A 113,464-nucleotide genomic window follows, 5' to 3' on the forward strand; every position below is an offset into this window, starting at 1 on the left:
CATGCCTGCGGATACCAATGCCAACGGCGATATCTTCGGCGGTTGGCTGATGTCGCAAATGGATATTGGTGGCGCCATTATGGCGAAAGAAGTGGCCCATGGCCGCGTGGTGACCGTGCGGGTAGACGGTATGACGTTCCTGCGCCCGGTAGCGGTCGGCGACGTAGTGTGCTGCTATGCGCGCTGCGTCAAACGCGGCAATACGTCGGTGACGATTAATATTGAAGTGTGGGTAAAAAAGGTGTCATCAGAGCCGATTGGTCAGCGCTATAAAGCGACCGAAGCGCTGTTTATCTACGTCGCGGTCGACCCTCAGGGGAAACCGCGCGCTATCCCTGCTGCATAATCACAAGCCCGGCCACCGCCGGGCTTGCTGCTTTTAGAGGAAACCTAACACTTTCAGGACAAAGTAGCCGACGACAATCACAATGATCGGCAGAATATAGAGCGGGAAGAATTGCACGAAAATGGTATGACGCGGCACCTCAACGCGGGCCTCCAGCGCTTCACGGCTCATCCCTTCCGCCCCTTTCGCTTTCTCCAGAATCAGCTGATCGTTCACACCTTCACGCAAAAACTTCGCCTGACGCGCCATGCGCGCGCCGGAGTCCTGTAGCGCCAGCGCAACGAAAATCAGCGCAAAAATAACCCAGAACATAATATTCAGGCCGTTATGAAAGTCCGGTTGCGGCGAGTTGTACCAGAAGAGATTCAGGAATGGCGTATTGAAACGCATCATGTCGACCATCACGTGGACAAAATCCATCATGACGGCATCGATTCCCGGCTGCTTAGCGCTGTGTTCATACATGAATTTCAGCACGGAAATCAGCGTAGAGATCAGGGCAGGAATAAAAATAACCCACCCGGCAATACGCTTGAGGATGGCAATGCGTCCAGCTTGTTGATACGTCATGGGTTCCCCTTGTTAAGACGCAGACTCTCGGGCTAAGTGCTTATTAAGTCTACCTGCTGAAGGTGACTTTCGCCCGACTTTACGCCCGATATGATATACCATTAACCGGCATTCGTTACCCTAAAGGAGAGGTAGTTATGTCCACCGAGCGTCAAATACGCGCCGCAATATTCGATATGGATGGATTACTGATCGATTCCGAGCCGCTGTGGGACCGTGCCGAGCACGAAGTGCTGAGCGAGCTGGGCGTCGATTTTACCCGTCGTCACGAGCTTCCCGATACTCGCGGTTTACGTATCGATCTGGTGGTCGACCTGTGGTACGGCCAACAGCCATGGAGCGGCCCGGACCGTGCCGCCGTAGTTGAACGGATGATTGCCCGCGTCATTTCGCTGGTTGAGCAGACGCGCCCGTTGCTGCCAGGCGTGCGTGAAGCCGTCGCGCTATGCAAAGCGCAAGGGTTGAAAGTCGGCCTGGCTTCCGCCTCTCCGCTATACATGCTGGAAAAAGTGCTGACCATGTTTGACCTGCGCGAGCAGTTCGACGCGCTGGCCTCCGCCGACACGTTGGCCTATAGCAAACCGCACCCACAGGTCTATCTGAACTGCGCGGCCGCGCTGGATGTCGATCCGCTGTGCTGCGTGGCGCTGGAAGACTCGGTGAATGGCATGATTGCCAGCAAAGCGGCGCGCATGCGCTCCATTGTTGTCCCGGCTCCGGAAAGCCAACTCGACCCGCGCTTCGCTCTGGCCGATGTGAAGCTGCCGTCTCTGGAATTCCTCACCCGCGAAAATTTGTGCGGCTAATCATGATGCGGGCACGGATTGTGCCCGCAAATGCCAACCCAATCATAAAAATGAAACGCTGTTTTATTTTTATTTGAATTTTCCGCTACGCCCTCCTATGCTTTAGCCCTGTAGGTCATCTCATAATGATAAAAACCGTATACAGGGGTCGAAATGATTCTTCATGCTTTCAATCTGCAAGGTAAAGTCGCACTCGTTACCGGCTGCGATAAAGGTCTCGGTCAGGGTATGGCGCTGGGGCTGGCGGAAGCCGGATGCGATATCGTCAGCGTCAGCCGAAGCATTCCGCAAGAAACCGCAGAAAAAGTGGCGGCGCTGGGCCGTCGGATGTTTGCGATTCAGGCCGATCTGAGCCAGCCTGAGGCCATTGCTGATATCGTCCCCGCCGCCGTGGCCGCCGCGGGCCGTATCGACATTCTGGTCAACAACGCCGGGACCATTCGACGTGAAGATGCGCTGACCTTCAGCGAAAAGAACTGGGACGATGTGATGAACCTGAACCTGAAGTCGGTGTTCTTCCTGTCACAGGCGGTGGCGAAACAGTTTCTGCAACAAGGTAACGGCGGGAAAATTATCAATATTGCGTCGATGCTCTCTTTCCAGGGCGGCATTCGTGTGCCATCCTACACCGCTTCAAAAAGCGGGGTATTAGGCATCACCCGCCTGCTGGCCAACGAATGGGCTCAGCACGGCATCAACGTCAACGCCATCGCGCCGGGGTATATGGCCACCAACAACACCCAGCAGCTGCGTGACGACGCTGAACGCAGCAAGGAAATCCTCGACCGTATTCCGGCCGGACGCTGGGGGACGCCAGACGATCTCAAAGGCCCGGTGGTATTCCTCGCCTCGTCTGCCTCGGACTACATTAATGGCTATACGGTGGCCGTAGACGGCGGCTGGCTGGCACGTTAATTTTTTGACAAAGAGTTACACTGTAACCTCTTCCGCCTACTGTATAAAAACCCTATACTGTATGAATTCACAGATTAATGGGTTTCATCATGACGGCGGAAGGTCATCTCCTTTTTTCAATCGCCTGCGCGGTATTTGCTAAAAATGCCGAACTGACGCCGGTCCTGGCACAAGGAGACTGGTGGCACATCGTGCCGTCGGCGATATTGACCTGTCTGCTTCCGGACATTGACCACCCACGCTCCTTCCTGGGGCAGCGGCTAAGTTGGTTATCGAAGCCCATTGCGCGGATGTGTGGCCATCGCGGTTTTACCCACAGCCTGCTCGCCGTTTTTGCCGCGCTCACCCTTTTCTATCTGAAAGTACCGGACAGCTGGATAGTCCCCGCCGATGCCCTACAGGGGATGGTGCTGGGCTATCTGAGCCACATTCTCGCCGACATGCTCACGCCAGCGGGCGTCCCCTTGCTGTGGCCCTGCCGCTGGCGTTTTCGCCTGCCGATTCTCGCACCGCGTAAAGGGAATCAGCTGGAGCGCGTTTTGTGTATGGCGCTGTTTGCCTACGCCGTGTTCATGCCGCAGTCGCTACCGGAAAACAGCGCCATACGCTGGTCATCATCGATGATAAATTCGCTGCAAACCGACTTTAATCGCTTCATTCATCGCCGGGCTGAGCAATAATTCGGCGAAGATCGCATTTTTGGCATAATCCATTCCATTTGGATATAAGCGTACCATTTCAGTTCTGTTAACCTTCTCACATCCAGACAAATCTTTACGGGTTTGTCATAAAAAGACACCCGCCGCGGCAACACAAAATCACCGCGAACGGCGTGAAAAAAACTTCAGGAGAACGGGGATGAACTTTCCACTAATCGCGAACGTCGTTGTGTTCGCCGTATTGCTGCTGGCGCTGGCGCAAACGCGTCACAAGCAGTGGAGCCTGGCCAAAAAAGTGCTGGTCGGCCTGGTTATCGGTGTGGTCTTTGGCCTGGCGCTGCAGCTGATCTACGGTTCTGACAGCCAGGTGCTGAAGGACTCTATCCAGTGGTTTAACGTGGTCGGTAACGGCTATGTGCAACTACTGCAAATGATCGTCATGCCGCTGGTCTTCGCCTCAATTCTGAGCGCGGTAGCCCGTCTGCATAATGCCTCTCAGCTGGGTAAAATCAGCGTGCTGACCATCGGTACCCTGCTGTTTACCACGCTTATTGCCGCGCTGGTCGGCGTGCTGGTGACTAACCTGTTCGGCCTGACCGCTGAAGGTCTGGTTCAGGGCACCGCCGAGACTGCACGTCTGAACGCCATTCAGAGCAACTATGTCGGCAAAGTTGCTGACCTGAGCGTACCGCAGCTGCTGCTGTCGTTCGTGCCGAAAAACCCGTTTGCGGATCTCACCGGCGCTAACCCAACCTCTATCATCAGCGTCGTTATCTTCGCGGCATTCCTGGGTGTGGCTGCGCTGAAGCTGCTGAAAGATGATGAACCGAAAGGCCAGCGCGTACTGACCGCTATCGATACCCTGCAAGGCTGGGTGATGAAGCTGGTGCGCCTGGTGATGCAGCTGACGCCGTACGGCGTGCTGGCGCTGATGACCAAAGTGGTCGCCGGTTCTAACCTGCAGGACATCATCAAGCTGGGTAGCTTTGTGGTTGCGTCCTACCTTGGCCTGCTGATTATGTTTGTGGTGCACGGCATTCTGCTGGGCGTCAACGGCGTGAGTCCGCTGAAGTACTTCCGCAAAGTGTGGCCGGTGCTGACCTTTGCCTTCACCAGCCGCTCCAGCGCCGCGTCTATCCCGCTGAACGTTGAAGCGCAGACTCGCCGCCTGGGCGTACCAGAATCCATTGCCAGCTTCTCTGCTTCCTTTGGTGCGACCATTGGTCAGAACGGCTGTGCAGGTCTCTACCCGGCCATGCTGGCGGTGATGGTTGCTCCAACCGTGGGCATTAACCCGCTGGATCCGCTGTGGATTGCCACGCTGGTTGGTATGGTGACCGTCAGCTCTGCAGGCGTTGCCGGCGTGGGCGGCGGTGCAACCTTCGCTGCGCTGATCGTGCTGCCCGCGATGGGGCTGCCGGTTACCCTGGTTGCGCTGCTGATCTCCGTTGAGCCGCTGATCGACATGGGCCGTACCGCGCTGAACGTCAGCGGTTCCATGACTGCCGGCACCCTGACCAGCCAGTGGCTGCGTCAGACCGATAAAGACGTGTTAAACAGCGAAGAGGATGCCGAACTGGCGCATCGCTAAGGTAGTAGAACATCTCATCATAAAAACGCGCAGCTCAATCTGCGCGTTTTTTCTTTCATCCGGTTAATTCTAACGGCCATTTATCCTGATGGCCGCCAGTGAGGGTTTATACGCTTTACTGCGCTATTTCACCTTCCTGACGTACCTGATTGGCCCAGCGTTGCGCTGACTCAGGTACAGTAAACGCTGGCGACCGTTGAAACGACTCCCCAACCAGGACAAAAGCGACATATTTACCTCGCAGTATCCATACATCACGAAATGCATCCATTTTTAGCGCATGTTCGGGTGGCGCGGGTTCCACACGCGGGACATAGCTGATCACCTGGCGATTTTGTTGGCGAAGAGGTTTCATAATGGGCTGTTTCACTAAAGACAAATTTAAAAAATAGAAAAATGTTATTTTAGCCGATCTTGCGCCCCTTCGTCCTCTTCTGTGCGTGCGCTTTTCACTCATACGAGTTGATGTTGTACCTGCTTTAAGTCGTGGCCGGGTAAATTCGCTGAGCACAACAGCCCGCTTTTTCGCGCTGAGCTTGTTCACTCAAAGTCCTGGCTTTTCAGCCAGAACTTTGCCAATAGACTGGACCAGGTCTTTATTTTTACTACACCTGCCGGTAAAGCACCCGACAACCCCATGCCTGTAGAGTTATTTCACTTAACGCTTTCCCCGTGAGCGCATCAATATACCCTACTGGCAAGATCAAGCAGTGAGTCTGCACAGTGTAGTTCTGTACAAAGACATATGTTGTCTTCCCGTCCGTTCTTGCCGTCGCCACAACCCCCGAGGGAAGATCACATGCCAACGCACACGGCAGCGCGAGCATCTTGATAATGCCGCCAAAGAAATCACGCTGGAATTCCAGCGAATTACGCGAAGCCACATACCATGCTTTGCCTTTACCAAACACGTTTACCGTTACCGCCGGATTTCCTGCATAGAAGTCATCAGTATAGGTAGCAAGCGGAAGAGCCGTTTCCGCATGGATTAGCTCACATAAATGACGCGCCGGATAAGGGCCTTGCAAACCAAGCATATTCCCCTGGAGACCCTGAACAGGATGGTATTCACCTTCCGGTAAGCTATCAATTTCTTCCGCCCAGATCCCCAGCAGTTTGCGCAACGGTCCGGGGAAACCGCCTAAATAGCAGAGATCGCTTTCATTGACGATCCCTGTCCAGTAGGACGCGACAAAGTGCCCTCCCTGAGCCACGAACGCTTCTGCCCGCTCGGCAAACCCCGCCCTGACCATATAGAGCATTGGCGCAACCACAAGGGCATAGCCGCTAAAATCGACATCCGCATCAATGACATCGACAGCCACTCCCTGCTCCCAAAATGCGCGGTAGTGTTCATTAACGGTTTTTTCATATTCCATGCCCTGATTACGCGGCCCCATAGCGTCGTCCATCGCCCAACGACTCTGCTGATCAAAAATGACCGCCACTTTTGCCTCTGTGAAACACCCCGTAACGCCTTCCAGCCGACTCAGTATATCGCCTAACTGACACACTTCGCGCCCCACCCGCGTGTCCAGGTGACCAACATGATCGACAACAGCGCCATGAAATTTCTCGGTAGAACCACGACTTTTACGCCACTGAAAATACTGGACAGAGTCCGCGCCATGGGCAACCGCCTGTAACGAAGCGAGAATATGCATTCCAGGTTTTTTCAGCTTACTGATCGGCTGCCAGTTGGTGGCGCTGGGCGTTGATTCCATCAGTACAAATGGTTGACCGCCTTTCAGGCTACGCATCATGTCATGATACATCGCCGTCGCACACGCCACCGCGGTGTCATCACCATCGCAGTGCCACTGCGGGTAGCTATCCCAGGAGATAAAATCCAGCTCACGGGCAAACTGCCAGTAGTCATAATCGTTAAAGTACCCCATAAAGTTGGTCGTGGCCGGTATATTGGGGTTCACCCGTTTTAACGTCAGAATCTCCTGACGGCAGAAATCCATCGCCTGAGCGGTATTAAAACGATGCCAGTCAAGATTAAGCCCATGAACTTCATGCTCCCCATGTGGCGATGGCGAGGTAATTTGCTGCCAGTCGCTGTAGGTATGGCTCCAGAAATCGCTCCACCAGGCCTGATTGAGGTTTTCCAGCGTCTGATATCGTTCTTGCAGCCAGCGGCGGAAATTAGACTGACAGCGTTCACAATGGCACTCGCCACAATACTCATTAGAAATATGCCAGCCAAGTACTGCTGGATGGTGCGCATAGCGTTCCGCTAATTGCGTGTTAATGAGGCGCATTTTTTCGCGATACACCAATGAGGATGAGCAATGGTTATGTCGCCCTCCGTGCAACGCCTTCACGCGGTCTGCCCCCACACGCAGCACCTCCGGATATTTTTGCGACATCCACGCCGGGCGAGCGCCAGTTGGCGTCGCCAGAAAGACGCGAATTCCAGCGGCAGTGAGTTTATCCAGCACAGCATCCAGCCAGTCGAAAGTATATATTCCCTCTTCTGGTTCAAGCTTCGCCCAGCTAAAAATACCTACCGACATCACATTACACTGTGCCTGACGCATCATTGCGATATCTTTATCAATAATACCGGGAACGCTATCCCACTGTTCCGGGTTATAATCTGCGCCGTGCATAACGGTATTCATTTTGTTGTTAAAAATGTACTTTTTCATAATTCACTTCCCTTTGTTACGGGTGATGCCGAGGAAATAACAGCAGTCTCAGGCTGACGGTTACCACACAAGAAAAAAATCGAGCAGAATGACGTAATAAATACGGCGCCCCCCATAATCAAATAGGAATGAGCAAAGCCGATTGTGTCATAGCTAAATCCAGCTAGCGGTGAAATCACCGTGCCAATAATAGAGCTTGTGCAGGCAAAACCAACCAGATATAACGTCGAAGAGAGGCGCTGATCAAAATTTAACGTGATATATTTGAACATCGAAACCAAGAGCACCGGTAATTCAGCTACATGCAAAAGTTTTGTTATAAAAATAGGTAAGGGTCCCACCACCAAACCTGAACTGATCATTCTCATTGACATAACCATGCCTGCAAAGATCAGTCCATTCTTCGCGCCAATTTTATTCACCAGCCATGGTGCACAGAATAATCCTGCGGCTTCCAAAAATACCTGTGCAGAATTGAGGTAACCGAACATGGCAGCCCCCTGTTGCGGCGTTTCAAACTGCGCCACAAAATAGACAGAGAACTGCTGATCGTAAACATTATAAATGCAGGAACCGACCACAAAGAAAATCAGCGCCCAAAAACGTGGCAGCGTTAACAGACGTAGCGCATCGCTCAGAGAAACGTTACTATTCTTATCACTCGCCAACTGCGCCTGCGACGCACCATCGCCCAGTCGCAGCGCGGTGAGTACCATAAAAAAGAGTGCGCCGCCAACCGAGGCTAGCAAGAAATTAAGTCGTGGATCGATATTAAATAAAATGCCAGTAAAAAAACTCGCTACTGCCCAGCCTAGCGAACCGCCAAACCGCGCGCGTCCAAACTCGAAGTTATCGCGCCGCCCAACTCGTTCAGTAAATGACTCCAGCACACCAATTCCACCGTTATAGGCCATGCCAATATAAAAACCGCCGAAAAGACTGCCCACAATAAGGCTCATATGCAACAAATGACCAAACAAAATAAAAACAGGACCAGATAGCGTTAATAACACAGCCAGGTACCACAGTAAGTTTTTACGCAAACCGAGTTTATCCTGAATAAAGCCATAACACACCTGCGCACAAAGTGCCGAGACCGATAACGCAGAAAATATCAACCCTGTTTGTGTGGCCTGCAAACCAATAGTTTGATGAAGCCATACGGAAAGCAAGGATTGAAATGATGACCATGAGAAAAAAAAGAAAAACATTAACAAACACAGAATAAGTTGATTCCGTTTCATAAGAACACATCCCCTATCTTTTTAAAAAAATAAAAACCCGACCTCCCTTAATAACAATATCCATATTCGCCCTCATAGTAGTGAAGATCCATTATTATTTTTGATTTTATAATTACGTTTTTTCATTGTGTGAACAAAAACAATTTGTAAATCTTATGTAAAAATTGGCCTGAGATATTAGTCACACTCTCTAAGAATAAATAAACGTTCAGAATATTAATGAAAAGCTACCGTATTTTTGGAAAAAACAATCCTATACACAGCCTGAATTAATAATGGCAATAATATTAAAATGTCACATTCCGTTGATAGAAACCGGACACATCAACGGAATGATTAATGCGCATTACCCGTGCAAATAATACACTTTTCTCCCACAGGTCATCATTCCCGTTCCCGACCATCCTCTGGCGTAATCACACGCAATACCCGGCACGGAACGCCGACCGCGACAACATCTGGCGGTAGCTACAATTTAAGATGCTGTTTCCGTCTGAAGCGCCAATGCAGCGTTCTCAGTTTTCGTTAGCGTAAAGACTGATATGATCGTAAACGTGAGAGCAATACAGCCAAAGATCATATAAGTATGCTGAAAACCGATGCTATCGTACATTTTCCCCGCAAAGGACGACATGAATACTGAAGCGACTTTCGACACAACCTGATTACCCACCAAATAGATGGTAGCCGATAACAATGGATTAAATACGCCGGTAATATATTTAAAGATACCGATCAGCAGGAATGGCACTTCCAGCGCATGCAACATTTTTAATGCAATAATTTCGACCGTAGTTGTTGCCAGCGAAGATCCGATCATTCGCGTCGCCATCACCAACCCGGCCAACAGCAGCGTATTCTTCGCGCCGATACGATTGATTATCCACGGAGAACAGAACATCACGATAGCGTTACACACTTCACCTGCCGTAGTGACCATTCCAAATGCCTGATTACCCGCTTCCGGAGTGGCAAAGAACGATTTAAAGAAGGTGGCAAACTGCTGGTCATAGGTATCATAAATACAGGATACCCCTATAACATACAGCATCATCATCCACAGCTTGCGCTGACCAAACAGATTCATAACCGTTTTTAAATCGACCATCGGGCGGTTAGCCCCTAACGCCCCCATCACCTGCGCGCTTGAGCTGTACTGTGGTCTGGCGATCGCCACCAGCACAAGCAGGACGACAGCGGCTGCCGACCCCATCCAGAATACCCAGTCCGGATTAATACCAAACAACATCCCTGAGATCGTGGCGCATAACCCCCAGCCCAGACAACCAAAAGTACGTGCGCGACCATATTCAAACCCGGTATGGCGACTAACACGCTCGACATAGGCCTCCATCACTCCTGCGCCAGCGGAGAAAACAAAACCAATATATAACCCGGCGCTTAATGCCCCCAACCAGATATTAAACCGTATTAACGGCGCAAAGACATATAGAAAAAATGGGGCAATAAAGACCAACAAAATAGTCACGACCCAGACAAGATTTTTCTTCATCCCCAGCTTATCAGAAATAAACCCTAATACTGGCTGAAAACAAATAGCCGCCAAAGACAAACTAGAAAATACAATTCCAACGTCAGTTTTACTTAATCCTATATTATCAGAAAGCCAAATAGGCAAAAAAGGAAAACAGGTGGCCATAATAAAGAAATAGATAAAAAAGAAAAAACCAAATATCCAGAAATTGGGGTTACGGATGTAACAACCCGATGCTGTAGCATTAGCATTCATCGTCAATTCTCCATTAAGAGGCTAAGGGCCGCTCATATGCAGCCCATGGTAATTACACGCGCTGTAAACCAATTAAAATTGCACTTTCAGGATCCGATACCGGTAATATAAGCCCAACCTTTTGTAACCACTCACCAGTAGCGGTTTGTGGTGTTTTTAACCACTCGGGTAATTTATGCATCGTATGCCCGCCTTTGCCCATTAGCGGAAAAGTTGACGGGTCCAATAGCGTTATTTGATAGCGCGCCCCGGCCTCCAGGCCGGCAAAATGTAGCGGTGAAGTGAGCGAGTAGCCCGGCATCGCCAGTTGGCTGACCAGATACAACGCCTGACTTTTATCTTCGCTAACAACACCCTGAGCCAGCGTCGTGTTATCCGACATATCGGCTCGCCAGTACACACCGTGATGAATAAGTTCGCGCCACTGTTTATAAAGCGCGGCATATTTCCGATAACCTTCCCGTTCCAGGTCATCCACCTTCACCGGATCCAGCTCTAACCCCATATGGCCAAACAGTGCCGTCAACCCACGAAATGCAATGCTGTGCTGACGAGACGTCGAATGGCAATTGGCGCTGCCAATATGTGCCCCCATGACCTCCGGAGGGAAGAAATAGCTCATCCCGCGCTGGATAGTGTTGCGCTCCAGAGCATCGTTACAGTCCGAGGCCCAAAAACGATGGCTACGTTTAAGCACTTCATAATCGATACGACCGCCGCCGGAGGAGCAGGCTTCAAATTCAACGTGAGGGAAGCGTGCGACCAGGGCGTCCAACAGACGGTAGTATTGATGCGTTTGTGTGTGGGCGGCGGCTTTACCGTTGTGGCCAGGCTGCACCAGCACACGGTTCATGTCCCACTTTATGTAATCAATGGGATGTTCGCCCAACAGCCACTTCATTCGTTCAAGCAGAAAATCAAAGACCTCTGGAATATTCAGATCCAGGACATACTGATGGCGACCCGCCAGCGGCGTATAGCCAGGCAATTTCAACACCCACTCGGGATGAGCGCGGTACAGATCGGAATCCGGGCTGACCATCTCAGGTTCAACCCAAATACCAAACTCCATACCCAACGTCTGGACGTGGTTAATAACCGGCATCAGGCCGTCAGGATATTTTTTTCCATCGACATACCAGTCGCCGAGCGCCGCCCGGTCATCATTGCGTCCTTTAAACCAGCCATCGTCGATGATAAAACGTTCAACGCCAAGCGCAGCTGCTTCATCGGCCATCCGCATGATGTACTGCGGGTCGTGATCAAAATAGATGCCTTCCCAGGTATTCAGGTGCACGGGGCGCGGCTTATTACCGGGGAAACGAATGATCTGCTCGCGTAGATAACGGTGGAACTGCTGGCTCATGCCATTCAGCCCCTGCGCGGAATAGCTGGCAAAAAGTTGAGGCGTCCATAGCGTTTCGCCTTCGGCTAGCGCAACTTCGCCGGGCAGATAGATAGCCTCAGCCTGAAGATAGCGGCGGCCGTCAGTTTTCACTGCCGCCCGTAGGCGATGGTTGCCACTCCAGCCTAAATGCACGCCCCACACTTCGCCCTGCATTTCACTAAAGGCTGGGCTGCCGATAATCAGCGCCGGAAAATGTTCGTGCGATGTGCGTCCGCGGCGGTTTTCTAGCACATAGCTGTCGTGGTCGAGCATCAGGCGGTGCGGCTGAAACTCGTGCACCCAGCGACCATGAAATGCCAGTACTTCGCGCGCATGTTCTGCCACCGGCAACGTCACCGCCAGACGGTCAACCTGCCACAGGTCCTCTCGCAGGTTAGTAATACCGTGGCGAAGGCTTAAAACGCCGCTCTTATCCAGCGCGATTTCACTGCTCAAACGCAACCCGGCATGCGGGTCCTCGCTGATTAAGGTCAGTTGATTTCCATTCTGCACCACTTCTGCGGTAGTAAACTTCGGCGAACCATCAAGCCCTTGACGATGCCCTTCGATCCCTGGCGCACCAAACAGGCCGTGGCTCAATTCCGCCATCAGCGTCAACGGCGCATCCACATCAAGACCGGTATTCACCAAAGGACGATCCAGCGTTATAGCATCCAGTGGCGAGTAATGGTGAATATGTGGCCCCCAATAAATAATTTCAGCAAATGGATGCGTTCGAATAATGATATCGGTCGCGTCATTGTGTAAACGGATGATTGATTCAGACATAAGACCCTCTCCTGCGATAGTGGCCTTATCGTTGATCCGAAACGTTTCGGATTCAATCCAAAACGTTTCGGTTTTGTGATCTGATGAATAAATTCGCCGAAAAGAAAATATCAGCGGTTATTGTGGAGGGAGAAACTCCGGCTGCCAGAGTACCTGTAGCGATGCGATATCTTCACCCGCAATCAGTTGCCTGACCATCGAGGCAATCTGCCGCCCTACGCTGCGGCGTGTTGACTCAATAATGGCCCCGACGGGAACATCAATAATGCTATCTTCCGATAATCCATCGTAGACCACGAGCGACACGCGATTATCGCCGGTCAGCAGCCCTTGCTGATTAAGCGCCATCGCCACACCATCACCGGCTACGTTGCCATCCGTGATCACCGCCGTCGGCCCAGGTTCACTGCCACGCAATTGCTCCAGCATGACCTGATATCCCATGCGGCGAGTCGGAGGCGGGCAAAGCAACAAGCGAACGGGTAAGCCAGACTCGTTCATCGCATCAACATATCCCCGACGGCGCAACAGCAGGAATGCACGCTCGGTGTCTTCACTAAACATCGTAATACGTTGATGACCCTGGGCTATCAGAAAGCGCGTCGCCTGGTAGGTCCCCGCATAGTTGTCAAAATCAAACCAGGCGTACGGATTGGCAAGGTTGCTGCGACCCAGAGCCAAAAAGGGGAAACCAGCCTCCTGCAACAGCATCAGGCGCGGATCGTTATCCAGCGTGTGCGAGACAATCAGAGCATCAACCCGCCCGCTTTGCACCAGTCGCATATAACCGTGCTGGTTTGACTTATCATCATCAGCGATCAATAGCAGATCAATTTCATCACGCGCCAGTTCACGGCTAACCTCCCCTACCATCTCAAGGAACACATTGTTGCTCAGAGGCGCCGACTGGGTAGGAAAGACCAGGCCAACAGCGCCAATCTTTCCCATCTTCAACCGACGGGCAAAAGTATTCGGCCGATAGCCACGACGCCGTGCTTCCGCTTCCACCCGAGCTCGCGTTTCCTTCGACACATCGTCATAACCGTTCAAGGCGCGGCTGACCGTCGTCACAGAAATCCCCAGTTCTTTTGCGATAGCTTTAAGTGACATCAGTTTCCCTGCAAACAATAATAAATAGTGATAGCTATCCGCACTATACACGACTCAGTCAGCCGTCACTAAAGGCATATGAATACAAAAAAGCCCGGCAGGGTCGCTGCCGGGCAAAGGGTTGAGGGGGTAAAACGGTCGATCACACGTCGCGGTAAGTACCGAGACGATAGCCTCGTTCCGCAATGGCATATTTCAGCGATGCGGAGGTCAGGACGTCCAGCTCAGCCAGGCGCGGGTAGCAATAGGCGCTGCCCATAATGGTATTGTCGACAAACGCCGGATGACACATGACCTCCAGCGAGCCTTCCCCGCGTGCGGTTGAGTCGTCCAGCACCTTCAGGAACAGCTCATCGGAAATCGCATCGCCGTAAAATTCGCTGCTGAATCCCTCGCTGCTGCGCAACCCTTCCGGGAGGGCAAACGGGTACGGGATGGAGCGATCTATACGCAGCGCGATGCCTTTGGATTTCGCAAACTCGGCCACCAGCGGAAAGATCTGCGGGATCATATGCACATGGTGGTGGCTGTCAAAATGTGTCGGCTCAGCGTCGAACAGGTCGACAAAACGCTGATACTGACACGCCAGTTCACGCTCAATCTCGTCCAACGGCAGCGCATCTTCCTCGGCCACCTGCCAGATCCACTTACCGAGTTTGCCTTCGCGGGCCAGGCCCGGCATCGGCGTCAACGGTTCGCCCAGCGTGAGCACAAAGTGCATGCCCACCGCCAGCTCTGGCGTACGGCGGCTCAGTTGAGCCGCGTGGTCAATAGCCGCGCCGTTAACCAGCGCGGTGGTGGACGTGACCAGTCCGTTCTTACAGGCGTCGAGGATGCCGTAGTTCTGCCCTTTACTCAGGCCAAAATCGTCGGCGTTCACGATTAACAAACGTTCCATCATGCCTCCTGTCACTGTTTCAGTTTCTCCACGGTGGCAGCGAAGTTCGGCAACCATTTTTCATGGGCCAGAATCAGTTCGCGCGCCAGAATCTCTGCATCTTTATCAGAGTGGATCAGCGGGCTTAAGTTCAGTGCCAACAGCACATCGTTAAATTCACCGCTGATCGCTGCCTTACTGGCCGCGATTTCAAAACCTTTGATGGTATGGATCAGACCCAGCACTTTCTCGTCAAAATGCGTGACGCGCGGGTGCGGTTTCGCGCCGTCGCGGCCCAGGATGGAGGTGACTTCAATCGCCCAATCCGCCGGGATGTTGTCGATATGACCGTGGTGCGGAATATTCACGTAGTGTTCAGTCTGCTTATCGTTGTAGATAGCGTTGATCACCTCACACGCCGCATCGGAGTAATAGGCCCCGCCGCGCTGTTCCAGCTCTTTCGGCTTGACGTTCAGGTCCGGATTTTTGTACAGCTCAAACAGCTGCTTCTCAACCTTCTGCACCACCTGCGCGCGCGCGCCGCCTTTGTAATACTCGCCCATTTCGATAGCCAGCATCTCTTTCTGCTTGAAGTAGTACAGCAGATAAGAGCACGGCAGCAGGTTCAGAGAACGCAGCAGTCCTTCGCTAAACGGCATATCGAAAATGTTTTTCACGGTGTTCGCCGACAGCGTACCGGAGGCCACGCCGTCCAGCAGTTCAGCAAAACGAGACTCGCCGTTGACCAGCACATCGCGTACGAAAACCATGTGGTTCAGGCCGAACAGGTCGATGGAAAGATCGTCTTTCTCACTCAGGCGCAATACGTCGGTGAAGAACATCTTCATGCCGATTGGAATGTTGCACACGCCGATAAAACGTTTGAAATTGGTGTGGCGATAGACCGCTTCGGTCACCATTCCCGCCGGGTTGGTAAAGTTAATCACCCACGCGTTCGGGCATACTTCTTCCACATCTTTAATGATGTCGAAAATCACCGGAATGGTACGCAGACCTTTAAACAGGCCGCCAGCGCCGTTGGTTTCCTGCCCCAGGTAACCATGGCTCAGCGGAATACGTTCATCTTTCTCACGGGCTTTGAGCTGACCAACGCGCAGCTGCGTAGTCACAAAGTCGGCACCTTCGAGCGCTTCGCGGCGATTCAGCGTCTTATAGACCTTCATCGGTACGCCGGCTTTTTCCACCATGCGCTGGCAAAGGGCATGAATGATATCCAGCTTCTCCTGGCCATCTTCAACGTCAACCAGCCACAGTTCGCTGACCGGCAGTTCGTGATAACGCTTGAGAAAACCTTCCAGTAATTCCGGCGTATAGCTGCTACCACCACCAATTGTGACGACTTTTAATTTCTGGCTCATCTCTTTCTCCCTCGTGATCCACAAGTAAACGTGGGTTACCCTCCACATTATACGTGGATAGTTAAAGTCTTTAATTCAGAGCTGCGGAGTGATTCCGCAGCGCGTTATTTGATAATCGTCAGCTGTTTGCGATAATTGCTCGGTGTGAATGAGGTTAGCTTCTTGAAAGTTTTAATAAACAAACTTGGGCTACTATAACCTGACTCATACGCAATATCGGTCACCGAGTAATTCGTTATTTCCAGCTGTTTCTTGGCAAAGTTGATGCGGATGTCATTAATAATCTGCATCGGCGTTTTACCGTAATAGCGCTGGGTGGCTCGGGTTAAATATTCCTGGGTTTTCCCGGATAACTCGACCATATTCTCCAATGCGCCTTCACCAAACTTTAATTTATCGTGCATGGCTTCGACAGTAGATTTTAACCACTGCGGCGTCACATCCTGCGCTTGTTCTTCGCGATAATGGCGTAAGCGATTAATCACGTAGAAGGAAACCAGTTCAATAAATTCGTCAAATTCCGTTTCACGAAAGTGCAGTGACGAAATAACCGACTCAATGTAACTAAGAAACGTGCTTTTAATCGAATAGACTTGTGATGCAACCAGCGCAAACGGAACCAGCGACTGATAGTGGGTATCGAAGAAATCTTTGCTGATCCCAACGTTGAGGATTCGCGTCGCGCCAAACTCATAGAAGCTCTGGTGATGTGAACCCATTGGGATAAACACAAAGTCTCCGCGCTCCAGCATAACCCGTTTGCCGTTTATCTCCTGATAGTAGCGCCCGGTCAGTACGATAGTGAACTCGTAATAGTCATGCTGGTGCAGCCCGCTGATGCTTTCCGTTTTGTTGTAGATGAATACATGAAAATTCTTACCGTTAAAGAGCTGTTGTTCTCGGGCGGTGTTGATTTCCATGGTGATCATCTTCGGTTGCCTCATAGGGAAAAGCCTATTGTACCTTCTCGTGAAGTTCGATCAATTCAGCAACCAGCTCACGCGCTAACATTGACGTCATAAGATGATCCTGCGCATGAACCAGCACCAGGCTTACCTTCATACGGCCTTCGCCTTCATCGCTTTCAATCAGCTGCGTTTGCACACGGTGCGCTTCGCTCAGGGCAACGCGGGACTGTTCCATGGTCGCTTTCGCGCCAACAAAATCACCCTGCTTCGCCTGCTTCAGCGCGGCGTATGCCAGGCTGCGCGCCTGTCCGGAGTTGATAATCAGGCCCATCACCACTTCTTCGAGATCGTTTTCCTGCACGTCCTCAGCAACGACATTATCCAGATCAAACATATTTATTCCTTTTGTTGAGGGCGGTATGGAGACCGGCTCCATACCGCATTGGCATTAGAATTTCAGAGCGGCAGCGATGTCTTCTTCGCTTTCTTCTTCTTCAATGGTGGCCTGCGCTTTGTTCGAGATAATCACGAACGGCATGTACACCATCGTTGCGACACAGAGGTTGAACAGTGCGACCAGCAGCGCCGCGACGCTTCCGTTACTGTTGAAGAAGGCGCCCAGGCCGGTTGGCATGGTCCACGGTGCCAGGTTGGTTACCGGAGGGATGATACCCATCGAGTAAGCAGCCAGGGTGATGGCAGCCAGAATCGGTTGTACCAGCACGAACGGGATAAACATAACCGGGTTCATGATGATTGGCAGACCAAACAGAATCGGTTCGTTAATCTGGAAGATACCCGACGGCAGAGCCAGTTTCGCAACCTGACGATGGTCAGCGCGGCGAGAGGCGATGAAGATAGCGATAATCAGGCCTAAAGTCGCACCGGAACCACCCAGCAGGATGTAGGAATCCAGCATCGGTTTCGCCCAGAAGTGGAACTGCTGACCCGCAGCGATAGCCGCATCAACAGAGCCGTACTGGTTGTACAGCGCGATGTTTTCCAGCGCCCATGGGGTCATGATGCCGTTGTCCAACGCGGTGAGCGCCAGTGAACCATGCACACCGAAGAACCACAGCAGGGAGTTGAACAGTACGTATGCCCATCCAACCACGCCACCCATTGCCGCCAGCGGTTTGGAGATGGAGTCCATGATGATCTGGTGGAAGTTGCTGCCGTAAGAAGACAGAATCCACGAGATGATGCCGAAGATGGACAGGATCAGGAAGCCTGGAATTAACGCCGAGAAGGAACGCGACACCGAGGACGGTACGCTGTCTGGCAGAGTGATAACCCAGTTGCGACGGATAACGAAGGTGAACAGTTCAGCCACCACCAGACCGATAATCATACCGGAAATGATGTTCTGACCACCCAGCCAGTTCGCGCCAACCGCATAGGCATCGCCAACGCTGTATGGGGTGACGGTCATAAATGCCGCTACCGCTAACAGGCCAGCCGCCATCGGGTCAACTTTACGCTCTTCCGCTAAGGCGGAACCGATAAAGAAAGGCGCCATCAGCGACATAATACCTAAAGTACCGTTATAAACGTTACCGCCAATAGCTTTAAAGCTGTTTAACGTGTCAATGGTTGACGCGTCCAGGCGAACACCCATTGAATAAAAGAATGATCCCTCACCAAAGCTCAGAAAAACGTTGTTAATTAATACAAACATGGCCCCTGCAAGGGTCAGCGGCATTAATTTAATAAAACCGTTTTTAATCGCATTAATGTGTGGCTGTTTTCCTATTTTAACGGCAAAAGGAAGGAGTACCTTTTCAAGCGAATCGATCACTTTACTCATAGAAAAATACCCTTAAAAGGCCGCAATTAATATTGCGGCGATTGAAATATGAAATAACTCTTTGACGGGAAAATTATAAAATTATTGCGCAGCGGCTTTTTTAATTGCAGCAACCGCTGCCTTAAGCACGCCTAAACCATCTACCTTACCGTACAACGTTGAATCGATAATTTCGATCGGCTTGTTCGGTAAAATCTTTTTAATATCGTTCAGCATATAGCCGATTTGCGGGCCGAGCAGAATAACATCTGCCTGCGGGCCTTTTTCTGCGGCAAAAGCTTCTGAGAATGCTTCGATCACTACCGGTACTTCGTACTTCTCAGCCTGCGCTCGCATTTTAGATACCAACAATGAAGTGGACATCCCCGCAGAGCAAAAAAGATAGATATGTTTCTTTTCCATTCACGCTTCCTCAACTTGTGAAATCTGTCATCACCGGGCGATGTTCCATGTGCCCACTACCCTCGTATGTAACAGATGAGTTATCTTCTGTTTATGCATTGAGTATACGGCAACAATTTGCCTACTGATAATTCTTAACAGGCAAAAATTGTCTCTCATTGACCTTCGGTTTTGACTGTCTTCACACTTTGCTCAAAATAATTCGCGACAAGAAATAAGCATCAGATCTGATAAAAAAACCCGACACAGAGGTCGGGTTTTCGTAGGCATCCTATAAACACACGATTATGACTTAGCAGCAGCCGGGTCCGTATCGTACTCAGCACACGTCTGGTAGCCGGAGTTGATCACGTGGCCAGTCTCATCGAGAGCCACAAAATAGGTTTCAGCTTTACCATCTCGTTGACCCAGGATATAGGTCTGGCAGGTGCCGCGAGCGTGAATCATGGTGACTTCAGAAGACGGTTTACCGGCAATTTGCATTACCTGTGAACGGCTCATCCCTTTTTTAACATCTTTGACCACCGGCTGAGTAAACTGATCTTTAGTACGATCGTATGCAGTACAACCCGCCAGCATCGCCAGCACAGCGCCGGCGCCCAGAAGCCCTACGACTTTTTTATTCATGTTCCCTCTCCTTTCGTTCAATGTGTAATAAGCGTGGGATAAATATTGCTATTTATCAACCAATACGCCGAAATCAATCTCATCAGGACCGAAAAATCGGATTAATTTACCGCAGTCAAAACTGTGATCCTTGTCGTTTTACCGTCAAAGAGGTAGCTTTAACACTTTGTTCTGATGGGCTAACGGCAAGGCTGGCACACTACATTCCGGAGGGGTAAATGGCATTACAACAAGAAATTATTCAGGCGCTCGGCGCAAAACCACAGATTGAGGTACAAGAAGAGATCCGTCGCAGCGTGGATTTTCTTAAGTCATACCTGAAGACCTATCCGTTTATCAAATCACTGGTGCTGGGCATCAGCGGCGGCCAGGACTCTACCCTGACCGGTAAACTGTGCCAGCAGGCTATTAATGAACTGCGGGCGGAAAGCGGCGATAGCGCGCTGCAGTTTATCGCCGTACGCCTGCCCTACGGCGTTCAGGCCGACGAACAGGACTGCCAGGACGCGATTGCTTTCATCCAGCCGGATCGCGTGCTGACCGTTAATATTAAAGGTGCTGTATTGGCCAGCGAGCAGGCACTGCGTGAAGCGGGTATCGAGCTGAGCGACTTTGTTCGCGGTAATGAAAAAGCTCGCGAACGTATGAAAGCCCAGTACAGTATTGCAGGTATGACTCACGGCGTAGTGGTCGGGACCGATCACGCCGCGGAAGCTATCACCGGCTTCTTTACGAAGTACGGCGACGGCGGCACCGATATTAACCCGATCTTCCGTCTCAATAAACGCCAGGGCAAACAGCTGCTGGCCGCCCTCGGCTGTCCGGAGCATCTTTATAAGAAAGCCCCCACCGCCGACCTCGAAGATGACCGCCCTTCTCTGCCAGACGAAGTGGCGCTGGGCGTCACCTACGACAATATTGACGATTATCTGGAAGGCAAAACGCTGGCGCCAGAGCTGGCGAAGACCATCGAAGGTTGGTATCTGAAGACCGAGCATAAGCGCCGTCCGCCGATTACCGTGTTTGATGATTTCTGGAAGAAATAAAGAAGAAAACCGCCGGAGCTGCCCATAGCCTTTTGGCATTTATGGGCAACTTCGGCGGTCTTAAGACAGTGTGCCGAGTGGATTATTCGGCAGGCGCAGCAGGCATTTTACCTTCTGGCGCTTTGTGTTCTGTCAGACGCTTCTCAAAATTAGCATTAAACTGCTTTTTCTGTTCCGGGGTTAAGATGTTGTAAATCTTGTTCTGGGTTTCCAGACGAGACAGCATCATGGCTTTATGCTGCTCTTCCATCTTCGTAATCTGCGCTTCCGCTTTCGCTTTATCGAAGCTGTCGCTGGCAATCAGGTTATGCATCGCACGCATCTCTTCCTGCGGCGGACGTTTCATATGTTCGCGGTTGTCTTTCATGATGTCGCGAATCTGCTGTTTCTGTGCATCGGTCAGGTTCAGTCCCTGGAACATCATATCGTGACGCGGGCCCATCTTACCTTTGTGATGATGCATCATTTTACCAGCCGGCTGCGTGGCGTCGGTGGTGGTGGTAGAAGTCGTATCTGCCGCATGAGCCAGATTAGCCGCGCCCAGAGCCAGAGTAGAAGCAACAAACAGAGCAGTTAATTTTTTCATCATTAAGTCCTTACTTTCAGTTATTCTGACGGCGCATTGCCGTGTTGACGAGATTAACTTTACGGGGTTTATCGTCAATTAATCAGAGCGAGAGTAAAACAATGAAAGTGTAAAAAACAATTTTTCGCCAATTATGATGAAATTAAGGATAAAGTGTGGAGAGTTGCAACGAAAATATTCAATACGATGATTAATAAGAGATTTTCTTAAAAGTATAAAGCAGCATCGATTATTAATAAAGCAATATTCCAGGAATAATCCGTAATACCATCAGAACGCCAAAATAAAAAGCCGCAACACAATGCTGTGCGGCTTTGTTCGCTATATAGCAGGCGGGCAACGTTCTAACATCAGGCCAGCACGCAACCCCAACGCCACGTCCGGGTTGGGGAACAAGACATACTCACAGGCCGATTCCACCACGTAGCGCGTATCACCGTCTTCCGCCAACAGTGTCCCCTTGGCGAAAGGCGTGAAGTTCAGCGTCTGCATGGACATATGCAGCCGGAAGTCCGCGCTGCGGCGGGTAATCTGCTGCACCACCCGGTAGTAAAGCGGCGTTGCCGCTGCGCCACCGCCAGATTCCCCCGCCAGCAAGTTCGCCAGCTGTCGTTCAACCAGCGCGAACTGGCTAAGATCGTTTTGTCCGAAAGGTCGTGCCTTACCCAGTTCCAGCGTGCAGGACAGCGCGTCAAACGTTTCGCAGGTAAAATGGGTAAATGTTCCCCCCGGCGCCTGATGAAACACCAGCGCCTGCAGCCCCGCCGAGCCCAGCCAGCGTAAAAAATCCGCGTCCCACGGGGTCTCTCGCATCGGCAATACGCCAAAACGCGGGTGATGAGAACCACGAATGGCGGTATGCATATCAAGATGCCAGCGCGTCTCAGCCGGGCAGCGCTGGTAAAACGCCGCTACGGTTTGCTCGAGGCTGGCGGCGCGTACGGTTTCATCACTCACCGGGAAATGCCGCCAGCGGGCGCCAAACATCCGGTTGAGATCGCTGTGCAGGTAGCGTTTGTTATCACGCAGCGCTGGCGGGTTACCCAATACCACCAGCAAATGCCAACGCAAGGCCTGTTTGCCGCTGATTAATGCGGTCAGTAGATTATCGAGGATTTCAACCGGCGCGGTCTCATTGCCGTGGATCCCCGCCGACAGCACCATCGCCTGCGAGCAACTTTGATGCGGCGTCAGCTGTAGCACTCCGGCTTCACGCCACTCCCAGCGAAAGTTGGCCGTTTCGCCCTCCGGCTGCGGCGGCAGCCTCCCCGCCAGCGTTAACGCCAGAAATTGTTTCATGCCGCCTCCTTAGCGCTGAAAAGGGTAGATCGATCCCAACTGTAAAATCTGGGTTAATCTGTCCAGCGCTTCGCGCCCTTCCACCAGTAACTGCGGGTCGGCGAGATCGGCCTGCGTCAGCCGATCGCGGTAATAACAGTCAACCCAGTCATTGAGCGTGGCAAATAGCGTATCGTTCATCATCACCGCCGGGTTCACCGCCCTGCGCTCATCGTCGGTCAGCACTACCCGCAGACGCAGGCACGCAGGCCCACCGCCATTGGCCATGCTTTCGCGCAGGTCGAACACCCTCAGTTCATCAATCGGATTATCCTGCGCCAGCAGCGCGTTGAGATAACGCCAGACGCGCGGATGCTCCTGCGCTTCGCCGGGCAGCACCAGCAGCATGCTGCCGTCGGGTTTGCTGAGCAGTTGGCTGTTAAACAGATACGTTGCCACCGCTTCGGCAACCGTCACTTTCGAGGAGGGAACCTCAATCGGCATGAAGTTCGGTACTTTCAGTGCCAGCTGGCGCAGCAACGCGGGCTGATCGACAAATGCCTGCTCGTGGCAAAACAGCACCTGCCGGTTACTGACCGCGATCACATCGTTGTGGAACACGCCCTGATCAATCACCTGCGGATTTTGCTGGGCAAAAATCACCTGGTTAGGGTTAAGCTGATTGAGACGCGCCACCGCCTCACTGGCGGCTCGCGTTTGTCGCGCCGGATAACGCTGCGGCTGACTGGCGTTCAGCGAATCACGACCGTAGATAAACAGCTGCGTCCCCGGCTGCCCATAGTCACGCCCTAGCCGGTTATGGTTCGCCGCCCCTTCATCGCCCAGCGCCGCCACCGATGGCAGCGGGCCATGTACGGCAAAGTGCGCCGGATGCGCAAAAATGGCCTGCAGCACGGCCTGAGTGGTCGGCGCTTCGCTGGCGCGGTGCAGCAGGCTACTGAGGTTGGCGACCGTCAGGTGCACCTTGCCATCTAAAGCATCCGCCGAGGGGCATACCGTCGCCGCGTTCGCGACCCACATTGCCGACGCCGAACTGGCCGCGCTCAACAGTTCCGGTGCCTGTGCGGCAGCCTTCGCGACGACCTGATCATCGCGGCCGCTAAAACCAAGCTGGCGCAGAAGCGCCACGTTCGGCCGCTCCTGCGGTGGGATCACGCCTTGCGGGAAACCGGCATCCGCCAGCGCCTTCATTTTCAGCAGCCCCTGCTTCGCCGCCCGCTGCGGATTTGAAATGTGGTACTGGTTGCGGGTTGAAGCCTCATTACCAAACGACAGCCCAGCGTAGTGGTGCGTTAGCCCCGGCAGACCGTCAAAATTCACCTCCCAGGCGTTCATGATGGCACCTCGCGCTGGAAATCCAGCCCTGGGTTGAGCGTCGCCGGCAAGGTCGCCGTCGGCGCTTCAAGGCTGGCCATCGGCCACGCACAATAATCGGCGGCATACCAGGCTCCCGGACGATGGTTGCCGGACGCGCCGACGCCACCAAACGGCGCGGTGCTGGCCGCCCCGGTGAGCGGTTTATTCCAGTTCACGATACCGGCCCGCGCTTCCAACAGCAGACGCTCAAATTTATCCCGTTCCGGTGAAATCAGCCCGCAGGACAGCCCATAGCGCGTCGCGTTGGCAAGCGCGATAGCCTGGTCGAAATCATCATAGCGCCAGACGCCCAGCAGCGGCCCGAACACCTCTTCATCGGCGATATCATGTGCTTCGCTCAGCTCAACAATACCCGGCGTCAGCAGCGAGGTACCCGGCTGCAACAAACGCGGCGCCAGCAGCGTCACGCCGCCATGTTCTACCTGCATCTGCCAGGCCTGGTGCACGCGCTCTGCCGCCTGCGCCGAGATCAGCCCGCCAATAAACGGCTGCGGCTCGGCATCCCAGGCCGCGGGAATAATACGCCCGCTTACCTCCACCAGCCGCTGTAGAAAGGCATCACCCAGCGCGCCGCGCTTGACCAGCAGCCGACGCGCGCAGGTACAGCGCTGCCCGGCGGTAATAAACGCCGATTGAATGGTCAGGTGTACGGCGGCATCGATATCCGTGGGTTCATCAACGATCAGCGGATTGTTACCGCCCATCTCCAACGCCAGCATTTTTTGCGGCTGCCCGGCAAGTTGACGATGCAGATGGAAGCCGGTTGCCGAACTGCCGGTAAACAACACGCCGTCAATACCCGGCTGAACGCTTAGCGCTTCGCCGGTCTCACGACCGCCCTGCACAAGATTGAGTACCCCCGGCGGCAGCCCCGCCTGTTCCCAGAGCTTCACTACGGCCTGGGCGCAGTCCGGCGCCAGTTCGCTGGGCTTAAACACCAGCGTATTTCCTGCCAGCAGCGCGGGAACAATGTGGCCGTTCGGCAAATGTCCGGGGAAATTATAGGGGCCGAACACCGCCAGCACGCCGTGTGGCCGGTGGCGTAGCGTCGCCGCGCCATCGGCCATATCGGCATGGCTTTCGCCGGTCCGGCTGTGATAAGCCTTCACGGAAATGGCGATTTTATTGATCATCGCCGCCACTTCGGTCGCCGCTTCCCAACGCGGTTTCGCCGTCTCGCGGGCGATGGTCTCCGTTAGCGCGGCTTTGTTTGCCTCCAGCAGACTGGCAAACGTTTCAACAATTTGCTGACGTTCGCTGAACGCACGCTTCGCCCAGGCAGGAAAGGCGTGCCGGGCAGCGTCCACGGCGGACTCTACCTGCAGAGCGCTGGCATCGTGACCCTGCCATACCGTTTCACCGCTGACCGGATTGGCGCGCTGACGGCGCGGCCCCTCGCCGATCAGCCATTTTCCATTAATCCATAGGCTCATATCTTCTTCTCCTCAGGGCACAGGCGGACCAAGCGAACCGCATCGCCCGGATGGCAGTTCAGGGCGTCCAGCTGCTCAGCGTTTAACGTCAGGGTTTCGCCCGCCGGGTCGGCGTGCACCAGCATGGCGCGATAGTGCTGATACTGTTCATTCGCAACCACGCACAGCGGCAGGTCGCTGCCGCCGGTTTCCCCTTCCGTCACCGTCACCAGGCGACTTTTGCGCACCGCGCGCACCCGGTCGATTTCACACTCCAGCGTCGGGCCGCCGTCAAAAATGTCGACATAATCGCGATAGCGGAAACCTTCTTTCTCCAGCACGGCTCGCGCAGGCGCGGTTTGCGGATGAACTTGCCCGATCACCGCGCGGGCTTCTTCACTGAGAAAATCGGTGTAGATCGGATGTTTCGGCATCAGCTCGGCGATAAACGCCTTCTGACCGGTACCGCACAGGTAGTCAGCGCGGGCGAACTCCATCGAGAAGAAGCGTTTTCCCAGGCTTTCCCAGAACGGCGAGTAGCCGTGTTCGTCAATCACGCCGCGCATTTCCGCCACCACCTTATGGTTGAAGCGATCGCGAAAGGCAGCCATAAATAAGAAGCGCGAGGATGACAGCAAATGACCGTTGCTCTCTTTGCGCCACGCCGGGTCAAGGAACAACGTGCACAGCTCGCTGCTGCCGGTATGATCGTTGGTCAAAAACAGCGTCGGCAGCGCGTTGTAGACGTTTAACTCTTTCGAGGCATGCACCAGCGTTCCGACCCGATAGTTGTACCAGGGGTCGTTGATCCCCACCGCCACTTCGATGGCGCACACCCCCACCACCGCGCCGCTGCGGGTATCTTCCAGCACGAAAACGTACCCCTGATCACCGCGCGGCAACGTTCCCTGCCAGGTCGCCTGCGAGCGGGCGATACGCGCCGCCAGCGTCTGTTCATCGGCGGGCAGCGAGGTCAGCCCGCCGCCCGTTTCCCCTGCGAGGGTTAAGAGGCCAGGCAGATCGCCGGCCCCAACCGGACGGATAATCATCATGATGATTCTCCCGCGACAAAACGTTCACAGGTGGCAGCGAAGCGGTTGAGACCGAGGGTCACATCCTCTTCTTTGACGATAAGCGCCGGGGCAAAGCGGACCACGTTGGCCCCGGCAATCAGCACCATCAGCCCTTCTTCGGCGGCCAACAGGCTTATCTGTTTGGCCTTACCGGCATATTCATCGCGTAGCGCGCAGCCAATCAGCAAACCGACGCCGCGAATCTCTTTAAACAGCCCAAACTGCGCGTTAATGGCCTGCAAGCGCTCTTTAAACCACTGCTCGCGTTGCTTCACGCCGTTGAGCACCTGTGGGGTGTTGATAATCGACAGCACCTCGCCGGCGACCGCACAGGCTAACGGATTGCCGCCGTAGGTTGTACCGTGGGTGCCCACCGTCATCACGCTGGCAAAGGCTTCGCTCGCCAGCAGCGCGCCTATCGGGAATCCGCCGCCCAGCGCTTTCGCCGTGGTGAGCAGGTCCGGCGTGACGCCGTAGTGCATATAGGCATAGAGCTCGCCGGTGCGCCCTACGCCGGTCTGCACCTCGTCAAAAATCAGCGCCGCGTGGTGGCGATCGCACAACGCGCGCAGCTCTTGCAGAAACTCAAGCGCGGCCGGGATCACGCCGCCTTCACCCTGGATAGGTTCCACAATCACCGCGCAGGTATCGTCGTCAATCAGTACGCGGGCGGAGTCGATGTCGTTATAGACGCCGTGGCGAATATCCGGCGGCAGCGGCGCGAAATCCTGTGAGTATGCGGGCTGTCCCCCGGCGGTGACGGTAAACAGCGTGCGGCCATGAAATGCGTTTTTAAACGCCACGATGCCGCTTTTGTGGCTGCCAAAGCGGTCATGAGCATATTTACGCGCCGTCTTCAGCGCCGCTTCGTTGGCCTCAGCGCCTGAGTTACAGAAAAAGATACGATCGGCAAAGGTGGCGTCAATCAACTGTTTCGCCAGCCGCAGCGCCGGTTCGTTGGTATAACCGTTACCGGTATGCCAGAATTTCCCCGCCTGCTCGGTCAGCGCGCGGATCATCGCTGGATGGGCGTGCCCCAGCGCATTCACGGCAATCCCCCCCGCAAAATCGATATAGCCCTTACCCTGTTGATCCCACAGCCAGGCGCCCTCACCGCGTACCGGAATAAACGGTGCCGGTGCGTAAACCGGCATCATCCACTGATCAAAATCTTGACGGCTGATTGACTGAGACATAGCGACCTCGACAGGTAAATAAATAGTTTATTTTTTGTTAATTAATTGAGTGCATTTCACTGTAAATGTAGATTGCACGGTTCGTGCCAGCGAGGAGAAAAAGTGCATAAACGGAGAGCGAATACGAAATATCAATAGGTTACAAGGTCATCTTATTCATCATAATTGCATATAAAGTGAATATTAATGTCATACAGCGATGTTGCAGGGGGAAATTAAGAAATATTATGCATCAGCAAAATATCATTCTGGATTTGTGATCGACTGCGAAATTTATCGTAGATTTACGCCTCATAACGGCGCAGATTGCCTCAACCTGGTGCAAATTTTGCTCGCCCGGATGGCAGCGGCAATAAAAGAAATCGGTGATACCGCTGGGCGAAGGCAGCGGGCAACGTTAAATTCTGCTACTATCCCGTCACAATTCATTCTGCAAAGTGGCGACGACTATGAAATTTGTCTCTTTTAATATCAACGGCCTGCGCGCCCGTCCTCATCAACTGGAAGCCATCGTCGAAAAGCATCAGCCCGATGTGATTGGCCTGCAGGAGACAAAGGTTCACGACGACATGTTTCCGCTGGAAGAGGTCGCAAAGCTCGGTTACCACATTTTCTACCATGGTCAGAAGGGCCACTACGGCGTCGCAATGCTGACAAAAGCCGAGCCGGTTGCCGTTTATCGCGGCTTCCCGACCGATGATGAGGACGCCCAGCGCCGCATTATCATTGCCGAAGTGCCGTCGCCGTTTGGTAACGTCACGGTGATTAACGGCTATTTCCCGCAGGGGGAAAGCCGCGATCACGAGACCAAATTCCCGGCGAAAACCAAATTCTACCAGGATCTGCAGGACTACCTGGAAACCCGCCTGAGTAAAGAGAACCCGGTGCTGATCATGGGTGACATGAACATCAGCCCGACCGACCTCGACATCGGTATTGGCGAAGAGAACCGCAAGCGCTGGCTGCGCACCGGTAAGTGTTCGTTCCTGCCGGAAGAGCGCGAGTGGATGCAGCGCCTGCTGGGCTGGGGCCTGGTGGATACCTTCCGTAACGCTAACCCGGAAACCCACGACCGCTTCTCATGGTTTGACTATCGTTCCAAAGGGTTTGATGACAACCGCGGTCTGCGTATCGATCTGCTGCTGGCAAGCACCCCGCTGGCGGCGCACTGCGTGGAAACCGGCATCGACTATGAAATTCGCGCGATGGAAAAACCGTCGGATCACGCGCCGGTGTGGGCAACCTTTAAGTAAGCGTTATCCTGGGTAGTCCGCGCAGGGCTACCCAAATAATTCTGAGCAAAATCAATAAACAGGCGCTAAACTCTTGCTGGACTCTCGATTGTATAATAACGTCGCGCGCACCTTTTCTTCCCGGCAGGAGGACCCCATGCAAAAGAAGTCGGTACCGCACAGCCTCTAAGCTCCTGCTCATGGCTGTTGTTATCAGCCTGCTTTTCTCTTTGATTCACCGCTTCGGTCTCATTGACCTGATAACCCATTTGCGCCGTCTGCAGGATACCGTGCAGGCCAGCGGTACGCTCGGCTATGCGCTCTACATCGCGCTGTTTATTCTCGCCACGGTCTGTCTGCTGCCAGGGAGCGTGCTGGTGCTGGCAGGCGGTATCGTGTTTGGCCCGTGGCTCGGCACCCTCCTGTCTCTGATTGCCGCCACCGTCGCCTCGGCGCTGTCGTTTTTACTGGCGCGCTGGCTGGGACGCGCGCTGCTGCTGAAATATGTCGGGCATACGCACACCTTTCAGACTATTGAACGTGGGATCGCGCGCTCCGGTATCGATTTTCTGATTCTCACCCGCCTGATCCCGCTGTTTCCGTACAATATTCAGAACTACGCCTACGGCTTAACCGCTATTCGCTTCTGGCCGTATACGCTGATCTCCGCGCTCACCACCCTACCGGGGATCTTTATTTATACCCTGATGGCCAGCGAGCTGGCGACGGACGGCATCACCCTCGCCTTCATCCTCAAGCTGAGCCTCGCGGGGCTGGCACTGTTTGCGCTGGTCCAGGCGGCGAAAGGCTATGCGCGCCATAAACGCGTGGCGCTGCCCGTTGAGGATGGCGAATGAAACCTATCTGGTACGCCCGCGCGCTGGTCGTCGCGGCTTTTATCGCTTTGCTGCTGGCCTGGTGGTGGATACCGAGCGTTAACCTTTTTATCCACAATAGCCTGGGCGCATTTCTGGCGCTGGATCAGCAGGGCATCGAGCGCTTTATTCACTCTTATGGCTCGCAGGCCGCGGTGGTGTCGTTCCTGCTGATGATTTTCCAGGCCATTGCCGCGCCGTTGCCGGCGTTTTTGATCACCTTCGCTAACGCCTCGCTGTTTGGCGCTTTCTGGGGCGGCGTGCTCTCCTGGAGCAGCGCAATGGTCGGGGCGGCGCTCTGTTTTTATATCGCCCGCCTGATGGGGCGCGGCGTGGTTGAAAAACTGACCGGGAAAACGGTGCTCAAGAGCGTCGACGGGTTTTTCGATCGCTACGGCAAACACACGATCCTTATCTGCCGCCTGCTGCCGTTCGTGCCGTTCGATCCAGTGAGCTACGCCGCGGGTTTGACCTCGATCCGCTTTCGCCATTTTTTGTTGGCGACCGGCCTTGGCCAACTGCCCGCGACGATTGTCTACTCGTGGGTCGGTAGCTTACTCACCGGCGGCACGTTCTGGTTGGTGACCGGGCTGTTTATTCTGTTTGCACTGACTATCGTTATTTTTGTCGCTAAGACGTTTTATCACGAACGCCAAAAGAGGAAATCCTGATGCGTTATCACGGAGAAACCCGTCGTCGCCTGCGTTATGGCCTGCTGGGGCTGCTTTCACTCTGCTCACTCACTGCGGGTGCCGCCGACTGGCCACAGATTGAACAGGAAGCCAAAGGTCAGACCGTGTGGTTTAACGCCTGGGGCGGCGACGAAGCGGTCAACCACTACCTGGACTGGGTCAGCGGCGAAGTGAAACGTGATTACGCAATTGACCTGCGCATTGTGCACATCGCCGACGCGGCAGATACGGTAAAACGCATTCAGACCGAATCTCGCGCCGGGCGCAAAACTAACGGTTCAGTGGATCTGTTATGGGTCAACGGCGAGAATTTCCGCACGTTGAAAGAGGCCAATTTGCTGCGTACCGGTTGGGCGGAGCAACTGCCGAACTGGCGCTATGTCGACGTGACAAAACCCGTTCGCGAAGATTTCTCCGTGCCGGTCGAAGGCGCCGAGTCGCCGTGGGGCAGCGCACAGTTGACCTTTATCGCTCGTCAGCAGCAAACGCCGCAGCCGCCCCGCTCCGCGCAGGCGCTGCTTGAGTTCGCCAAAGCGCATCCCGGTACCGTCACCTACCCACGCCCGCCGGATTTCACCGGCACCGCGCTGCTGGAGCAACTGTTGATTAACCTCACCGGCCAGCCCGATGCGCTGAAACAGCCGCCGGAGGAGAAAACGTTCGCCGCCGTCACCGCGCCGCTGTGGGCCTATCTGGACCAGCTCCACCCGCTGCTGTGGCGCAACGGCAAAGATTTCCCGCCGTCGCCCGCGCGGATGGACACCATGCTGGCCAACGGCACGCTGCGCCTGTCGCTGACCTTTAACCCGATGCACGCAAAGCAAAAGGTGGCGAAAGGCCAGTTGCCGAAAGATAGCTACAGCTTCGGCTTTAGCAACGGTATGCTCGGCAACGTCCACTTTGTCACCATCCCGGCCAACGCCTCCGCCAGCGCCGGGGCGCAGGTGGTGGCAAACTTCCTGCTGTCGCCTGCGGCGCAACTGCGTAAAGCCGACCCGGCGGTGTGGGGCGACCCCAGCGTGCTGGATCCGGCAAAGCTCGACGCCGGGCAGCAAAAAACGTTGCAGGACCTGATGCCGGAAAATACTCCGCCGGTGCTGGCTGAACCGCATGCGGCATGGGTTAACGCGCTGGAGCAGGAATGGCTGCGCCGTTACGGTACGCATTAATACTGCTGTGCTGGGGCATGATGCTGATCATCTATCTGCCCCTGCTGCCAGCTGCGGGTATCCTCCTCGCCCCCGCACTGTCGCTGACGCACTGGCAATCGTTACTGTCCGACCCGCAGCTGCCGCAGGCCGTGGCGGCAACGTTGGTTTCAACGCTTATCGCCGTCGGCGGCGCGCTGCTGTTGACGCTGCTGCTTATCACCACCCTCTGGCCTTCACCTGCCTGGCAGCGGCTGTCATCGCGCCTGCCATGGCTGCTGGCGCTGCCGCACGTCGCTTTCGCCACCTGCGCGCTGCTGCTGTTTGCCGAGGGCGGCGCGCTGTACCGCCTGCTGCCGACGCTGACGCCAGTACAGGATCGTTACGGTATTGGGCTCGGCCTGGTGATGGCGGTTAAAGAGAGCGGCTTTTTGCTGTGGGTGTGCTGGGCGCTGCTCGGTGAACGGCGGTTGGCGGAACAAGTGGTGATGTTTAAGAGCCTTGGCTACGGACGCGGTCAATGCCTGACCAGGGTGATCCTCCCTGCGCTGATGCCATCGCTGAGCGTCGCGCTGCTGGCCACCACTGCCTGGACACTCTCGGTGGTAGATGTGGCGACGATCATTGGCCCCGGAAACCCGCCGACGCTGGCGGTGCTGGCCTGGCAATGGTTGAATGACGCTGACCCGTATATTCAGGCTAAAGGGGGGCTGGCCTGTCTTTTGCTGCTGGCGATCCTCACAGCATTGGCCGCTGCGGCCAGCCTGTGCTGGCACGTCTGGCGGGGATATACGCCGCGTCTGAACGGCACTCGCCAGCCACATTTCCCGATGTTACCCGGCAGACTCATCGGCCTGGTGTTGCCGCTGTGCGGGCTGCTGTGCGTTATGTTTTTGTTGGGGTTAGCGAACAACACCTTGCCTGCTCCCGAAACCCTCGGCAACAGCCTGTGGCTGGCGCTGCTGTCGGCGTTCACCGGCGGCGCAGTCTGCCTGTTCTGGTTGGAATGGGGCCCCAGACGGCATCACCCTTGGCTGGATCTTCCCCTGATACTGCCGGCGCTGCCGTTGGCCGCCGGGCAGTATCAGCTAGCGCTGTACGGCTGGTTGGATGGCCAGTTCACCACCGTGCTATGGGGACATCTGCTGTGGGTCGTGCCGTGGATGCTGTTCGTGCTGCGTCCGGCGTGGCGACAGATTGACCCGCGTCAGACATTGCTGGCGCAAACGTTGGGATGGAGCCGTCTACGCCGATTCTGCCAGCTGAAATGCCCGCTGATTATCCGTCCTTTGCTCTCTGCGCTGGCGGTGGGCTTTTCCGTCAGCATCGCCCAGTATCTGCCCACTCAGTGGCTAGGCGGCGGACGAATCCCTACGCTTACGACCGAGGCGGTCGCCTTGAGCAGCGGCGGCGCGACCGACACATTAGCCGCCCAGGCGTTGTGGCAACTGCTGCTGCCGATGATCTTTTTCCTGCTGACCGCGCTGCTGGCACGGCGCATCAGCCATTTTCGACGAGGTCTACGGTAATGTTACAGGTGCGAAATCTGACCCTCACCCTCGCCGGTCAGCCGCTGCTGCGTGCGGTTAACTTTGTCGTTCCCCCCGGCGAAATTGTGACGCTAATGGGCCCTTCCGGCTGCGGAAAATCCACGTTATTTGCCTGGATGGTGGGTGCGCTGGATGGCGCGTTTCGCGCACAAGGCGAACTGTGGCTTAACGATAAGCGTACCGACACGCTGCCAACCGAAAAACGACGTATCGGCATTTTGTTTCAGGACGCGCTGCTGTTCGACCACCTGAGCGTAGGGCAGAATTTGCGGCTCGCACTGCCGGCAAACGTTGCCCGGGATACCCGCCAAATGCGGGTTGAGCAGGCGCTGGAACATGCCGAACTGTCTGGCTTTTACGCCCGCGACCCGGCCACGCTTTCCGGTGGCCAGCGCGCCCGCGTTGCCCTGCTGCGCGCCCTGCTGGCACAACCTGATGCGCTGCTGCTGGATGAACCGTTCAGCCGCCTTGACCAACAGCTACGCGGCAGTTTTCGCCAGTGGGTGTTTAGCGAACTCCGGCAGCAGCACATTCCGGTGGTACAGGTCACCCACGACCCGGATGACGTACCGGCTGGCGGCCGCTGTCTGCAGCTTGCAAACTGGCGTTGACGCGGGAAAAACTGCGTTAACGCAAGGTTTTTCTTTCACCAGAGGTTCAAAATGACGCTCCTTTTATCCTCGTCGGACGATTTGATGAAACGTGTTTCTCAACTGACCGCGCTGGCCCTTGCACTCGGCCTCGCCTCCTCTGTCTTCGCCGCTGAAACGGCAAAAACTTTGACCTTCACCCATCTGCTCCAGCAAAAAGGCACCGCCATCGATACGCGTCTGAGCGCGTTCTACAACGGCTGGCCGCAGCAGGCGAACGGCCCGCAGGGGCATGAACCGGGGGCGCTAAACCTCTCCGCCAGCTGGCTTTCCGCGATGAGCAATGAACAGTTGATCGCCTGGGCGCAGCAGCACCAGCTGAAAAAAGAAACTGACATTGCCCTCTACGGCGACAGCAAAGATAACGACGCGGTGGCTAAACGCCTGAAAGAAGCGGGCTACACCAACATTTCCACCCTGAGCGACGCGCTGCAACAGCCCGAGCGTCTGCAAAAGCTGCCGCACTTCGAACAGTTGGTTTATCCACAGTGGCTGCATGACCTGCAACAGGGGAAAGACGTTCCGGCGAAACCGGCGGGCGACTATAAGGTGATTGAAGCCGCCTGGGGCGCGCCGAAGCTGTATCTGGTCAGCCATATTCCGAATGCAGGCTATATCGACACCAACGAGGTGGAAAGCGAGCCGCTGTGGAATAAAGTCTCCGACGCGCAGCTGAAAGCGATGCTGGCGAAACACGGCATTCGTCATGATACAACCGTGATCCTTTATGGGCGCGACGTTTATGCCGCAGCGCGCGTGGCGCAGATTATGCTGTATGCCGGTGTGAAAGACGTTCGTCTGCTCGATGGCGGGTGGAAAACCTGGTCGGATGCCGGTCTGCCGGTCGAGCGCGGCTTAGCAAAAGAGGTGAAGCCTGAGCCAGATTTCGGCGTGACTATCCCGGCACAACCGCAGTTGATGCTGGATATGGAACAGGCGCGCGGTCTGCTGCATCGTCAGGACGCATCGCTGGTGAGTATTCGTTCGTGGCCGGAATTTATCGGCACCACCAGCGGCTATAGCTATATCAAGCCAAAAGGTGACATTGCTGGCGCACGCTGGGGCCACGCGGGGAGCGACTCCACCCATATGGAAGACTTCCATAACCCGGATGGCACAATGCGCAGCGCGGATGATATCGCGGCGATGTGGAAATCCTGGAATATCACGCCAGACCAGCAGGTGTCCTTCTACTGCGGTACCGGCTGGCGCGCCTCGGAAACCTTCATGTACGCCCGCGCAATGGGCTGGAAAAACGTCAGCGTCTACGACGGCGGCTGGTATGAGTGGAGCGGCGATCCGAAAAACCCGGTTGCCACCGGCGATCGCGGCCCGGGTAGTTCACGTTAATCCACGTTTTCATGGCGCTGAAGATTTTTCAGCGTCATGTACCCTCCCCACACGCGATTGAACGTTGTCAGCCAGCACAGCGCGCCAAAGATCCACGCCATCCACGCAAACCACGCCGGAAACAGGCAGCCCAGCACAAACAGCAGGATAGTCTCAGTCCCTTCGGTTAAGCCGCCAAGATAGTACAATGACTTATGGGCATAGCCGGGGTTATCAATCTGATGTTTCGCCGCCAGCGCGGCGAAGGCCAGAAAACTGCTACCGGTGCCCATAAAAGCGAACAGCAGCCAGCCGCCAGCCAGCGCGTTAGCCGCCGGGTCGGCGAGCATAAAACCGAACGGCACCAGCGCGTAGAATAAGAAATCCAGCGCGATATCGAGGAAACCGCCCGCGTCGGTCAGCCCGCGACGACGGGCCATCGCGCCGTCCAGACCATCCAGCAGACGATTAACAATAATGGCGACCAGCGCCGCGCCATACCATCCCTGCGCCAGAAACGGCAACGCCAGTATGCCGATAGCAAAACCGACCAGCGTAATGCCATCCGCCGACACACCGGGCTTATCCAGAGCCTGCGCGGCACGGTTAAGCCAGGGTTTCAGGCGTGGGTGCAGGTGTTTATCAAGCATCGGTTTTTTCTCTCATCGAACACAGCCCTTGTGACGGGATTTCCAGCGCGGCATTGAAGCGCGCGGATAAATTCTGGAACGCCACCAGCGCGGTCATTTCCGTAATTTGCGCATCGTTAAAGTGACAGTGTAACTCATGCTTTTGAGCCTCGGAGATCCGCGGCGGCGTGGCGGTCATCGCCTCGGCGTAATCCAGCGCGGCGCATTCAGCCGGGGTAAACAGCGCCGAAGTACGCCACGCCTCCAACGCCAGCACTTTATCCATCGCCCCGCAGCGCTGCGCCAGGCGCAGACTGTTGGCGTCAATGCAGAACGCGCAGTCGCACTGCTGGGATACGCGGGTCATCAGCAGCGCGCGCAGCGTCGGGTCGAGTCGCGCTTTTTTGCGCTCCAGATAGCCGACAAACAGCGCCACCAGCCAGAACAGGCGCGGCATGCGCCCCCACCAGCGCGTAGGATTGAGGACCTCGCCATAATGCTTGCGCTGCATGGCGGCAATCGGTTTTAAACTGAGCGGTAATTGGCTGAGCGGCTGCACCCAGGGTTGGCGGTTTTTCACCCGGAGACTCCTGCAAAACTTTAGCTAACGGCAAAGCAAGGATAATATGGCAACTCCTTTATCTCGTCTTTGACCGTTATGCTGAAAACCATTGATGTTGTTGCCGCTATTATCGAACAAAATGGCAAAATTCTTCTCGCCCAACGTCCACCTCATGCCGATCAGGCCGGGCTGTGGGAATTTGCCGGGGGCAAAGTGGAGGCCGGAGAGAGCCAGCAGGAAGCGCTGATCCGCGAGTTGCAGGAAGAGCTGGCGATCACCGCCTGGCCCGCCTGCTATGTCGCCAGCCATCGTCGTGAAGTCTCCGGACGTATCATTCATCTGCACGCCTGGTACGTGCCGCGCTTTGAGGGCGAGCTCATCGCGCGCGAGCATAGCGCGCTGGTGTGGTGCACGCCTCAGGAAGCGCAAGGCTACGATCTGGCCCCCGCCGACGTGCCATTATTAGCGGCGTTTATGGCTTTACCCGACGCCAAACGAGCGGGTTGGTGCTAATCGCGCGTTCATCACGCTGGCACTGGAGCAACACACCCTCAACTTTCACCACCGCCCCTTCCGAGTAGTTCTGATTTTCATAAATGCAGCACTGGGTACATTGCTGCACGCGTTGGCTGCTGTTGTTGTTGCTGAACACCTCAGGGGGAACGTTAACTTCCACCTGAGGACGCGCCTGCGCGGCGCTACAAAACAGCGCTAACGCGCCAGCAATCCAGAAGCATTTCATCGTCTATCTCCTTAAAAAAGCACCTCGTATTACTATCGACCAAATGGGCGCGCAACTTAACTTTTTTACGTCATCGCTTTTGGTTATGACCCGGCATTGAGTATTAATTTTATTCTGCTTCCGGAAAATCCTTGTCATCCGTTAGCAGGGTAGTGATATAGTCGAAATAACGCACGCTATTAAACACAACCATAACAACTACATACATCCACAATCATAAGAGGTACTTATACTTATGGACAAGGTTTGCTCCCTGGATACCTTCCTGGCTCATGTTCAACAGCGCGACCCACACCAGACCGAGTTTGCTCAGGCCGTACGCGAAGTCATGACAACACTCTGGCCGTTCCTCGAACAAAACCCGCGCTATCGCCAGCTCTCCCTGCTGGAAAGATTAGTTGAACCTGAGCGAGTGATTCAGTTCCGCGTGGTGTGGGTGGACGACCGTAATCAGGTACAAGTTAACCGCGCCTGGCGCGTACAGTTCAGCTCGGCCATCGGGCCGTTCAAAGGCGGGATGCGTTTCCACCCGTCCGTAAACCTGTCTATCCTGAAATTCCTCGGCTTTGAGCAGACCTTCAAAAACGCCCTGACGACCCTGCCAATGGGCGGTGGTAAAGGCGGCTCTGACTTCGATCCGAAAGGCAAAAGTGAAGGCGAAGTGATGCGTTTCTGCCAGGCGCTGATGACCGAACTCTATCGTCATCTGGGCTCTGATACCGACGTCCCGGCGGGCGATATCGGCGTGGGTGGTCGTGAAGTCGGCTTTATGGCCGGGATGATGAAAAAACTGTCTAACGACACCTCCTGCGTCTTCACCGGTAAAGGGCTCTCCTTCGGCGGCAGCCTGATTCGCCCGGAAGCCACCGGCTATGGCCTGGTGTACTTCACCGAAGCGATGCTCAAACGTCACGGTCTGGGCTTCGAAGGTATGCGCGTGGCGGTGTCAGGTTCCGGTAACGTGGCGCAATATGCCATTGAGAAGGCTATGGAGCTGGGCGCGCGCGTGATCACTGCCTCCGATTCCAGCGGCACCGTTGTTGATGAGTCTGGCTTCACCAAAGAGAAGCTGGCACGCCTGTGTGAAATTAAGGCCAGCCGCGACGGCCGTGTTGCCGACTACGCGCGTGAGTTTGGTCTGGTGTATCTGGAAGGCCAGCAGCCGTGGAACGTGGCGGTGGATATCGCCCTGCCGTGCGCCACGCAGAACGAGCTCGATGCCGACGCGGCGCGTGTACTGATCGCCAACGGCGTCAAGGCAGTAGCGGAAGGTGCTAACATGCCGACCACGATTGAAGCAACCGATCTGTTCCTCGAAGCGGGTGTCCTGTTCGCGCCGGGTAAAGCGGCGAACGCCGGCGGCGTGGCCACTTCTGGTCTGGAAATGGCGCAGAACGCCGCACGTATGAGCTGGAAAGCGGAGAAAGTGGACGCGCGTCTGCACCACATCATGCTGGATATTCACCATGCCTGCGTTGAGCACGGCGGCGAAGCGAAGCAAACCAACTACGTTCGCGGCGCGAACATCGCTGGCTTTGTGAAAGTGGCCGACGCGATGCTGGCGCAGGGCGTGATTTAAAACAAATAGCCCGGACGCGAAAGCGATGCCGGGCTATCGTTTTGAACCGTAGGCCTGATAAGCGCAGCGCCATCAGGCAGCCTGAGTATATTGCCGGATGGCGGCGTAAACGCCTTATCCGGCCTACAAATAGACATCCCCGACTATACGTCTGGCTCAGGGCTTGCCGCGGCCTTCTTACTCTTCCCCTTTCCTTTACTGAATGACTTCTTCGCCCCACCCGGCGCTGCCAGCCCGCGGAACTGCCGCACCGGCGTGCTCTTAGCCTGGTCAATCAGCTGGAATAAAGTTCCCACTAGCGGCTGCATAAAGTCCTGATAGCGGCACTGCTTTTCGCTGATTTGCGTCAACGTGGACTCCCAGTGCGCGGTCATATCCGGACGCGTCGCCATTTCGGGCAACGAGTGGAACAGCGCTTTACCGGCGTCGGTAGAGTGAATATAGCGCCCTTTTTTGGTCAGGAAACCGCGCTTAAACAGCAGCTCGATAATACCGGCTCGCGTCGCTTCGGTGCCTAAACCGTCGGTCGCGCGGAGGATTTTTTTCAGATCTTTATCCTGCACAAAGCGGGCGATACCGGTCATCGCTGACAGCAGCGTGGCGTCGGTAAAGTGGCGCGGCGGCTGGGTTTGTCGCTCAACAACTTCGCCATTCTCGCACAGCAGTTCGTCCGCTTTTGCCACCACCGGCAGCGGCGTGCCGTCGTTCTCTTCGTCACGCTCTTTCGCCCCCAGCAGCGTACGCCAGCCCGCTTCCGCCAGGAAACGCGCTTTGGCGACAAACTTACCGTTAGCGATATCCAGATCGATCTGACATTTACGGTAGACCGCATCCGGGCAGAACTGCATCAGATACTGACGCGCGATCAGGTTATAGACCTTCGCTTCGTTGTCGTTGAGATTGACGTGGCTGGCGCGCGCGGTTGGGATAATCGCGTGGTGGGCATCAACCTTTTTGTCGTCCCAGCAGCGGTTACGGGTGTCAGTGTTGACCACCGGCTGCGGTAACAGGTCCGGAGCGTGAACGCCAATAGCGTTGATCACCGCGTGACGGCCCGCGAAATGTTCTTCCGGCAGATAGCGGCTGTCGGAACGCGGATAGGTGATCACCTTGTGGGTTTCGTACAGTTTCTGACAGATATCCAGCACGTTCTGCGCGCTAAGGCCAAAACGTTTCGCCGCCTCAATCTGTAAAGCCGACAGCGAAAACGGCAGCGGCGCGGGTTCCGAGTCACGCTTGTCGTTATAGGCCGTGACCAGCGCGGGCTGCCCGGTAATGCGTTTCACCACGTGTTCCGCAAGCGCGCGGTTGAGCAGACGACCTTCTTCATCCTGATGCGGTTCACAGGCTTCGCTTGGCTGCCAGACGGCGGTGAAGCGCTCGTCTTTCGGCGTGACGATGTGGGCCTTCACCTCAAAGAAGTCTTTTGAGACGAAGTTTTCAATCTCTTCATCGCGGCGCACCACCAGCCCCAATACCGGGGTCTGCACGCGCCCCACGGAAAGCACGCCCTGATAGCCGGCGTTGCGCCCCAGAATGGTATAGGCACGGGTCATATTGATCCCATACAACCAGTCAGCGCGTGCACGTGCCAGCGCCGAGACGCACAGCGGAATAAATTCGCTGTTGGCACGCAGACGGGTAATCGCTCGCTCCACCGCCTGCGGGTTGAGGTCGTTTATCAAACAGCGCTGCACCTGCTGGCGTTTTTCCGCCGACAGTTGCAGGTAGTCCAGCACTTCATCCACCAGCAGCTGTCCTTCGCGATCGGGGTCTCCGGCGTGAATAACTTCGCTGGCTTCATGAAGAAAACGCTTAATGACGTTCAGCTGTTTGGTGACCGATGGGCGTGGCTGGAGCTGCCATTTTTCCGGCACGATCGGCAGATCCTGGAGATTCCAGCGCGCATAGCGGCTGTCATAGACGTCCGGCTGCGCCTGCTCCAGCAGGTGACCAATACACCAGGTCACCACCTGGCCGTTGCCACATTCGATAAAGCCGTCGCCCTTGCGGTGGGGCTTCGGCAGTACATCCGCAATGGCGCGGGCCAGACTCGGTTTTTCCGCAATGAACAACCGCATGGGGTCAGCGCAGCTCGACCATCGGACGGCCACCGCGCGCGGTGACCAGTTCACCGATAGCGGTTAGCGTGATACCAAACTCGGCGGCAGCCTCCTGTACGGCGGCTTCGGCGTCAGGCGTCACCGCCAGCAGCAGGCCGCCGGAGGTTTGCGGGTCGCACAGCAGCGCACGCTGAGCCTCGCTCATCGCGCCCATCAGATGGCCGTAGCTGGCAAAGTTACGCTCGGTACCGCCCGGCACGGCGCCCTGGGCAATATACTCTTCCACGCCCGGCAGTTTCGGCACGGCGGCAAAATCAATCTGCGCCTGTACGCCAGCGCCCTGGCACATTTCGCTCAGGTGGCCCAACAGGCCAAAGCCGGTGACGTCGGTCATCGCCTTCACGCCGTCGATATTGGCAAACGCCGAGCCCACGAGGTTCATCTGGCACATCACTTCCGTCGCCAGTCCCTGATGTTCAGGCTTGAGCAGGGATTTTTTCTCGGCGGTGGTCAGCACGCCAATGCCCAGCGGCTTGGTCAGGAACAGCTTGCAGCCTGCCTGCGCGGTGCTGTTTTTCTTCACGCGTTCGGTAGGCACAATCCCGGTAACCGCAAGGCCGAAAATCGGCTCCGGCGCGTCGATAGAGTGGCCGCCCGCCAGCGCGATCCCGGCCTGTTTGCAGGCAAAGCGCCCGCCCTCGGTCACTTCGCGCGCAATTTCCGGCGCCAGTTTGTTGATCGGCCAGCCAAGGATGGCAATCGCCATAATCGGCTTACCGCCCATGGCGAAAATGTCGCTGATGGCGTTGGTTGCCGCAATACGGCCAAAGTCGAACGGATTGTCGACAATCGGCATAAAGAAATCGGTGGTGCTGATGACCGAGGTACCGTTACCCAGGTCGTAAACGGCAGCATCGTCGCGAGTTTCATTGCCAACAAGCAGGTTGGGGTCGATAAACTTCGTTTGCTCGCTGTGCAGGATGGTCTCCAGCACTTTGGGCGAAATTTTACAACCGCAACCCGCTCCGTGGCTGTACTGCGTTAAACGAATGGCCTGCTCGCTCATGGACAACTCCTGTCATTGCTTTGGCATTTGCATAGAAGGTGTATGTTAACGCCAGAACACAGCGGTGATAAGTACGACTGTCTGAATTCGCGGGCATTTGCCTGAAATCCAGACAATCGTGGTGATTTTTCAGAGATAACGGACGAATGGAGCCGTATCCGGTGGCGTAATGGTGGTCGAAGCCTTCAGTTGCGGAGTGCCCAGATAGAGGAAGCCGACGATCTTATCCTGTTCGCCGCAGTTAAAGCGCGCGCGCACTACCGGGCTATCGGTCAGCGCGCCGCTGCGCCAGATACCGTTAAAGCCCTGCGCGACCGCCGCCATTTGCATCGCCATCACCGCACAGCCCGCCGACATCTCCTGCTCCCACTTCGGCACCTTTGGGTGATCCTGACATTTGGCGATCGCCACAATAATCATCGGCGCGCGGAACGGCGCGTTACGCGCTTTCTCGATGGCCTTCTCGTCACCGTTTGCGGCGATCGCTCCCTGTTCCAGCAACTGGCTGAAACGTTCGCGGCCTTCGCCTTCCACAATCACAAACTGCCACGGTTGCAGCGTGCCATGGTCCGGCGCACGCAGCGCGGCGCGGAGAATATTTTGTAGCGCGTCCCCCGCCGGGGCCGGTTCCGTCAGGCGGGAAGCGCTGCGGCGATTCACCAATAGTTCCAGTGCGTCCATTGAATCACTCCTCTCACGTTATTTTTCATAAAATTAACATGCGCAAGGATTTTGTTACAGCGCAGAAGGCGATTCCTGCTGACAAGCGGCGACGGTCTATTTAGGATAGCCACACGTTTTACCGTTTCGGTAAACCTTTTTTCGTTTTTGCAGGGAGAATACATGCGAACTGTATGGCGCTTCATTGCCGGATTCTTTAAATGGACGTGGCGATTACTCAATTTCGTCCGTGAGCTGGTGCTGAATCTGTTCTTTATTTTGCTGGTGCTGGTCGGCGTCGGCATCTGGATGCAGCTTAGCAGCACCACGGAACACAGTACCCGCGGCGCGCTGCTGATGGACATCAGCGGCGTGGTGGTCGACAAGCCGTCACCGAGCAGCAAGCTTAGCGTGATTGGCCGCCAGTTCTTTGGCGCCAGCTCTGACCGTCTGCAGGAAAACTCCCTGTTTGATATTGTGCAAACCATTCGCCAGGCGAAAGATGACCGCAATATCACCGGCATTGTGCTGGATCTGAAAAACTTTGCTGGCGGCGATCAGCCTTCTATGCAGTATATCGGCAAAGCGCTGCGCGAATTCCGCGACAGCGGTAAGCCGGTCTACGCGGTGGGCGATAGCTATAGCCAGGCGCAATACTACCTGGCCAGCTTCGCCAATAAAATCTGGCTGTCGCCGCAGGGCGTGGTCGATCTGCACGGTTTTGCCACCAACGGGCTGTACTACAAAACCCTGCTCGACAAGCTGAAGGTTTCAACCCACGTGTTCCGCGTCGGCACCTATAAGTCAGCCGTCGAACCGTTTATTCGCGACGATATGTCCCCTGCTGCGCGCGAAGCGGACAGCCGCTGGATTGGCGAACTGTGGCAGAACTATCTCAACACCGTCGCGGCAAACCGCCAGGTGACGGCGCAGCAGATCTTCCCGGGCGCACAAGGTGTGCTGGATGGTCTGCGCAAAGTCGATGGCGACACGGCGCAGTATGCGCTGGATAACAAGCTGGTTGATAACTTAGGTTCCAGCGCGGATATCGAAAAAGCGATGACCAAAGCGTTCGGCTGGAGTAAAGCCGACAATAACTACAGCGCCATCAGCATGTATGACTATGCGGTGAAAACCCCGGCGGATACCGGTTCGAGTATCGCGGTGGTGTTTGCCAACGGCGCCATCATGGACGGTGAAGAAACCCCGGGTAACGTCGGCGGCGATACCACTGCAGCGCAGATTCGCGACGCGCGTCTGGATCCGAAGGTGAAAGCCATCGTGCTGCGCGTGAACAGCCCTGGCGGCAGCGTAAGCGCTTCTGAGGTCATTCGTGAAGAGCTGGCGGCGGCGAAAGCGGCGGGCAAACCGGTGGTGGTCTCCATGGGCGGCATGGCGGCCTCCGGCGGCTACTGGATTTCTACCCCTGCTGACTACATCGTAGCCAGCCCGAGTACGCTAACCGGCTCGATCGGTATCTTTGGCGTCATCAACACCGTGGAGAACACGCTGGATTCAATCGGCGTGCACACCGACGGCGTCGCCACCTCGCCGCTGGCGGATATGGCGATGACCAAAGCGTTGACGCCGGAAGTGCAGCAGATGATGCAGCTCAGCATCGAAAACGGCTACAAACGTTTTATTACCCTTGTGGCGCAGTCGCGTAAGAGCACGCCGGAAGCGATTGATAAAATCGCTCAGGGCCATGTCTGGACCGGCGAGGACGCCAAAGCCAATGGCCTGGTGGATAGCCTTGGCGACTTTGACGATGCGGTAGCGAAAGCCGCCGAGCTGGCGAAAGTGAAGACGTGGCATATCGACTACTATCAGAGCGAACCGACGTTCTTCGATATGGTGATGGACAACCTCTCCGGCTCGGTACGCGCCTCTCTGCCGCAGGCGCTGCAGGCGTATCTCCCGGCTCCGCTGGCGAACGCCGCCAACGCAGTGAAGGCCGAAAGCGATAAGCTGGCGGTGTTCAACGATCCGCAAAATCGCTATGCAATTTGCCTGACCTGCGCCAATATTCGCTAATCGCAATCCCCTCCTTGCCGGAGGGGATTTTCTTTTGCTCAATCGATAGACGAACCATGCCAAAAAAATCCATTTACGTCGCCTATACCGGCGGGACCATCGGGATGCAGCGCTCTGACCACGGCTATATCCCGGTCTCCGGGCATTTGCAGCGCCAGCTGGCGCTGATGCCTGAGTTCCATCGCCCCGAGATGCCGGACTTTACTATCCACGAATACGACCCGCTGATGGACTCTTCCGACATGACGCCGGAAGACTGGCAGCACATCGCCGACGATATTAAAGCGCACTACGACGAGTACGATGGTTTTGTGATCCTGCACGGCACCGACACCATGGCGTTCACCGCCTCAGCGCTGTCGTTTATGCTGGAAAACCTCGGCAAGCCGGTTATCGTGACCGGCTCGCAGATCCCGCTGGCGGAGCTGCGCTCCGACGGGCAGATTAACCTGCTGAATTCGCTGTACGTCGCCGCTAACTACCCGATTAACGAAGTGACGCTGTTCTTCAACAACCGTCTGTATCGCGGTAACCGGACGACCAAAGCCCATGCGGATGGCTTTGACGCGTTTGCTTCGCCAAACCTCACCCCACTGCTGGAAGCGGGTATCCATATTCGTAAACTGGGTACCCCGCCCGCCCCCCACGGCGACGGTGCGCTGATCGTACATCCGATTACCCCGCAGCCGATTGGCGTGGTGACGATTTATCCGGGCATCTCCGCCGATGTGGTACGCAACTTCCTGCTTCAGCCGGTCAAAGCGCTTATCCTGCGTTCTTACGGCGTGGGTAACGCCCCGCAAAACGCTGTATTCCTGAAAGAGCTGGCAGAAGCCAGCAACCGCGGTATTGTGGTGGTTAACCTCACCCAATGTATGTCCGGCAAGGTGAATATGGGCGGCTACGCCACCGGCAACGCGCTGGCGCAGGCGGGCGTCATCGGCGGTGCCGATATGACGGTGGAAGCGACGCTGACCAAGTTACATTATCTGTTGAGTCAGGGGCTGGACGCCGACGCCATTCGCGCGGCGATGCAGCAGAACCTGCGCGGCGAACTGACGCCAGACGATTAAGGAGAGAGTGATGAGCAAACGCGCGCTGTTATTAGTCGACTTACAGAACGATTTCTGTGCGGGCGGTGCCCTTGCCGTGGCCGATGGCGACAGCACGATTGATGTCGCCAATGTGCTGATCGCTGAAGCAAAAACCCGCGGTGAACCGGTGGTCGCCAGCCAGGACTGGCATCCCGCTAACCATGGCAGCTTTGCCAGCCAGCACGGTGTGGAACCTTACAGCCAGGGGACGCTCGACGGCCTGGCGCAGACCTTCTGGCCGGATCACTGTATGCAAAACAGCGATGGCGCGGCGTTTCATCCGCTGCTGGCGCACAACGCGATCGACGCGGTGTTCCACAAGGGCGAGAGCGTCAACATCGACAGCTACAGCGCCTTTTTCGACAACGGTCATCGGCAGAAGACCGGGCTGGACGCCTGGCTGCGCGAACAGGCGATTGACGAACTGACCGTTCTCGGGCTGGCTACCGACTACTGCGTGAAGTTCACCGTGCTGGACGCTCTCCAGCTTGGCTATGCGGTCAACGTGATTACCGACGGCTGTCGCGGCGTCAACATTCAGCCGCAGGATAGCGCTCACGCCTTTATGGAAATGGCGGCAGAAGGCGCGACGCTGTATACGCTGGATGACTGGCTGGAAATTCAGCGCTAGCCCCGTAGTGCCGGATGAGCGCCATCCGGCCTACAATTCCCTCCCCCTCGTGAACCACCTCTCAGATTTGCCTCAACGGCAATGCTATGTTTAATCGGTTGTTTTTTCGCCACGCCATTTCCGTGGCGTGTTTGATTTTTTAATGTCAAAGAGGACCGTGTATGAAACTTTTGCCTTTGCTGGCAGCATTACCCCTGCTCTGCGCCTCGGTTGTTTCCGCGAATTCCCTGATGTCCGTTGGCTACTTCAACGGCGGCGGAGACGTCACCGCCGGCCCGGGCGGTGATATCGATAAGCTGGACGTCCGACAAATTACCCACCTCAATTATTCGTTTGGCCTTATCTACAACGACGAGAAAGACGAAACCAACGACGCGTTAAAAGACCCCGCGAAGCTGCATCAAATCTGGTTATCGCCGAAGGTACAGTCCGATTTAGCCAAAATACCGACACTGCGTAAGCAAAACCCGAATCTGAAAGTGCTGCTGTCGGTCGGCGGCTGGGGTGCGCGCGGCTTCTCCGGCGCGGCGGCCACGCCGGAAGCTCGGGCGGTATTCATCCGCTCGGCGCAGGAAGTGGTCGAAAAATACGGCCTCGATGGCATCGATCTCGACTGGGAATATCCGGTCAACGGCGCGTGGGGTCTGGTGGCAAGCCAGCCGGCGGACCGCGATAACTTCACCACCCTGCTCAAAGAGCTGCGCGCGGCGTTTGGCAATAAAAAGCTGGTGACCATTGCCGTCGGCGCTAACGCCGAAAGTCCGAAAAGCTGGGTTGACGTTAAAGCCATCGCGCCATTGCTGGATTACATCAACCTGATGACCTACGACATGGCGTACGGCACCCAGTACTTTAACTCGAACCTGTACGACTCAACGCAGTGGCCAACGGTGGCGCAGGCCGATAAATACAGCGCCGATTTCGTGGTCAATAACTATCTCGCCGCCGGTTTAAAACCCAGCCAGATGAACCTGGGGATTGGCTTCTATGGCCGCGTGCCAAAACGCAGCGTGGAACCGGGTATCGACTGGAGCAAGCCGGACGCGCAGAAAAATCCGGTCACCCAACCTTACTTCGGCGCACAGGAAGTGGCGCTGTTTAAATCACTCGGCGTCGACCTCAGCAAAGACACCTACGTGAAATACAACGACATTGTCAGCAAGCTGCTGAACGACCCGCAGAAGCGCTTTACCGAGCACTGGGATGACCAGGCGAAGGTTCCGTGGCTGTCGGTGCAATCGGCGGAGGGCAAACCGCTGTTCGCGCTCTCCTACGAGAATCCGCGTTCAGTCAGCATTAAAGCGGACTATATCAAGAGCAAAGGGCTAGCGGGCGCGATGTTCTGGGAGTACGGCGCGGACGACAATAACCAGTTGGCGAAGCAGCTGGCGGAGTCGCTGGGGATTAAACACTAAGGTCAACCCGAGACGGTAACCCGGCGACCTGGCCGGGTTACCGTTAATTGGCCAGCATTACACCGGCGTTAAAATCCCGCTTTGCTCATGAATACGGTACCCCGCGCCCGGGTGCGGAGCCTGAAGTCTGGCGCTACCGCCAAACAGCTTTTCACGTAACGTCCCCTGGCTGTACTCGCGCTTATAGACGCCGCGTTTTTGCAGCTCCGGAATCAACAGCTCGACCACATCGGTAAAGGTCTCGTGCGTTACCGCATAGGCGAGATTGAAGCCATCCACGTCCGTCTCCTCCACCCACGACTGCAGCTCATCGGCGACCGTTTCGGCGCTGCCAACAATCAGCGGACCAAAACCGCCGATACCGACCCACTCGGCCATGGCTTTAACCGACCACTGTTTATCCGGGTCGGCGGTGGAGAAGGTATCGACCACCGACTGAATCGCATTGGTTTTGGCATAGGTAAACACTTCATCCGGCTGATACTGCCCGAAATCGATGCCCGTCCAGCCGGAGATCAGCGCCAACGCGCCTTCGTAGCTGGTCCAGTTTTTATACTCCTGCCACTTCGCCTGCGCGGCCTTATCCGTCTCGCCGACGATCGCCGTTTGCATATTGAAAATGAGAATACTGTGCGGATCGCGCCCGGCCTCCGCCGCGCGGCGGCGAATATCCGCCACGGTCTTTTTCAGCGCGCTTTTTGACGGCGAAGCCACAAACACGCACTCGGCATGGCTGGCGGCAAACTGCTTGCCGCGGCTGGACGCGCCCGCCTGATACAGCACCGGCGTGCGCTGCGGCGACGGCTCACACAGGTGATAGCCCGGCACATCAAAGAATTTGCCATGATGATTAATGGCGTGAATTTTACTCGGATCGCTGAAAATGCGCCGTTCACGATCGCGCAGAATCGCCCCCTCTTCCCAGCTGCCTTCCAGCAGTTTGTAGATAACCTCCAGATACTCATCGGCATAGTCGTAGCGAGCATCGTGCGCCGTCTGCGCCTGTTGGCCGATATTGCGCGCGCCGCTTTCCAGATACGAGGTGACGATATTCCAGCCTACGCGGCCTTTGGTCAGGTGATCCAGCGTCGAGAGACGGCGAGCAAACGGATAGGGGTGTTCAAATGACAGCGAGGCGGTCAAGCCAAAGCCCAGATGCTCCGTCACCAGCGCCATCGGGGTGACCAGCGCCAGCGGATCGTTTACCGGCACCTGCGCCGCCTGACGAATCGCCGCGTCACCGTTGCCGTTATAGACATCATAGACGCCCAGCACGTCGGCAATAAACAGACCGTCAAACTTTCCGCGCTCCAGCAGACGCGCCAGATCGACCCAATAATCCAGATCTTTATACTGCCATGAGCGATCGCGCGGGTGCGCCCACAGCCCCGGCGACTGGTGGCCGACACAGTTCATATCAAAAGCATTCAGACGAATTTCACGTTGTGATGACATAACAATCTCTCCTGCGCCCGGTTATTCCCGGCACAATAATGCGTTTATCTCGGGGTTCAGGCCGTCACGTTCTGACGGCTCGTCAGGGTTTGCAGCACCGTTTGTGCGACCTGCCGGGCATGCTCCGCCACCTGCGGGAGTCCCATCAGTTCGCCGAATCGCCCGCGCGCCGCCGGGCCGGCAACCCATATGCGCGAAGAAGCGCCAACCGCCTGCGAATGCGCGTTAACCTCAATGCCCATGCCCAGCGCATCCGGGCGAATCTGCCCATCCTGATGCAGTGCCGTCAGAAACGGCTGGCTCGCCACTAAATCGGCATGGTCTGGCCCGGTGGTGAGCACCAGATAGTCAACCTCTTGCCACACGGTGCCGCCGCTGCGCTGCGCCAACTGAAGGCGAAATGCCTCGCCTTCAACCGTCAGCGCCTGCAGCCGCGCCGCCAGCGAGCGAAAAGTGCCGTCCGCTCGTTTTTCCGCGATGGCTTGCGCCACCTGCGGCGCAATACGGTAGCGATGCACATCCCAGAAGCGACGCAGGTGACGTAAAAACTGTCGCTTTTCAGCCTCAGTAAGCTGCTGCCAGATCGTCTGGCCCTGACTGCGTACGGCATCCAGAACGGCCTGCCAGGGCAACCCCTGCGCCGCCGCCCGCGGGATATCCGCGCGAATCTGCCGTAGGCGCTGGCGTAATGTGCCCGTCTGATAGCTGGCCTGCCACGCCGATGCGGCGAGCGGCGCGTTGGCTCGGGAGAGTAATCCATGGCGTGAGAAAGCAAGCGTTGTTCCCTGATGCCCCTGACGATGCAGCGTCGCCACGACATCTGCCATGCTCAGCGCCGTGCCCATAATGGCGACCCGCGCGTTCAGCGAAATGGCCGCCAGCGCACCAGCCCGCCAGGGGTTCGCAATCAGCCGTGGGTGCTGAGCGACGTGCTGGACCACCTTCGGCAAGCGTGGCGGCGGGTGACTCACCGCCAGCACCAGACCATCGGCGCGCAGCCGCTGCCCCTCGGCGGTGATCACGCACCCGTCATGCCAGCCCGCCGCGCGATCCCGTATATGGGTCAGGCTGCCGCTGTACGCTTTTATCGCCTGTGCCAGATTTTCCTGGACGTAGCGACCAAATGCGCCACGCTGCGGGTAGACGCTCCCGTCAGCCAGCTGTGCCTGAGGGTCCTGCGGAAAATCGCCGTGCCGGCGATACCAACGGTCAAATGCGCCGTCGTCGTCACCCGCCAGTTGCATGCGCGCGGCGGGAACGTTGATTCGATGCGCGGGATCGGTCGCCGAGTAGGCCACCCCAAACCCAAGCGCGGGACGCGGCTCCACCACGCTAATGCGCAGGGCGCGGCGCGACTCGCGCAGCAAATGAAGGGCAACGGCCGCGCCGCTGAATCCGCCCCCGACAATCACAATATGCGGTTCGCTTTCTGGTCGTGACATCGCAAACTCCTCAGCTGGCGCTCGCCTGCGGGACAGGCCGTTTCGCCCCACCGATGGTCTCGCCAAACGGCCCGGTGTTAACTTGCCCCTTCGCGGAACGCGGCTGGGTGCTGGTTGGCAGCAGCGGCATGACCAGCTCGGCGAAGCGGTGCGCTTCTTCCAGATGCGGATAGCCGGAGAAGATAAAGTTGGTGATTCCCAGCGCCTGATATTCGCGGATACGTTCGGCAACCTGCTGAGGATTTCCCACCAGCGCGGTCCCTGCGCCGCCGCGAACCAGACCGACGCCCGCCCACAGGTTGGGTGCAATCCGCAGCTTGTCGCGATTTCCGTTGTGCAGCGCGCTCATACGCGCCTGTCCGGTGGAGTCCATGCGGGCAAAAATCTGCTGCGCCTGAGCGATAGTGTCATCATCCAGGTGTGCGATCAGCTTATCGGCGGCGGCCCACGCCTCTTCCTCCGTCTCGCGCACAATCACATGCAGACGAATACCGTACTCCAGCTGACGCCCCTTCTCTTCCGCCCGGGCTTTCACGACCGCCAGCTTTTCCGCCACCTGCGCCGGCGGCTCCCCCCAGGTCAGATAGGCATCGATATGGTCGGCGGCAACGTCAATCGCCTCTGCCGAGGAACCGCCAAAGTACAGCGGCGGGCCATTGCGCTGTACCGTCGGGAACAGCACTTCCGCCCCCTCAACCTGAATATGCGTACCGTGATAGTCCACCTTTTCACCGGCCAGCAGGCGACGGTACACCTCCAGAAATTCATGGGTCACTTCATAGCGTTCGCTGTGGCTGAGGAAAATACCGTCGCCTTTGTTCTCCACCGGATCGCCACCGGTCACCACGTTGATCAGCAGACGCCCTTCGGAGAGGCGGTCCAGCGTGGCGGCCATTCGCGCCGCCAGCGTGGGCGGCTGAAGTCCGGGACGTACGGCCACCAGGTAGCGCAAATGACGGGTAATCGGCGCCAGCGCGGCGGCCACCAGCCAGGAGTCTTCACAGCTTTTGCCCGTGGGGATCAGTACGCCGTAATAGCCGAGGCTATCCGCCGCCAGCGCCACCTGTTGCAGATAAGGGAGATCCACCGGACGACCGCCTTCGGTGGTACCCAGATACCGCCCGTCGCCGTGGGTGGGTAAGAACCAGAAGACATTGATTTGTTCAGCGGCTTGTACTGTCATTATCCATTTCCTTTATAACTATATTTGGTATTTATCGAAGCGGTTATCTTCGTCAGTTATAAAGGAGTTAGCGAAATACATGCCAATTTTCAGAAGAAAAAATATCGTTACTTATCAAAGAATTAACTGAAATATTGATTTTCAGAAACTGTTGCAAATGCAACACCCTGACGGCATCCGCTGCCGCAATGGCGACAACCACGCGCCTCCCCCCTCTGGAAACTTACGCCGCCAACAGATACCGTCCAGACATGAACTTGCTGGAGAATTCCGATGCTCAACGCAGAACTCACATTATCCGGGCCGGCGCTGGTCGACCCGGCCTCACAGGCCTTTCAGAAAGTGCTGGCGCGCCTCGCCCCCACCGACGCCACGGTGCTGATCGTCGGGGAAACGGGGACCGGCAAAGAGGTGGTCGCCCGTTATCTGCACCGTCATAGTCCACGGGCAAACGGGCCTTTCCTCGCCGTTAACTGCGGCGCGTTGACCGAGTCGTTGGCCGAGTCAGAGCTGTTTGGCCATGAGAAAGGCGCGTTCAGCGGCGCAACGCATACTCACCAGGGTTGGTTTGAGGCCGCGGAAGGCGGAACGTTACTACTGGATGAAATTGGCGAGCTGAGTCTGTCGTTGCAGGTGAAGCTGCTGCGCGTCCTCCAGGAGCGGGAGATCACCCGCGTCGGATCCCACAAACCCATTCGCATTAACGTGCGGGTCGTGGCGGCGACACACGTTGATCTGGCACGCGCCATTCAGGAGCGTCGTTTTCGCGAAGATCTCTTCTATCGCCTGAATATCGCCGCCGTGACCCTGCCGCCATTACGCCAGCGCCAACAGGATATCCCGGTTCTGGCGCACCATTTCGTGCAGCTTTACGCGCGCCGACTCGGACGTCCGGCGCAGCGGCTTTCCGGGCTGGCGCTTGCGCTGCTGCAGGACTATCCGTGGCCGGGGAACATTCGCGAACTGGAAAACACCCTGCACAATGCGGTGCTGTTAAATCCGGATGTGGAACTGGGCCCTGAGCATCTTCGGCTCACCTCTGCAACCTCGGTGCCCTCCTCATCGCCTGCGCAACACGATGAACTGGGAGAGTTTATGCGCCGTCAGCTATTAGCCCACAGCGGCGCGCTGTACGACCGTATGCTGCGCGCCATGATTCAGGCGGCAATGAGTCAAAGCCAAAATAATCAGAGCCAGGCCGCACAGCTGCTTGGCGTCAGCCGCCATACGTTGCGCACACAGCTGGCGCATCTGGGCGTCATCAAGCAACGGCGTAAGCCTGGAGAGTTGCCAGCGACCACGCCGCGTGAGCGCGAACTGCGGATTGGCTACCAGCGGTTTGGCAATCTGGGCGTGCTGAAGGCGCGTCAGCTGCTGGAGCAGAATTTCGCCGAACTGGGGATTAACGTGATGTGGAGCGAATATCCGGCCGGCCCGCAGCTGCTACAGGCGCTCAGTCACAACGAAATTGACTTTGGCACCACCGGCGAAGCGCCACCTATTTTCGCGCAGGCGAAAGACAACGCGCTTCTGTATGTGGCCTGGGAGCCACCGGCGCCGCGGAGTGTGGCCATGGTCGTGCCCAACGCCAGCGATATACGCTCACTCGCCCAACTACGGGGAAAGCGTATTGCGCTGAACAAAGGTTCGAACGTGCACTGGCTGCTGGTGCAGTTGCTGGAAGAAGCGGGGCTGGGTCTGGATGACGTTAAGATCGTCTACGCGCCGCCAAAATACCCGCTTACCGCCAGCGACTATCTGTCCGCCGATGCCTGGATGATGTGGGACCCGGTACTGAGCGCCGCTGAACGCAGCGGGACGCTGCGCGTGCTGGCGACCGGCGAGGGCCGCGTCAGCAACCATCAGTTCTATCTCACCCGCCGCCAGTATGCGCAGCAGAACGAGGAAATTATCGCCGGTGTCGTGGCGGCACTGGTGAAAACGGGGAAATTTATTGACCGGCATCGCCTCGAGGCGGCGCAACTGCTGGCGGGAGAACTGGGGCTGGACACCGCATCGCTGGCCTGTGCACTGGCGCGTCGCAGCCATCAGACACGAGAAATGGATATGCAGGCCATCCGCGCACAGCAGACCATCGCCGACCGCTTTTATGCGCTGGGCCTGCTGAGCAGGCCCGTCGCGGTCAGAGAAGCGATGTGGTACGCCAGAGAACGACTTATCGAGCCGTGGGCAGCCGCTTAGTGCTGCTTAAACGTCGCAATCGGCTTCGGTGCAATACCGAAGTCTTCCTTCAACTGCTGCTTGCTCTTCATCACCATCTGGCCGTTGGTATCAATGGTCATATGCTGCGCGTCGCGGTTATTGCGCGATTGCCAGAGCATCACCAGCTGCAGGCAGTTCTCTTTTTGTTCGTCGGTCAGCGCCACGCCATCCGGCCATTTTCCCAGCTCCACCGCGGTGGCTAAACGCTGATAAATCTCCGGCGTCATGTTGTCGATCATTTGCTCAATATTCATGCTCAGCCCCCTCTCCTGTGGAATAATTTGCTGAATCGTTTCTTCAGCCTTTGGTGGAGTCACCATTTTCGTCATCCGTGAAGCTGAGCGACGCAGAGTTGACGCAAAAACGCTCACCGGTTGGCTGTGGGCCATCGGGAAAGACGTGCCCCAGATGCGCATCACAATTTCCGCAACGAATTTCAGTACGTTGCATGCCGTGGGAGTAATCATTGAGATACCGAATGGCGGTTTCGCTCACCGGCTCATAAAAACTCGGCCAGCCGCATCCGGAATCATACTTGCTTTGGGAGTGAAAAAGCGGCGCGTCGCACACCAGACAGTGGTAAATACCATCGCGCTTGTTGTGCAGTAAACGCCCGGTAAACGGCGGCTCTGTGCCATGTTTCTGCGTGACATAGAACTGCATTTCACTCAGGGTATTTTTCAGGTCATCCGGGGAAGGTTTGTTCACCATTTTGCTCACATCTCGCTATGAAAAATACATTTGCCAGGCGATTCTAACAAAACATTAACAATGAAGCGTGAACTTTTGTTCTAAACTTAATCGGCGTGAAAAGGCAGCGGGGTAATTGTGACACTCATCACATTTTTATCTCGCGTGCCCTTTAAAATTCCCGGCGCCGCCCTCATGTGGTTTCTAGCTCATAGGAAGAGTGAGACAGGTTAGTCGTGCAAAGCTTAGGCAGCAGATTGATTTGTCGCAATGATTGACACGATTCCGCTTGACGCTGCGTAAGGTTTTTGTAATTTTACAGGCAACCTTTTATTCACTAACAAATAGCTGGTGGAATATATGACTATCAAAGTAGGTATCAACGGTTTTGGCCGTATCGGTCGCATTGTTTTCCGTGCTGCTCAGGAACGTTCTGACATCGAGATCGTTGCAATCAACGATCTGTTAGACGCAGACTACATGGCTTACATGCTGAAATATGACTCCACTCACGGCCGTTTCAACGGTACCGTTGAAGTGAAAGACGGTCATCTGATCGTAAACGGTAAAAAAATCCGTGTTACCGCTGAACGTGATCCGGCTAACCTGAAATGGGACGAAGTTGGTGTTGACGTAGTTGCTGAAGCAACCGGTATCTTCCTGACCGACGAAACCGCTCGTAAGCACATCACTGCTGGCGCGAAAAAAGTGGTTCTGACTGGTCCGTCTAAAGACAACACTCCGATGTTTGTTAAAGGCGCTAACTTTGACAAATACGAAGGCCAGGACATCGTTTCCAACGCATCCTGCACCACCAACTGCCTGGCTCCGCTGGCAAAAGTTATCAACGACAACTTCGGCATCATCGAAGGTCTGATGACTACTGTTCACGCGACCACCGCAACTCAGAAAACCGTTGATGGCCCGTCTCACAAAGACTGGCGCGGCGGCCGCGGCGCAGCTCAGAACATCATCCCGTCCTCTACCGGTGCTGCTAAAGCTGTAGGTAAAGTACTGCCAGAACTGAACGGCAAACTGACCGGCATGGCGTTCCGCGTTCCTACCCCGAACGTATCCGTAGTTGACCTGACCGTTCGTCTGGAAAAAGCTGCTTCTTACGAAGAAATTAAGAAAGCAATCAAAGCTGCTTCCGAAGGCCCGATGAAAGGCGTTCTGGGTTACACCGAAGACGACGTTGTATCTACTGATTTCAACGGTGAAGTTTGCACTTCCGTATTCGATGCTAAAGCAGGTATCGCTCTGAACGACAACTTCGTGAAACTGGTTTCCTGGTACGATAACGAAACTGGTTACTCCAACAAAGTTCTGGACCTGATCGCTCACATCTCCAAATAAGTTGAGATGAGAACCTGATCCAAAAAGGCGACTTCGGTCGCCTTTTTTTATGGTTACGTTTTCAACACCAAGGATTGCATTATGATTAAGACAATTTTCGCTCTCCCGGTTATCGAACAGCTTACCCCTGTGCTCTCTCGTCGCCAGCTGGATGAGCTGGACGTTATCGTTGTCAACCACCCAAAAGTGAAAGCCTCCGTGGCCTTCCAGGGCGCTCACCTGCTCTCCTGGAAACCGGAAGGTGAAGAAGAAGTGCTGTGGCTGAGCGGTAACACACCGTTCAAAAACGGCGTTGCCATTCGCGGTGGCGTACCGATCTGCTGGCCTTGGTTCGGCCCGGCGGCGCAGCAAGGTTTCCCGGCTCACGGTTTTGCCCGTAATCTGCCGTGGGAGCTGAAAGCGCACAATGAAGACGATAACGGCGTGGTGTTAACCTTCGAACTGAAAAGCAGTGATGCCACCCGCCAGTACTGGCCGCATGAGTTCAGCCTGCTGGCCCGATTCAAGCTGGGTCACACCTGCGAGATGGAGCTGGAAGCGCACGGCGAATTTGAAACCACCACGGCGCTGCACACTTACTTTAACGTCGGTGATATTCACGCCGTTAAAGTGAGCGGCCTGGGCGATCGTTACATCGATAAAGTGCAGAATGCCGAAATCGGCGAGCTGAGCGACGGCGTGCAGACCTTCCCGGACCGCACCGACCGCGTCTACCTGAATCCGGAAGCCTGCAGCGTCATCCACGACGCCTCGCTGAAGCGTGCGATCGACGTTATCCACCATCACCACGTCAACGTGGTGGGCTGGAACCCAGGCCCGGCGCTTTCCGTCAGCATGACCGACATGCCGGATGACGGTTACAAAACCTTCGTGTGCGTCGAAACCGCGTGCGCCAGCGCACCTCAGAAAGCGACCGAAGACAAACCGGCGCGTTTGTCGCAGACGATCAAAGTCGCGAAACGCTAATGACCGGAACACCCGTCGTCGCCATGCGACGCCGGGTTTTCGTCAACACCGTCACCTCGTCCAGCAAGACCTCTCCCAGGTTTGCCCCAATTGGATGCACCATCATTGTGCGCCCGGTCAGCGCCGCCCGATTTCAGTGCATAAAAAAAGCCCGCCAGAAGGCGAGCCTTTGTCGATCATCAACACTGACGATTAGAAGGTGTAGGTGATACCGGTAGACAGCAGGCCGGTCCAGCTCTTATCAATCATCGGGCTATCGGTAATTTCGTCAGACAGACGAGTATAACGCGCAGTACCGTACACGCTCCAGCTGCCGGCGAAGCGATAGTTCGCGGTCAGTTCCAGATACGGGTTCCAGCTGCTATCCGGGCTATAGCTGCGCAGGCCGCTACGCGCCGATTCACGATGGGATACACCGTAGTAGTATTCGTTCTGGTTATCGCTATTCCACTCAACGCCGATGCCCGGCGTCAGGGTCAGACCACCGTTGGTATAGCGGTAAACCCAGCCCAGGTCCCAGACCAGACCGTTGCTTTTATCCAGCGTATCGCCCGCAAGCGTTGTGCGCAGGGAGCCGTACTGCGTGTGATGGAACCATGAAACACCGGCCATCATCGTCGACTGACGGCGATCCAGTTTACGCAACTGGCTGTTGTCGCTGTCGCCAGGTTTGAAGTACATCGGCGACCAGTAAGCCGTCAGGGACAGTTGGTCGGTACCGTCATTCCACAGGTAATAACCGCCGCCTAAGCCACGGAACCAGAAGTTGTCCCCTTCGTAACTAATAACCGGAACGGGATACACATCATGGTCGTACTGCTTGTAAGGATGCTCAACGATCCCCACGCCCGCGCCCAGCGTGAACTTACTTTCAGCCTGTACCGCAGTAGCCGAAGTGGCAATCAGGACCCCTAGCGTTAGAAGTTTGATTCGATTCACAATCTGTAATTCCTTTTTATTCAACGTATCAGCGGCGAAAGTTTACCTTCCACATGGCCCTACGACAAATTTTTTACCTGTAATTACACATTATGACTTGCCATTATCTCTGCCAAAGATGGCAACCGGCTTGCAAATACGTGACAGCTATATGAAAGAAGAAAAAAGATGAAAAGATTTAATGCCCGTATTTTTTGATGAGTTATTGATATGTCATTGAAAATCGATTTTATCGCCATGCAAGTTTTGCAAATGCCATCTACGCTTATTTTTAGAAGGTGTAATTGCCGCGAGCGTCATTGCTTATTGTCCAACAACCTGGCACACAGGTTGCTGGGTCAAGGTTGAGCGTCGTTCGGCTTACCTCTTCCGGGAGCCCCCATTATTCATACCAACGGCTCTTAACCTGTGCTAAAAAACGAAAGGACGGCATGCCATGAATATATTCGATCACTATCGCCAGCGCTATGAAGCTGCCAAGGACGAAGAGTTCACACTGCAGGAGTTTCTTGCTGTATGTAAGCAGGATCGCAGTGCCTATGCTAACGCGGCAGAACGGCTATTAACGGCTATTGGCGAGCCGATAATGGTTGATACCGCCCAGGAACCGCGGCTTTCCCGTCTCTTTTCGAACCGAGTCATCGGGCGCTACCCGGCGTTCGAAGAGTTTTACGGCATGGAAGAAGCCATTGAGCAGATTGTTTCCTATCTGAAACACGCCGCCCAGGGACTGGAAGAGAAAAAACAAATCCTCTACTTATTGGGCCCGGTCGGCGGCGGTAAATCATCGCTGGCTGAACGTCTGAAATCGCTGATGCAGCGGGTGCCTATCTACGTGCTGAGCGCCAACGGCGAACGCAGCCCGGTAAACGACCATCCGCTGTGTCTGTTCAACCCGCAGGAAGACGCGCAGATTCTGGAAAAAGAGTACGGCGTGCCTACCCGCTATCTCGGCACCATCATGTCGCCGTGGGCGGCGAAACGCCTGCACGAGTTTGGTGGCGACATCACCAAATTCCGTGTGGTTAAAGTGTGGCCGTCAATTCTCGAGCAGATTGCGATTGCCAAAACCGAACCGGGCGACGAGAACAACCAGGATATCTCGGCGCTGGTCGGTAAGGTCGATATTCGTAAACTGGAACACTATGCGCAGAACGACCCGGACGCCTACGGCTACTCCGGCGCGCTGTGCCGCGCTAACCAGGGGATCATGGAATTCGTCGAGATGTTTAAAGCGCCCATTAAGGTGCTGCATCCGCTGCTGACCGCGACTCAGGAAGGTAACTATAACGGCACCGAAGGGATCTCCGCCCTGCCGTTCAACGGCATTATCCTCGCGCACTCGAACGAATCTGAGTGGGTGACCTTCCGCAACAACAAAAACAACGAGGCGTTCCTCGACCGTGTTTATATCGTCAAGGTGCCTTACTGCCTGCGGATCTCCGAAGAGATCAAGATTTACGAGAAACTGCTTAATCACAGTGAGCTGACCCATGCGCCATGCGCGCCGGGCACGCTGGAAACGCTGTCGCGCTTCTCGATTCTTTCGCGTCTGAAAGAGCCGGAAAACTCCAGCATCTACTCGAAAATGCGCGTCTATGACGGTGAAAGCCTGAAAGATACCGACCCGAAAGCCAAGTCGTATCAGGAGTATCGTGATTACGCGGGCGTGGACGAAGGGATGAACGGTCTGTCGACGCGTTTCGCCTTTAAAATCCTCTCGCGGGTGTTTAACTTCGACCACGCTGAAGTGGCGGCCAACCCGGTGCATCTGTTCTACGTGCTGGAGCAGCAGATCGAGCGCGAGCAGTTCCCGCAGGAGCAGTCGGAACGCTATCTGGAATTCCTGAAAGGCTATCTGATCCCGAAATACGCTGAGTTTATCGGCAAAGAGATCCAGACCGCGTACCTCGAATCCTATTCCGAATACGGGCAGAACATTTTTGATCGTTATGTCACCTATGCGGACTTCTGGATTCAGGATCAGGAATATCGCGACCCGGATACCGGCCAGCTGTTCGACCGCGAGTCGCTGAACGCTGAACTGGAAAAAATTGAGAAGCCTGCCGGGATCAGCAACCCGAAAGACTTCCGTAACGAAATTGTCAACTTTGTGCTGCGCGCCCGCGCCAACAACAACGGCCGCAACCCGAACTGGACGAGCTATGAGAAGCTGCGCACGGTGATTGAGAAGAAAATGTTCTCCAATACCGAAGAGCTGCTGCCGGTCATTTCTTTCAATGCGAAAACCTCAACCGATGAGCAGAAAAAACACGACGATTTTGTCGATCGGATGATGGAAAAAGGCTATACCCGCAAGCAGGTTCGCCTGCTGTGCGAATGGTACCTGCGGGTGCGTAAGTCGTCTTAATAATCTGCCCGGTGGCGCGTGCGCTTACCGGGCCTACAACAATGTCCCGTAGGCCGGCGTTTCCGGCACTTACAGGCGCTGCAAGTTGGCACATGCAGTACGGGAGGGATATATGACCTGGTTTATTGACCGGCGTCTGAACGGCAAAAACAAGAGCGCGGTTAACCGCCAGCGCTTCTTGCGCCGTTATAAAGCGCAAATAAAACAGTCGATCTCCGAGGCCATCAACAAGCGTTCGGTGACCGACATCGATAGCGGCGAATCCGTTTCTATTCCGACGGATGATATTAGCGAACCTATGTTCCATCAGGGACGCGGAGGATTACGCCATCGGGTGCATCCCGGTAACGACCACTTTGTACAAAACGATCGCATCGAGCGCCCTCAGGGCGGCGGCGGAGGTGGCGGTAGCGGACAGGGCCAGGCCAGCGCCGACGGCGAAGGTCAGGACGAATTTGTGTTTCAGATTTCCAAAGATGAGTATCTGGATCTGCTGTTTGAGGATCTGGCGTTGCCCAATCTCAAACGGAATCAGCAGCGCCAGTTGACCGAGTTTAAAACCCACCGCGCGGGCTTCACCTCTAACGGCGTGCCCGCCAATATCAGCGTCGTGCGATCGCTGCAAAACTCCCTTGCCCGCCGTACCGCCATGACGGCCGGCAAGCGCCGCGAGCTGCACGCGCTGGAAGCCACCCTGGATGAAGTGGCAAAAAGCGAGCCAGCGCAGCTGCTGGAAGAAGAGCGGTTACGCAAAGAAATTGCTGACCTGCGGGCGAAGATTGACCGCGTGCCGTTTATCGACACCTTTGACTTACGCTACAAAAACTACGAGAAACGGCCAGAGCCTTCCAGCCAGGCCGTGATGTTCTGCCTGATGGACGTCTCCGGTTCGATGGATCAGTCCACCAAAGACATGGCGAAACGCTTTTATATCCTGCTCTATCTGTTCCTGAGCAGAACCTATAAAAACGTCGAAGTGGTTTACATTCGTCACCACACCCAGGCCAAAGAGGTGGATGAGCATGAGTTCTTCTACTCTCAGGAAACGGGCGGCACCATCGTCTCCAGCGCGCTGAAGCTGATGGATGAGGTGGTGAAAGCGCGCTACGACCCGGCGCAGTGGAATATCTACGCGGCGCAGGCGTCGGATGGCGATAACTGGGCAGATGACTCACCGCTGTGCCACGAAATTCTGGCGAAGAAAATTCTGCCGGTAGTGCGCTACTACAGCTATATCGAAATCACCCGTCGGGCCCATCAGACCTTATGGCGTGAGTACGAGCACCTGCAGCAGACGTTTGATAACTTTGCCATTCAGCACATCCGCGATCAGGAGGATATTTACCCGGTGTTCCGCGAGCTGTTCCATAAACAGGGTAGTACAGTCAAGGATTAATCAAAAAAAATCAGCCAGTTAACTTGTTTTCTGGCTGATTTATTTACCTACGACTTGACGTCAAGATGGGAAGATAATTCCCCCAGGCATTCAGAATGCACCTCCCCTAAACTCTGTCGCATGCAGTCAATGAATATCTCCATCGCGGGACTCAGGGTTCTGTCGGCGTGATAGGCGCAAAGCGCCGTTATCGTCATTGGGGTGGCGGAAAAAGGAAGCGTGATCAATTCACCGGATTCCAGTTCCCGCAATACGCTGAAAAGTGGCAGAAATGAGATGCCCAGATTGCTGGCCACGCAGCGTTTAATGCTCTCAATGCTCCACAGCTCAATCGTGTTGTCTAACGTAATCTTTCTTTCGCGGAGCGTCGATTCGAAGAGTTGCCTGAAAACGCACTGCGGTTCATTGATAATGAAGCTGAGCGGAATATGCTGATTTACTCTAGTGAAATCAACATCCTGTAGCTCAGGAGATGCCACCAGTACCAATTCCTGTTGGCCAAAATATTCCTTATGCAGCGCTTCATCATGACCCACGCGGTAAAAGACGCCCAGATCCGTATTATCGTTGAGCAGCGCGTCCCGAATGGCATAACAGTTTACCGACTGGAGAGAAAGACGCACTTTTGGCGCTTTAATCCTCAGCAGTTTCAGAACCTCAGGCATTTTGTAGGCGAGTAAGGTTTCCCCAACCATCACCCGAAGGTCTCCGGCGATCTCTTCCTCGCGATCGGCGATCTGCCGAATCCCCTCCAGCACACGCGTCAGTTCTCTTACCTTCGGCAGCAGTAATTTCCCCGCAGGCGTGAGAACCATTCGACGCCCCACTTTCTCAAACACCGAGTATGACAGCTCCTGTTCCAGCTGTTGGATCTGAAAAGTGACGGTAGATTGCGTGCAGCAGAGCTTGCGCGCGGCCTGAGCAAACGACCCTTCTTCAACAACCGTTTTAAAGGTGATGAAACGACGCAAATCCATAGATTCCTCTCACGCAAATACATCGAAAAAATGAAAGCCTGAAATTTAAAACATTCGCTTTTTTGAATGCTTTTACGCGGCTAATATGCGGCAAAAACAAGGAGAATACAATTGACCACTCTCATTATCAGCAGCTTCTTAACCTATACCCTCATTACCGCACTGACGCCCGGGCCTAACAATATCCTCGCGTTAAGTTCAGTTAATCAGCATGGTTTACGCCGAAGTGCTCGCATCCTGGCCGGCATGAGCGCTGGCTTTCTGGTGCTGATGCTCCTTTGCGGTCTGTTTACCTATGCGCTGATCAGCGTGATTCCATCCATCACACGATGGCTGGTGTGGATAGGCGCGGCGTATATACTCTGGCTGGCATGGAAAATAGCGACCAGCTCATCCACAGCAGAAGCCAATACGCAGCCTTTGGGCTTTTGGCTCAGTTTTGGCCTGCAGTTTGCCAACGTGAAGATTATTCTATATGGCATTACGGCGCTGTCTGCGTTCGTATTACCCTACACGCAGGATATGTTCTGGGTCATCGCTGTCAGCGTGCTGCTGGCAGTGATTGGCAGTCTGGGGAATCTGATCTGGGCGCTGGCTGGTCATCTATTCCAGTCATTGTTTCGCCGGCATGGTCGGAGTGTGAATATCATCCTGGCGCTGCTGCTGGTGTATTGTGCCATCAGGATGTTTTTCTGACCTCTCGTGCAAAACGTGACGAGGAATGGGGAATAAAAGGAGATAAATCAGCAGCCTCGTCACAGGTCGTCCTCATCCAATATTTGTAATACATTCTCATAGCTAATGCTTCACTAGTGATAGCGCCCCGCACATGGTAAAATTTCCCATTACACGGAAGAACATATAATTTCGCCATGAAACTGCAAAACAAAATACTCCGCTTCGTGATTTCATCCGGCGTGGTAATACTGACATCCTCATTTCTGATCTATGAGTTGATCTCAAGTCATCGGGATATGACGGATTATATGCGATATATCATAGACAAAGGAGAATCGGCCTTTCTCTATGATAAATATCAGAACCAGCTGATTATATCGCAACTCTCGCGAAAGATGGATGAAGCCCCTACCGTTGATGCGGCCACGAGAGCTTGTGACAGCGTGCAGCGCCTGGGCGATGTTGTCGGTCTGAACATTGACGGCCACAGCTACTCACCGCTCAAGGGTTCATTAACTGCGGGCAAAACGCCCTGCTCGCAGTGGGTCCAGGACCTCCCCATGCTTGAGGCGTTTGATAGCGCAATTAGCAACGATATTGTCTGGAATCCCCTACTGCCTGACGATCTCAGACCGGAAAAGCGTTTTCGCTATTATATTGATTTGGTGAATCAATATATTTATTTTAATTCACCAGTCGTAATTAAAGACCCAACTTTAACCAGCTGGAATTTTCTTTATGGCGCTCGCCTGGGAATTTCATCGGCCAGTCTGGAGAATTTATTTCTTGGCCGTACGGTGGTCTCCAGTATTTATGTCGACACCTTCACTCGTAAGAATATCTTAACTTTTCTGACGCCGGTTTATCGCCAGGAACAGTTGAAAGGTATTGTTATGGTCGACCTGTCGCATCAGGATATGCGAGAAATTTTCTACACCCGCGATCGCCCGCTGGTCTGGCGTTACCTCGATATTTCGTTTACCGATTCCGACAACAACGCCAACATCGAGGTTCATCGCAGCGCGGCGCATTTGCTGAGCTACGTCAACTACTCGCGCCCGCTGGCGGAAAACATGCACGTGGTGCTGTCGCTGGACGTGATGTATTTCCTGCTCAGCTCCTGGAAATTGTTCCTCTTCTACCTGCTAACGACAGCAGTACTGCTGCACCTGGTACGCACCCATTTCCGCCTTTATCGGATGGTCAGCAAAGAGAACATCAGCGATTCGCTCACCGGGTTGTATAACCGTAAAATCCTCTCACCGGTGCAAAGCATGCGCCTTCAGCGGCTGACCGAACAGGGCGCGAGCATCGTGATCATCGCGCTGGATCTCGACAAACTGAAGCATATTAATGACACCTGGGGACACAACGAAGGCGACCGGGCGATTATCATGCTGGCTCAAGCTATCTCCGCGACGGTACGCAAAAGCGACTATGCCGTGCGTCTTGGCGGCGACGAGTTCTGCATTATTCTGGTGGACTACGACGAGAAGGACGCGCAGTTAATTCCACAGCGAATCAAGGAACAACTGGCGCTTATCGACGACGATAACCGCGTCAGCTTCTCGTGGGGCGCCTATAAAATGTGCGTCGGGGACAATCTCGACGGCGCGATGGAAATTGCCGACCAACGTCTGTACCAGCAAAAGAAGCAGCGCCATCACCACAACTGACAGCATTAGGGGAGAAAAACATGATTGAGCCAGTATCACCCAATATCCACCAGCGGTTGTTGGCCCTGCTCGATGAGCAGCAGGCGCGTTATCGGGTCATGGAGCATGAAGCGGTTGGAAAATGTGAAGCTGTGTCAGAAGTACGCGGCACCGTGTTGGGCCAGGGGGCCAAAGCGCTGGTGTGCAAGGTGAAGGGCAACGGCGTGAACCAGCACATACTGGCGATTCTCGCCGCTGACCAGCAGGCCGATCTTTCGCGCCTCGCGCAGTATGTTGGCGGCCTGAAGGCCTCGCTGGCGAGCCCCGCCGAAGTGGACGCGCTGACCGCCTGCGTTTTTGGCGCTATCCCACCCTTTAGCTTTCATCGCGCGCTGCGACTCATTGCCGACCCGCTGCTGTTTGAGCGCTTTAATGAGATAGCCTTTAACGCCGGTAGCCTGGAGAAATCGGTCATTCTCAACACCGCCGACTACCTGCGTATTGCCCAGCCGGAGCTGGTTGCCTTCCGCCGTCAGTCCTGACGCCCTCTCTTCAATCTGACTTAACCCTTCATTTGCCGGATATTAATCCGGTGAATGAATCGTTGCGTTCGTGTTACGCACTTTTTGTTACCGGTATCACGTAAAGCAGTTTACGTAAACGTAATACGGAATATCGCAATTGTTAACTCCCCGCTCCCATCCACACTATATGGCGTCTTTCCCCACAATCGTACTTTAACGACACCAGGTGACATGATGAATACTAAAGTTACCCGTAAAGAAAAGATCAGCTATGGATTGGGCGACATGGCCAGTCACATCGGGCTGGATAACGTCATTATCTTCTTAACCTTCTACTATACCGACGTGGTGGGCCTACCGGCCGCCTTTGTCGGCACCATGTTCTTACTGGCCCGCACCGCCGACGCCATCATCGACCCGGCAATGGGCTACATGGCTGACCGCACGCGTTCCCGCTGGGGTAAATTTCGCCCGTGGATGCTGTGGCTGGCCCTGCCGTTTGGTGTTAGCTGCCTGCTGACTTACGCCGTACCGCAGTCGCTGGATATGTCCGGCAAAATGATTTTTGCCAGCGTCAGCTACACCTTTATGATGCTGATGTATACCGCCATCAACATTCCCTACTGTTCGATGGGCGCGGTGATCACCCCGGATAACGACGAACGTATCTCGCTGCAGTCCTGGCGCTTTTTCCTGGCGACCCTCGGCGGCGCGATGTCGACGTTCTTTATGATGCCGCTGGCCGAATATCTCGGTGGCGCGGATAAACTGGCTGGCTATCGCTGGGCAATGGCGATTATGGCCAGCGCCGCGGTCATCATGTTCTGGTTCTGCTTTGCCAACACCCGCGAGCGCATTAAAGCCCCCGCCACCCACAATAACTACCTCGCGGAACTGCGCGATTTGCTGCGCAATGACCAGTGGCGCGTTGTCGCCGTGCTGGTGATGACCAACATTGGCTTCGGCGTTATCCGCCTGGGCGCGATGATGTATTTCGTCACCTACTACCTCGGTAACGCCGCCTACTTTATGTGGATGCTGGCCGCGCATATCATCGGCAAGGCCGCCGGCAGCCTGCTGGCGAAACGATTGACCCGCAACGCCAATAAGGTACAGATGTTTGGCTACTGTTCCGTACTGGCAGGGCTGTTGAGCATCGGTCTGTTCTTCGCGCCGAAAGCGGTCCTGGTGCTGGTTCCGCTCACCTTTATCGTCTCCACCCTTTATCAGTCTACGACTACCCTGATGTGGGTCATGATGGCCGACGTCGCCGACTACGGCGAATGGCGTCAGGGCAAGCGCATGGACGGTATTATTTTCTCGACCTTCCTGGCCGTACTTAAGTTGGGTATGGCGCTAAGCGGGGCTATCGTCGGCTGGACGCTCGGCTTCAGCGGCTACGTCGCCAACGCGGCGGAGCAAACGCCGCTGGCGATGCACTGCATCGTCGCGCTCTTTACCGTGGTGCCGGGGCTACTGTCGCTCGGCGCATTCATCACCCTGCGCTGGTACAAGCTCGACGACCACACCATGCAGGAAATCAATCTCGCGAAAACCCAATCTCTCGTTAAAGGATGAGCCAACCATGAGCGAATTAATCCAGCACGCTAACGCTATTGAATGGCGTTTTGAACGACAGATCCTGCGCATTGAGCCGTGGGGAGAAAACAGCCTGCGCGTACGTGCCACCTGCGCTCCGGCGTTTAACGACGAACTTCATGCACTGTTACCTCTGGCCAGCGACCAGGCCGTCATTGCGCAGGATGCGGAAACGCTGACCTTAACTCACGGCAACATTCGCGCGGTGTTGAACCTCAAAGGACAACTGGCGTTTTATAACCAGCGCGGCGAGCTGCTGCTGGAAGAGATGTGGCGTCAGCGTTCAACCGTTGGGATTGGCGCCAGTGAGAAGAGCCAGGACAAATACGTCAGCGCCCTGAAGCTGGACGGCCGCGAATTTAAACCGCTGCCCGGCGGCAAATACCAACTCACGGTACGCTTTGAGTCCCGCGACGGTGAGCGGCTGTACGGTATGGGCCAGTACCAGCAGCCGTGGCTGGATCTCAAAGGCTGCTCGCTGGAGCTTGCCCAGCGCAACTCTCAGGCCAGCGTGCCCTTTTTACAGTCCAGCTTCGGCTATGGCCTGCTGTGGAACAACCCGGCCATCGGGGAAGTGCGGCTTGCAAAAAACCACACCGAGTGGACGGCGCGCGTCACCGAAGAGATGGACTACTGGATCACCGCGGGCGATAGCGTCGCTCAGGTTACTCGCCAGTACGCACGCGCAACCGGCACGCCGCCGCCTGCCCCGGCATTTATCAGCGGGCTGTGGCAGTGCAAGCTGCGCTACCGCAATCAGCAAGAAGTGCTGGAGGTTGCCCGTGAATATCGTCGACGCAACCTGCCGCTGTCGGTCATGGTTATCGACTTTTTCCACTGGCCGAACCAGGGAACCTGGTGTTTTGACCCGGTTGACTGGCCGGACCCGCAGGCGATGGTCGACGAACTGGAATCGCTGGGCATCAAGCTGATGGTCTCAGTCTGGCCGACGGTTGAAGCGCGCAGTCCGCTGTTCCCACAAATGAAGGCCAAAGGCTGGCTGGTCACCAGTGACCGGGGCGTACAGGTCAATCTCGACTTTATGGGCAATACCACCTTCTTCGATGCTACCCACCCGCAGGCGCGCCAGTTTGTCTGGGAGACAGTGAAGAAAAACTACTACGATCTCGGCATTAAGCTGTTCTGGCTGGATGAAGCAGAGCCGGAATACCGTGCTTATGATTTTGACAACTACCGCTATCACGCGGGCCCGGTGCTCGAGGTTGGCAACCGTTATCCCCGCGATTTTGCCCAGGGTTTCTATGATGGCCTGCGCGAGGCGGGCGAGCGCGATATCGTCAACCTGGTGCGCTGTAGCTGGGCAGGCAGTCAACGCTACGGCGTGCTGGCGTGGTCAGGCGATGTGCACCCTTCATTCCACGCCTTCCGCAATCAGCTGGCGGCCGGGCTGAATATGGGGCTGGCGGGCATCCCCTGGTGGACTACCGATATCGGCGGTTTCCAGGGCGGCAATATTCACGATCCGGCGTTCCATGAACTGCTGATTCGCTGGTTCCAGTGGGCCGTATTTTGCCCGGTGCTGCGTATGCATGGCTATCGTGAACCGCGCGTGCAGCCGCCGGAAAGCTACCGTAACGGCATTCCGCAGTGCGACAGCGGCTCGCCAAACGAGCTGTGGAGCTACGGCGAGGAAAACTACGCCATCATGCAACGCTGGCTTGAAGTGCGGGAAAGCCTGCGTCCATACATTGATGCGCTATATGACAATGCGCACCGCCACGGCGACCCCCTGATGCGTCCGCTGTTCTGGCACTACCCGGACGAGCCACAGAGCTGGCAGACGGAGGATCAGTATCTGTTCGGCGAAGACCTGCTGGTCGCGCCGGTGATGCACGCAGGACAGCGTCAGCGCGACGTCTGGTTACCGAGCGGCAACGCCTGGGTTGGCCTTGATGGCGAGCGCTATCAGGGGGGGCAGCGGATCGCCGTCGCGGCTGGGCTGGAGACGATTCCTCTGTTTATTCGCGAAGGCAGCCCGTTAATCACGGTATTGGTCAAATAATCAGGCAAATGCCTGAAATCCATTACTAAGATTGAAAAAGACCTGTTTACGCGCTGCTTCTTGCGTAAAGTAGATGAACGAAAATACGTAGCCCGGTTAAGCGTCGCAACGCCGTGGCTACGAAATGCTGTCTTTTTCTCTTTTTGGCAAGGATTACCGCTCTATGCTCGATACCACCCTGCTGATCCTCCTGGGTCTGGCTGCGCTCGGCTTCGTCAGCCATAACACCACCGTCGCTGTCTCTATTCTGGTTCTGATCATTATCCGCGTTACGCCACTCAGTGCCTTTTTCCCATGGGTGGAAAAACAGGGGCTGAGTATCGGTATTATCATCCTCACCATTAGCGTCATGGCGCCGATCGCCAGCGGCGCTCTGCCCGCCAGCACGCTAATCCATTCATTCGGCAACTGGAAATCATTGGTCGCTATCGCCGTCGGTATATTTGTCTCCTGGCTTGGCGGGCGCGGCGTGACGCTGATGGGCAGTCAACCGCATCTGGTGGCGGGTTTGTTGATCGGCACCGTACTTGGCGTGGCGCTGTTTCGCGGCGTGCCGGTGGGGCCGCTGATTGCTGCCGGGCTGGTGTCGCTGCTTATTGGGAAGTCGTAGTCAGCGCCGCCAGATAACGACCTGGCGTTTGCCCTAACCCTTTGCGGAACATGGTGATAAACGCCGTGGTCGAATCGTAGCCGAGCGACAGCGCGACCTGCTGGACACTAAGACCACGCACCAGCATCTGTAGCGCGAGGATTAACTGCAACTGATGCCGCCAGCGACGAAAGTTAAGCCCGGTCTCCTTTACCACCAGCCGCGCCAGGTTACGCTCGCTCATGGCAAAACGGCTGGCCCACTGCGCCAGCGTCTGCCACTGTGCCGGTTCCGCTTCCATGGTCTCGACCATCAGGCGAATTTTCGGATGCGCCGATACCGGCAGCTGTAGCTGCTGTTCCGGCTGCTGCGGCAACTCGTCAAAAAGCACCTGTATCAGACGCTGAGTTTCCGGCGTCTGACGTACGGCTTCATTGCGCTCGGCCAGTGTCAGAATCAGCTCACGCACCAATGGCGAAATTTTCAACGTACAGCTGTGGGCCGGCATTCGCGCGGCGCCAGGCTCGATAAACAAAAAGCACAGCTCCGCCTGCGGTGTGGCGCGGTTGCTGTGCGGCACTTCGCCTGGGATCCACACCGCAAACTGCGGCGGTACCATCCACATAGCGTTCTCCACCTCGCAGGTAATCGCTCCGCGCAGCGCCAGAATCAACTGTCCCTTACGGTGCTGATGAACGGGGATGTACTGCTCCCCCTCAACAACCTGTATGCCAAACGCCACCGCCGCGTCATCGTGACTGTCCGGGTGATAGCCGCCTAAACCGAGTCCGAGCATTATTTTGTCCGAATTTAGCGATAATCTGTCATTTTAGCTTGATTTCAACGCAAGCTAAACCGGGTATCGTAGTCTCTCAATTTTCTGCTTGAGAACACTATGTCTGACGCTGTTGCTTCTTCACAACGCCGCTGGCTGTTGATTGTTGGTATTTTACTGATTGCCTCAACGCTACGCGTCACCTTCACCGGCGCGGCACCGCTGCTCGACGCCATTCGCGCTGAATATGGCCTGACCACCGCGCAGACCGGGCTATTAACCACCCTTCCGCTGCTGGCCTTTGGCCTGGTGTCGCCGCTGGCGGCGGGAATTGCCCGCCGCTTTGGCATGGAACGCAGCCTGTTTATCGCCATGCTGTTGATATGCGCCGGGATCGTCGTACGCTCCCTGCCCTCTATCACGCTGATGTTTATCGGTACCGCCATTATTGGCTGCGGGATTGCGCTAGGCAACGTCCTGCTGCCAGGGCTGATTAAACGGGATTTCGCCAGTCAGGTAGCCAAAATGACCGGGGCCTATTCCGTCACCATGGGGGCCGCTGCCGCGCTGGGTTCAGCGCTGGTGGTACCAATTGCGCTGAGCGGCTTCGGCTGGCGCGGCGCACTGTTGATGCTCATCGCCTTCCCGTTACTGGCGCTGCTGTTCTGGCTGCCACAATGGCGAGCCTCGAAAGCGACTGCACTTTCCAGCAGCGGCGCGATGCACAACCGTGGGATCTGGCGTTCAGCATTAGCCTGGCAGGTCACTCTCTTCCTCGGGCTGAACTCGCTGGTTTACTACGTGATTATCGGCTGGCTGCCAACCATTTTAATGAGTCAGGGCTACAGCGAGGCGCAGGCTGGCTCTCTGCACGGACTGCTCCAGCTGGCAACCGCCGCGCCTGGTTTTGCTATTCCGCTGATCCTGCATCGCCTCAAGGATCAGCGAGGGATCGCCATTACCGTCGCGCTGATGTGCGCGGTGAGCGCTCTGGGTTACTGGATATTCCCATCACAGGCGGCGCTGTGGACGGTGATTTTCGGTTTCGGCTCCGGTGCGACGATGATTCTGGGGCTGACCTTTATCGGGCTGCGCGCCAGCTCGGCGCACCAGGCCGCGGCGCTCTCGGGCATGGCGCAGACCGTTGGCTATCTGCTGGCGGCTTGCGGGCCGCCGCTGATGGGGAAAATGCATGATGCTACCGGGGCATGGCATCTTTCGCTGATGGCAGTGGCAGCCATTGCGCTGGTGATGGCGGTGTTCGGCGGGCTGGCCGGACGCGATAGAGAAATTAACATCGGTAGTCGCTGATAGGTAGGCCGGATAAGGCGTAGCCGCCATCCGGCCTACTGGAGTCTATTTTACTGCGCGGCGGCGTGCAGGAACGCCTGCACCAGCGGTGCCGGACGCCCCGCCAGCGCATTGCGCTCGTGCTGGAATAACGTCGCCACGAAGAACGGATGCGTCACCAGCTCCACCGCGCGAATATCACCGTTATCATCCCAGCCCGTCACTCGCAGCGGCTGCGCTTCCAGTTCGGCGGCGAAGTCGTCGGCAATCCCGTAGTTGCAGTGATACCCCTCTTCAATACTGTCACGCCCATAGGCACGGGCAATTAACGTATTGGCGCGCAGCTCGATGGTATCGCTTTTTTCCACCAGCGAGCAGGCAAGCGGCGCTATCACCATCCGTCCTTCGCTGTCGGTTTCCGCATGAGCCGCATCTTCCCAGCCCATCACGTTACGCGCGTATTCCAGTATGGCGTGCTGAAAACCGCCGCAGGTGCCGAGGAATGGCACGCTGTTTTCACGCGCATAGCGCACGGCGGTCAACGCGCCTTCAGTATTCTCATAGGGGCTGGCAGGAACCAGCCAGATAGCGTCAAATTCGGCGAGATCGTCGGAGCTTTTCACATCACGCGTTGCCAGCCAGCGGTATTCAACGGGCAGTTCCAGCACCGCAGCGGCGTCATCAATCGCCAGCGGAATAGCCTGATGCGCGATAACATCGGCGTTATAGTCGCCAACCAGTGCAATACGAAGAGTGGGAGTTACAGCAGAGTTTTCCATGATGGGTCCTTATGGGCAGACGTGACGTACGGCATAAGGAGCCTCAGATTAGCGATGTCCGCGCGCAATAGCAATACCCGGCTAGCGTACCCAACCAAAGTTTGTGGTATGGTCAAAGAGGATAAAGGGAGGAAGGATATGATCCAGTGTAAACGCGTATATGAAGACGCCGCACCCGATGACGGCTACCGTGTTCTGGTTGATAGACTGTGGCCACGCGGCATCAAAAAGGAAGATCTCATCTACGATGAGTGGTGTAAAACCCTTGCCCCGTCTGCCGAACTGCGCAAAGCGTTTCACGGCGAGGTGATCGATTTTGCCTGCTTCTGCCAACACTACCGCGATGAACTATCCCATCATCTGGAGGATGGACGTCGCCTGGCGGACATTGCACAGAAGCAGGGAGTGACGCTGGTTTACGCCGCCGCGAACACGGCGCAAAACCATGCGCGCGTGCTCGCCGACTGGTTGAAAAACCTCTAACTCACCCCTCGCGCGGCGTCTGACGGCGTCGCGTTTATTCCACCAGCGCTTCGCGTTCGTGCGCGGGCAGCGCATCCGGCGTCAACGGCAGCAAATACTCGGAACGGACAAACGCAAAACCGTGCTGACCTTCACCGGCACTGACTTCCCCGGTCACCAGCCACAGCGCGCGCGGCGCGTCGGCGGCCAGCTCGGTCATCACCCCGTTGACCGGATTCAGGCAACGCTCACCTGGGTTAATCAGGGCAAAAAGCTCAACGCTTTTACCGATATTGGCGCGACCAGCAGTCGTACGAGCACCGATGATAATGGCGGTGGTGCCCGGTTTAAGCGAAAACATACATCTCTCGTTAATCAGAATAATCCTGGTCACGAAGTGTACTGGATATGCGCCTTGCTGTCATTGTTTCTGCGGGTGTTCGCGACGCCACAGCGCCCATTCCTCAATAGTTTCACCGTTTGGCAATTTACACAGGCTGTATTGCCCCTGTGAATTAACCTGCGGAATACTTTCTCCGCCCTTCTGCTGGCAGTAAACCGCAGCAGGATTTGCCATACCCACCTGCGGCGGTTTTGGTGCCTCAGGTTCAGCCTGCTTTGCACAGCCGGCAAGGAGCAGAGGCAGCAGTAAAAGATAGCGGGAACGCATAAATTCTCCTTAGTATTACGCTGAAGTTTAGCTTTAAACTCCATAATTTCTTCATTTTAACTACACTTTTGAGACGTAAAGTACGTCTCGTTCTCAACTGACCAGAGAACAGAACATTCCATAATCAATGAGTTACTTTGCCCCATCTCCCCCGATGGGGCTTTTTTTTACCTGTAATTAGAAGCGCATACCCTCAGTTTTGTCCGTTTTCATAACGCAGCGCTTACCTTCTGGATACATAATGTATAAAATTCAGGAGGTCCAATTTCGTTTTAGGATCACACACCATAACTGCTTTTGCCAATCCAGGGGACCCTCGTTTCCATGTCAGATATTATCCTTGCCAAAGTATCGCAAACACTTGCCACGGAACAATCGCTAGAGAACCTTGTCCGTCAACTGCTTGAGATGCTTGAGTTGGTCACCAACATGGAATCGACCTATCTGACGAAAATTGATACCCAGGCAGACCTGCAGCACATTGTCTACTCGCGCAATAGCGGTGACATGGATATCCCCGAAAATCTCTCCGTCCCGTGGGGCGATACGCTGTGCAAACGCGCCATGGACGACAACTGTTTTTACAGTGATAACGTACCGGGCCGCTGGAGCGATTGCGACGCGGCAAAAGCGCTGGGGATCACCACCTTCCTCAGTACGCCTATTCATCTGACCGATGGTTCGCTGTACGGCACGCTGTGCGCCGCCAGCAAGCAACAGAAGCCGCTCAGCTTTAACAGCGAGCACGTACTTCAGCTGTTTGCCAGCATCATTGCCCGTTATATTGAGAAAGAATCGCTGGTGTCTCAGTTGCAGGAGGCGAATGCCGCGCTGATTTATCACTCCTACACCGATGCGCTCACCGGGCTGCCAAACCGTCGCGCGGTGTTTGAAAATCTCGAGACCCTCTTTTCTCTGGCCAGGCACCTCAACCATTCGGTGATTCTGGCGTTTATTGACCTCGATCACTTCAAGAAGATCAACGATAGCTATGGCCATCAGGCGGGCGACGAGTTCTTACAGCAGGTGGCCCAGCGCCTGAAGTCAGGCATCTCGGCCGATGACCAACTTGGGCGATTGGGCGGGGATGAGTTTATGGTCGCCACCCTTGAACGCTCGACGGCGCAGCTCGCGCAGTTTACTGAGACGCTGCGGCAGCTGCTGGTGGGTGATTACCTGCTGAGCGATGTATTGATTCACTATCCCGGCGCCAGCATTGGCGTCATCAGCGTTGACCCGAGCCAAATGGACCCGGATAGCGCGCTACGGGCAGCCGATAGCGCGATGTATCGCGACAAAAAATTTCGCCATCGCCCGGAAATTAGCACCCAGCGGGTGAGCTAATTACAGTATCATACGCGCTATCTATAACAGGAATCAGGATATCACCATGAGATTGGGTATCGCCTTCCCCATCGTTATCTTTTTTATTGCCGTGATCTTTCTGGGTTGGTTTTTTATCGGCGGCTATGCGCTGCCGGGAGGAGCACAATGAGAAAGACCACAATCATCATGCTAATCATCGCCATCGTGACCGTCATCGGCGTCCAGCTCGGTTGGTGGTAAGTCTTAGATAAGCCGCGCATGCGTCGGCTTATCGTCTCTCGCCCCGGCGTTTCTTCATCTGATACATCTGGGCATCTGCCTGCTGAATAGCCGCATCCAGCGAATCCAGGCACGGTGCCACGCCCCAGGATACCGAGAGCGGTACCGGGTGTCCCTGCGGACTGAACGGGTACACGGCGATGCTGGCGGCAATACGTTGTGCCACCATATGCGCGTGCGCAATATCGGTGTCACTGAGTAATACGACAAATTCATCGCCGCCGCTACGAATGACCCAGTCATCGTTGGCGCGCACATCATTGAGCATACAGTCGGCAATCGCCTGCAGCGCGCGATCGCCTGCCTGATGGCCGTAGCTGTCGTTAATCGCCTTAAACTTATTACAATCGAACAAAATGACCGTCATAAAGGGTAACGACCGCTGCTGAATCAGGGTGAAAATATTGCGCGTGAAGCACCCGGTCAGCGGATCGCGGTAAAAGCGCAGGTCGGCTTGATTAAGATGATAACGTATTAACATAAACAGCAGGATGAGCAGCACCGGCGCCAGCGCGAGCACGCCCAACGCGTTGCGGTCCTGGGAGATAAACAACCAGCTGGGTAATGCGTATTTAATCTCATAACGCCGAGAAACCGGATGAGAGTGCGCATCGTCCAGCCAGCGGCAGTTATTGACGATGCACAGCACTTCGCCGCTCTGTCGACTTTCATACCCCAGAATCAGCCCTTCAGGCACCTTGCCATTAAATGCCTCACGCAGCATGTACTCCAGCTCCGGGCGTGAGAGATCGTAGGCCAGATAACCAATAATATGGTTGCTCGGCTCCCCCTCGGAGAGATCGTAGATGTAGCTCACCACGCTGTAGGCCCGGTCGCCGGTGATTTTATCAGCGTATAAGCGGGTCGAACTCAGCGACTTCTTTCGCATACCTTTTTGCAGCACGCGGTCATAGAACATTTCCGGTTCGCTGAAAAAACGCTGAGGGTCGCGCGCCATTTGCGAGGTCGAGAAACTAAAAGGTATCGAGTCGGCGGGGTTAAACCAGTAAAACCAGCGACCATCATTGGCGATAATATAACGATGAATATCGTGCAGATCCGGATTCAGCGCCTTCACTTTTGCGCGAATGTATTCCGCGGCGACATAGATACAGCGAGCACTGTACTCCGGTGTTCTGGTCACCAGAGCGCCGCGGTCAGGAGCTAACGTGTCAGGGTCGGCATTAATCCCCCAGGCCGTGTCGCGAGGATGAAAAATATCAGCATCGCCGCACAATTCATGACGACTGATCTGCTGATAACGCACGCCAGCAGCCTCAGCCATCAGCTCGTTATCATTAAATATGGTCATCATCTGGTTTTGTAACGTGTTGACGCCTTCACTGACCTGCGAAAGCGCACGTTGATACAGAAAAAAGAGGGCAATACAGACCAGCAGACAAGTTATCGCTGCCGATGCCAGCAGCGACTGCTTCTTACGCAAACTATCCTGAATAATTCTCACTGCTACTCCGTACCGATGGGTTAATCCCTGAAACGCCACCCACGCAATCAACCTAAGCGTCACGGTACGTCTTCATTACGCATCTGGATCAGTATGGATGAAATCTTCCGCAAGCGTGAATTTTGATCGTGTCAGCTCCTTGCCGGAAAGACAATAAGAAAATACGCGTGCAGGCGGGATGCCCGCACGAAAGGATTAACGCTGGTTATCCGAACCTAAGAAGAAGAAGCCCAGTGGAATCGCAAACAACAACGTGAAAATGCAGCTGTAAACAAACACCATCGCCCCTTGCAGCACAAACATGCTGGTGGTCCAGTCGGCATACGGCAGATTGTATTCACGCACCACGCCGCCAAAGGTCGCACGGCCAACCACCACCGCGGCAATCACAAACACCACAAAAGCGGACAGCAGGAATTTTTTGCCGTTTGGCGTCCGCAGTTTCTCCAGAATCATCGCATCCTCCCGACGCTGTTCTCACGATATTTTGCTGTATTTGTAACATTAATGAAGCATAAATTGAATGTTTATTGTTGCGTCATTTGGATGTTGTGCCTTGCACAAAGAACAACTATTTAACACCCACAATAAGATGCATTTAAAATGCACTTTCTAATCAACAGCGGTCCAAATTTGTGTTTTAATACTCTCAACACAGAGGGGGAAAACATGCTACGTATTCCGCACACTTGTATTCATACCCGTTCCACACCGTTCTGGAACAAAGACACCGCACCTGCCGGTATTTTTCAGCGCCATCTTGATAAAGGCACCCGCCCGGGCGTCTATCCCCGCCTGTCGGTACACCAGGGGGCCGTCCGCTATCTCGGTTTTGCCAGTGAAACGTCCCCAGAGGCCGACAGCGAGCTGATCATCAACACCGGTCACTTTGGCGTGTTCCCACCGGAAAAATGGCATTACATCGAAACAATGACCGACGATACCGTCTTTCAAATCGACTTTTTTGTTGAAGCTGAAGTGCTGAAATCCCTATAGAACTCCAGGCCACTGGAGTAAGGAATTATTCATGTTACGTATTCCTGAGAACTTTGTTCATTCGCGTTCGACCCCGTTCTGGAATAAAGACACCGCGCCGAAAGCCCTGTTCACTCACCACAATACCAAAGCCCACGTCTATGGCCGCTTGTCCGTTATGCAAGGCGCCGTGCGCTACTTTGGCTTCCCTGACGCCGACGCCAGCGAACCGGACGTCGACGTGGTGATTGAAGCCGGATCCTTTGGCATTTCCCCGCCGCAGAAGTGGCATCGCATCGAGCTACTGACTGACGACACCTGGTTTAATATCGACTTCTTTGCCGATCCTGAGGCGACGCTTGAAGGCACCGGTCTGGGCAAAGTGGTTAATTCGCATAAGGGGTAACAACAATGAGTAAGGCAACTTATACGGTAACCGTCACCAACAATAGCAACGGTATTTCCGTCGATTATGAAACCGAGACGCCGATGGAGCTGTTGGTCCCGGATGTTGCCGCGGATGTGGTGAAAGATCTGATCAATACCGTCCGTGCGTACGATACCGAAAACGAGCATGACGTTTGCGGCTGGTAACGCCGTGTCGATACAAAAAGGGAGCCACTTCAGGCTCCCTTTTTCGCTCTCACCCGAATGAATCAAGCGCAAGCGACGGATTCATACTTTCGTTTTAACGCCCTTTCTTCCCACTTTGCCATGGTTAAAACAGTCATAGCGGGAGGATAATGCAATGGCCTGGCGCCCTTTTCTGTTTCTGATTTCCAACCCTGCTCCGCGTCGTTCAGCGAGACGCGGAAAACTGAAGCTGGTCAGCAACGCGTAGCGCCGCATTACGCGGCGCTTATTGCCGATTACTCGAAAAAGACCTCTGGGTTATCGGCCAGCGACACGAAAGTCTTGCTGTTTTTGTCCAGCGCGCGGATTTCGCCGCTTTCAATATCATACACCCAGCCGTGCAGGCGGATCGCGTGGTCACGCAGCCCCACAGCCACCGACGGGTGCGTTTTGATATTATTCAACTGAGCAATAACGTTTTCTTCGACCATGGCGTTAACTTTGTCAGTCTCGTTATCGTAGGTTTTCTTCTCGACGACCGCTTTGGCGGCATCGGAATAGCGCAGCCAGTGAGAGACAGCCGGCATCGGCTCCAGGCACTGGCAGGTGGCGATAGCTTTCATCGCGCCGCAGTTAGAGTGACCGCAGATAACAATATCCGTCACGCCCAAAGCAACGACCGCGTACTCAATAGTCGCGGATACACCGCCCGGTTCCGGACCAAAAGAAGGCACGATATTACCGGCGTTACGGATGACAAACAGCTGCCCCGGCTCTTGTTGCGTGACCAATTCGGGAACTAAGCGGCTGTCTGAACAGGAGATGAACAGCGCTTTTGGGTTCTGGCTGGATGCCAGGCTGCGGAAGAGTTCCTTACGTTGAGGAAAAACTTCTTTCTGAAAGTTGAGGAACCCTTCGATGATATGTTGCATAGCAGTATCTCTTTTTCGTTTTTACGCAGGTCATGATTAACATCACATTTTCAGTTTACCACTTGAACGCAGAAGGAAAAGCCCCTTCTCACGCTAATGCGCATGTTAAGCACTGGTCATCACCTTGTTACGACCGCTATTTTTGGCCGCATACAGCGCCCTGTCGGCAAACGAGATGCATTCATCCGCGGTGAAGTGCTTATCTGACGAGGTAAAGACACCGATACTGATGGTCATGGGCTCCGGCGTACGGTAAGGCGCACGTTTCGCCGTCTCCTCCTCAACCTTGCTGCGAATCCGCTCAGCCACCTGCATGGCGACTTCTGATGACGCGTTGCGCATCAGCACGGCAAATTCTTCCCCACCTACGCGCGCAATAATATCGCATTCGCGGATGGAACGTTTCGCCAGGTCCACCACGGTTTTGATGACCGCATCGCCTACCGGATGCCCATAACGGTCGTTGATACGTTTGAAGTGATCAATATCCAAAATCATCAAACTGATATCTTCCCGCGATGCCAGCAGTAGCTGTAGCTCCCTATAGAAATAGGCGCGATTATAGATGCCGGTCAGCGGATCGTGGTTCGACAGCATCGTCGATTCTTTATGCATCACGAAAATATCGTAGAGCAGGACATTAATCACAAAAAAGGTACAAACCACTTCGATGCCGCGGCTGAGGTACCAGACGGGGAAATTATAATCGCTGAGATTCAGCAGAAGAAGGTTGCTAAACAGGCTTGAAACGCAGAAGACCGCGATACTCACCCATAACAGGCTTCGCAGTTGCGTAATGACGATAGCCAGCAACAGCGTGATAAACCAGGCGGCGACGATCGCGACACCATAATAGCTATTCCACGCGTTACGACCATTAAGTGATGTTGTACCAATCAGGTTGAGTGATATCTGCGGGTTATAGCTGGATAAATTATGCGCCAGAATGGCCATCAGCAGGAAGATGCCAGCCAGTACGAGTACCCATAGTTCGTCTTTACGTGAAGGCGCGATGTTCCGATTCATGCGAAACGCATAAAAGAGTGCGACCAGAATGGCCGACATCATGGTGAGCTGGCGGAACAGATAGAAAATAGCTAAATCATTGGTAATTGATTTCAACGGGATGCATAACGCAATGAGTTGTTGGATAAGCGTTAGCGCCTCGACCCAATAAATATCGGCAACCAGAAAACCGAGCCCCAGAATGGCAACATAGAGTAGTTTTCTATTGCAGAGAAACTGGAAAAACATGAAGAAGAAGATAATTGCATCGAGTAATAACAACAGCCCGGAAAAGACCAGGTAATAAATATCAGCGATAGCTATATTAAAGGTTGTGAGATAGTCGGCTAACATAAACATCGCCGCAAGCAGTAAGCACGCGGCAATGAGACAAAAGCTCATTCTACTATTTATTCTGGAACAGCTTAGGCTCATTTCGAGTCCTCCATGACAGCTCTATATGTTATAGCCTACTGAGATCCTAAAAAATAGTACCTTTAGTCAAGCCTTGAATTTAAAAATAATTAATTATTGACTTGCCTTTTATATCCCTGTGATTTATCACAATATTATAAAATGTTCGTTGCAAGTAGACGCATTAACCATCATCCAGGACGGATGTAGATACCATAACATCAAACACAGTCTGAAATAAATACTCAAAAATATATATAACTATATATTAATAAAACTTAGCAATCGGTATTACTAAAAACCGCCCGAAGGCGGTATCGATGTATTATGCCTCAGACTCCAGCGCATCCTGGATAGCGTCAGCCAGTGTCGCTACTTCTTGAGAGACATTACGCAAGTCCATCTGTGAACGAATCCCGGAGTTGGCCGTCGTGGCGGAAACCGCGGCTTTTGCTATCTCCAGCGCCGCCTGAACGGCCAGCAAACGCTTCCTGTTTTCAACCACATCAGCGCCGGTTGCGCCATCAAGATCAAAGTACCCTTCTAACATTGTTCTCTCCTTTTAGTTTCTGTCTTAGTGTAGGGGGATAGCCCGGTACACGCCATCAAAATCGGCGTGACCACGCAACACCTGGTAACAATTGAAACACTACTCCATTTCATTCGTAGCCCCTAAAATGTCCGTGGTTAATTATTCGATTTCTAATTGATTAATGGTTTAAACTAACCGCCATCACAACACACACAAAATAATAAGTAACATGAATGTTATAAAAGGCATATATAGAGGACAGAAATGGAATTTAGTGAAATGCTCTGCGACTTATTTGAGCAGGTCAGATGCAAGTCAGATTTTCTGCAATTTTTAACAGAGTTAAAACAAAACAACATCTCGTATTACATTTATTTCGTCGCCACCGGCAATGTCAAAATTGTAACAACAACTGATTCCTATGTGGCCATGAAGAGTCACCGTAGCTTAATTAAGGTAAGCGCTGGTGGCAGTAGCTGTTTGACAAAAATTGCCGCCAGGCGTCATTTCACTGGCCTCACTCATTTCGATCAATACTGTCGCGAGTTAGCCAGAGCGGGCGTATTTAAATGGGTCGTCGACGTTGAAGAAGTGAGTCGTTATTACTGGTCTAAAGATAATCAGCTATTACATACTGAAAATATCATTAGCCCTACGTAATTAAGCGCCAATAAAAAAGGGAGATTCACCATTAAGGCTATCTCCCTCTTTTATCGCGTAGCGCGATCAGACTTTCAACATTTTTACCGTATCTTCTATATCAATCTCATCTTCCGAGAAGATCAACGTAGTGCCCTGGAAGGTGGTGATAGCCAGCTTTTTCAACGTACGCATTTCACCCGGCTTCGCGTCGGATTTTGGCTTGATGCTGTTCATCAGCAGCCCCACCGACAACACCGCATTTTCTTTATCAATGCGGGTCTCAGCGGGAACTTCCTCGCTGTAGACCAGGAAAGACTTGATTGACGTCAGCTTGATCTTCTCGCCCGCGATATAGATGTACTTGCTATCCGGGATCACCTTCACCGCATAGGCTGACAGCCCTTTGTTATTGGTCGTGGGTTCAAAAGTTACCGCCGCATCTTTTTTAATCAGCTCAGGGTTGGCAACCTTAATCACATGAAAATAGCGATTGTCGCCATTTTCATCTTTGATAAATCCAAAACCTTTATCTTTAAACCACGTTGTGATTGTTCCATTCATTGCCGTTACCGCCTGGTTAATCGTTTATCAACTCAATTTTTGCAGCGCGCAGTGTAATGCACAATGCCCGCGCAGACTATGTCTTTGGCTTAAGTGTGGATGATAAATTTCCACCGTGCGACCTCGTCGGATTCGCCTGTTGGCGAAAAATTGGGTATCATCCGCACCCACTCTCCAGCCGTGCAGCCAGATGTCTACCATTCTCGATACCTTTATTGCCCCACCTTGCCATGAGCAAATAGAGATACTCCATCAGGACGCGCATCTGCTGATTATCAATAAGCCCAGCGGGTTGCTCAGCCTCTCGGGGAAAAATCCGCAGAACCTCGATTCCGTACACTATCGTCTGGTTCAGCAATTTCCCGGCTGCACGCTGGTCCATCGCCTGGATTTCGGCACTTCCGGGCTGATGGTCATCGCTCGCAATAAGGCCATCAATGCCGCCCTTTGCCAGCAGTTCAGCCAGCGTTCAGTGACAAAAACCTACAGCGCCCTACTGTGCGGGCACCTGAGCGAGGATGAAGGGGTGATTGATGCGCCAATTGCTAAAGACCCCGCGCGTTTTCCGCGGATGTCCATTTCCGCCCTTAACGGCAAACCGGCACGTTCTCGCTATCAGGTTGTGAGCCGTTTTTATCACCACCGCCTGGCGCTGACTCGCGTTCAACTTGTTCCTGAAACCGGGCGCACTCATCAGCTACGCATTCACTGCGAGCAGTTGGGCTACCCGATTCTGGGTTGCGACCTGTATGGTGGCCGCGAACAGCCTGGAACCGAACAAACGCCACGTTTTATGCTACATGCCAGCGCACTCTGTTTTGTTCATCCCGTTAGCCAGGAGAAGATCAACGCCCACAGCGCCAGCCCGTTCTAATCTGAAGTGGATTACCACATCAAATCGTCAGGGATTTTGAAATCAGCGTACGGATCGTCTTCGTCCTGTACTTCCTGACTGAGCGCACTGTGCAGAACGATGCTGGTGGCATCACGCTGCGCAATTTTCTCCGCCACAACCGCCGGAATAATGGCGTATTCACTTTCACCCGCGGCGTTAGTCGCCAGCCGCGCAATGGCCAGACGACCGTTGATCAGCTGTGTCTGCGTCGGCTTATCCACCGCCATCTTTTTGATCACGTTATTGTCGGTAAAGTTAAAGTTGATATCGCCTCGGGCAACGGTGATGCGGTTCATCTCGATCAGCTGTTTGACCTGCGCTTTGTACTCTTTCGACAGCGTCGCCTGTTTCTGCTGCTCACTCAGTTGCTTATCGCGCTCAAGCTGTGCTTTTTTATTTTCCTCTACCGCTTCTCGCGCTTCGCGGGCCTGAACGCGCGACTTTTTCGCCGTGCGCTGGACCTTAGCCATTTTTTTACTGGTGACCAGCCCCGCTTTTAGCATCTGCTCTTGTAAGGTCAGTTTTGTCATCTTCGCTCTAAACTCATTGATAAATTTTGCAAGATTATACCCGTAATGTTCGCGTCGATTCCAGATTGCAGAACGCCTTCCCCTTGCGATGCATTTTGTACAAAAAATAAACATTGATCGCGTCCGTGACGATCGGCTACAGTCACAGCGTTTTACAGTTGATGCTAAAAACATCATCCGTAGATGCCGTTGACGATCCTAAGCATTATCCAATGAGGTATACCGTGAAAGTGATTCCGCTGATTGCCCTGCCAGTTGTCTGGGCGATGAGTTTTAACGTTTTTTCCGCTGATGCCCCGGCCAGCGCCGATGACAGTACCGCAGAAGCATTAAAGGATCTCGACCGTACTCTGCCTGAATTAACCCCGGTGACATTCACCGCCGCCGATGAAAAACACAAGGTTCTGGTGTTCATCGACAACCAATGCTCTTTCTGTTCTCAGGTCGTCAAGAACATTAAGAGTTACAACGATGCCGGGCTAACCATGTCGTTTCTGACCGTTGCTCCCCCTTCTATTCGCGATTCCGTGATTGAAGATATGGGTCGCGTCTGGTGCTCAGACGATCGTCAAAAAAGCCTGCAAGGGGCCATGGCAGGGTTTCTGCCCAATAATGACACCAGCGCCAGCTGTTCGGATGAAGTCGTCAAACAGTCTGCACTGGCTGAACGACTGGGCATCCAGCTAACGCCTACGATGATCGTGCTGGATAACCCACCGAAAGTGATTCTGGGTAGCGCAAAGCCTGACGCCATTCTGGAAAAGATCAGCGGTAAAGCATTGTAGCCTGCCCTGGCATACTCCTCGTGATTGAAACCCCGCCTGCCGGGGTTTTTTATTGCGAAATAAAATTGACACTGCTAACGCAGACGGTTTATATACTGTTTTTATATACAGTTAACTGGAGTAAAAGCATGTTTGTGGAACTCGTCTACGACAAACGGAATTTTGAAGGTTTGCCCGGCGCGAAAGAGATAATCCTGGCAGAGTTGAGCAAAAGAGTGCACAGCGTATTTCCTGACGCGGAAGTCCGCGTCAAACCCATGATGACGCTGCCCGCCATCAACACTGATGCCAGCAAACATGAGAAAGAGCAGATAAGCAGAGTCGTCACAGAAATGTTTGATGAGGCGGAATTCTGGCTGGTCAACGAGTAAGACGGCAGTACACGCAAAAAAGGGAACCCATCGGTTCCCTCAACTCGCCTGGTTCTTGACCGAGTGCGTTATTTCAGGTTGCTACGGAAAAAGTCGGCCAGTTTGTCGAAGGGGATCACGTCCGTGCGGTCATACAAATCGACGTGTCCCGCATCCGGAACGACATACAGCTCTTTAGGCTGACCGGCACGTTTGAAGGCGTCCTCGCTGAACTCTTTTGAATGGGCCCGTTCGCCGGTAATAAAGAGCATCGGACGCGGTGAAATGGTTTCAATATCGTTGAACGGGTAGAAGTTCATAAACTTACCGATACTGCTCAGCATTGGTTTTGTCGTCAGTTCTTCTTTCTCGCCCTGCGGAGTGTAGCCGCCGCGTTCGGTGCGGTAGAAATCAAAGAACTCGCGCTGAATTTCCGGCGTGGAAGCATCCAGTTTATTCACGGTGCCCGGAATATACGCGGTATCTCCCCCTTTGAACTCGGCAAAACGCTGCTCAATGGCAGACTGGATAAACGCCTTGCGTTGTTCCAGCGTCTGGGAATGGTTAAGGCCGTTACGGAACGCGGCTCCCATGTCATACATGCTGACGGTGGCGATGGCTTTCATCCGCGGGTCTATTTTCGCGGCGCTGATAACAAAGCTTCCGCTGCCGCAGATCCCCAGCACGCCGATGTTTTCTGGATCGACAAACGGCTGTGTACTGAGATAATCAACCGCCGCACTGAAGTCATCCGTGTAGATTTCCGGTGAAATCAGGTGCCCCGGTTTACCTTCGCTTTCTCCCCAGAACGAGAGATCAATCGCCAGCGTGACAAACCCCTGCTCCGCCAGCTTCTGCGCATACAGGTTTGCGCTTTGTTCCTTGACCGCGCCCATTGGATGGCCAACGACAATCGCTGGGTTTTTAGCGTTCTGATTCATCGTTTTCGGGATAAACATATTGCCGACCACGTTCATCTGATACTGATTTTTAAAGGTCACTTTTTGCTGCGTCACCTTATCGCTTTTATAAAAGTTGTCAGCGCCTCTGGACATATCTGCCGCAGAGGTGGCAAATGCACTGATGAACAGCCCCAGCGCTAACGTAAATTTATTCATGATGGTTTCCTTATCAGGATTAGTGTTATGAATGGTCACCGGCAGATGCATCTGCACGTGAGGTCAGAAAAATCAGTACGGTTGCAATGATCAACATCGCGGCGCTGGCCAGGAAGGTGCTCTGGTAGCCATGATGGTCGAACAGCAGGCCCCCCACGGTGGATCCCAGCGCAATAGACAGTTGCACCATCGCCACCATCAGCCCGCCGCCCGCTTCAGCATTCTGAGGAAACGTGCGTGGAACCCATGCCCACCATCCCACGGGCGCGGCGGTTGAAATCAACCCCCACAGTCCGAGCAACGCCGTCACGATGGCCGCCTGACTGCCAAACGCGATCAGGGCTAGCGCGACAATCGCCATCAGCACGGGAATCGCCATCAGGGTTGGGTAGAATCCACGCTTCAATACCCGGCCAATTAGCGTGGTGCCGATGAAACCGGCCATACCGATGACCAGCAGGATGAGGGTCACCGCTGAGGCATCGACCTTCGTGACCGCCTCAAGGAAAGGCCGGATGTAGGTAAAGAGCGTGAACTGCCCCATAAAGAAAATCCCAACACCCAGCATGCCCAGCGTCACCACCCGGCGGCGAAACAGCGTGAAAATATTGCTGGCCCCAGCTGGCTGGCGGGTAACCGGCATGGACGGTAGGCTGAGCAGTTGCCAGATAAACGCGAGGATGGCGACAGGTAACAGGCAGAAGAAGGCTCCCCGCCAGCCGATGACCGCTCCCAGCCAACTGCCCAAGGGGGCAGCCACGACGGTTGCCAGCGCATTACCGCTATTGAAAATAGCCAGCGCCAACGGAACACGGTGCACCGGTACCAGCCGCATTGCTGTCGCCGCCGACATCGACCAGAACCCGCCGACGACGATGCCAATCAGGGCGCGACCTGCCATATAGATCAGGTAGTTGGGCGCCATCGCGATGACAGCACCGGAAAGCGCCATCATGCTCGTCAGGCCGAGCAGCAGAATTTTCCGGTCAAGCGTGCCTGCCAGTCTGGAAATAAACAGGCTAGTCATCACCGCAAACGCGCCGGAAATGGCGATCCCCTGTCCGGCCATGCCTTCGGTAACATTCAGGGAGTACGCCATCGGCGTCAGAAGGCTGACCGGCATAAATTCGGAGGCGATCAGGGCGAAGACGCACAGCGTCATGGCAAAAACGCCGCCCCAGTGCGCCCGCTGTTTTTCACTTGCTTCGTTTTGGTTTCTGGTTTCAATTTTCTGATTACGCATTAAGCCTTTCTTTTCTGTAGGTAATACGATGCCCTCCCCTTGCGCCTTCAGGCCTGCAAGAGACACCGAAACGACGACGTGAGGGATAGTCTGGTAATTAAAGGGAGCGCGGTTTTGGGAGCGCGTGACCGCTTAGTCTACGGCCCTGATCTGCACCCTAAGCGGTCCCTGGCGCTGCAGGGCCGGCAGTCCTGAATCGATTTTCCCTACCGGGATCAGTGAACGGGCGTAAGGTCTACCCTGGACAAAAATCGCCAGGTTGCCCCAGGGCGCGTAAAAAGCTATATCACCCGCTTCCGGCGTCATTCCTTCCGGAGCCTGTGCCGTGGAAAGCCTGCGCGGTAGATCGCTAATGCGTTCAATATCGGCGTAATCCTGCAGCGTCAGACTGAGGGGAAGTAATGATGCAAAATCCCGACCTGTCGGCGAGTCATAGAGGGTGGCAGTCGCGATCTCACCGTTCACAACAATCTCAACTTTCATCAGCGTCTCCTGTACAGCTACCCGTTCGTTGTCATCCGCGATCACGGACTGCGTGACGCACAGCAGCCCGATAAAGAGCAGCAGCAATAGCGACGTTTTGCCGTGAGCATTTTGCGTGTTGTTTAGCGTTGACTTATTCATCGCATTATTGTTACCAATAGGCAGCGGCAAAACTAGCTAATGAATGCTTAATAGCCTTATAAGCAAAACTTATAAATAGATCGGAAACGAACATGGCCAGACGCAACCTCAACGATTTACTCTCTTTCGTCACCGTAGCGCGGGAAGGCAGTTTTACACGTGCCGCCGCGCTGCTTGGCGTGACCCAGCCAGCGCTGAGCCAGGCGATTTCCGGGCTGGAAGAACGGATGCAGATCCGCCTGCTAACGCGGACAACCCGCAGCGTGTCCCCGACGGCCGCCGGGGAGCGCCTGCTGCAATCAGTGGGCCATCGCATTGACGAGATTGAGGCTGAGCTGGACATGCTGACCGAACTGCGGGACAAGCCTGCGGGTACCGTCCGAATTACATGCGGGCCGAACGTGTTGAAAACGACCCTTCTGCCCAAACTGACGCCACTGCTGCGCGAGTATCCGGATATTCACATCGAGTTCGACGCAAACCACGGATTCCGGGATATCGTGGCAGATCGTTTTGATGCGGGCGTACGGCTTGGTGATACGATCGATAAGGACATGATAGCGATGCCAATCGGCCCGAAACTGCGTATGGCCGCGGCAGCCTCGCCCGATTATTTCGCACGATATCCGGTTCCCCAAACTCCCCATGATCTAACGCAGCATCAGTGTATTAATCTGCGTATGGTTCGATCCGGGGGGATTTATGTTTGGGAATTCGATCGGGAAGGAGGAGAACTGAACGTCCGGGTTAATGGACAGTTGACGTTTAATACGTCGGAACATGTTGTCGACGCTGCGCTGGCTGGGTTAGGCATCGCCTTTTTGCCCGAAGAAGAGTTCGGCTCACACATTCGCGAAGGTCGTCTCGTACACGTACTTGAGTCCTGGTGTCATCCTTTTCCAGGCTACTATCTTTATTACCCTAGCCGTAAACAGCCTTCACCGGCTTTTTCACTCGTTGTTGATGCGCTGCGTATGAACAAGAAAATGTAGGGTTAAAAGCAGGTTCGGAAATGATGATACACAAGGATAAATATTTGTCTCCGTGTGTTAAAAAACCTCCTGATATCTCAGAGAAAATAGCGAACAGGAACCGCTCAAAATGATGAAATATTTATCGCTGCTGGCCGTGGTGATGCTTGTAGGATGTACAAGTGCACCAAACTTGCCGCCTACGGATACCATTGTGGCTGTAAAACCCACAGACTCCGGCATTATCGCCAGCTCAGCTAAATATGGTTACCGTTTTAACCGTAACGGTGTACCTCAGGAGTATCAGCGTTATAAGACCTTTTATGAACGCTTTCACCAACAGGCTGCCGGAGTACGGGTTAGCTTCGAGGTAGAACAACATGAGGTGACGGCGGAATACCTGGTTGTGATGGATAAGCGCAAGCTGGATGCCGGGCAGTTGACCCAATTGCGCAATGAGTATCATGCGGTGCAAATTGATAACGATCACCTCGGTGTTTCGTTTAAAGCAGCAGGATTTTGGTCTTCATCGTACCCGCCCGATCTGGCTGCCGCCTACCAGTTAGAACACCCGATTGTGGTTTCCATCAATGATAAGACCAAGACGATTAGCGAGCTTGGCCAAGTCGCCATGATCCCTTTAGTACCTCTGTTTCCGCTATACATGATGTACGGATGTGCCACTGGGCCCTGTATCTGAGGAAAATAACGTCTTCGGAAACGACCTGCCTTTCGGGTGGTGCAGGCGATTATGGCACACTATCCTGCCCCTCCCGGTTTAGCCGCAAGCCGGGAGGGGCAGGTCAACTCATCGCCTGAATGGACTCATTACCCAGCCAGCAGTTATTGAGCAGCATATCTCAGAATTTTATCGGCACAGATTGATTACTCGGACTTCTCAGGAACAAACCGAGTCAGAATCAACGTCAGTACACAGATCATCGCGCCAGCAAAAAATGTAGAAGCTGAACCCCAGATGTCCCACAACAATCCTGCCCCCAGACTGGCTATCAGTAGTCCCAGGCCACTCAATAAACTGAATAATCCGAACGCCGTTCCACGAAGGTCGGCTGGTGCGGCGTGAGCAATCATCGTGTTCAGCAACCCCTGTGTCATTCCCATATGTACACCCCACAATGCTACGCCAACAATAATCCCCACCCAGGAATGACTCAGAGCAAGTACTAAATCTGCCACGATCAGCACCACCAGCCCCATCTGGAGCAATCGCCGGTGACTGGTGATGTCTGATAAGCGTCCGAACGGATAGGCTGTAAATGAAAATACAATATTCATGGCGACCATAACGAGAGGGATCAAAGCCAGTGGAATATTGACCTCATGTGCTCTGAGAACCAGGAACGCCTCACTAAACCTGGCGAGAGTAAACACCCCGCCGAGCCCTATCACCCACCAACAATCTACGCCCAGCCTTTTCAGGTTCTCTGTTTTTATCGGGTTCGTCCTGGCGGTCACGACAGGCGTGCGTGGTTCATGCAATCCGCAGAATAACAGGGCCACGGCCAGAAAGGCTGGCACGACCGCCACCCAGTAAACGGCGCGAAAATCATTACTCCATAACAGCATCAGGCCCACTGCCAGCAGCGGTCCGAGGAACCCTCCCATCGTGTCCAGTGTCTGGCGCAGACCATAAGCCGCCCCTCTGATCTCGGGCGGAGTAACGTCAGCAACGAGCGCATCTCGGGGTGCCCCTCTTATTCCTTTTCCTACACGGTCAATCATCCTCGCGCTGAATATCATTCCAGATGTGGAGGCCAGTGCGAACAGCGGCTTGCTAAGCGCGCCAAGGCCATATCCAAGGACAGCCAGCCCTTTACGCTTGCCAATGTAATCGCTGATAACGCCCGAAAAAACTTTGACACATAATGCCGTCGCTTCAGCCACTCCTTCTATGAGTCCAATGATGACTACCGGAGCCCCTAAAGCCGTTGCCATGAAAAGTGGAAGGAGGCTGTGGATCATTTCAGATGAAATATCCATCAAAAGGCTGACGAAACCAATAATCCAGACGCCACCGGGAATGCGACGCAATGTCGAAAATCGAAGACTCATTTCACATCCTTTGAATAGGAAAAACGCTATTAAACATCACACCAGCACAAATGTTAATGAGAATCATTTTTCATAAATAAAGTATGGTAGTCCGGCAAGGGGAGCGTGCTCGCCTGACATTTCTGAGGCTGAACATAACAATGTTCATCTACACTTGTTCCTGTTTTCGTCCAGAACAGAGAACATGCCATCATATTAACGGGGTATGTTTGGACTGTGGCATTTAAATCAATAACATACATGGTCCTTTAATGATGCAAGTGATATTTGTGCGACACGCGGAAACAGGGTGGAATGTGAGAGGTATTATTCAGGGACAGAGTGATGGCGCGTTGACCTCTCGGGGGGAGCGCCAAACATCAGCCTTACTTGCCGCGTTTGTGGCGGGTGATTACTGGGTCGACTGTGTTTTTGCTCCTCCGTAAGCACTTCAGTTCCGCTTTGTGCCAGGAGGGGACTTTTGGTAGTTGTTAGTAGGAAGGTATTTCAGCAGAATGAGACTGCCTTTACGCATGACCATTTTTATGTAGTCACAAACTATTGAATCTAGCTCCGGCAGGGGTTACTGACTCACAGAATAAAGGATGCACGAGATCGAGCTATGCGTACTCATCAACTGAATAAGTCCCGTAAACTGTATCGCAGCGTCAACACAACTACGCGGCACCATTCTAATAATCCAGGAGCAGAGTATTGCTGGGAACGAAATCGTAAAAAAGTCGGAGATGAGCTACTGGTAAAGCGCGAGACAATGCATGGCAGACAGAAGCGTGGCCGAGACTACACACCATTGTTTTATTTTCTGATCAAGCAGATTGGCAAACCGTGGGATGAAATATTCAGCGAAGTATGTGGACGTCTTGATACCACCGAGCCTGTTTTCTGGTTGGTCGCGCTACATGAGCATCAGCGAAGAGATTTAGTCTGCATTGGCGAAAGCAGTTTTTATCCGGGTCTGTTTGTTGATGAGAATGGAATTCTGCAACAGGTGAACCCTTCAATTACTAGAAAGGACGTTAAGGTGACTTGCCGCTGCTGCACACACACTTATATTGGTGAACCTGTACCATGGATAGATTGAATAACAACATCTCCTATCCTGCCACGGGTACGGCCGTCATCAACAATGAGAGCGATTGAGAACTTCCGCACCTCGCTCACAGCGGACATTATGCTCAGAAGACCAAGCTCTCATAGATACATCAAGAGCGTGCGTAACCCTGTGTTGGGTTTCTACCTCAGTAAACGTCTTTCACCCCGAGCTTTACTTCAAGGCTTGTCATACCCGACCCGGTCAGAAATCATTTCCTGAACGTTTACGCCAAAGTGGGACAGGCCGAAGATGCCACCATCCAGAAAAAAGTTTAGAGGGTAATGAGATGACTTGTTTTGATAAACGATGGATAGCCGTTCGAATCCTGATAATAAAAACGGGAACCAACCGGCTCCCGTTTATCACTAACCCAGCAAATGGATTACATGTTCGCGATAATCGCGTCACCAAACTCTGAACATTTCAGCAGCTTAGCGCCTTCCATCAGACGTTCGAAGTCATAGGTCACGGTCTTGTTGTTGATCGCGCCTTCCATACCTTTAACAATCAGGTCAGCCGCTTCGAACCATTCCATATGACGCAGCATCATTTCTGCGGACAGGATGATAGAACCTGGGTTCACTTTGTCCTGGCCTGCGTACTTCGGTGCGGTGCCGTGAGTCGCTTCGAACAGTGCGCACTCGTCACCGATGTTGGCGCCCGGTGCGATACCGATACCGCCAACCTGCGCCGCCAGGGCGTCAGAAATGTAGTCACCGTTGAGGTTCATACAGGCGATAACGTCGTATTCAGCCGGACGCAGCAGGATCTGCTGCAGGAACGCATCGGCGATCACATCTTTAATGATGATCTCTTTGCCGGTGTTCGGGTTCTTAATTTTCTGCCACGGACCGCCGTCGATCAGTTCGCCGCCGAATTCGTCGCGAATCAGCTGGTAGCCCCAGTCTTTGAACGCGCCTTCGGTGAACTTCATGATGTTGCCTTTGTGCACCAGGGTCAGAGAGTCACGGTCGTTGGTGATCGCGTATTCGATCGCCGCACGCACCAGACGCTTGGTCCCTTCTTCGGAGCACGGCTTGATGCCGATACCGCAATGTTCCGGGAAGCGAATTTTCTTCACGCCCATCTCTTCGCGCAGGAATTTGATCACTTTCTCAGCGTCAGCAGAGTCCGCTTTCCATTCGATACCCGCGTAAATGTCTTCGGAGTTTTCACGGAAGATAACCATATCGGTCAGTTCTGGGTGTTTAACCGGGCTCGGGGTACCCTGGTAGTAACGAACCGGGCGCAGACAAACGTACAGGTCGAGTTCCTGACGCAGCGCAACGTTCAGAGAACGAATGCCGCCGCCAACTGGCGTGGTCAGTGGGCCTTTGATAGCAACGCGGTAATCACGGATGAGATCCAGCGTTTCTGCTGGCAGCCATACGTCCTGGCCGTAGATCTGAGTGGATTTTTCCCCGGTGTAAATTTCCATCCAGGAAATTTTACGCTCGCCTTTGTAGGCTTTCTCAACAGCGGCATCAACCACTTTCAGCATTGCCGGAGTCACGTCAATGCCGATACCGTCGCCTTCAATAAATGGGATAATCGGATTGTGTGGCACATTCAGCTTGCCGTCTTTCAGGGTGATTTTTTGACCTTCCGCCGGAACAACTACTTTGCTTTCCATTCACCTCTCCTTCGAGCGCTACTGGTGTGCTCGTCATCCTTTACGCCACAGGTTCTTGCCGCTACTACACCCACTCCACCGAGTCTGGAGATGCACTGTCTTACCGTCTTCCTGCAACACAAAGAGTTAGAGCATTTTTGTTAATGTTTTGTAATAAGCCTGTCAATACTACCTGATTGTTTGGCGCCATGAAAGACTCTCGTTCTTAGGCTATAATGCGCGAATCTATAAAGCCTGAAAATACTATGATTAAAACTTCTTTTAGAAAACACCGGGTTGAGCGATTCAGCTCGAAACAAGGCGCTAAGCCGCGCCGGGATAACCAACCAAAACGCGTCATTCTGTTTAATAAACCCTATGATGTTTTGCCGCAGTTTACCGACGAAGCAGGCCGCAGCACGCTGAAAGATTTTATTCCCGTGCAAAATGTGTACGCTGCCGGACGTCTTGACCGCGACAGTGAAGGTCTGCTGGTGTTAACAAATGATGGTGCCTTACAGGCCAGGCTCACGCAGCCAGGTAAGCGGACGGGGAAAATTTATTACGTTCAGGTCGAAGGAGAACCGACGGACGAGGCGATAGACGCATTGCGTCATGGCGTCACTCTGAACGATGGGCCAACGCTACCGGCCGGTATCGAACGCGTGGACGCACCCGACTGGCTGTGGCCACGTAACCCGCCGATACGCGAGCGTAAATCCATCCCGACGGCATGGCTGAAAGTGACGCTGTATGAAGGCCGCAATCGCCAGGTACGGCGGATGACCGCTCACGTAGGCTACCCGACGCTGCGATTAATTCGTTATGCAATGGGTGGCTACACGCTCGACAACCTCGGCAACGGCGAATGGCGGGATGCCAGCGGCGAGCACGAATAGTGCTCGCCAGGCCTTAGATATCAGGAAATATCGGGAACGATGATACTTTTGTATTTTTCAAGTACCGGCGAATTGATATCTGAGGCATTCTTCAGTTGCCACAGGTTGCGGCTAATCCCGTCATTGACCAGATAGATGACGCCGGTTTCAATGGCCGACATCAGGCACAGCATCACCGGTTCATTCACCGTATACCCCACTTCCCCCTCCAGCAGACGCTGGAAGTCGATATAGCGGAATACGCCGGCCTGGAACTCATAGGAGAGAATGGTTTTACTGGTATTCACGGAAGAAAGGACTTCGCCCGTGCTAACATTAACCACCCTCAGGTTAACGGCGATCTGATCGAGCTGATACTGCGTGCTGGCGCCAATGCCAAAGTATCGCGCCCCTGCCCCGCCCGATTTCACATTACTTTCGTAACCGATGATCGAGCCTTCAATCAGGATATTTGCCGCCACCAGCGATGGCAGCTGACTGCGATTATTCTCCGCGACAGTGCCATTTTCTTGAGCCGCGCGGATAATTTTGCGCTCATTGAGCAAGTTCTGTAGTCCCTGACGCTCCAGCGGAGTAAACCAGTTGGAGTCTTTCAGCGCCGAAACCAGCATGGCGGTGGCGCTCTGCGGGACCGAGGTTGAAAAGTTACTCGCCGGGTAGGGTTTGAACTGCCCGGTTTCATCCTGGATATTGTAAACTGAGACAAACAGTTTCCCCTGCGGTGGCGGCAGATGCGTTAGATCCTGGTAACTCTGCGAGCGCGGCAACAGCGTGGGTTTTGCCGCCTGTTTAGGTGGAGAGGTAATGCAGCCCGTCAACATCAAAAGGCTAATTAAAATGACCACAACGCCGGTTATATTTTTCATCTCAGCATCTCGCCACTGATTAATATGTTGAAACACTGCTCAGGCCGCTGACCTGAATAGAGGAAGTTTTTCCGGAAGAGCGATCAAGAATATTCATCATTAATTGACCATCGGTATTGGTGATATCAACAATAAAGTCTTTCGTCACCAGCCGTCCGGGTTTACCGCTAGAAAGGTTGCCCATCAGGCTGCCAAGGAGTTGTGATTGAACAGCAGAGGTGAAATTATCAAGCGATGAGCTTGATGTTGCGCTGCTCCAGTCGTAAGCATTTGGATCTTTATAGGAGTTTTGCGCGTTAGCCTCCGAAAGCAAAAAAGAACCATTATTGGGGTTGCCGCCAAAATTAGGGTTAATAAACTGGAAGGTCAGGTTCCCAGCCTGGGCGGTTGTAGATAAAAAACCAATGCCAAGAATCAGAGAAAGCACTTTCATAGTATGCTCCTAGAACTCATCTTTGGTTAAGTCGCCGGTATTTAATAACGCTTTATTAATGGCGCGTTTCTGCAAAGCCTCATACACGGAGGCTAGTGCGACATTAACTTGTTTATCAAAGTCATTGTGACCAGGAAATAAGAACGTCTGATACAATAAATCTTGATCGACTTTAATGGTTATCCAACTGCCCCATCGGGCGCTGGGCCGTTCATTAATCGTAATGGCGCCGGGGTATTCTTCCTCCCAGTGTTCGGTGAATGCTCTATAAAAATCGTGCCCCACACGAGTGATAGTATTATCCGTCACCAGCCCCGGCACTTCTATTTCTGCTGCAGCGCTGGCGCGGATTACCAGTAGCATCATTAATGCCACCATTACCACTATCAATTTTTTCATGATTAGCGTCTAAGGTTTTCGTTTGCCCAGGTAACCGCCTGCGTTCTGTTTTTTACAGATATCTTGCGAAAAAGATTATATAAATGTGTTTTCACAGTATTCTCACTAATAAATAGCAGACGGGCAATTTCAATATTAGAAGCGCCCATGCGCAGTTTATTAAGAATATCTTTCTCGCGTTGTGTCAGGCCGCTGGTATCGTCATGGTATCGATAACTGCCTGACTGATTAATAAGATAGCTGGTAAGATCGTGAGGGAAATGGCAACCACCGTTCATGACATTGCGAATGCCATTCACTAAAGTTTGTTCATCTACGGAAAGATGGAAAACGGCGCTGATTCCAAACCAGGACTCAACCTCATGAAAGTGATAGTCCTCTGGCATATTAATCAACAATACTTTGACTTTTTCTCGCAATCGCCGGAGTTCGCTTTGCCAGAGTAGCGTTCTTTTTTTATCTGACTCACTCAGATCAAACAGAACCAGAATGCGCTCGGCGTCAGGTTGCTCAAGCATTCTTTGAACATTCTGTATTTTGACATTTATTGGTAACGATGTTTTGAGTTGATGAACCAAAGCAGTTGCCTGCAATGACGGTCTTGTTATTAACAGCAAAATATCGTTATGCACCTGTTCAGTTTCTTTCGGCATTATGAAATCCCATCCCGATTGCTGCCCTGAACGCGGACTCTTTCTGCTATGCAGGTAATATGCATATGCAGAAAGAGTCGCGGTTCTGTGTAGTTGCTGAATTAATAAGTATGACAATAAAGGGTGTAAAGCACAGAAGGCGTGCTTCTTCCCAAAATGCTGCAATACAGTTCAATCTAGACATTCGAATTTTTATCGCAAGAACTATTTGTGTTTCAAAATGTAACAAGAAGATGTCATTTTATTTCAGAAAAATGCGTTATTCATTATGATTTATATAAAAAAATGCGTTTTATCCTTTCCCATAAGGACTGTATTAGTATGCGTATTTACACTCCAGACGATTCAAGATATGCCGTCTGCTGCCGAAAATGGCGCTCGCTGTAAACATTATTTTCCACGATGGGGCTTAGCGTGGAATAATTTAGCTTAGGACCTACAACAAATACGTTTACCCAGTCACCCTCGCCGGGCTAATTAACATGGGCTGACTACCACACCGCGCCTGCTATCTCATCCATTGTTCCTCATACTATTGACTGACGTGTCTTTTCAAAATACGTAATCCAGGCGAAAACAGGGAATATATCTCCTGGACATACTCAATCCATAAATCAGCGCTACCGCACTCCGTCACGGATTAAGGTATCGCTGGTTTAACTCCTGACTTTAACCGTTGGTTAAATCAAGGTGCCATTATGAAACAGTGGTTATTAATAATACCCTTATTGGGCTGTTCATATCTGGCGACCGCGGGAGGCGATCTTGCCAGCTCTGAGTTTTCGGGGCTGAATAAATATCGTCAGAACTACGATATGGTAGCGATTACTGGTCAACATGGCAGCGGTAATAACGCGGCTATTAATCAGTCAGGCTCGCATATTTACGGTTCTATTTCCCAGGTTGGTGGATATAACAACGCGATATTAAACCAAAATGGTTTTAATAATCGCGCGGCAATAGCTCAATACGGTAACGGTAACAACGCGACGGTAAGTCAATCAGGGACGAATAATTCTGCTGTATTGGTCCAGGTAGGATCGGCAAATCAGGCGGATGTTACACAAACCGGTTTTGATAACTCTGCGAAGATTGTCAGCAAAGGCGTTGGCAATATTACGCAGATTAATCAAACAGGCACAAGCCGCGGCGCGGCCGTTGTGCAAAATTCGGCAGGAATGGCAATTCGTATTACCCAAAATTAGTGTTTTAACTGATTGACCAATCTCTAAACCTATGGGGTATCTCAATGAAAACGTGGAAAATTGTTATTTTGTCATCGCTGTTAGTCTCTGGAGTCGCAGTCGCCGGGAATGAGGATAAAGGCGGTGGTAGTTGGCCTCCAGGAGGGGGTAGCTCCGGCAGCTCTGGCGTTACGCTTCCAGACATCCCGCTGATTACGGGCAAAGCACCTATCGTGCCGCAAAACGGCAAGTGGGATCAGGCCATCCATATTTACCAACCGGGCACCGGCAACTTCTCCCAGGCTAACCAGGCAAGCTCATCAGGATCCGTCATTGATGTCCATCAGTACGGCAATTATGGTAGCTCCACGGTAAACCAGACGGCGACCAAAAGCGCGGTATTCGTCAACCAATATGGTACGGGTAACCAATCTTTGGCCACACAGAACGGTACAACCAGTTCAATCAGTGTGACTCAGAAAGGTACGAATAATACCTCTTCGGCAACACAGCAGTTGGGCGGCGCGGGTAATGCGATTGTGGTGTCACAAGACGGCATCGCCAACAGCTCCGGCGTTAAACAATCCGGTACCGGTAATTCAAGTTCGGTGCTACAGACAGGCAACCTCAATTTGTCTGATATTGTTCAGGCGGGTAAAAACAGTATTGTGGATGTACAGCAGACTGTGGGCTCGAACAAATCTTACGTCACTCAAAGCGCTAATGATTCAGCTATCTTAGTCGCTCAGACGAATGCCGGTAACTTCAGTAACGTCAACCAGACACACAACACCGCTGTGACCTACGTTCAACAATCCGGTCTCGGCAACACCTCTTACGTGAATCAGAACTGACCCACACAGCCGGATGAATGTTCATCCGGCTTTTTTCTCTTAATCACGAGGCCGACTATGCATCTACTGCTTATTGCCGCCGCGCTCAGCAACCAGCTGTGGTTTGAAACCCAGCAGCAGGACGATGCGCTGGTGGTTACCCCCATGGCTACGCTGACGGATGACTGCAACTGCCAGATGACCATTAACGTGATTCATCAGGGGCAATCGGGGCAGAGCAACAGCAGCCAGAGCGGCAATGTGGTCATAAAAGGGCAGCACCCGCAGCCGCTAGCCAGCATGATGCTGGATATCCCCCACGGCGAATGGACGCAAATCACCGTCACCTTAAGCGATAATAAAGGCATTCTTTTGCAACAGAGCTGGAGTTCACCGGCGAAGGTTTGATTTCCCCCGCCTCTTCTTTATATCCTTATCGTCACTCTCCCCCGATAAGGATGCCGCATGTTTAAACCTCACGTTACCGTCGCCTGCGTGGTTCACGCCAAAGGCAAATTTCTCGTGGTTGAAGAAACCATCAACGGTAAAGCGCTATGGAACCAGCCAGCCGGTCATCTGGAAGCCGATGAAACGCTGGTACAAGCCGCCGAACGCGAGCTATGGGAGGAGACCGGCATTCGCGCAACGCCGCAGCACTTTATCCGTCTGCACCAGTGGATTGCCCCGGACCGTACGCCGTTTCTGCGTTTCCTTTTTGCGATTGAACTTAACGATCTGTGCCCTACCCAGCCGCACGATAGTGATATCGATCGCTGCCTGTGGGTCAGCGCGGAAGAGGTCCTCCAGGCGAAAAATCTGCGCTCTGCGTTGGTGGCAGAAAGCATTCGTTGCTATCACCAGAACGAGCGCTATCCGCTGTCATTAATTGGCGCGTTTAACTGGCCGTTTACCGAGGGTGCCAAGTAACGGGCTGCGTGCTAGAATATGCCGCCTTGAAGTCCAATGTCGTGAGTATTCCAATGTCAGAAAGCCAGAAAAAAGTGATCGTCGGCATGTCCGGCGGTGTTGATTCCTCTGTTTCCGCCTACCTGTTACAACAACAGGGCTATAAGGTGGAAGGCCTGTTCATGAAGAACTGGGAGGAAGACGACGGCGAGGAATACTGTACTGCCGCCGCCGACCTTGCCGATGCGCAGGCGGTGTGCGATAAGCTCGGCATTGAGCTGCACACCGTGAACTTTGCTGCCGAATACTGGGACAACGTCTTTGAACTGTTCCTGCAGGAGTACAAAGCGGGTCGTACGCCGAACCCGGACATCCTGTGCAACAAAGAGATCAAGTTTAAAGCCTTCCTGGAATTCGCTGCAGAAGACCTCGGCGCCGACTACATCGCCACCGGCCACTACGTGCGCCGTGCTGACGTCGACGGTAAAAGCCAACTGCTGCGTGGCCTTGATGGCAACAAAGACCAGAGCTACTTCCTTTATACGCTGGGCCACGAACAGATCGCGCAAAGCCTGTTCCCGGTTGGCGAACTGGAAAAACCGCAGGTGCGTAAAATCGCCGAAGAGCTGGATCTCATCACCGCGAAGAAAAAGGACTCTACCGGTATCTGCTTTATCGGCGAGCGCAAATTCCGCGAGTTCCTTGGCCGCTACCTGCCCGCACAGCCGGGCAAAATCATCACCGTTGATGGCGATGAGATTGGCATCCATCAGGGGCTGATGTACCACACGCTGGGTCAACGTAAAGGTCTGGGCATCGGTGGCACCAAAGAAGGCAGCGAAGATCCGTGGTATGTCGTTGATAAAGACGTTGAGAACAACATTCTGGTTGTCGCTCAGGGTCACGATCACCCGCGTCTGATGTCGGTGGGTCTGATTGCCCAACAGCTGCACTGGGTGGATCGCGAACCGGTCACCGGCACCTTCCGCTGCACCGTGAAGACCCGCTACCGTCAGACGGATATCCCGTGCACCGTCACCGCACTGGATGCAGAACGTATTGAGGTTCGTTTTGATGAACCTGTTGCCGCAGTCACTCCGGGCCAGTCCGCCGTGTTCTATCGCGGTGAAGTCTGCCTGGGCGGCGGCGTGATTGAGCAGCGCCTGCCGCTGCCGGTGGAATAAAGCCCTCGTCTGAACAGGGCATAACGTAGCCTGCCTGGCGTCGCGCCGCCGGGCCAGGCGCCAACAAGGAGTTAGCGTGGCGAAGAATTACTATGACATCACCCTGGCGCTGGCGGGAATTTGCCAGTCAGCCCGTCTGGTGCAGCAGCTGGCCCATCAGGGGCACTGCGACGGCGAGGCGTTACACGTCTCGCTGAACAGCGTTATCGACCTCAACCCAGACTCCGCGCTGGGCGTGTTCGGTGGCAGCGAAGCGAATCTTCGTCTCGGCCTGGAAACCTTACTCGGCGTGCTCAATGCCAGCAGCCGTCAGGGTCTGAACGCCGAGTTAACCCGCTATACTCTTAGCCTGATGGTGCTTGAGCGCAAGCTCGCCGCCGCTAAAGGCGCTATGGAGACGCTGGGTAACCGCATCAATGGGTTACAGCGCCAGCTCGACCATTTTGATTTGCAGTCCGATACCCTGCTAAGCGCCATGGCGGGTATCTATGTTGACGTCATCAGCCCACTTGGCCCGCGTATTCAGGTCACCGGCTCCCCTGCTGTGCTGCAAAGCCCACAGGTTCAGGCCAAAGTCCGCGCCTCGTTGCTGGCTGGGATCCGCTCTGCGGTGCTGTGGCACCAGGTCGGTGGCGGACGTCTGCAGCTGATGTTTTCTCGTAATCGCCTGACCGCTCAGGCAAAACAAATTCTTGCTCATTTAACCCCGGAGTTGTGATCTATGGAATTATCCTCACTGACCGCCGTTTCCCCTGTCGATGGACGCTACGGCGATAAAGTCAGCGCGCTGCGCGGGATTTTCAGCGAATATGGTTTGCTGAAATTCCGTGTACAAGTCGAAGTACGCTGGCTGCAAAAGCTGGCCGCACACGCAGCCGTCAAGGAAGTTCCTGCTTTTGCTGCCGACGCAAACGGTTACCTTGATAGCATCGTGGCTAACTTCAGCGAAGAAGACGCCGCGCGCATTAAAACTATCGAGCGTACCACCAACCATGACGTGAAGGCAGTTGAGTATTTCCTGAAAGAAAAAGTCGCGTCCGTGCCTGAACTGCACGCCGTGTCTGAGTTTATCCACTTTGCCTGCACCTCCGAGGACATTAACAACCTGTCCCATGCGCTGATGCTGAAAACCGCCCGTGAAGACGTGGTGCTGCCGTACTGGCGTAAGATTATCGACGCCATCAAAGATCTGGCGGTGCAGTATCGCGATATCCCGCTGCTCTCCCGTACTCACGGTCAGCCTGCCACGCCGTCCACCATCGGTAAAGAGATGGCGAACGTTGCTTACCGTATGGAGCGTCAGTATCGTCAGCTCAGCCAGGTTGAAATTCTGGGTAAAATCAACGGCGCGGTGGGTAACTACAACGCCCACATTGTCGCCTATCCAGAGGTTGACTGGCATCAGTTTAGCGAAGAGTTTGTTACCTCTTTGGGCATTCAGTGGAACCCGTACACCACCCAGATCGAACCGCACGACTATATCGCCGAACTGTTTGACTGCGTCGCTCGCTTTAACACGATCCTTATCGACTTCGATCGTGACGTGTGGGGCTACATTGCGCTGAACCACTTCAAACAGAAAACCATCGCCGGCGAGATTGGCTCGTCCACCATGCCGCACAAGGTCAACCCGATCGACTTCGAAAACTCCGAAGGCAACCTGGGGCTGTCCAACGCCGTACTGCAACACCTGGCCAGTAAACTGCCGGTTTCCCGCTGGCAGCGTGACCTGACCGACTCTACCGTACTGCGTAACCTTGGTGTGGGTATCGGTTATGCACTGATTGCCTATCAGTCCACGCTGAAAGGGGTGAGCAAACTGGAAGTGAACCGCGATCGTCTGCTGGATGAACTGGACCATAACTGGGAAGTTCTGGCTGAGCCGATCCAGACGGTAATGCGTCGCTACGGTATCGAGAAGCCGTACGAGAAGCTGAAAGAGCTGACCCGCGGCAAACGCGTTGATGCCGAAGGCATGAAGCAGTTCATCGACGGCCTTGCGCTGCCGGAAGAAGAGAAGACCCGCCTGAAGGCGATGACCCCGGCGAACTACATCGGCCGCGCCATCACCATGGTCGACGAGCTGAAATAATCGCGGCTCTCCCCTTCTTCGTTCTGGAGAAGGGGATTTTCCCTCATTTCACTGTCAGCGCTGGAAACTCGCCGCTAGCCCGTTGGGGCTGATGTCCCAGGGCGTTCCTTATTGCAATAAAAAGCCAGCAACAATCGTCACTGGCTAATCAGCTATTTCAACAGTTTTTAGAAAGCGTAACGCACCTTCAGGCTAATGCTCTGGCTGGTGAATTGTGTTCGTTGATTCGCATCATACTGTACGGTGCCATCAAGCACATCTGTGAATCTGGCCGTCACACCAACACCGGCCATCGCAATCCACGGGCTTTCACTCATACCATGATAGGTAAACGGCGTGTCCGCTGCGCCAATAAATGCCGCCGTGGTTTTGCTACGATCGTTCTTTGTATCGTAACCCGCCCCGACATAACCATGTACATCAACAATCTCCGAAAGCTTGATGCCCGCTTTCAACTTACTGGAAACCACCAGGGCCTCGGTTGTGACCCCTCCCACCTTCAGGCCGACATCGTCGGCGCCAGTCTCCTGGTAACCTTTATCCTTCACGCGATAGTAATCAGTACGCAGTTCAGGAGTCAGCATAACGTCATCCATGGGGTGGAAAGTGCTTTGCAGCCCTATCCCAGCCTGGAACGTATCACTGTCGTAATCTGAGTGTGCGACGCCATTGTAGGCAGTGCTTCCATCGGTAGGGTTTTCAATATTCAAATAACGATTGCCGGTCGTATTATTTCGCCCGAAGCCAGTTTGCCAGGTTACAGCCGTGTCAGGCGTAAAATCATAGCCGCCATAAGCAAGAATATTCCAGCTATCCACACGCGCATCATGGCGGATGTCATCCGAGGTATCGTTAACGTCTGTTCGACTCATGCCCAGCGCCAGGCCAAGACGGGTTTTGTCTAATATCAGGCCATCCGCACCGATGGCGATCCCACGGGTATCGGCGTTATAACCTGCGTAATCGCCACGGTTGGACTGGTTATCCCAGCGTCCAACCGGGCGGATCCACAGGTATTTTTCAGGATTAAATTCGTTGGTATAACCCTGACCGCGAACAGACTCCTGACGGCTGTTTACGATATCGCCAAATGCGCGCAGATTATTCATTTCAATGTATGTCATGCTGCCATCCATCAACGGAGCAAGTTGAACCACATTTTTGTGAACCTGGCTGGCATTAAATGACGAGGTGATGGCACATACCGTACTCGCCAGAGCGCCGGTACAGTTCTGAGAGCCGGTATTATTGTTGTTGATAATGTTATCCACCACGGCCCCAACACCAACCAATGACGTGTTCTGGCTGGTATTAGTAATGGCGTTATTGACGGTAGTGAGTTTGGTCTCGGCAATTTTCAGGGAGTAGCTACTTCCGGTTTGCACCTGAATAAACTGATAACGAAGCGAGTCATCCAGTACCGCCGATGGTGAACCCGTGATATTACTCGCCGTTACGACATCAACCAGTTCATCACCATCAGCAAAACTTGTGCTACCTCGGGTGATCACCACTGTCCGTCCATTCAGTGAAGCATTCCCGGCGACATTTAACTGTCCATAGCTACTGGTGCTGTCTGCCTGCAACGCCAGCACACCATTGCTATTTTGAACGTAAGTATTAACCGTTGAGGGCTGCTGGCTGCTGAGCAACTCAAAAATACCGCTGTTACTCATCGCGCTGTTCGGAGCATTGACTCGCCCAATAATAATCCCCTGGTTATTAATGCCCCCGGCAATTGTACTTGTGCTGGCAACCTGAATAGCATCACCCGTTAGTGCGCCAATTAACCCCTTGTTCTCGAACTGGTTCACCTTCGCAGTATCCGTTAACACCACAGCGTTGCCGCTACCACCACCAATGATAGTGCCTGTATTGACTAATGTTCCGGTCTGAGAGGTCCCTCCTAACGATACCCCTGTCACGCCACCATCAATAATACCGGCATTGAGAAGGGTATTTATTGCGACACTCTCAGTCACCGTAATACCCGTCCCATTCGGGGCATAAATAACACCATTCCCCAGGTTTTGCAGGGTCGTATCCGTTACGTTACTCCCGACATAAATACCGTTGCTTCCTGCGCCATTAACCGTGATATTACCGTTATTTGCAATCAGGCTACTTTGGAAGGCGTGCGCATTAATACCATCAGCATTCGCCCCTGACGTTGTAATATTGCCGTTATTGGTTATAGAGCTACCTGAAACAACGTTTAAAAAAATCCCATTAGCCTCATCGGCCGTTGTCACCAATTTACCGGTATTTAAAACTTCACTATCTGCCACTTCTGCCACATTGATAGCATTAGTGCGGGCACCTGAAGTTGTCACGGTCCCCTTATTTTCAACTTTGGAATTATTTGTCGAGAAAAAACGAATCCCATCACCATCGGAAGTGATGTCCCCATTATTCAGCAAACTTGCTTTATGGCTGCCAAAATGGATAGCAGTATCACTCCCAGTGGTTGTAAATTGCGTTCCCTGGGCAACAGTGACACTTTGTCCGTCAGTGCGAAAATATTGTGGCGTCGTAACACTGTTACTACAGGTTACCGTCGCACCCGATGGATCGGTACAATCCGCCAATGCCAATGGAGAAGCCAGCATGCCAGCACCTCCAAGGATGCTACTCATCACTAAACAACTGGTTTTCTTCTTCAAGGTGGTTCCTCAACATAATAATCACGATTTTAACAAATTTAGTTGCGAGATCTGATAGTTGCCATGCGTTAACTTCTCATTATTATGCATTAGCACTAATGCTTCGTCTGCTTAGCAACCACAAAAATAACCATAGTCTATAAATCGTTTACCAACACCGCTTCAGAGCCGTGATACCGGGTCCGGATACCTTTAACAGTGAATAAACAAACGTCGGTTTTATCAGAAATGCTTAAGCTTACGAATGGGAGTCAGTTTATAGTTCACACACCCTGGAAAGGGCACCAGATTAAATGAGCAAAAGTGAGCCAGAGCGTTGTCAATCAATGAGATCGTCAGCAGGAACGCGAAAATGCACGTATGGTTTATGATGTGGGGCTCCGGCATAACCGTAGAGATAAAAATCATGTGATTTCAACATCATGTGGTTTGTAGCAATATTTAGCGCTAAACTATTCACGTCGTTAATTTAATGGAGAAACAGCATGCGCGTACTCGTCGTAGAGGACAACGCTCTGTTACGTCATCACCTGAAAGTTCAGCTCCAGGAAATGGGTCATCAGGTGGATGCCGCAGAAGATGCGAAGGAAGCAGACTATTTTTTAGGCGAGCATATTCCCGATATTGCCATTGTCGACCTTGGGTTGCCGGATGAAGACGGCCTGTCGCTGATTCGCCGCTGGCGCAGCCATGATATTTCACTACCGATTCTGGTGCTGACCGCGCGTGAAAGCTGGCAGGACAAAGTGGAGGTACTGAGCGCTGGTGCTGACGACTACGTCACCAAGCCGTTCCATATTGAAGAAGTTGCCGCCCGCATGCAGGCGCTGATGCGTCGTAACAGCGGCCACGCCTCGCAGGTGATCTCTTTACCCCCGTTCCAGGTGGACCTTTCACGTCGCGAACTGTCCATTAATGAAGAAGTGATCAAACTCACCGCCTTCGAATACACCATTATGGAAACGCTGATCCGCAATAATGGCAAAGTGGTCAGTAAAGATTCTTTAATGCTTCAGCTCTATCCGGACGCCGAGCTGCGCGAAAGTCACACTATCGATGTGCTGATGGGCCGCCTGCGTAAAAAAATTCAGGCTCAGTACCCGCAGGACGTCATTATTACCGTACGCGGCCAGGGCTATCTGTTCGAACTTCGCGAATGAAAAATATCCGACGGCATATTCTGCCGCTGTCGCTGCGGATGCGCTTTCTGCTGGCGACAGCCGCCGTGGTTATCGTTCTGTCGCTGGCCTACGGCATGGTGGCGCTGGTGGGCTACAGCGTCAGCTTTGATAAAACAACTTTTCGTCTGCTACGCGGCGAGAGCAACCTGTTCTATACCCTCGCCAGATGGGAAAACAATAAGCTGGACGTAGAGATCCCCGATAATCTGAATATGCAGGGCCCGACGGTGGCGCTGATTTACGGCGACAAGGGAAATTTGCTGTGGCAGCAAAAAAATCTGCCGTGGCTGACCCAAAGCATTCAACCCGAGTGGCTGAAAGGCAATGGGTTTTATGAAATCGAGGCCAATGCAACCTCCTCCAGTACGCTCCTTCACGGCAATCACGAGATTCAAAAAGAACTCAGTGAAATGCAGCAAGCCGGCGATGATTCGGAGATGACGCACTCGGTGGCCGTCAATAGCTACCCGGCGACCAGTACGATGCCCGCTCTCACCATCGTGGTGGTGGACACCGTGCCCATTGAGCTTAAACGCTCCTACATGGTCTGGAGCTGGTTCTCCTACGTGCTGGCCGCCAACCTGCTGCTGGTGATTCCGCTGCTGTGGATTGCCGCTCACTGGAGCCTGCGCCCCATCGCCGACCTCACCCGTGAAGTGCGTGAGCTAGAAGATCATCACCGTGAACACCTCAACCCGGACACCACCCGCGAGCTGACCAGCCTGGTACGCAACCTCAACCGGCTGCTGAAAAGCGAGCGCGAACGCTATGATAAGTACCGCACCACCCTCACCGACCTGACGCACAGCCTGAAAACGCCGCTGGCGGTGCTGCAAAGCTCGCTGCGTTCGCTGCGCAGTGAAAAAATCACCGTCAGCGAGGCAGAGCCGGTGATGCTGGAACAAATTAGCCGTATCTCGCAGCAAATCGGCTATTACCTGCATCGCGCCAGTATGCGCACCGACAGTACGCTGGTCAGCCGTGAACTGCACCCGGTGGCGCCGCTGCTCGATAGCCTGACTTCCGCGCTCAATAAGGTCTATCAGCGCAAAGGGGTAAATATCACGCTGGATATTTCACCGGAAATCACCTTTGCCGGTGAGAAAAACGACTTTATGGAAGTCATGGGTAACCTGCTGGATAACGCCTGTAAATACTGCCTTGAATTTGTCGAGGTTTCCGCCCGCCAGACCGATGATTACCTGCATATTATCGTTGAGGATGATGGCCCAGGCATTCCGCAGAGCAAACGCGATATCGTGTTCGACCGCGGTCAGCGCGCCGATACCATGCGCCCAGGACAGGGCGTTGGCCTTGCCGTTGTCCGTGATATCGTCGAGCAGTATGACGGCCAGATTGTGACCCGCGATAGCCTCCTTGGCGGCGCGAAAATGGAAGTGATCTTCGGTCATCAGAATCTGGACGGTCACGAAGGGTAAATTCTGTTTCCGCAGCAGGGTAGTTTTGTGAATAAGATGTATAATCCGGACATACATCTGCTGCGGAAAAAGTCATATGGAATACCACTTAACGTTAAACTGGCCCGATTTTCTGGCGCGCTACTGGCAAAAACGACCGGTCGTGCTTAAACGCGGCTTCGCCAATTTTATTGACCCCATTTCACCGGATGAACTGGCAGGTCTGGCGATGGAAAATGAGGTTGATAGCCGACTGGTGAGTCATCTTGACGGTGACTGGCAGGTCAGCCACGGTCCGTTTGAAAGCTACGATCATCTGGGCGAGAGCAACTGGTCGTTGCTGGTCCAGGCCGTTGATCACTGGCACGAACCTTCCAGCGCGCTGATGCGCCCGTTCCGCGCCCTCCCCGACTGGCGTATCGACGATCTGATGATCTCCTTCTCCGTCCCCGGCGGCGGCGTTGGCCCGCACGTCGACCAGTATGACGTGTTTATTATCCAGGGCACTGGCCGTCGCCGCTGGCGCGTGGGCGAGAAAACCACGCTCAAGCAACACTGCCCACATCCGGATCTGCTCCAGGTGCAGCCGTTTGACGCCATCATTGATGAAGAGATGGAGCCCGGCGATATCCTCTATATTCCACCGGGATTCCCGCACGAAGGCTACGCACTGGAAAACTCGCTCAACTATTCCGTGGGCTTCCGCTCGCCAAACAGCCGCGAGCTGATTAGCGGCTTTGCCGACTATATTCTGCAACGCGATCTGGGCAACCAGCACTACAGCGACCCGGACGTTCCGGCACGCGACCACCCGGCAGATCTGCTGCCGCAAGAGGTCGATCGTCTGCGCGATATGATGCTGGGGTTGATACAGCAACCAGAGCATTTCCAGCAGTGGCTGGGGGAATTTATCAGCCAGTCGCGCCACGAGCTTGACGTTGCGCCGCCGGAGCCGCCGTATCAGCCGGATGAGATTTACGACGCGCTGCAGCAAGGCGATATGTTACAGCGCCTGGGCGGGCTGCGGGTCATCCGCATTGGCGATGACTTCTTCGTTAACGGCGAGAAAGTAGATTCGCCGCACCAGCATGCGCTGGATGCGATGGCGGGCAGTATTATGCTGGAAAGTCAGCACTTCGGTGAGGCGCTGGACGACCCGTCGTTCCTGGTGATGTTGACCGCGCTGGTCAACAGCGGATACTGGTTCTTCGCAGAATAAACGACCGGACCAACGCCGATGGTAGGCCGGATAAGGCGAAGCCACCATCCGGCCTACATAAAAAACCCGGCTCAAATCTACGCCGGGTTTTCTTTGCCGGTTAGCCGCGCTGGGCCGTCAGCTCAGCGATACGCACAATCACCTTCACCGCTTTCTCCATTCCTTCCAGGGTCACGAACTCGTGCTTGCCATGGTAGTTATAGCCGCCAGTGAAAATATTCGGGCACGGTAGTCCCATAAACGACAGCTGTGCGCCGTCGGTGCCGCCGCGGATCGGCTTGAGATCGGGCTCAATATCGCAATCGCGCATCGCCTGTTGGGCGATATCGACAATGTGCGGATGTTCCGCCACCTTCTCACGCATATTGTAGTAGCTGTCTTCGATAATCAGCTCAATATAGCAGTCCGGGTGCAGCCCTTTGCCCACCTTCTTGGCGATCTCCATCATCTTGCGCTTGCGGGCTTCAAACTGCTTGCGGTCAAAATCGCGCACAATGTAGTGCATTTCCGCGCGGTCAACCGTGCCCTTAATGCTGGTGAGATGATAGAAACCTTCATAGCCTTCGGTTTTTTCCGGGCTTTCATCCGCCGGCACTTCCGCATGAATACGCGCCGCCAGCGACAGCGCATTCACCATTACCCCTTTCGCCGTGCCCGGGTGGACGTTGTTGCCGACAATTTTGATAGTGACCGACGCTGCGTTGAAGTTTTCATACTCCAGTTCCCCCACGCCGCCGCCGTCAATGGTATAGGCCCACTGAGCGTTAAACGCTTCAACGTCGAAGTGTTTCGCCCCTTTGCCCACTTCTTCATCCGGCGTAAAGGCCACACGGATATCCCCGTGCGGGATGTTCTGGCCTTTCAGCACCGCCAGCGCGGTCATGATTTCGGCGATGCCGGCTTTATCATCAGCGCCAAGCAGCGTTTTGCCGTCGGTGGTAATCAGCGTCTGGCCCAACAGTTGATGCAACACCGGGAACATCACCGGCGAAAGCACTTCATCGCCGATGCCCAGCGCGATATCGCCACCGCGATAGTTTTCAACGATCTGCGGGTTAACGTTCTTACCACTAAAATCCGGTGCGGTATCCACATGGGAGATAAAACCAATCGCCGGAATGTCGCCGCTGACGTTCGCAGGCAGGGTCCCCATGACCGTGCCCTTCTCGCTCAGCGTAACGTTCACCAGCCCCATCGTTTCTAATTGCTCTTTGAGCAGATGTAACAGTTTCCACTGCCCTTCGGTACTCGGCACCTGACGCACGCCGGGCTTCGATTGCGTGTCCAGAGAAACGTACTGCAAAAAACGCTCAAGCAATTTATCCATGTAGCCACCCTCACTTTTTGTGACAACATTATCAATAAGCCATAAAAGACAAATATTGCGTCAGGTCACTTTTAGCCCGGCAAAGGCAACTTTTTTTCCCCGAACGGCATCTAATCGTCAGATATTCCTATAGTAAGTTTAACAAGGATTGGCGATTGAGCACGTTTGCCGTAGAATGCCAGCCCTTATTAATACGTATCAGACCTCTAAACGTCTAAAGGTGGTTAACCACAAACCCCGCATCGCCAGATTTTTTTCGATGCGTTTACATGGGACAGAGTAATAAATTGAATACAAAATCGCGTTCGCTGTCACCGCTGGTGGAACTGGTGGGGATTCGCAAGGACTTCGATGGTAAAACGGTCATTTCGGATCTCGATTTGACCATCAATAACGGCGAGTTTCTCACGCTGCTTGGCCCCTCTGGCTGCGGCAAAACGACCGTCCTGCGCCTGATTGCCGGGCTGGAGAGCGTCGATGCCGGGCAGATCCACCTGGAAAACCAGGATATCACCCACGTTCCGGCTGAAGATCGCCACGTCAATACCGTCTTTCAGAGCTACGCGCTTTTCCCACATATGACCGTTTTCGACAATGTCGCCTTTGGCCTGCGCATGCAAAAAACGCCGGCCAGCGAAATTGCGCCGCGGGTGAATGAGGCCCTGCGCATGGTCCAACTGGAAGAGTTCGCACAACGTAAACCGCATCAGCTTTCCGGTGGCCAGCAGCAGCGCGTCGCCATCGCCCGCGCGGTGGTCAATAAGCCTAGCCTACTGCTGCTGGATGAGTCTCTCTCCGCACTCGACTACAAGCTGCGTAAGCAGATGCAGAACGAGCTGAAGGCCCTGCAGCGTAAGCTCGGCATCACCTTTGTCTTCGTCACCCACGATCAGGAAGAAGCGCTGACCATGTCAGACCGCATCGTGGTGATGCGCGACGGTAAAATTGAGCAGGACGGCACCCCGCGTGAAATCTACGAGGAGCCGAAAAACCTGTTTGTGGCTGGCTTTATCGGCGAGATTAACCTCTTCGACGCGACCGTCATTGAACGCCTTGACGAGCAGCGCGTGCGCGCCAACGTTGAAGGTCGCGAGTGCAATATCTACGTCAATTTCCCGGTCACCGCGGGACAAAAGCTTCACGTTCTGCTGCGTCCGGAAGATCTGCGCGTCGAGGAGATCCACGACGGAAATGAGCTGGAAGGGCTTATCGGCTATATCCGCGAACGCAACTACAAGGGCATGACTCTGGAATCGGTCGTCGAACTGGAAAACGGCAAGATGGTGATGGTCAGCGAATTCTTCAACGAAGACGACCCTGATTTCGACCACTCGCTGGACCAGAAAATGGCGATCAACTGGGTCGAAAGCTGGGAGGTCGTACTGGCTGATGAAGAGCACAAGTAAGTTCCAGAACGTGGTGATTGCCACCATCGTCGGTTGGCTTGTGCTGTTTGTGTTCCTGCCCAACCTGATGATTATCGTCACCAGCTTCCTGACGCGTGACGATGCCAACTTTGTCCAGATGATCTTCACGCTGGACAACTATGCGCGCCTGCTCGACCCGCTGTATGCGCAAGTGCTGCTGCACTCGCTGAATATGGCCGCTATCGCCACGCTGGCGTGTCTGGTGCTGGGCTATCCCTTCGCCTGGTTCCTCGCCCGCCTGCCGCGGAAGGTGCGCCCGCTGCTGCTGTTTTTGCTGATCGTCCCCTTCTGGACCAACTCGTTGATCCGCATCTACGGATTAAAGATTTTCCTCAGCACCAAAGGCTACCTCAACGAGTTCCTGCTGTGGCTCGGCATCATTGATACGCCCATCCGCATCATGTTCACCCCCAGCGCGGTGATCATCGGCCTGGTGTATATTCTGCTGCCATTTATGGTCATGCCGCTGTACTCCAGCATCGAAAAGCTCGATAAACCGCTACTGGAAGCGGCGAAAGATCTTGGCGCCAACAAGCTGCAAACCTTTATTCGTATCATCATTCCACTGACTATGCCGGGGATTATCGCCGGTTGTCTGCTGGTGATGTTACCGGCGATGGGCCTGTTCTACGTCTCAGATCTGATGGGCGGCGCGAAAAACCTGCTGATCGGCAACGTCATTAAGAGCCAGTTCCTCAACATTCGCGACTGGCCGTTCGGCGCCGCCACCAGCATTACGTTAACGGTAGTGATGGGGCTGATGCTGCTGGTCTACTGGCGCGCTTCGCGTTTGCTGAACAAGAAGGTGGAACTGGAATGATCGGTCGACTGCTGCGCGGTGGCTTTATGGCCGCCATTTATGCTTATCTCTATATTCCGATTATCATTTTGATCGTGAACTCGTTTAACAGTTCTCGTTTCGGGATCAACTGGCAGGGTTTTACCACCCAGTGGTACAGCCTGCTGATGAACAACG

General features: G+C 54.2%; 114 protein-coding genes and 1 pseudogene (2 of these 115 only partly in view). 60 read left to right on the top strand and 55 right to left on the bottom strand.

What is annotated here, in order from left to right:
* Positions 1–346, top strand: partial view of an acyl-CoA thioester hydrolase YciA gene (gene yciA / locus GY169_RS13905; RefSeq protein ID WP_106926567.1) — the 3' portion only. It extends 53 nt beyond the left edge of the window; the window shows 346 of its 399 coding nt (coding positions 54–399); its start codon lies beyond the left edge, outside the window; the stop codon is at positions 344–346.
* A 33-nt stretch (positions 347–379) separates the two neighbouring features.
* Here the strand turns inward: yciA and GY169_RS13910 are convergent, their stop codons facing one another.
* Positions 380–916, bottom strand: a complete 537-nt coding sequence (locus GY169_RS13910; RefSeq protein WP_163445646.1) for a YniB family protein — start codon at positions 914–916, stop codon at positions 380–382.
* 137 nt (positions 917–1,053) lie between these two features.
* Between GY169_RS13910 and hxpB the strand changes: the two genes are divergently transcribed.
* The 4 genes from hxpB (at position 1,054) to GY169_RS13930 (ending at position 4,887) form a co-directional block, all read left to right on the top strand.
* The gene (gene hxpB, locus GY169_RS13915) at positions 1,054–1,722 is read left to right on the top strand and encodes a hexitol phosphatase HxpB (protein ID WP_163445648.1); all 669 of its coding nucleotides are present in this window, start codon (positions 1,054–1,056) and stop codon (positions 1,720–1,722) included.
* 153 nt (positions 1,723–1,875) lie between these two features.
* Positions 1,876–2,637: a 2-dehydro-3-deoxy-D-gluconate 5-dehydrogenase KduD gene (gene kduD, locus GY169_RS13920; RefSeq protein WP_167576118.1), complete on the top strand. Its 762-nt coding sequence runs from the start codon at positions 1,876–1,878 to the stop codon at positions 2,635–2,637.
* Between the two features lie 89 nt (positions 2,638–2,726).
* Positions 2,727–3,317 carry a metal-dependent hydrolase gene (locus GY169_RS13925; RefSeq protein ID WP_065357639.1) on the top strand — a complete coding sequence of 197 codons (591 nt, stop codon included), beginning with the start codon at positions 2,727–2,729 and terminating at the stop codon, positions 3,315–3,317.
* Between the two features lie 178 nt (positions 3,318–3,495).
* Positions 3,496–4,887: an L-cystine transporter gene (locus GY169_RS13930; protein WP_163445651.1), complete on the top strand. Its 1,392-nt coding sequence runs from the start codon at positions 3,496–3,498 to the stop codon at positions 4,885–4,887.
* Between the two features lie 115 nt (positions 4,888–5,002).
* Here the strand turns inward: GY169_RS13930 and cedA are convergent, their stop codons facing one another.
* The 13 genes from cedA to osmE all read right to left on the bottom strand — a co-directional run bounded on the left by cedA (position 5,003) and on the right by osmE (position 19,824).
* The gene (cedA, locus tag GY169_RS13935) at positions 5,003–5,266 is read right to left on the bottom strand and encodes a cell division activator CedA (RefSeq protein ID WP_167577307.1); all 264 of its coding nucleotides are present in this window, start codon (positions 5,264–5,266) and stop codon (positions 5,003–5,005) included.
* Between the two features lie 226 nt (positions 5,267–5,492).
* On the bottom strand, positions 5,493–7,544 hold the full coding sequence (locus tag GY169_RS13940) for a beta-galactosidase (RefSeq protein WP_167576119.1): 2,052 nt from the start codon (positions 7,542–7,544) through the stop codon (positions 5,493–5,495).
* Positions 7,541–8,788: an oligosaccharide MFS transporter gene (locus GY169_RS13945; protein ID WP_167576120.1), complete on the bottom strand. Its 1,248-nt coding sequence runs from the start codon at positions 8,786–8,788 to the stop codon at positions 7,541–7,543. The genes GY169_RS13940 and GY169_RS13945 overlap by 4 nt, the downstream gene beginning before the upstream one ends.
* A 475-nt stretch (positions 8,789–9,263) precedes the next feature.
* Positions 9,264–10,538, bottom strand: coding sequence for an MFS transporter (locus tag GY169_RS13950; RefSeq protein ID WP_167576121.1), 1,275 nt, complete (start codon positions 10,536–10,538; stop codon positions 9,264–9,266).
* A gap of 52 nt (positions 10,539–10,590) precedes the next feature.
* On the bottom strand, positions 10,591–12,714 hold the full coding sequence (locus tag GY169_RS13955; protein ID WP_167576122.1) for an alpha-galactosidase: 2,124 nt from the start codon (positions 12,712–12,714) through the stop codon (positions 10,591–10,593).
* A 117-nt stretch (positions 12,715–12,831) separates the two neighbouring features.
* Entirely contained in the window at positions 12,832–13,824 is a 993-nt protein-coding gene (locus GY169_RS13960; RefSeq protein WP_167576123.1) for a LacI family DNA-binding transcriptional regulator, read from the bottom strand.
* A gap of 142 nt (positions 13,825–13,966) precedes the next feature.
* Entirely contained in the window at positions 13,967–14,722 is a 756-nt protein-coding gene (gene chbG / locus GY169_RS13965) for a chitin disaccharide deacetylase (protein ID WP_163445653.1), read from the bottom strand.
* Positions 14,723–14,733: 11 nt separating this feature from the next.
* The gene (locus GY169_RS13970; RefSeq protein WP_163445655.1) at positions 14,734–16,080 is read right to left on the bottom strand and encodes a 6-phospho-beta-glucosidase; all 1,347 of its coding nucleotides are present in this window, start codon (positions 16,078–16,080) and stop codon (positions 14,734–14,736) included.
* 104 nt (positions 16,081–16,184) lie between these two features.
* Positions 16,185–17,009: a transcriptional regulator ChbR gene (gene chbR / locus GY169_RS13975; RefSeq protein WP_163445657.1), complete on the bottom strand. Its 825-nt coding sequence runs from the start codon at positions 17,007–17,009 to the stop codon at positions 16,185–16,187.
* A 25-nt stretch (positions 17,010–17,034) separates the two neighbouring features.
* Entirely contained in the window at positions 17,035–17,382 is a 348-nt protein-coding gene (gene chbA, locus GY169_RS13980) for a PTS N,N'-diacetylchitobiose transporter subunit IIA (protein ID WP_167576124.1), read from the bottom strand.
* 54 nt (positions 17,383–17,436) lie between these two features.
* The gene (gene chbC, locus GY169_RS13985) at positions 17,437–18,795 is read right to left on the bottom strand and encodes a PTS N,N'-diacetylchitobiose transporter subunit IIC (protein WP_163445661.1); all 1,359 of its coding nucleotides are present in this window, start codon (positions 18,793–18,795) and stop codon (positions 17,437–17,439) included.
* Between the two features lie 81 nt (positions 18,796–18,876).
* Positions 18,877–19,197: a PTS sugar transporter subunit IIB gene (locus GY169_RS13990; RefSeq protein WP_167576125.1), complete on the bottom strand. Its 321-nt coding sequence runs from the start codon at positions 19,195–19,197 to the stop codon at positions 18,877–18,879.
* A 285-nt stretch (positions 19,198–19,482) separates the two neighbouring features.
* Positions 19,483–19,824, bottom strand: coding sequence for an osmotically-inducible lipoprotein OsmE (gene osmE, locus GY169_RS13995; protein WP_163445665.1), 342 nt, complete (start codon positions 19,822–19,824; stop codon positions 19,483–19,485).
* Between the two features lie 218 nt (positions 19,825–20,042).
* On the opposite strand from osmE, the gene nadE reads away from it, so the two are divergent.
* Complete coding sequence (nadE, locus tag GY169_RS14000) at positions 20,043–20,870, top strand: ammonia-dependent NAD(+) synthetase (RefSeq protein ID WP_163445667.1); 828 nt, start codon at positions 20,043–20,045, stop codon at positions 20,868–20,870.
* Positions 20,871–20,952: 82 nt separating this feature from the next.
* On the opposite strand, the gene spy is transcribed toward nadE, so the two are convergent.
* From spy to GY169_RS14030, 6 genes are all read right to left on the bottom strand, one after another.
* A complete protein-coding gene (gene spy, locus GY169_RS14005; protein ID WP_167576126.1) occupies positions 20,953–21,459 on the bottom strand; it encodes an ATP-independent periplasmic protein-refolding chaperone Spy in 507 nt (168 codons plus the stop codon).
* Positions 21,460–21,777: 318 nt separating this feature from the next.
* Positions 21,778–22,755, bottom strand: a complete 978-nt coding sequence (gene astE / locus GY169_RS14010) for a succinylglutamate desuccinylase (protein WP_167576127.1) — start codon at positions 22,753–22,755, stop codon at positions 21,778–21,780.
* Positions 22,756–22,764: 9 nt separating this feature from the next.
* Positions 22,765–24,090, bottom strand: coding sequence for an N-succinylarginine dihydrolase (gene astB, locus GY169_RS14015; protein ID WP_167576128.1), 1,326 nt, complete (start codon positions 24,088–24,090; stop codon positions 22,765–22,767).
* Complete coding sequence (gene astD, locus GY169_RS14020; RefSeq protein ID WP_167576129.1) at positions 24,087–25,565, bottom strand: succinylglutamate-semialdehyde dehydrogenase; 1,479 nt, start codon at positions 25,563–25,565, stop codon at positions 24,087–24,089. The genes astB and astD overlap by 4 nt, the downstream gene beginning before the upstream one ends.
* Positions 25,562–26,596: an arginine N-succinyltransferase gene (gene astA / locus GY169_RS14025; RefSeq protein ID WP_163445677.1), complete on the bottom strand. Its 1,035-nt coding sequence runs from the start codon at positions 26,594–26,596 to the stop codon at positions 25,562–25,564. Before astA ends, astD begins: the two co-directional genes overlap by 4 nt.
* The gene (locus tag GY169_RS14030; RefSeq protein WP_167576130.1) at positions 26,593–27,813 is read right to left on the bottom strand and encodes an aspartate aminotransferase family protein; all 1,221 of its coding nucleotides are present in this window, start codon (positions 27,811–27,813) and stop codon (positions 26,593–26,595) included. The genes astA and GY169_RS14030 overlap by 4 nt, the downstream gene beginning before the upstream one ends.
* A 199-nt stretch (positions 27,814–28,012) precedes the next feature.
* Between GY169_RS14030 and GY169_RS14035 the strand changes: the two genes are divergently transcribed.
* From GY169_RS14035 to GY169_RS14070, 8 genes are all read left to right on the top strand, one after another.
* On the top strand, positions 28,013–28,282 hold the full coding sequence (locus GY169_RS14035; protein ID WP_163445681.1) for a hypothetical protein: 270 nt from the start codon (positions 28,013–28,015) through the stop codon (positions 28,280–28,282).
* The gene (xthA, locus tag GY169_RS14040) at positions 28,263–29,066 is read left to right on the top strand and encodes an exodeoxyribonuclease III (protein ID WP_065357619.1); all 804 of its coding nucleotides are present in this window, start codon (positions 28,263–28,265) and stop codon (positions 29,064–29,066) included. Before GY169_RS14035 ends, xthA begins: the two co-directional genes overlap by 20 nt.
* Positions 29,067–29,245: 179 nt before the next feature.
* On the top strand, positions 29,246–29,902 hold the full coding sequence (locus tag GY169_RS14045) for a TVP38/TMEM64 family protein (protein WP_163445683.1): 657 nt from the start codon (positions 29,246–29,248) through the stop codon (positions 29,900–29,902).
* On the top strand, positions 29,899–30,591 hold the full coding sequence (locus tag GY169_RS14050; protein ID WP_163445685.1) for a TVP38/TMEM64 family protein: 693 nt from the start codon (positions 29,899–29,901) through the stop codon (positions 30,589–30,591). Before GY169_RS14045 ends, GY169_RS14050 begins: the two co-directional genes overlap by 4 nt.
* The gene (locus GY169_RS14055; protein ID WP_411908093.1) at positions 30,591–31,781 is read left to right on the top strand and encodes an ABC transporter substrate-binding protein; all 1,191 of its coding nucleotides are present in this window, start codon (positions 30,591–30,593) and stop codon (positions 31,779–31,781) included. The genes GY169_RS14050 and GY169_RS14055 overlap by 1 nt, the downstream gene beginning before the upstream one ends.
* Positions 31,754–33,289, top strand: a complete 1,536-nt coding sequence (locus tag GY169_RS14060; RefSeq protein WP_167576131.1) for an ABC transporter permease subunit — start codon at positions 31,754–31,756, stop codon at positions 33,287–33,289. Before GY169_RS14055 ends, GY169_RS14060 begins: the two co-directional genes overlap by 28 nt.
* The gene (locus GY169_RS14065) at positions 33,289–33,921 is read left to right on the top strand and encodes an ATP-binding cassette domain-containing protein (RefSeq protein ID WP_167576132.1); all 633 of its coding nucleotides are present in this window, start codon (positions 33,289–33,291) and stop codon (positions 33,919–33,921) included. Before GY169_RS14060 ends, GY169_RS14065 begins: the two co-directional genes overlap by 1 nt.
* A gap of 84 nt (positions 33,922–34,005) precedes the next feature.
* On the top strand, positions 34,006–35,310 hold the full coding sequence (locus GY169_RS14070; protein WP_167576133.1) for a rhodanese-like domain-containing protein: 1,305 nt from the start codon (positions 34,006–34,008) through the stop codon (positions 35,308–35,310).
* Here the strand turns inward: GY169_RS14070 and GY169_RS14075 are convergent.
* Both GY169_RS14075 and GY169_RS14080 read right to left on the bottom strand, forming a co-directional pair.
* Positions 35,307–35,939: a CDP-alcohol phosphatidyltransferase family protein gene (locus GY169_RS14075; protein WP_167576134.1), complete on the bottom strand. Its 633-nt coding sequence runs from the start codon at positions 35,937–35,939 to the stop codon at positions 35,307–35,309. The genes GY169_RS14070 and GY169_RS14075 overlap by 4 nt on opposite strands.
* Positions 35,932–36,498, bottom strand: a complete 567-nt coding sequence (locus GY169_RS14080; RefSeq protein WP_223882101.1) for a carboxymuconolactone decarboxylase family protein — start codon at positions 36,496–36,498, stop codon at positions 35,932–35,934. Before GY169_RS14080 ends, GY169_RS14075 begins: the two co-directional genes overlap by 8 nt.
* Before the next feature lie 78 nt (positions 36,499–36,576).
* On the opposite strand from GY169_RS14080, the gene GY169_RS14085 reads away from it, so the two are divergent.
* Positions 36,577–36,993 (top strand): pyrimidine (deoxy)nucleoside triphosphate diphosphatase, encoded by a 417-nt coding sequence (locus GY169_RS14085; RefSeq protein WP_283164033.1) that lies wholly within the window; start codon positions 36,577–36,579, stop codon positions 36,991–36,993.
* Here GY169_RS14085 and GY169_RS14090 read toward each other — a convergent pair.
* The gene (locus tag GY169_RS14090; RefSeq protein WP_163445695.1) at positions 36,953–37,222 is read right to left on the bottom strand and encodes a DUF1496 domain-containing protein; all 270 of its coding nucleotides are present in this window, start codon (positions 37,220–37,222) and stop codon (positions 36,953–36,955) included. The two genes, GY169_RS14085 and GY169_RS14090, sit on opposite strands and share 41 nt — an antisense overlap.
* Before the next feature lie 235 nt (positions 37,223–37,457).
* On the opposite strand from GY169_RS14090, the gene gdhA reads away from it, so the two are divergent.
* Positions 37,458–38,801: an NADP-specific glutamate dehydrogenase gene (gdhA, locus tag GY169_RS14095; protein ID WP_167576135.1), complete on the top strand. Its 1,344-nt coding sequence runs from the start codon at positions 37,458–37,460 to the stop codon at positions 38,799–38,801.
* Between the two features lie 143 nt (positions 38,802–38,944).
* Here the strand turns inward: gdhA and GY169_RS14100 are convergent, their stop codons facing one another.
* The 3 genes from GY169_RS14100 to GY169_RS14110 all read right to left on the bottom strand — a co-directional run bounded on the left by GY169_RS14100 (position 38,945) and on the right by GY169_RS14110 (position 42,611).
* Positions 38,945–40,882, bottom strand: coding sequence for a DNA topoisomerase III (locus GY169_RS14100; RefSeq protein WP_163445697.1), 1,938 nt, complete (start codon positions 40,880–40,882; stop codon positions 38,945–38,947).
* A 4-nt stretch (positions 40,883–40,886) separates the two neighbouring features.
* Positions 40,887–41,930, bottom strand: coding sequence for a selenide, water dikinase SelD (selD, locus tag GY169_RS14105; RefSeq protein ID WP_163445699.1), 1,044 nt, complete (start codon positions 41,928–41,930; stop codon positions 40,887–40,889).
* A 129-nt stretch (positions 41,931–42,059) separates the two neighbouring features.
* Positions 42,060–42,611, bottom strand: coding sequence for an NAD(P)H nitroreductase (locus tag GY169_RS14110; RefSeq protein WP_167576136.1), 552 nt, complete (start codon positions 42,609–42,611; stop codon positions 42,060–42,062).
* Positions 42,612–42,773: 162 nt separating this feature from the next.
* Between GY169_RS14110 and sppA the strand changes: the two genes are divergently transcribed.
* The 4 genes from sppA to GY169_RS14130 all read left to right on the top strand — a co-directional run bounded on the left by sppA (position 42,774) and on the right by GY169_RS14130 (position 47,764).
* On the top strand, positions 42,774–44,624 hold the full coding sequence (gene sppA, locus GY169_RS14115; RefSeq protein ID WP_167576137.1) for a signal peptide peptidase SppA: 1,851 nt from the start codon (positions 42,774–42,776) through the stop codon (positions 44,622–44,624).
* Between the two features lie 56 nt (positions 44,625–44,680).
* Entirely contained in the window at positions 44,681–45,697 is a 1,017-nt protein-coding gene (ansA, locus tag GY169_RS14120; protein WP_163445704.1) for an asparaginase, read from the top strand.
* Between the two features lie 10 nt (positions 45,698–45,707).
* Positions 45,708–46,349: a bifunctional nicotinamidase/pyrazinamidase gene (gene pncA / locus GY169_RS14125; RefSeq protein ID WP_167576138.1), complete on the top strand. Its 642-nt coding sequence runs from the start codon at positions 45,708–45,710 to the stop codon at positions 46,347–46,349.
* 161 nt (positions 46,350–46,510) lie between these two features.
* On the top strand, positions 46,511–47,764 hold the full coding sequence (locus tag GY169_RS14130; RefSeq protein WP_167576139.1) for a glycoside hydrolase family 18 protein: 1,254 nt from the start codon (positions 46,511–46,513) through the stop codon (positions 47,762–47,764).
* Positions 47,765–47,821: 57 nt separating this feature from the next.
* Here the strand turns inward: GY169_RS14130 and GY169_RS14135 are convergent, their stop codons facing one another.
* The 3 genes from GY169_RS14135 to ssuD are packed head-to-tail and all read right to left on the bottom strand — an operon-like array spanning position 47,822 to position 51,844.
* Positions 47,822–49,219, bottom strand: a complete 1,398-nt coding sequence (locus GY169_RS14135; RefSeq protein ID WP_167576140.1) for an LLM class flavin-dependent oxidoreductase — start codon at positions 49,217–49,219, stop codon at positions 47,822–47,824.
* Positions 49,220–49,275: 56 nt separating this feature from the next.
* A complete protein-coding gene (locus GY169_RS14140) occupies positions 49,276–50,661 on the bottom strand; it encodes an FAD/NAD(P)-binding protein (protein WP_167576141.1) in 1,386 nt (461 codons plus the stop codon).
* A gap of 10 nt (positions 50,662–50,671) precedes the next feature.
* Complete coding sequence (gene ssuD / locus GY169_RS14145) at positions 50,672–51,844, bottom strand: FMNH2-dependent alkanesulfonate monooxygenase (protein WP_167576142.1); 1,173 nt, start codon at positions 51,842–51,844, stop codon at positions 50,672–50,674.
* 273 nt (positions 51,845–52,117) lie between these two features.
* On the opposite strand from ssuD, the gene GY169_RS14150 reads away from it, so the two are divergent.
* Positions 52,118–54,046 carry a sigma-54-dependent Fis family transcriptional regulator gene (locus tag GY169_RS14150; protein ID WP_167576143.1) on the top strand — a complete coding sequence of 643 codons (1,929 nt, stop codon included), beginning with the start codon at positions 52,118–52,120 and terminating at the stop codon, positions 54,044–54,046.
* Here the strand turns inward: GY169_RS14150 and GY169_RS14155 are convergent.
* Together GY169_RS14155 and msrB are read right to left on the bottom strand one after the other, a co-directional pair.
* On the bottom strand, positions 54,043–54,321 hold the full coding sequence (locus GY169_RS14155; protein ID WP_163445718.1) for a YeaC family protein: 279 nt from the start codon (positions 54,319–54,321) through the stop codon (positions 54,043–54,045). The two genes, GY169_RS14150 and GY169_RS14155, sit on opposite strands and share 4 nt — an antisense overlap.
* A 43-nt stretch (positions 54,322–54,364) precedes the next feature.
* Positions 54,365–54,778 carry a peptide-methionine (R)-S-oxide reductase MsrB gene (gene msrB / locus GY169_RS14160; protein WP_163445720.1) on the bottom strand — a complete coding sequence of 138 codons (414 nt, stop codon included), beginning with the start codon at positions 54,776–54,778 and terminating at the stop codon, positions 54,365–54,367.
* A gap of 339 nt (positions 54,779–55,117) precedes the next feature.
* Between msrB and gapA the strand changes: the two genes are divergently transcribed.
* Both gapA and GY169_RS14170 read left to right on the top strand, forming a co-directional pair.
* Positions 55,118–56,113 (top strand): glyceraldehyde-3-phosphate dehydrogenase, encoded by a 996-nt coding sequence (gene gapA, locus GY169_RS14165; protein WP_064546246.1) that lies wholly within the window; start codon positions 55,118–55,120, stop codon positions 56,111–56,113.
* An 81-nt stretch (positions 56,114–56,194) separates the two neighbouring features.
* Positions 56,195–57,079, top strand: a complete 885-nt coding sequence (locus GY169_RS14170; protein WP_167576144.1) for a D-hexose-6-phosphate mutarotase — start codon at positions 56,195–56,197, stop codon at positions 57,077–57,079.
* Between the two features lie 192 nt (positions 57,080–57,271).
* Here GY169_RS14170 and GY169_RS14175 read toward each other — a convergent pair whose 3' ends face one another.
* Positions 57,272–58,018: a MipA/OmpV family protein gene (locus GY169_RS14175; protein WP_167576145.1), complete on the bottom strand. Its 747-nt coding sequence runs from the start codon at positions 58,016–58,018 to the stop codon at positions 57,272–57,274.
* 436 nt (positions 58,019–58,454) lie between these two features.
* On the opposite strand from GY169_RS14175, the gene yeaG reads away from it, so the two are divergent.
* Together yeaG and GY169_RS14185 are read left to right on the top strand one after the other, a co-directional pair.
* Positions 58,455–60,389, top strand: a complete 1,935-nt coding sequence (gene yeaG / locus GY169_RS14180) for a protein kinase YeaG (RefSeq protein WP_163445726.1) — start codon at positions 58,455–58,457, stop codon at positions 60,387–60,389.
* 112 nt (positions 60,390–60,501) lie between these two features.
* Positions 60,502–61,785 (top strand): YeaH/YhbH family protein, encoded by a 1,284-nt coding sequence (locus GY169_RS14185; RefSeq protein ID WP_167576146.1) that lies wholly within the window; start codon positions 60,502–60,504, stop codon positions 61,783–61,785.
* Between the two features lie 47 nt (positions 61,786–61,832).
* On the opposite strand, the gene GY169_RS14190 is transcribed toward GY169_RS14185, so the two are convergent.
* On the bottom strand, positions 61,833–62,762 hold the full coding sequence (locus GY169_RS14190) for a LysR family transcriptional regulator (protein WP_167576147.1): 930 nt from the start codon (positions 62,760–62,762) through the stop codon (positions 61,833–61,835).
* Positions 62,763–62,873: 111 nt separating this feature from the next.
* Here GY169_RS14190 and eamB point away from each other — a divergent pair, with 111 nt between their 5' ends.
* The 6 genes from eamB (at position 62,874) to GY169_RS14220 (ending at position 69,851) form a co-directional block, all read left to right on the top strand.
* Entirely contained in the window at positions 62,874–63,458 is a 585-nt protein-coding gene (gene eamB, locus GY169_RS14195; RefSeq protein WP_167576148.1) for a cysteine/O-acetylserine transporter, read from the top strand.
* A 176-nt stretch (positions 63,459–63,634) separates the two neighbouring features.
* Positions 63,635–65,116 (top strand): diguanylate cyclase DgcJ, encoded by a 1,482-nt coding sequence (dgcJ, locus tag GY169_RS14200; RefSeq protein WP_167576149.1) that lies wholly within the window; start codon positions 63,635–63,637, stop codon positions 65,114–65,116.
* A gap of 20 nt (positions 65,117–65,136) precedes the next feature.
* Positions 65,137–65,637 (top strand): YbaK/prolyl-tRNA synthetase associated domain-containing protein, encoded by a 501-nt coding sequence (locus tag GY169_RS14205; RefSeq protein WP_163448771.1) that lies wholly within the window; start codon positions 65,137–65,139, stop codon positions 65,635–65,637.
* A gap of 216 nt (positions 65,638–65,853) precedes the next feature.
* Positions 65,854–67,197, top strand: coding sequence for a glycoside-pentoside-hexuronide (GPH):cation symporter (locus GY169_RS14210; RefSeq protein WP_074398798.1), 1,344 nt, complete (start codon positions 65,854–65,856; stop codon positions 67,195–67,197).
* A gap of 7 nt (positions 67,198–67,204) precedes the next feature.
* Positions 67,205–69,241 (top strand): glycoside hydrolase family 31 protein, encoded by a 2,037-nt coding sequence (locus GY169_RS14215; protein ID WP_167576150.1) that lies wholly within the window; start codon positions 67,205–67,207, stop codon positions 69,239–69,241.
* Between the two features lie 163 nt (positions 69,242–69,404).
* Complete coding sequence (locus tag GY169_RS14220) at positions 69,405–69,851, top strand: DUF441 domain-containing protein (RefSeq protein WP_163448774.1); 447 nt, start codon at positions 69,405–69,407, stop codon at positions 69,849–69,851.
* Here the strand turns inward: GY169_RS14220 and GY169_RS14225 are convergent.
* Positions 69,835–70,629, bottom strand: coding sequence for an AraC family transcriptional regulator (locus tag GY169_RS14225; protein ID WP_163448799.1), 795 nt, complete (start codon positions 70,627–70,629; stop codon positions 69,835–69,837). The two genes, GY169_RS14220 and GY169_RS14225, sit on opposite strands and share 17 nt — an antisense overlap.
* A 96-nt stretch (positions 70,630–70,725) precedes the next feature.
* Between GY169_RS14225 and GY169_RS14230 the strand changes: the two genes are divergently transcribed.
* On the top strand, positions 70,726–71,916 hold the full coding sequence (locus GY169_RS14230; protein ID WP_167576151.1) for a CynX/NimT family MFS transporter: 1,191 nt from the start codon (positions 70,726–70,728) through the stop codon (positions 71,914–71,916).
* Positions 71,917–71,966: 50 nt separating this feature from the next.
* On the opposite strand, the gene GY169_RS14235 is transcribed toward GY169_RS14230, so the two are convergent.
* Positions 71,967–72,674 carry a CTP synthase gene (locus GY169_RS14235; protein ID WP_167576152.1) on the bottom strand — a complete coding sequence of 236 codons (708 nt, stop codon included), beginning with the start codon at positions 72,672–72,674 and terminating at the stop codon, positions 71,967–71,969.
* A 138-nt stretch (positions 72,675–72,812) separates the two neighbouring features.
* Here GY169_RS14235 and GY169_RS14240 point away from each other — a divergent pair, with 138 nt between their 5' ends.
* Positions 72,813–73,157 carry a DUF488 domain-containing protein gene (locus GY169_RS14240; protein ID WP_167576153.1) on the top strand — a complete coding sequence of 115 codons (345 nt, stop codon included), beginning with the start codon at positions 72,813–72,815 and terminating at the stop codon, positions 73,155–73,157.
* A 34-nt stretch (positions 73,158–73,191) separates the two neighbouring features.
* Here the strand turns inward: GY169_RS14240 and GY169_RS14245 are convergent, their stop codons facing one another.
* Both GY169_RS14245 and GY169_RS14250 read right to left on the bottom strand, forming a co-directional pair.
* Entirely contained in the window at positions 73,192–73,497 is a 306-nt protein-coding gene (locus tag GY169_RS14245) for a hypothetical protein (RefSeq protein ID WP_163448778.1), read from the bottom strand.
* 60 nt (positions 73,498–73,557) lie between these two features.
* Positions 73,558–73,806 (bottom strand): DUF333 domain-containing protein, encoded by a 249-nt coding sequence (locus tag GY169_RS14250; RefSeq protein WP_167576154.1) that lies wholly within the window; start codon positions 73,804–73,806, stop codon positions 73,558–73,560.
* 324 nt (positions 73,807–74,130) lie between these two features.
* Here GY169_RS14250 and GY169_RS14255 point away from each other — a divergent pair, with 324 nt between their 5' ends.
* A complete protein-coding gene (locus GY169_RS14255; protein ID WP_167576155.1) occupies positions 74,131–75,150 on the top strand; it encodes a sensor domain-containing diguanylate cyclase in 1,020 nt (339 codons plus the stop codon).
* Between the two features lie 46 nt (positions 75,151–75,196).
* Complete coding sequence (locus GY169_RS14260; RefSeq protein WP_100249921.1) at positions 75,197–75,301, top strand: YoaK family small membrane protein; 105 nt, start codon at positions 75,197–75,199, stop codon at positions 75,299–75,301.
* Positions 75,302–75,400: 99 nt separating this feature from the next.
* On the opposite strand, the gene GY169_RS14265 is transcribed toward GY169_RS14260, so the two are convergent.
* Both GY169_RS14265 and GY169_RS14270 read right to left on the bottom strand, forming a co-directional pair.
* On the bottom strand, positions 75,401–76,876 hold the full coding sequence (locus GY169_RS14265) for a GGDEF domain-containing protein (RefSeq protein ID WP_167576156.1): 1,476 nt from the start codon (positions 76,874–76,876) through the stop codon (positions 75,401–75,403).
* A 195-nt stretch (positions 76,877–77,071) separates the two neighbouring features.
* The gene (locus tag GY169_RS14270) at positions 77,072–77,332 is read right to left on the bottom strand and encodes a DUF2534 family protein (RefSeq protein ID WP_064546284.1); all 261 of its coding nucleotides are present in this window, start codon (positions 77,330–77,332) and stop codon (positions 77,072–77,074) included.
* A 213-nt stretch (positions 77,333–77,545) separates the two neighbouring features.
* Here GY169_RS14270 and GY169_RS14275 point away from each other — a divergent pair, with 213 nt between their 5' ends.
* From GY169_RS14275 to GY169_RS14285, 3 genes are read left to right on the top strand one after another with little or no spacing between them, the layout of a single operon-like run.
* Entirely contained in the window at positions 77,546–77,872 is a 327-nt protein-coding gene (locus tag GY169_RS14275) for a DUF1971 domain-containing protein (protein ID WP_064546286.1), read from the top strand.
* A 31-nt stretch (positions 77,873–77,903) separates the two neighbouring features.
* Positions 77,904–78,257, top strand: coding sequence for a DUF1971 domain-containing protein (locus GY169_RS14280; RefSeq protein ID WP_163448781.1), 354 nt, complete (start codon positions 77,904–77,906; stop codon positions 78,255–78,257).
* A 5-nt stretch (positions 78,258–78,262) separates the two neighbouring features.
* Complete coding sequence (locus GY169_RS14285) at positions 78,263–78,445, top strand: DUF1869 domain-containing protein (RefSeq protein ID WP_064546290.1); 183 nt, start codon at positions 78,263–78,265, stop codon at positions 78,443–78,445.
* A gap of 275 nt (positions 78,446–78,720) precedes the next feature.
* Here the strand turns inward: GY169_RS14285 and GY169_RS14290 are convergent, their stop codons facing one another.
* From GY169_RS14290 to GY169_RS14300, 3 genes are all read right to left on the bottom strand, one after another.
* Positions 78,721–79,356, bottom strand: coding sequence for a carbonic anhydrase (locus tag GY169_RS14290; RefSeq protein WP_065356340.1), 636 nt, complete (start codon positions 79,354–79,356; stop codon positions 78,721–78,723).
* A 105-nt stretch (positions 79,357–79,461) separates the two neighbouring features.
* Complete coding sequence (locus tag GY169_RS14295; protein WP_163448782.1) at positions 79,462–80,763, bottom strand: sensor domain-containing diguanylate cyclase; 1,302 nt, start codon at positions 80,761–80,763, stop codon at positions 79,462–79,464.
* Between the two features lie 337 nt (positions 80,764–81,100).
* Positions 81,101–81,325, bottom strand: a complete 225-nt coding sequence (locus GY169_RS14300; protein WP_064546296.1) for a hypothetical protein — start codon at positions 81,323–81,325, stop codon at positions 81,101–81,103.
* Between the two features lie 246 nt (positions 81,326–81,571).
* Here GY169_RS14300 and GY169_RS14305 point away from each other — a divergent pair, with 246 nt between their 5' ends.
* Entirely contained in the window at positions 81,572–81,967 is a 396-nt protein-coding gene (locus tag GY169_RS14305; protein ID WP_163448783.1) for a DUF1398 family protein, read from the top strand.
* A 66-nt stretch (positions 81,968–82,033) separates the two neighbouring features.
* Here GY169_RS14305 and GY169_RS14310 read toward each other — a convergent pair whose 3' ends face one another.
* Positions 82,034–82,510 (bottom strand): cold-shock protein, encoded by a 477-nt coding sequence (locus GY169_RS14310; protein ID WP_163448784.1) that lies wholly within the window; start codon positions 82,508–82,510, stop codon positions 82,034–82,036.
* 190 nt (positions 82,511–82,700) lie between these two features.
* Between GY169_RS14310 and GY169_RS14315 the strand changes: the two genes are divergently transcribed.
* Entirely contained in the window at positions 82,701–83,384 is a 684-nt protein-coding gene (locus tag GY169_RS14315) for an RluA family pseudouridine synthase (RefSeq protein WP_167577310.1), read from the top strand.
* 11 nt (positions 83,385–83,395) lie between these two features.
* On the opposite strand, the gene GY169_RS14320 is transcribed toward GY169_RS14315, so the two are convergent.
* Positions 83,396–83,935: a DUF2058 domain-containing protein gene (locus GY169_RS14320; RefSeq protein ID WP_167576157.1), complete on the bottom strand. Its 540-nt coding sequence runs from the start codon at positions 83,933–83,935 to the stop codon at positions 83,396–83,398.
* Between the two features lie 224 nt (positions 83,936–84,159).
* On the opposite strand from GY169_RS14320, the gene GY169_RS14325 reads away from it, so the two are divergent.
* Together GY169_RS14325 and GY169_RS14330 are read left to right on the top strand one after the other, a co-directional pair.
* Complete coding sequence (locus GY169_RS14325; protein ID WP_223802431.1) at positions 84,160–84,720, top strand: thioredoxin fold domain-containing protein; 561 nt, start codon at positions 84,160–84,162, stop codon at positions 84,718–84,720.
* 128 nt (positions 84,721–84,848) lie between these two features.
* Positions 84,849–85,091: a DinI-like family protein gene (locus GY169_RS14330; protein ID WP_167576158.1), complete on the top strand. Its 243-nt coding sequence runs from the start codon at positions 84,849–84,851 to the stop codon at positions 85,089–85,091.
* Between the two features lie 68 nt (positions 85,092–85,159).
* On the opposite strand, the gene GY169_RS14335 is transcribed toward GY169_RS14330, so the two are convergent.
* The 3 genes from GY169_RS14335 to GY169_RS14345 form a co-directional block, all read right to left on the bottom strand.
* Positions 85,160–86,188, bottom strand: coding sequence for an alpha/beta hydrolase (locus GY169_RS14335; RefSeq protein ID WP_167576159.1), 1,029 nt, complete (start codon positions 86,186–86,188; stop codon positions 85,160–85,162).
* Between the two features lie 25 nt (positions 86,189–86,213).
* Positions 86,214–87,431, bottom strand: a complete 1,218-nt coding sequence (locus GY169_RS14340; protein ID WP_167576160.1) for an MFS transporter — start codon at positions 87,429–87,431, stop codon at positions 86,214–86,216.
* 132 nt (positions 87,432–87,563) lie between these two features.
* Positions 87,564–88,055: a cyclophilin-like fold protein gene (locus tag GY169_RS14345; protein ID WP_223882102.1), complete on the bottom strand. Its 492-nt coding sequence runs from the start codon at positions 88,053–88,055 to the stop codon at positions 87,564–87,566.
* A gap of 92 nt (positions 88,056–88,147) precedes the next feature.
* Here GY169_RS14345 and GY169_RS14350 point away from each other — a divergent pair, with 92 nt between their 5' ends.
* Together GY169_RS14350 and GY169_RS14355 are read left to right on the top strand one after the other, a co-directional pair.
* Positions 88,148–89,047: a LysR family transcriptional regulator gene (locus tag GY169_RS14350; RefSeq protein ID WP_167576161.1), complete on the top strand. Its 900-nt coding sequence runs from the start codon at positions 88,148–88,150 to the stop codon at positions 89,045–89,047.
* 109 nt (positions 89,048–89,156) lie between these two features.
* Complete coding sequence (locus tag GY169_RS14355) at positions 89,157–89,726, top strand: hypothetical protein (RefSeq protein ID WP_163448791.1); 570 nt, start codon at positions 89,157–89,159, stop codon at positions 89,724–89,726.
* A gap of 185 nt (positions 89,727–89,911) precedes the next feature.
* On the opposite strand, the gene GY169_RS14360 is transcribed toward GY169_RS14355, so the two are convergent.
* Complete coding sequence (locus tag GY169_RS14360) at positions 89,912–91,099, bottom strand: MFS transporter (RefSeq protein WP_167576162.1); 1,188 nt, start codon at positions 91,097–91,099, stop codon at positions 89,912–89,914.
* A 251-nt stretch (positions 91,100–91,350) separates the two neighbouring features.
* Here GY169_RS14360 and GY169_RS14365 point away from each other — a divergent pair.
* Both GY169_RS14365 and GY169_RS14370 read left to right on the top strand, forming a co-directional pair.
* Positions 91,351–91,521, top strand: a pseudogene (locus tag GY169_RS14365) (histidine phosphatase family protein); the annotation flags it as partial.
* A 179-nt stretch (positions 91,522–91,700) separates the two neighbouring features.
* Positions 91,701–92,180, top strand: a complete 480-nt coding sequence (locus GY169_RS14370) for a hypothetical protein (RefSeq protein WP_167576163.1) — start codon at positions 91,701–91,703, stop codon at positions 92,178–92,180.
* 394 nt (positions 92,181–92,574) lie between these two features.
* Here the strand turns inward: GY169_RS14370 and icd are convergent, their stop codons facing one another.
* Positions 92,575–93,825, bottom strand: a complete 1,251-nt coding sequence (icd, locus tag GY169_RS14375) for an NADP-dependent isocitrate dehydrogenase (protein ID WP_064546336.1) — start codon at positions 93,823–93,825, stop codon at positions 92,575–92,577.
* A 215-nt stretch (positions 93,826–94,040) separates the two neighbouring features.
* On the opposite strand from icd, the gene rluE reads away from it, so the two are divergent.
* Positions 94,041–94,703: a 23S rRNA pseudouridine(2457) synthase RluE gene (gene rluE, locus GY169_RS14380; RefSeq protein WP_167576164.1), complete on the top strand. Its 663-nt coding sequence runs from the start codon at positions 94,041–94,043 to the stop codon at positions 94,701–94,703.
* A gap of 20 nt (positions 94,704–94,723) precedes the next feature.
* Here rluE and csgG read toward each other — a convergent pair whose 3' ends face one another.
* From csgG to csgD, 4 genes are read right to left on the bottom strand one after another with little or no spacing between them, the layout of a single operon-like run.
* Entirely contained in the window at positions 94,724–95,569 is an 846-nt protein-coding gene (gene csgG, locus GY169_RS14385) for a curli production assembly/transport protein CsgG (RefSeq protein ID WP_163448795.1), read from the bottom strand.
* Between the two features lie 19 nt (positions 95,570–95,588).
* On the bottom strand, positions 95,589–96,002 hold the full coding sequence (gene csgF / locus GY169_RS14390) for a curli production assembly/transport protein CsgF (protein ID WP_163448796.1): 414 nt from the start codon (positions 96,000–96,002) through the stop codon (positions 95,589–95,591).
* A 9-nt stretch (positions 96,003–96,011) separates the two neighbouring features.
* Positions 96,012–96,401 carry a curli production assembly/transport protein CsgE gene (csgE, locus tag GY169_RS14395; RefSeq protein WP_163448797.1) on the bottom strand — a complete coding sequence of 130 codons (390 nt, stop codon included), beginning with the start codon at positions 96,399–96,401 and terminating at the stop codon, positions 96,012–96,014.
* Between the two features lie 2 nt (positions 96,402–96,403).
* Positions 96,404–97,054 carry a biofilm master transcriptional regulator CsgD gene (gene csgD / locus GY169_RS14400; protein WP_163448798.1) on the bottom strand — a complete coding sequence of 217 codons (651 nt, stop codon included), beginning with the start codon at positions 97,052–97,054 and terminating at the stop codon, positions 96,404–96,406.
* A 698-nt stretch (positions 97,055–97,752) separates the two neighbouring features.
* On the opposite strand from csgD, the gene GY169_RS14405 reads away from it, so the two are divergent.
* The 7 genes from GY169_RS14405 (at position 97,753) to purB (ending at position 103,253) form a co-directional block, all read left to right on the top strand.
* Positions 97,753–98,259 carry a curlin gene (locus GY169_RS14405; RefSeq protein WP_167576165.1) on the top strand — a complete coding sequence of 169 codons (507 nt, stop codon included), beginning with the start codon at positions 97,753–97,755 and terminating at the stop codon, positions 98,257–98,259.
* Between the two features lie 44 nt (positions 98,260–98,303).
* A complete protein-coding gene (locus tag GY169_RS14410; RefSeq protein ID WP_167576166.1) occupies positions 98,304–99,092 on the top strand; it encodes a hypothetical protein in 789 nt (262 codons plus the stop codon).
* A 57-nt stretch (positions 99,093–99,149) separates the two neighbouring features.
* A complete protein-coding gene (csgC, locus tag GY169_RS14415) occupies positions 99,150–99,479 on the top strand; it encodes a curli assembly chaperone CsgC (RefSeq protein ID WP_167576167.1) in 330 nt (109 codons plus the stop codon).
* A 57-nt stretch (positions 99,480–99,536) separates the two neighbouring features.
* Positions 99,537–99,998 carry an NUDIX hydrolase gene (locus GY169_RS14420; RefSeq protein WP_167576168.1) on the top strand — a complete coding sequence of 154 codons (462 nt, stop codon included), beginning with the start codon at positions 99,537–99,539 and terminating at the stop codon, positions 99,996–99,998.
* A gap of 53 nt (positions 99,999–100,051) precedes the next feature.
* A complete protein-coding gene (gene mnmA / locus GY169_RS14425) occupies positions 100,052–101,161 on the top strand; it encodes a tRNA 2-thiouridine(34) synthase MnmA (RefSeq protein ID WP_167576169.1) in 1,110 nt (369 codons plus the stop codon).
* 76 nt (positions 101,162–101,237) lie between these two features.
* Entirely contained in the window at positions 101,238–101,879 is a 642-nt protein-coding gene (gene hflD, locus GY169_RS14430; protein WP_167576170.1) for a high frequency lysogenization protein HflD, read from the top strand.
* A gap of 3 nt (positions 101,880–101,882) precedes the next feature.
* Positions 101,883–103,253, top strand: coding sequence for an adenylosuccinate lyase (gene purB, locus GY169_RS14435; RefSeq protein ID WP_167576171.1), 1,371 nt, complete (start codon positions 101,883–101,885; stop codon positions 103,251–103,253).
* A 167-nt stretch (positions 103,254–103,420) separates the two neighbouring features.
* On the opposite strand, the gene GY169_RS14440 is transcribed toward purB, so the two are convergent.
* On the bottom strand, positions 103,421–105,916 hold the full coding sequence (locus GY169_RS14440) for an autotransporter domain-containing protein (protein WP_167576172.1): 2,496 nt from the start codon (positions 105,914–105,916) through the stop codon (positions 103,421–103,423).
* A gap of 485 nt (positions 105,917–106,401) precedes the next feature.
* On the opposite strand from GY169_RS14440, the gene phoP reads away from it, so the two are divergent.
* The 3 genes from phoP to GY169_RS14455 all read left to right on the top strand — a co-directional run bounded on the left by phoP (position 106,402) and on the right by GY169_RS14455 (position 109,734).
* Entirely contained in the window at positions 106,402–107,076 is a 675-nt protein-coding gene (phoP, locus tag GY169_RS14445; protein ID WP_167576173.1) for a two-component system response regulator PhoP, read from the top strand.
* Positions 107,073–108,536 (top strand): two-component system sensor histidine kinase PhoQ, encoded by a 1,464-nt coding sequence (phoQ, locus tag GY169_RS14450; protein ID WP_167576174.1) that lies wholly within the window; start codon positions 107,073–107,075, stop codon positions 108,534–108,536. The genes phoP and phoQ overlap by 4 nt, the downstream gene beginning before the upstream one ends.
* 76 nt (positions 108,537–108,612) lie before the next feature.
* A complete protein-coding gene (locus GY169_RS14455) occupies positions 108,613–109,734 on the top strand; it encodes a cupin domain-containing protein (protein ID WP_167576175.1) in 1,122 nt (373 codons plus the stop codon).
* 100 nt (positions 109,735–109,834) lie between these two features.
* Here GY169_RS14455 and pepT read toward each other — a convergent pair whose 3' ends face one another.
* Entirely contained in the window at positions 109,835–111,061 is a 1,227-nt protein-coding gene (gene pepT, locus GY169_RS14460; protein WP_167576176.1) for a peptidase T, read from the bottom strand.
* A 269-nt stretch (positions 111,062–111,330) separates the two neighbouring features.
* On the opposite strand from pepT, the gene potA reads away from it, so the two are divergent.
* The 3 genes in view from potA to potC are tightly spaced (each overlapping or abutting the next) and all read left to right on the top strand, a layout consistent with a single transcriptional unit that may run on beyond the window.
* Positions 111,331–112,467, top strand: a complete 1,137-nt coding sequence (gene potA / locus GY169_RS14465) for a spermidine/putrescine ABC transporter ATP-binding protein PotA (RefSeq protein WP_065356317.1) — start codon at positions 111,331–111,333, stop codon at positions 112,465–112,467.
* Positions 112,451–113,308, top strand: coding sequence for a spermidine/putrescine ABC transporter permease PotB (potB, locus tag GY169_RS14470; protein ID WP_167576177.1), 858 nt, complete (start codon positions 112,451–112,453; stop codon positions 113,306–113,308). Before potA ends, potB begins: the two co-directional genes overlap by 17 nt.
* Positions 113,305–113,464, top strand: the 5' end (the start) of a protein-coding gene (potC, locus tag GY169_RS14475) for a spermidine/putrescine ABC transporter permease PotC (RefSeq protein ID WP_065356315.1). Its footprint extends 632 nt past the window's final position; the window shows 160 of its 792 coding nt (coding positions 1–160); the start codon lies at positions 113,305–113,307; its stop codon lies off the right edge, out of view. Before potB ends, potC begins: the two co-directional genes overlap by 4 nt.

This window comes from Kluyvera genomosp. 3, assembly GCF_011765685.1.
In the GTDB taxonomy this organism is placed as follows: domain Bacteria; phylum Pseudomonadota; class Gammaproteobacteria; order Enterobacterales; family Enterobacteriaceae; genus Kluyvera; species Kluyvera georgiana_A.

What these genes read in the sequence shown, in the direction of transcription:
- GY169_RS13910 (WP_163445646.1), bottom strand. Translation starts at nt 916, where the DNA reads ATGACGTATCAACAAGCTGGACGCATTGCCATCCTCAAGCGTATTGCC.
- hxpB (WP_163445648.1), top strand. Translation starts at nt 1,054, where the DNA reads ATGTCCACCGAGCGTCAAATACGCGCCGCAATATTCGATATGGATGGA.
- kduD (WP_167576118.1), top strand. Translation starts at nt 1,876, where the DNA reads ATGATTCTTCATGCTTTCAATCTGCAAGGTAAAGTCGCACTCGTTACC.
- GY169_RS13925 (WP_065357639.1), top strand. Translation starts at nt 2,727, where the DNA reads ATGACGGCGGAAGGTCATCTCCTTTTTTCAATCGCCTGCGCGGTATTT.
- GY169_RS13930 (WP_163445651.1), top strand. Translation starts at nt 3,496, where the DNA reads ATGAACTTTCCACTAATCGCGAACGTCGTTGTGTTCGCCGTATTGCTG.
- GY169_RS13940 (WP_167576119.1), bottom strand. Translation starts at nt 7,544, where the DNA reads ATGAAAAAGTACATTTTTAACAACAAAATGAATACCGTTATGCACGGC.
- GY169_RS13945 (WP_167576120.1), bottom strand. Translation starts at nt 8,788, where the DNA reads ATGAAACGGAATCAACTTATTCTGTGTTTGTTAATGTTTTTCTTTTTT.
- GY169_RS13950 (WP_167576121.1), bottom strand. Translation starts at nt 10,538, where the DNA reads ATGAATGCTAATGCTACAGCATCGGGTTGTTACATCCGTAACCCCAAT.
- GY169_RS13955 (WP_167576122.1), bottom strand. Translation starts at nt 12,714, where the DNA reads ATGTCTGAATCAATCATCCGTTTACACAATGACGCGACCGATATCATT.
- GY169_RS13960 (WP_167576123.1), bottom strand. Translation starts at nt 13,824, where the DNA reads ATGTCACTTAAAGCTATCGCAAAAGAACTGGGGATTTCTGTGACGACG.
- chbG (WP_163445653.1), bottom strand. Translation starts at nt 14,722, where the DNA reads ATGGAACGTTTGTTAATCGTGAACGCCGACGATTTTGGCCTGAGTAAA.
- GY169_RS13970 (WP_163445655.1), bottom strand. Translation starts at nt 16,080, where the DNA reads ATGAGCCAGAAATTAAAAGTCGTCACAATTGGTGGTGGTAGCAGCTAT.
- chbR (WP_163445657.1), bottom strand. Translation starts at nt 17,009, where the DNA reads ATGATCACCATGGAAATCAACACCGCCCGAGAACAACAGCTCTTTAAC.
- chbA (WP_167576124.1), bottom strand. Translation starts at nt 17,382, where the DNA reads ATGTTTGATCTGGATAATGTCGTTGCTGAGGACGTGCAGGAAAACGAT.
- chbC (WP_163445661.1), bottom strand. Translation starts at nt 18,795, where the DNA reads ATGAGTAAAGTGATCGATTCGCTTGAAAAGGTACTCCTTCCTTTTGCC.
- GY169_RS13990 (WP_167576125.1), bottom strand. Translation starts at nt 19,197, where the DNA reads ATGGAAAAGAAACATATCTATCTTTTTTGCTCTGCGGGGATGTCCACT.
- osmE (WP_163445665.1), bottom strand. Translation starts at nt 19,824, where the DNA reads ATGAATAAAAAAGTCGTAGGGCTTCTGGGCGCCGGCGCTGTGCTGGCG.
- nadE (WP_163445667.1), top strand. Translation starts at nt 20,043, where the DNA reads ATGGCATTACAACAAGAAATTATTCAGGCGCTCGGCGCAAAACCACAG.
- spy (WP_167576126.1), bottom strand. Translation starts at nt 21,459, where the DNA reads ATGATGAAAAAATTAACTGCTCTGTTTGTTGCTTCTACTCTGGCTCTG.
- astE (WP_167576127.1), bottom strand. Translation starts at nt 22,755, where the DNA reads ATGAAACAATTTCTGGCGTTAACGCTGGCGGGGAGGCTGCCGCCGCAG.
- astB (WP_167576128.1), bottom strand. Translation starts at nt 24,090, where the DNA reads ATGAACGCCTGGGAGGTGAATTTTGACGGTCTGCCGGGGCTAACGCAC.
- astD (WP_167576129.1), bottom strand. Translation starts at nt 25,565, where the DNA reads ATGAGCCTATGGATTAATGGAAAATGGCTGATCGGCGAGGGGCCGCGC.
- astA (WP_163445677.1), bottom strand. Translation starts at nt 26,596, where the DNA reads ATGATGATTATCCGTCCGGTTGGGGCCGGCGATCTGCCTGGCCTCTTA.
- GY169_RS14030 (WP_167576130.1), bottom strand. Translation starts at nt 27,813, where the DNA reads ATGTCTCAGTCAATCAGCCGTCAAGATTTTGATCAGTGGATGATGCCG.
- GY169_RS14035 (WP_163445681.1), top strand. Translation starts at nt 28,013, where the DNA reads ATGTTGCAGGGGGAAATTAAGAAATATTATGCATCAGCAAAATATCAT.
- xthA (WP_065357619.1), top strand. Translation starts at nt 28,263, where the DNA reads ATGAAATTTGTCTCTTTTAATATCAACGGCCTGCGCGCCCGTCCTCAT.
- GY169_RS14045 (WP_163445683.1), top strand. Translation starts at nt 29,246, where the DNA reads ATGGCTGTTGTTATCAGCCTGCTTTTCTCTTTGATTCACCGCTTCGGT.
- GY169_RS14050 (WP_163445685.1), top strand. Translation starts at nt 29,899, where the DNA reads ATGAAACCTATCTGGTACGCCCGCGCGCTGGTCGTCGCGGCTTTTATC.
- GY169_RS14055 (WP_411908093.1), top strand. Translation starts at nt 30,591, where the DNA reads ATGCGTTATCACGGAGAAACCCGTCGTCGCCTGCGTTATGGCCTGCTG.
- GY169_RS14060 (WP_167576131.1), top strand. Translation starts at nt 31,754, where the DNA reads ATGGCTGCGCCGTTACGGTACGCATTAATACTGCTGTGCTGGGGCATG.
- GY169_RS14065 (WP_167576132.1), top strand. Translation starts at nt 33,289, where the DNA reads ATGTTACAGGTGCGAAATCTGACCCTCACCCTCGCCGGTCAGCCGCTG.
- GY169_RS14070 (WP_167576133.1), top strand. Translation starts at nt 34,006, where the DNA reads ATGAAACGTGTTTCTCAACTGACCGCGCTGGCCCTTGCACTCGGCCTC.
- GY169_RS14075 (WP_167576134.1), bottom strand. Translation starts at nt 35,939, where the DNA reads ATGCTTGATAAACACCTGCACCCACGCCTGAAACCCTGGCTTAACCGT.
- GY169_RS14085 (WP_283164033.1), top strand. Translation starts at nt 36,577, where the DNA reads ATGCTGAAAACCATTGATGTTGTTGCCGCTATTATCGAACAAAATGGC.
- GY169_RS14090 (WP_163445695.1), bottom strand. Translation starts at nt 37,222, where the DNA reads ATGAAATGCTTCTGGATTGCTGGCGCGTTAGCGCTGTTTTGTAGCGCC.
- gdhA (WP_167576135.1), top strand. Translation starts at nt 37,458, where the DNA reads ATGGACAAGGTTTGCTCCCTGGATACCTTCCTGGCTCATGTTCAACAG.
- GY169_RS14100 (WP_163445697.1), bottom strand. Translation starts at nt 40,882, where the DNA reads ATGCGGTTGTTCATTGCGGAAAAACCGAGTCTGGCCCGCGCCATTGCG.
- selD (WP_163445699.1), bottom strand. Translation starts at nt 41,930, where the DNA reads ATGAGCGAGCAGGCCATTCGTTTAACGCAGTACAGCCACGGAGCGGGT.
- GY169_RS14110 (WP_167576136.1), bottom strand. Translation starts at nt 42,611, where the DNA reads ATGGACGCACTGGAACTATTGGTGAATCGCCGCAGCGCTTCCCGCCTG.
- sppA (WP_167576137.1), top strand. Translation starts at nt 42,774, where the DNA reads ATGCGAACTGTATGGCGCTTCATTGCCGGATTCTTTAAATGGACGTGG.
- ansA (WP_163445704.1), top strand. Translation starts at nt 44,681, where the DNA reads ATGCCAAAAAAATCCATTTACGTCGCCTATACCGGCGGGACCATCGGG.
- pncA (WP_167576138.1), top strand. Translation starts at nt 45,708, where the DNA reads ATGAGCAAACGCGCGCTGTTATTAGTCGACTTACAGAACGATTTCTGT.
- GY169_RS14130 (WP_167576139.1), top strand. Translation starts at nt 46,511, where the DNA reads ATGAAACTTTTGCCTTTGCTGGCAGCATTACCCCTGCTCTGCGCCTCG.
- GY169_RS14135 (WP_167576140.1), bottom strand. Translation starts at nt 49,219, where the DNA reads ATGTCATCACAACGTGAAATTCGTCTGAATGCTTTTGATATGAACTGT.
- GY169_RS14140 (WP_167576141.1), bottom strand. Translation starts at nt 50,661, where the DNA reads ATGTCACGACCAGAAAGCGAACCGCATATTGTGATTGTCGGGGGCGGA.
- ssuD (WP_167576142.1), bottom strand. Translation starts at nt 51,844, where the DNA reads ATGACAGTACAAGCCGCTGAACAAATCAATGTCTTCTGGTTCTTACCC.
- GY169_RS14150 (WP_167576143.1), top strand. Translation starts at nt 52,118, where the DNA reads ATGCTCAACGCAGAACTCACATTATCCGGGCCGGCGCTGGTCGACCCG.
- GY169_RS14155 (WP_163445718.1), bottom strand. Translation starts at nt 54,321, where the DNA reads ATGAATATTGAGCAAATGATCGACAACATGACGCCGGAGATTTATCAG.
- msrB (WP_163445720.1), bottom strand. Translation starts at nt 54,778, where the DNA reads ATGGTGAACAAACCTTCCCCGGATGACCTGAAAAATACCCTGAGTGAA.
- gapA (WP_064546246.1), top strand. Translation starts at nt 55,118, where the DNA reads ATGACTATCAAAGTAGGTATCAACGGTTTTGGCCGTATCGGTCGCATT.
- GY169_RS14170 (WP_167576144.1), top strand. Translation starts at nt 56,195, where the DNA reads ATGATTAAGACAATTTTCGCTCTCCCGGTTATCGAACAGCTTACCCCT.
- yeaG (WP_163445726.1), top strand. Translation starts at nt 58,455, where the DNA reads ATGAATATATTCGATCACTATCGCCAGCGCTATGAAGCTGCCAAGGAC.
- GY169_RS14185 (WP_167576146.1), top strand. Translation starts at nt 60,502, where the DNA reads ATGACCTGGTTTATTGACCGGCGTCTGAACGGCAAAAACAAGAGCGCG.
- GY169_RS14190 (WP_167576147.1), bottom strand. Translation starts at nt 62,762, where the DNA reads ATGGATTTGCGTCGTTTCATCACCTTTAAAACGGTTGTTGAAGAAGGG.
- dgcJ (WP_167576149.1), top strand. Translation starts at nt 63,635, where the DNA reads ATGAAACTGCAAAACAAAATACTCCGCTTCGTGATTTCATCCGGCGTG.
- GY169_RS14205 (WP_163448771.1), top strand. Translation starts at nt 65,137, where the DNA reads ATGATTGAGCCAGTATCACCCAATATCCACCAGCGGTTGTTGGCCCTG.
- GY169_RS14210 (WP_074398798.1), top strand. Translation starts at nt 65,854, where the DNA reads ATGAATACTAAAGTTACCCGTAAAGAAAAGATCAGCTATGGATTGGGC.
- GY169_RS14215 (WP_167576150.1), top strand. Translation starts at nt 67,205, where the DNA reads ATGAGCGAATTAATCCAGCACGCTAACGCTATTGAATGGCGTTTTGAA.
- GY169_RS14220 (WP_163448774.1), top strand. Translation starts at nt 69,405, where the DNA reads ATGCTCGATACCACCCTGCTGATCCTCCTGGGTCTGGCTGCGCTCGGC.
- GY169_RS14230 (WP_167576151.1), top strand. Translation starts at nt 70,726, where the DNA reads ATGTCTGACGCTGTTGCTTCTTCACAACGCCGCTGGCTGTTGATTGTT.
- GY169_RS14235 (WP_167576152.1), bottom strand. Translation starts at nt 72,674, where the DNA reads ATGGAAAACTCTGCTGTAACTCCCACTCTTCGTATTGCACTGGTTGGC.
- GY169_RS14240 (WP_167576153.1), top strand. Translation starts at nt 72,813, where the DNA reads ATGATCCAGTGTAAACGCGTATATGAAGACGCCGCACCCGATGACGGC.
- GY169_RS14245 (WP_163448778.1), bottom strand. Translation starts at nt 73,497, where the DNA reads ATGTTTTCGCTTAAACCGGGCACCACCGCCATTATCATCGGTGCTCGT.
- GY169_RS14250 (WP_167576154.1), bottom strand. Translation starts at nt 73,806, where the DNA reads ATGCGTTCCCGCTATCTTTTACTGCTGCCTCTGCTCCTTGCCGGCTGT.
- GY169_RS14255 (WP_167576155.1), top strand. Translation starts at nt 74,131, where the DNA reads ATGTCAGATATTATCCTTGCCAAAGTATCGCAAACACTTGCCACGGAA.
- GY169_RS14260 (WP_100249921.1), top strand. Translation starts at nt 75,197, where the DNA reads ATGAGATTGGGTATCGCCTTCCCCATCGTTATCTTTTTTATTGCCGTG.
- GY169_RS14270 (WP_064546284.1), bottom strand. Translation starts at nt 77,332, where the DNA reads ATGATTCTGGAGAAACTGCGGACGCCAAACGGCAAAAAATTCCTGCTG.
- GY169_RS14275 (WP_064546286.1), top strand. Translation starts at nt 77,546, where the DNA reads ATGCTACGTATTCCGCACACTTGTATTCATACCCGTTCCACACCGTTC.
- GY169_RS14280 (WP_163448781.1), top strand. Translation starts at nt 77,904, where the DNA reads ATGTTACGTATTCCTGAGAACTTTGTTCATTCGCGTTCGACCCCGTTC.
- GY169_RS14285 (WP_064546290.1), top strand. Translation starts at nt 78,263, where the DNA reads ATGAGTAAGGCAACTTATACGGTAACCGTCACCAACAATAGCAACGGT.
- GY169_RS14290 (WP_065356340.1), bottom strand. Translation starts at nt 79,356, where the DNA reads ATGCAACATATCATCGAAGGGTTCCTCAACTTTCAGAAAGAAGTTTTT.
- GY169_RS14295 (WP_163448782.1), bottom strand. Translation starts at nt 80,763, where the DNA reads ATGAGCTTTTGTCTCATTGCCGCGTGCTTACTGCTTGCGGCGATGTTT.
- GY169_RS14300 (WP_064546296.1), bottom strand. Translation starts at nt 81,325, where the DNA reads ATGTTAGAAGGGTACTTTGATCTTGATGGCGCAACCGGCGCTGATGTG.
- GY169_RS14305 (WP_163448783.1), top strand. Translation starts at nt 81,572, where the DNA reads ATGGAATTTAGTGAAATGCTCTGCGACTTATTTGAGCAGGTCAGATGC.
- GY169_RS14310 (WP_163448784.1), bottom strand. Translation starts at nt 82,510, where the DNA reads ATGAATGGAACAATCACAACGTGGTTTAAAGATAAAGGTTTTGGATTT.
- GY169_RS14315 (WP_167577310.1), top strand. Translation starts at nt 82,701, where the DNA reads ATGTCTACCATTCTCGATACCTTTATTGCCCCACCTTGCCATGAGCAA.
- GY169_RS14320 (WP_167576157.1), bottom strand. Translation starts at nt 83,935, where the DNA reads ATGACAAAACTGACCTTACAAGAGCAGATGCTAAAAGCGGGGCTGGTC.
- GY169_RS14330 (WP_167576158.1), top strand. Translation starts at nt 84,849, where the DNA reads ATGTTTGTGGAACTCGTCTACGACAAACGGAATTTTGAAGGTTTGCCC.
- GY169_RS14335 (WP_167576159.1), bottom strand. Translation starts at nt 86,188, where the DNA reads ATGAATAAATTTACGTTAGCGCTGGGGCTGTTCATCAGTGCATTTGCC.
- GY169_RS14340 (WP_167576160.1), bottom strand. Translation starts at nt 87,431, where the DNA reads ATGCGTAATCAGAAAATTGAAACCAGAAACCAAAACGAAGCAAGTGAA.
- GY169_RS14345 (WP_223882102.1), bottom strand. Translation starts at nt 88,055, where the DNA reads ATGAATAAGTCAACGCTAAACAACACGCAAAATGCTCACGGCAAAACG.
- GY169_RS14350 (WP_167576161.1), top strand. Translation starts at nt 88,148, where the DNA reads ATGGCCAGACGCAACCTCAACGATTTACTCTCTTTCGTCACCGTAGCG.
- GY169_RS14355 (WP_163448791.1), top strand. Translation starts at nt 89,157, where the DNA reads ATGATGAAATATTTATCGCTGCTGGCCGTGGTGATGCTTGTAGGATGT.
- GY169_RS14360 (WP_167576162.1), bottom strand. Translation starts at nt 91,099, where the DNA reads ATGAGTCTTCGATTTTCGACATTGCGTCGCATTCCCGGTGGCGTCTGG.
- GY169_RS14370 (WP_167576163.1), top strand. Translation starts at nt 91,701, where the DNA reads ATGCGTACTCATCAACTGAATAAGTCCCGTAAACTGTATCGCAGCGTC.
- icd (WP_064546336.1), bottom strand. Translation starts at nt 93,825, where the DNA reads ATGGAAAGCAAAGTAGTTGTTCCGGCGGAAGGTCAAAAAATCACCCTG.
- rluE (WP_167576164.1), top strand. Translation starts at nt 94,041, where the DNA reads ATGCGCGAATCTATAAAGCCTGAAAATACTATGATTAAAACTTCTTTT.
- csgG (WP_163448795.1), bottom strand. Translation starts at nt 95,569, where the DNA reads ATGAAAAATATAACCGGCGTTGTGGTCATTTTAATTAGCCTTTTGATG.
- csgF (WP_163448796.1), bottom strand. Translation starts at nt 96,002, where the DNA reads ATGAAAGTGCTTTCTCTGATTCTTGGCATTGGTTTTTTATCTACAACC.
- csgE (WP_163448797.1), bottom strand. Translation starts at nt 96,401, where the DNA reads ATGAAAAAATTGATAGTGGTAATGGTGGCATTAATGATGCTACTGGTA.
- csgD (WP_163448798.1), bottom strand. Translation starts at nt 97,054, where the DNA reads ATGCCGAAAGAAACTGAACAGGTGCATAACGATATTTTGCTGTTAATA.
- GY169_RS14405 (WP_167576165.1), top strand. Translation starts at nt 97,753, where the DNA reads ATGAAACAGTGGTTATTAATAATACCCTTATTGGGCTGTTCATATCTG.
- GY169_RS14410 (WP_167576166.1), top strand. Translation starts at nt 98,304, where the DNA reads ATGAAAACGTGGAAAATTGTTATTTTGTCATCGCTGTTAGTCTCTGGA.
- csgC (WP_167576167.1), top strand. Translation starts at nt 99,150, where the DNA reads ATGCATCTACTGCTTATTGCCGCCGCGCTCAGCAACCAGCTGTGGTTT.
- GY169_RS14420 (WP_167576168.1), top strand. Translation starts at nt 99,537, where the DNA reads ATGTTTAAACCTCACGTTACCGTCGCCTGCGTGGTTCACGCCAAAGGC.
- mnmA (WP_167576169.1), top strand. Translation starts at nt 100,052, where the DNA reads ATGTCAGAAAGCCAGAAAAAAGTGATCGTCGGCATGTCCGGCGGTGTT.
- purB (WP_167576171.1), top strand. Translation starts at nt 101,883, where the DNA reads ATGGAATTATCCTCACTGACCGCCGTTTCCCCTGTCGATGGACGCTAC.
- phoP (WP_167576173.1), top strand. Translation starts at nt 106,402, where the DNA reads ATGCGCGTACTCGTCGTAGAGGACAACGCTCTGTTACGTCATCACCTG.
- phoQ (WP_167576174.1), top strand. Translation starts at nt 107,073, where the DNA reads ATGAAAAATATCCGACGGCATATTCTGCCGCTGTCGCTGCGGATGCGC.
- GY169_RS14455 (WP_167576175.1), top strand. Translation starts at nt 108,613, where the DNA reads ATGGAATACCACTTAACGTTAAACTGGCCCGATTTTCTGGCGCGCTAC.
- pepT (WP_167576176.1), bottom strand. Translation starts at nt 111,061, where the DNA reads ATGGATAAATTGCTTGAGCGTTTTTTGCAGTACGTTTCTCTGGACACG.
- potA (WP_065356317.1), top strand. Translation starts at nt 111,331, where the DNA reads ATGGGACAGAGTAATAAATTGAATACAAAATCGCGTTCGCTGTCACCG.
- potB (WP_167576177.1), top strand. Translation starts at nt 112,451, where the DNA reads ATGAAGAGCACAAGTAAGTTCCAGAACGTGGTGATTGCCACCATCGTC.